General features: G+C 63.8%; 34 protein-coding genes (1 of these 34 only partly in view). 24 read left to right on the forward strand and 10 right to left on the reverse strand.

Annotated features, from left to right (window positions below; genetic code table 11):
• Both OKA05_RS20925 and OKA05_RS20930 read left to right on the forward strand, forming a co-directional pair.
• Positions 1 to 2761: the 3' portion of a glycosyl hydrolase gene (locus OKA05_RS20925; RefSeq protein WP_264489142.1), read on the forward strand. 2351 nt of this gene lie to the left of the window's left edge; the window shows 2761 of its 5112 coding nt (coding positions 2352-5112); its start codon lies off the left edge, out of view; it ends in the stop codon at positions 2759 to 2761.
• 484 nt (positions 2762 to 3245) lie between these two features.
• On the forward strand, positions 3246 to 3770 hold the full coding sequence (locus OKA05_RS20930; RefSeq protein ID WP_264489143.1) for a DUF4112 domain-containing protein: 525 nt from the start codon (positions 3246 to 3248) through the stop codon (positions 3768 to 3770).
• Between the two features lie 803 nt (positions 3771 to 4573).
• Here OKA05_RS20930 and OKA05_RS20935 read toward each other — a convergent pair.
• Complete coding sequence (locus OKA05_RS20935; protein WP_264489144.1) at positions 4574 to 4873, reverse strand: HNH endonuclease family protein; 300 nt, start codon at positions 4871 to 4873, stop codon at positions 4574 to 4576.
• A 27-nt stretch (positions 4874 to 4900) separates the two neighbouring features.
• Between OKA05_RS20935 and OKA05_RS20940 the strand changes: the two genes are divergently transcribed.
• A complete protein-coding gene (locus OKA05_RS20940; RefSeq protein WP_264489145.1) occupies positions 4901 to 5182 on the forward strand; it encodes a DUF1501 domain-containing protein in 282 nt (93 codons plus the stop codon).
• A gap of 85 nt (positions 5183 to 5267) precedes the next feature.
• Here the strand turns inward: OKA05_RS20940 and OKA05_RS20945 are convergent, their stop codons facing one another.
• Positions 5268 to 12512, reverse strand: a complete 7245-nt coding sequence (locus OKA05_RS20945; RefSeq protein ID WP_264489146.1) for a putative Ig domain-containing protein — start codon at positions 12510 to 12512, stop codon at positions 5268 to 5270.
• Positions 12513 to 12712: 200 nt separating this feature from the next.
• The gene (locus OKA05_RS20950) at positions 12713 to 17845 is read right to left on the reverse strand and encodes an RHS repeat domain-containing protein (RefSeq protein WP_264489147.1); all 5133 of its coding nucleotides are present in this window, start codon (positions 17843 to 17845) and stop codon (positions 12713 to 12715) included.
• A 527-nt stretch (positions 17846 to 18372) separates the two neighbouring features.
• On the opposite strand from OKA05_RS20950, the gene OKA05_RS20955 reads away from it, so the two are divergent.
• Positions 18373 to 23082 carry a putative Ig domain-containing protein gene (locus OKA05_RS20955; protein WP_264489148.1) on the forward strand — a complete coding sequence of 1570 codons (4710 nt, stop codon included), beginning with the start codon at positions 18373 to 18375 and terminating at the stop codon, positions 23080 to 23082.
• Between the two features lie 62 nt (positions 23083 to 23144).
• On the opposite strand, the gene OKA05_RS20960 is transcribed toward OKA05_RS20955, so the two are convergent.
• Entirely contained in the window at positions 23145 to 23795 is a 651-nt protein-coding gene (locus OKA05_RS20960; protein ID WP_264489149.1) for a response regulator, read from the reverse strand.
• A 216-nt stretch (positions 23796 to 24011) separates the two neighbouring features.
• On the opposite strand from OKA05_RS20960, the gene OKA05_RS20965 reads away from it, so the two are divergent.
• On the forward strand, positions 24012 to 26129 hold the full coding sequence (locus OKA05_RS20965) for a coiled-coil domain-containing protein (protein WP_264489150.1): 2118 nt from the start codon (positions 24012 to 24014) through the stop codon (positions 26127 to 26129).
• 3334 nt (positions 26130 to 29463) lie between these two features.
• Here OKA05_RS20965 and OKA05_RS20970 read toward each other — a convergent pair.
• Complete coding sequence (locus OKA05_RS20970; RefSeq protein WP_264489151.1) at positions 29464 to 31656, reverse strand: PQQ-dependent sugar dehydrogenase; 2193 nt, start codon at positions 31654 to 31656, stop codon at positions 29464 to 29466.
• Positions 31657 to 31862: 206 nt separating this feature from the next.
• On the opposite strand from OKA05_RS20970, the gene OKA05_RS20975 reads away from it, so the two are divergent.
• The 8 genes from OKA05_RS20975 to OKA05_RS21010 all read left to right on the forward strand — a co-directional run bounded on the left by OKA05_RS20975 (position 31863) and on the right by OKA05_RS21010 (position 63626).
• Positions 31863 to 33626, forward strand: a complete 1764-nt coding sequence (locus OKA05_RS20975) for a class I mannose-6-phosphate isomerase (protein WP_264489152.1) — start codon at positions 31863 to 31865, stop codon at positions 33624 to 33626.
• 368 nt (positions 33627 to 33994) lie between these two features.
• Entirely contained in the window at positions 33995 to 38479 is a 4485-nt protein-coding gene (locus OKA05_RS20980; protein ID WP_264489153.1) for a discoidin domain-containing protein, read from the forward strand.
• A gap of 201 nt (positions 38480 to 38680) precedes the next feature.
• Complete coding sequence (locus OKA05_RS20985; protein WP_264489154.1) at positions 38681 to 39493, forward strand: YdjY domain-containing protein; 813 nt, start codon at positions 38681 to 38683, stop codon at positions 39491 to 39493.
• A gap of 30 nt (positions 39494 to 39523) precedes the next feature.
• On the forward strand, positions 39524 to 47506 hold the full coding sequence (locus tag OKA05_RS20990) for an autotransporter-associated beta strand repeat-containing protein (RefSeq protein WP_264489155.1): 7983 nt from the start codon (positions 39524 to 39526) through the stop codon (positions 47504 to 47506).
• A gap of 528 nt (positions 47507 to 48034) precedes the next feature.
• Positions 48035 to 54370 (forward strand): beta strand repeat-containing protein, encoded by a 6336-nt coding sequence (locus tag OKA05_RS20995; protein WP_264489156.1) that lies wholly within the window; start codon positions 48035 to 48037, stop codon positions 54368 to 54370.
• Between the two features lie 105 nt (positions 54371 to 54475).
• Positions 54476 to 59263 carry a CotH kinase family protein gene (locus tag OKA05_RS21000; RefSeq protein WP_264489157.1) on the forward strand — a complete coding sequence of 1596 codons (4788 nt, stop codon included), beginning with the start codon at positions 54476 to 54478 and terminating at the stop codon, positions 59261 to 59263.
• Between the two features lie 89 nt (positions 59264 to 59352).
• Complete coding sequence (locus OKA05_RS21005) at positions 59353 to 62937, forward strand: hypothetical protein (RefSeq protein ID WP_264489158.1); 3585 nt, start codon at positions 59353 to 59355, stop codon at positions 62935 to 62937.
• Entirely contained in the window at positions 62934 to 63626 is a 693-nt protein-coding gene (locus OKA05_RS21010) for a hypothetical protein (RefSeq protein WP_264489159.1), read from the forward strand. The genes OKA05_RS21005 and OKA05_RS21010 overlap by 4 nt, the downstream gene beginning before the upstream one ends.
• Before the next feature lie 250 nt (positions 63627 to 63876).
• Here the strand turns inward: OKA05_RS21010 and OKA05_RS21015 are convergent, their stop codons facing one another.
• Both OKA05_RS21015 and OKA05_RS21020 read right to left on the reverse strand, forming a co-directional pair.
• Positions 63877 to 66915, reverse strand: a complete 3039-nt coding sequence (locus OKA05_RS21015) for a glycoside hydrolase family 97 protein (protein ID WP_264489160.1) — start codon at positions 66913 to 66915, stop codon at positions 63877 to 63879.
• Positions 66916 to 67006: 91 nt separating this feature from the next.
• Complete coding sequence (locus tag OKA05_RS21020) at positions 67007 to 70465, reverse strand: beta strand repeat-containing protein (protein WP_264489161.1); 3459 nt, start codon at positions 70463 to 70465, stop codon at positions 67007 to 67009.
• 210 nt (positions 70466 to 70675) lie between these two features.
• Here OKA05_RS21020 and OKA05_RS21025 point away from each other — a divergent pair, with 210 nt between their 5' ends.
• The 3 genes from OKA05_RS21025 (at position 70676) to OKA05_RS21035 (ending at position 73603) form a co-directional block, all read left to right on the forward strand.
• A complete protein-coding gene (locus OKA05_RS21025; RefSeq protein WP_264489162.1) occupies positions 70676 to 71209 on the forward strand; it encodes a sigma-70 family RNA polymerase sigma factor in 534 nt (177 codons plus the stop codon).
• Complete coding sequence (locus OKA05_RS21030; protein WP_264489163.1) at positions 71202 to 72809, forward strand: LamG domain-containing protein; 1608 nt, start codon at positions 71202 to 71204, stop codon at positions 72807 to 72809. Before OKA05_RS21025 ends, OKA05_RS21030 begins: the two co-directional genes overlap by 8 nt.
• A 338-nt stretch (positions 72810 to 73147) precedes the next feature.
• Positions 73148 to 73603 (forward strand): hypothetical protein, encoded by a 456-nt coding sequence (locus OKA05_RS21035; RefSeq protein WP_264489164.1) that lies wholly within the window; start codon positions 73148 to 73150, stop codon positions 73601 to 73603.
• Between the two features lie 159 nt (positions 73604 to 73762).
• Here OKA05_RS21035 and OKA05_RS21040 read toward each other — a convergent pair whose 3' ends face one another.
• Together OKA05_RS21040 and OKA05_RS21045 are read right to left on the reverse strand one after the other, a co-directional pair.
• Positions 73763 to 75211 carry a DUF1501 domain-containing protein gene (locus OKA05_RS21040; protein WP_264489165.1) on the reverse strand — a complete coding sequence of 483 codons (1449 nt, stop codon included), beginning with the start codon at positions 75209 to 75211 and terminating at the stop codon, positions 73763 to 73765.
• A gap of 5 nt (positions 75212 to 75216) precedes the next feature.
• Positions 75217 to 77460: a PSD1 and planctomycete cytochrome C domain-containing protein gene (locus tag OKA05_RS21045; RefSeq protein WP_264489166.1), complete on the reverse strand. Its 2244-nt coding sequence runs from the start codon at positions 77458 to 77460 to the stop codon at positions 75217 to 75219.
• Positions 77461 to 77529: 69 nt separating this feature from the next.
• On the opposite strand from OKA05_RS21045, the gene OKA05_RS21050 reads away from it, so the two are divergent.
• Positions 77530 to 78294 (forward strand): AraC family transcriptional regulator, encoded by a 765-nt coding sequence (locus OKA05_RS21050; RefSeq protein ID WP_264489167.1) that lies wholly within the window; start codon positions 77530 to 77532, stop codon positions 78292 to 78294.
• 136 nt (positions 78295 to 78430) lie between these two features.
• Here the strand turns inward: OKA05_RS21050 and OKA05_RS21055 are convergent, their stop codons facing one another.
• Complete coding sequence (locus OKA05_RS21055) at positions 78431 to 79336, reverse strand: AraC family transcriptional regulator (protein ID WP_264489168.1); 906 nt, start codon at positions 79334 to 79336, stop codon at positions 78431 to 78433.
• A gap of 85 nt (positions 79337 to 79421) precedes the next feature.
• On the opposite strand from OKA05_RS21055, the gene OKA05_RS21060 reads away from it, so the two are divergent.
• From OKA05_RS21060 to OKA05_RS21090, 7 genes are all read left to right on the forward strand, one after another.
• Positions 79422 to 80750 carry a Gfo/Idh/MocA family protein gene (locus OKA05_RS21060; RefSeq protein WP_264489169.1) on the forward strand — a complete coding sequence of 443 codons (1329 nt, stop codon included), beginning with the start codon at positions 79422 to 79424 and terminating at the stop codon, positions 80748 to 80750.
• 6 nt (positions 80751 to 80756) lie between these two features.
• The gene (locus tag OKA05_RS21065; RefSeq protein ID WP_264489170.1) at positions 80757 to 82796 is read left to right on the forward strand and encodes a sodium:solute symporter family protein; all 2040 of its coding nucleotides are present in this window, start codon (positions 80757 to 80759) and stop codon (positions 82794 to 82796) included.
• Between the two features lie 21 nt (positions 82797 to 82817).
• Positions 82818 to 85775: a LamG domain-containing protein gene (locus OKA05_RS21070; protein ID WP_264489171.1), complete on the forward strand. Its 2958-nt coding sequence runs from the start codon at positions 82818 to 82820 to the stop codon at positions 85773 to 85775.
• Positions 85776 to 85885: 110 nt separating this feature from the next.
• Positions 85886 to 88102, forward strand: coding sequence for a 1,3-beta-galactosyl-N-acetylhexosamine phosphorylase (gene gnpA / locus OKA05_RS21075; RefSeq protein ID WP_264489172.1), 2217 nt, complete (start codon positions 85886 to 85888; stop codon positions 88100 to 88102).
• A gap of 146 nt (positions 88103 to 88248) precedes the next feature.
• Positions 88249 to 90960 carry a glycoside hydrolase family 38 N-terminal domain-containing protein gene (locus tag OKA05_RS21080; RefSeq protein ID WP_264489173.1) on the forward strand — a complete coding sequence of 904 codons (2712 nt, stop codon included), beginning with the start codon at positions 88249 to 88251 and terminating at the stop codon, positions 90958 to 90960.
• 129 nt (positions 90961 to 91089) lie between these two features.
• Positions 91090 to 92403 carry a PA14 domain-containing protein gene (locus OKA05_RS21085; protein WP_264489174.1) on the forward strand — a complete coding sequence of 438 codons (1314 nt, stop codon included), beginning with the start codon at positions 91090 to 91092 and terminating at the stop codon, positions 92401 to 92403.
• The gene (locus tag OKA05_RS21090) at positions 92400 to 93350 is read left to right on the forward strand and encodes an ROK family protein (RefSeq protein WP_264489175.1); all 951 of its coding nucleotides are present in this window, start codon (positions 92400 to 92402) and stop codon (positions 93348 to 93350) included. The genes OKA05_RS21085 and OKA05_RS21090 overlap by 4 nt, the downstream gene beginning before the upstream one ends.
• The last annotated feature ends 98 nt before the right edge of the window (positions 93351 to 93448 follow it).

The raw sequence follows: 93448 nt of genomic DNA on the forward strand, positions 1-93448 counted from the left end.
CGGCATGTTCCTGCTGGGCGAGGTGCTGCGGGGTAATGATCCCCGCGCCGGCGATATCCAGGCCACAGCCGCCTTCGGCTACGCCATCGAGACCCGCGCCGTTTACGAATACTATTGCGACTATCACGGCAGTCCCTTTTCCGCCAAGCCACTCGACCGCAATGGGCAACCGGCCGTGGGGCCCACCCGTCATGGCAACTGGCCGGACTCGTTCCGCTACGGCAAATACGCTTCGGAATATCCCAACCATCCCGCGTGGATCTTCACCAATGGCATCATGGGTGACAACGGGAACACCTTTGCCAACTACTTCTCCGGCGAACCCGCGCACACCTATGGCATCCAATGGCTCCCCAACGCCCCGCACATGATGTTCCTCGCCCGCGATCCCGACTTCATCCGCGGCCAGTTCAACACGCTCTTCAAGTATCGCGGCGACCACTATGCCATCGGTTCGCTCAATCCCTTGCGGACCTCGATGCAGAACAGCCGGAACAAATGGTACAGCGCCCCCACCGCCGATGATCCGGACCAGCGCGTCGTAGCCATCAATGAAGGCTGGCCGACCTATGGCATCAAGTGGGCCATCCAGACGGTCTATGAACTCAATCCCGCCTACGCCCGGCAAACCGCCAACAACCCGCTCTACCGGAACGGCCAGTGGCTGGTCACTTTTCCCGCGACCGACACCTTTGGCGCGCAGGTCACTTTCCCCGCCGCCATCTGGACGCCGGACGCGTTGATCGCCGACAACCCGCACCTGGTTCCTCCCGCGGTCGCGGCCGATTTGCCAACCTACTCCCTCGTGCAGTGGATCGCCGGGATGCACATGGCCGGTGGTGGACCCGGCCCGGATTGGGCTCGTTACAAGGCGGCCTACAGTTGGGATCCTGCCGACTATTCCTCGCGTGACAGTGCCGCGAGCATCACCGGCTTGCTCAAGGCCATGCAGGACATCGGCGGCAATTCCTGGCCGCTCATCGCGCTCTGTTACGACGGTTTCGCCGAGCCGGAATTTGCTCTCAAGGTGATCGCGGAATACCGCCGCCGCAACCTTTCCTTCGCGACCGATACCGAGTCGAACATGTTCTTCTACAACTACCTGACCTCGCTGCAAGGCTTGGGCACGATCCAGACCGACCAACATCTTGGCATCGGCACCAGTGCCGTCTTCAAGACCGCCGGCGGCGAGCGGAATTACATGGTCCAGAACATGTCCGCTTCCTATCAGCTGGTCGATGTTTTCGAAGGTGGAGCCGTGATCGGACAGGTCCTGGCCTATCCGAAAACCACCACCCTGCAAAAGGGCCTCTTGGAAGCCACCGAGGATTTCGCGCCCATCGGCATCGTCCCGGAGAACAACGCCACCAATGTTTCCGTCAACCAGGACAAGATCGCTGTGATCTTCAGCGAACCCTTCAGCCCGGCCACGCTCGACACGGAAGTCACAATCTCCGGTCCCGGTGGCCTTGGCCTCCAAGATCTCGCCAGCCCCTCGCCGCAGATCGCGGAGTATCGCATCGTGGGAAATTGGACGCTCGGCGCCGCCTACACCATCCTCGTTCCGGCCACCGTTGGTAATGCGACCAACACCGCCACGGTGGGCACCGCACGGCAATTCTCTTTTACCATCCAAGGCCCCTTCGGCTTTGACATCACCGGCACCGCTCCGGCCGCCGCCGCCACGGGCGTGGACCCCGGTCTCGATACCGTCGAGGTGGCTTTCAACAGCCGCGTGGATCCCGCCACGCTCGGCGGAGTCACCTTGGCGGGCGCGGGCAATCCGGATCTGACTTACAGCTCGTCCGCCAGCTCTCCCGGCAAGGCTGTCTTCAACATCGGCTCCGACTTGCAGCCTGGAGGTTCCTACACCCTGACGGTCCCTGGCAGCGTTGCCGACGTCTACGGCCAGACCTTGGGCACCGCGGAGACCTTCACCTTCACTACCCGCCAGGCGGATACCGTGCTGGCCAGTTGGCCAACCACCCTGGATTGGAGCAAGTTTACCCAGGTTGCCAGTTCGGGTGAAGCCACCAGCACCGTCGCCGGCGCGCGAATCTGGGCCTTCGACGCCGTGGGCGATTTCGTGACCCTCAGGATCGCCGCCGAGCAGGCAGGAATTTACCATCTGGTGGTAACCTACAGGCAGAATCCGGGCCGGGGCATCTGCAAGCTGGTTCTCAATGGCACGGATGTGCCGGACAAACTCCTGGATGAAACCCTCGGCATCACCCCCGCCAGCTTTGACTTCGGTAATATCACGCTCAATGCGGGGGATAACCTCCTACGCTTCGAGGTCGTGACCAAGAAGGGCACCGCCGCTCCCCAGTTCTCGCTCATCGACGCCACCTTCACGCCGGTGGAGATCTTCCCTCCGGTCTCTTCCGGCTATGCGGCTTACCAGCAGGAAAACTTCGGTGCCGGCCAGCCCGTCGACAGCGGAGCGCACGAAGACTATGACAAGGACGGTGTGGTGAACTTTCTTGAGTTTGCCTTCGGCACGCCTCCTAAGTCCGGAACCCAAGTCCGCTATCCGCTGGTGACCAATGATGCTTCCACGGGAATGGTCACCGTCGCCTATCCGAAAGCAAGTGCGGGCCTGCATTACCAGGTAAGGCGTTCGTCCAACCTCAGCGACTGGTCGCCAGTCCCCATGGTAGGCGAGTCATTCAACCCGGGCACCGGCCTCTATGAAACGACCTTGGAATGGACGGCTTCCGCATCTCAGCCCATCTTCATCAGCATCGAGGTCACCGAATAGCTCTCTCCCTCCCGCTCCCCGCTAACAAATAAGGGACGGGCATGTCCTCGTCCCCGTGTGGGCAGGCTTTGCTGCCAAGACCACGCTCAAGTCTTGCCGCATCAATAGCGAGTCTCCCTAGGAGCGCCCGCGACTTGGCGGAGCAGGGGCAGTTGCTATACCAGTGCGTGGAATCATCTTGCGTCGCGCAGCGAGGTGGCGGAGCGGAATGGGAGCGCAGCGGACATGTAAGCGTGGTCCGAGCCGCCGTCCAATTTCCCTTGTTGGCTTTGGGGGCTCAGGCCGCTTCACAAACCGGCTTGCTTTCGCGGGCCCGCAGCCAGTTCGCCGGGGCAAGAGTAGGGTCCCCCCTCCACCCCAACTCCGACCGCATGGTGACGGTTGTCCGGTTGCGTTTGCCTCAATCTGGGTTCCTGTTTCGCGTGGCGGTCACGAGGTGCCTGACACCGTGCAGCTTCCACCGGGACGAACACCAAGCAATGGGATGAGAAACATCACTCCGGACCAAATCGGCAAGGGCGCGGGCCAGGCGGGCGAAACCAACCGCTCGACCTCGGGTCTCGTCGCATCCCTGATGGACGATTTCATCCGGATCCCGGGGACCGATATCAGGTTCGGGCTGGACCCGATCCTAGGCCTTTTTCCAGGGCTGGGAGACACAGTCGCCTCGCTCGTTGGCGTGGCCATCATCAACGAAGCCGGTCGACGCGGCGTCTCGCGGAAGGTGCAGGTCACCATGGCTCTCAACATCCTCGCCAATGCCGCCGTCGGCGCGGTTCCGGTGGTCGGCGACCTCTTTTCGGTCTGGTTCAAATCCAACCGCCGGAATCACGACTTGCTGCAAAAGGCTCTCTCTGCGGAGATGTCGCCTGCCGAGCGCGAAAAGGCGGTCCGTCATGCAAGCAGCTTCGCAATTCTCCTGACCGCCGGGGTGATTCTTGGAGTCGTCCTCATCATCATTGGGTCAATCGCGCTGCTGAAACTTGTCTTCGAGCGGATGTCCACATAAGGCGGGTTTGACCTCCCGAACCAATGCTACTTGCCGGTCGGTCTCCGGTTCACAGCTGCCCTCTTGATCAGGGCCAAAGCGTCTTCGGGCGGCGGATCGATCCGAACGAGCAACGAGGCGGCTACTGTTCCACTTCGACCAATCCTGGCGGCGAAATCAATGGCAAGAACGGTTGTCGGCCGTTGAAGAAGCTCAATCAAGCGTTCCAAGGGATTGAGTAAGGTCTTGAGATCTCGGGGAACGGACCGGTCTGGCGATGCAGATCATCGCGAGGGTCTTGCGCGCCTTCGCCGGGCTTTTCTAAAGTTCGTCATTACGAAGACCGGGGTGGTCTTGATGTTGCGGAGCCGCAGTTCGATTTCCCAGCGCCGGGCGTGGAGGCAGTGCAGTTCGACTCCGTCATGGGCAGCCGGATCGGTGATCGTGGTCACCATATCGTCTTGGGACGGTATCGCCCGGTCCGGCCCTCGTGAACGCAGGCGGATAAGTAGGCCGCCCCCTCGACCGGACGGATCGTAATGCCGACGAAAGAAGTCGGGGGTGTGTTAGCAAAAAAGAAAGCGCATTTCCCCGGTCGTCTGTTCCGAACGCCCCGGGAAATACTGCTGCTAAATATCATAGTTGTCCGAAGCAGGTCGGTCCAACTTGCCACTTTCCTTGTGGACACCCTCATTTCGTTCTCACGAGGATCGGGATGATGGTGGATGCAGAATGAGAAGCGGTGCTTTTTTACGGCGTGGCATAAACAGGTGGGTCCAATTCTGCAGCCGCCGCATACTTGGGTCTACGATTGAGTGATCTTGCTACTTCGCAAACACCCGAGCGGCGGCCTCCCGGCCAAGTAGTCCCTGTTCGGCCCACTCCTGGGCAAGTGCCCGCTGCCTCAGGCCTACACTATCTCGTTTCCCTCGGTTCATCGTCCTCGGCGTGAACTCAAGGTTGAACAGCTTTTCGTCGAGTTCGGGCGCAGCCGAGCGGGGAATGATGTGGTCCACTTCGATGATCTCACCGGCGTAAGGGCCGCGGGTAATGGTCGCCGCATTCCCTCGCCGGAGTTCGGCCATGCCATTGTTAGTGAGGCATCCCAGCCGCTCCAAGATCATAAGATTTCGCTGCCGTGGGCCGCCAAGATGCCGACGACATTGGCATCATCAAATCGACCCACATCGAGGCGATCGAACACGAGCCGGTCAACCAGCTCGTCTGGAACTGCTCGATGCAGTCAGAGCGATGGGCGATCCGGAGATCCAGACCGCATCCAGTGGTACGAGATGGCCTTCCGCATGCAGGCCCCCGTTCCCGAACCCGCCGATACCTCTGGCGAGCCGGCGCACGTGTACGAACTCTACGGCAAGGACAGCAAGGTCGTAGCACCTACGAAGTCCCGGCACGGACGGCGGGGAGTTTGTTAGAGCGCGGCACCAATGATGCCATCAACTTCGCCGTCGGCGGCGCTGGCAGCATCGCGAGCTGCTGGCTGGAAACCGTGCTGGATGCTCAAAGGTTTTTCTCCACCCGCAGGCGGACGAAACGCCTTTGCGCAGAGCCGAGAGAGACGTTGCTTCGGACCTTCATCGAAGTTGGTGTGCTTTCGATTACGGTCAGGTGTCCGGCGCCTGATTGCCACGGGGACGGGAGGCTCGCGCTGATTTCGGGGATGTAGGTGATATCAGTGGCGGCGGGATTCTTGCGGAAGGTGAAGGTGAGGTAGGTACTGCCCCCGAGGGTTTCAAGGGCCGCTTGGGGCAAGTCGGAGGCTTGGGCCGTCAGCGGATTGATCCCGAGGGCGTAAGCAAGGATGTTCGGGAGGTTGAGCGGGCCATTGCGATCGTCCTGGCCGCGCCGATTGGCCGGCAGCGTGGCTAGCACTGGCCATGATTCGAACCCGCCGGATGTGGTCGATGGGGTGAATGTCACCTGTGCGAGGAAAGCCGCGTGCAGCCCGGCTTGGCCGGAGCCGTCGGTGGCGAATTCCCATCGGACGACCTGTGGTCCCACGCCCCCGATTTCGAAGTTGTCCAGGGTCCAGTCCCGTTCACCGCTCCATGACGCGAGTGGCACGCCATTCAAGCGGACGCGAAGAAAATCGTAGTTCGATTCGGATGAAACCTTGCTACGGAATGCCAGTGTTCCGGGGCCGGGGAGGGTGGTTTCAATCCAGGATAGCGTGTTGTTGCCGGTGTTTCCGCTGCGTGCCGCAAAAGGAATTCCCTGGGGCACATGGGTGGACTGTAGATACCAACTCGACTGTCCGCCTTGGGAGAATGTGAGGCCAGACGGACTGAGGCTTGAGTCGAATGGCGAAGGAGGTGCCGCCGGGGTGAAGATCACATTGGCAAGGAAGGCCGCATTGAGGCCGCTCTGGGTGACGCTGTCGTTCGCGAATTCCCATCGTATCGTTTGTGGTCCTTGGCCCCCGATGTTGAACGAGTCCAAGGTCCAATCCCGCTCGCCGCTCCACGAGGCGAAGGTGGTCCCGTTCTGACGAACCCGCAGGAGATCGAACCCTGCCTCCGAGGAAACCTTGCTACGGAATGCCAGCGTGCCGGGGCCGGGCAGGGTGGTTTCAATCCAAGAAACCGAATTGTTTCCGATGCTCCCGCTTCTAGCGGCGAGGGGGCTGCCTGCGGGAACGTCAGCGGACTGGAGATACCAGTGGCTCGTGCCGCCACGCGTAAAGGTGAGACCCGATGGGCTCAGGCTGGCACTAAAGCTTGGAATGATGGTAATGGTCCACGAATTGACCGCATTTCCAGTCGCGGTAGTGGCCTGCACCTGGACAGTGAACACTCCGGCGGTGGAGGGTATGCCGTCCAGCAATCGACTGGCCGGGTCGAATGAAAGACCTGGTGGGAGTCCGGTGATTTGGAAATTCTCGGCGGGGAGCACCGTCTCGATCCGATATCCGAAGGGCGTCCCGGCTTCGCCCGAGGCCAGTGGGACATTGGCAAATTCCAGGACTGGATCACTGATCGAAAGCGCTAGATTGACCTGACTGGTTCCGAAAGCGTCGGTCGCGGATACTTGGATGGGGAAGGTTCCCGCGACCGTGGGCACTCCGGAGATCACTCCCGTTGCCGGGTTGAGTACCAGCCCATCCGGCAGACCGCTGGTAGCGAAGGTGGCCAAGCCATGGCGGGTCGAGACCTGCCAATGGTACGCTCCTCCCCGCAGGCCGGGTGGCGCGGGGAAAACCAGGATCTCGGGATTGGCCGGCGGCAGCGCTGCCAGAGCCACGGAATGGAGTTCACCCGCCGAGATGTCAGAGATGCGACCGATGCCGGTAGGACCTGTAATCTGGCCATAGCCGTTGCCTCCCCAGATCACCAGGGTGCCGTCCGCTTTTAATGCCATGCTATGAGTCTCCCCGGCGGCGATACGGACCACGCCGCTCTGGGCGGCGACGGGAACCGTGGCTTGATTGCTCGTGTTATAACCCCAGGCCACAACGCTCCCATTGTTCGTCAGCGCAAGATTGTGGTAGCCGCCCGCCGCAATCGACGTCACATCCGCAAGGCCGACGGGAATGGCGAGCTGGTTATAGGTATTGTTGCCCCAGCCGGTCACGGTGCCATCGGCTTTCAAGGCGATGCTGTGGCGGTCTCCGGTGGCGATCGACACCACCGCATTCAGGCCGGCCGGAATGGTGAGTTGTCCGTAGCCATTGTAGCCCCAGCCTCGCACCGTGCCGTCGCTCTTGAGTGCCAGGCTATGCCGGTAGTTGGCGGCGAGAGCCACGACTCCGGAGAGGTCGGTGGGGACTGTCGATTGGCCGTCACTATTATAGCCCCATGCCACTACGGTTCCATTGTTCCGAAGCGCCAGACTGTGCCTTTCTCCAGCGGCGATTGCCACGGCCGTGGTGAGCGAGGCAGGCACCGTCGTCTGGTTGTTACCATTGTAGCCCCATCCCGTCACCGTCCCGTCTCCCTTCAAGGCCAGGCTGTGATAGTAGCCACCCGCAACCGCCACCACATTGTTCAGGCCGGGAGGAACCACCGTCTGTCCGTCCCGATTATCACCCCAGGCAAGCACCTCGTGAACGGTTAGAGGAGCATTCAGACTCCCGGTTCCGTGGGCATTGGTGGCGGAAATCGTGATATTGAAAAGCCCGGCCACAAGTGGCTTCCCGGTGATCAGTCCCGTGGCGGGATTGAGCGTGAGGCCTGCTGGCAATCCCGTGACCGCAAAGCTGCCCGGGCTGTTGCTGGCAGTCACCTGATAGCTGAAGTCGCTGCCCAGCGCGGATGACGGAAAGGCTCCACTTGAGATTGCTGGTTGCGGCCGGTTAATCGTCAGCGAAACCGTCTTCTGAACGACACCAGAAGCATTCGCCGCGGAAAGGATGATCGTGAATGTGCCAAACTCGGTCGGACTTCCGCTGATCACTCCGGTCGCCGGATCGATCTGGAGTCCGGCAGGAAGGCCCGAGGCTGCGTAGGAGTACGCGCCTTGGGTCGCTGCGATGCGGTAGTAAAACCCGCCGCCGATGGCCCCCAACGCAAAGGCGGGACTGGTGATCGACGGAGGTTCCGCGCCCGGTTCGATGGTGGCGATTGCCAACGAGTGAGAGTCTCCGGCGGCGATTGCCGCCACCTTGTTCAGGCCCGTGGGCAACGTCGTTTGACCGCTGCCATTGTATCCCCAGGTGACCACACTTCGATCGGACTTCAGGGCGAGATTGTGGTCGCCGTTCGCTGCGATCGCGATCACCCCACTCTGGGCTGCGGCGGGAACCGTGGTTCTGTTATTGGCGGAATAGCCCCATGCCACCACTGCACCGTTGGCCTTCAGCGCCAAGCTGTGATAGGCCGCGGCGCTGATGGCGACCACGTCCGAAAGACCTGCCGGAATGTTGAGCTGGCCATCGCCGTTGTTTCCCCATGCCACCACCGTGCCATTCGCTTTCAGCGCGATGCTGTGGCGCTCGCCTGTGGCGATGGCGACCACTGTATTCAATCCGGCGGGGATGTTGAGCTGACCATAGTTGTTTAATCCCCAGCCGCGGATGGTGCCATCGCTCTTGAGTGCCAGGCTGTGCCGGTAGTGGGCGGCGATGGCAACTACCCCTGAGAGATCGGCGGGGACCGTGGATTGGCCATCGCTGTTGTAGCCCCATGCCACCACGGTGCCGTCCGCTTTCAGTGCCAGACTGTGCCGTTCGCCAGCGGCTATCGCCACGGCGGTTGTCAGGCCCGCGGGGATGGTGACCTGATTGTTGCCGTTGAATCCCCAGCCCGCGATCTTCCCGTCCGCCTTGAGAGCGAGGCTGTGATAGTAGCCGCCGGCCAAGGCGATGACGCTTTCCAAGCCCGAAGGCACGGCGGCCTGCAGATCCGCGTTCTCTCCCCATGCGACGACCGACCTGGTCTCCAAGGATACCGCCCGCGTGCCTTTTCCATAGGCATTGGTCGCGGTGACCGTGACCGCGAAGATTCCGAACTGCCGGGCTGCTCCCGAGATCAAGCCGGTTTGCGGATTGATCGTCAGGCCGGGGGGGAGGCCATCCGCTCCGAAGGATGTGGGCGTGTTGCTGGCCGTGACTTGATAGCTGAAGCCATTGCCGACGGTGGCGACCGCGGTGGCCGCGCTGGTGACCACCGGAACCGCGCCGTTGATAATCAGATTCAGGGTCCGCTGGACGGTGCCACTGGTGTTAGTGGCCGAGAGAGTCACGGCAAAGGATCCGGTCGTATTGGCGGTGCCGGAGATCACCCCGGTGGTGGGATTCAAGGTGAGGCCGGCAGGAAGGCCGGTGGCCGCAAAGGTGGCGGGTCCATTCCTCACGAAAATGCGATGATGGAAGGCATGGCCGCTGACCCCATTGGCGAGCCGGGGGCTGGTAAAGATCGGACTGGAAACGCCCGGCTCGAGGGACGAGAGCGCCAGTCCGTGGTAATACCCCGCTGAAATCGCGGCCACACGGCTCAGGCCGGCGGGCAGGGTGGTTTGCAAGTCGCCGTTGTTGCCCCAGGCGATGACGCTGCCGTCGGACTTGAGGGCCAGGCTGTAGGCATCGCCTGCCGCGATGGCCACGACATTGGTCGCCGCAGCGGGGACGGTGGTCAGGCTATAGCTGGAATAGCCCCAGGTAGCGATCGTCCCGTCGGCCTTCAATGCGAGGCAGTGGCCTCCGCCTGCCGCGATGGCGACCACGTTGTTCAATCCCGCCGGAACCGTGGTCTGGTTGTAGCCGTTGTAACCCCACGCGACGACCGTGCCGTCGGACTTCAGCGCCAGGCTATGCTGATACCCGGCGGCGATGGCCACGGCGGTATTCAGGCCGGCGGGCGGCGTCGCTTGACCGTAGGAATTCGCTCCCCACCCGGTGATGGTGCCATCGGTTTTGAGAGCAAGCGTGTGCATGCCGCCGGCTGCAATGGCGGACACGCCCGACAGTCCTGCCGGCGGAGTGGCCTGAGCCGAACTGTCCTGTCCCCAACCCACGACGGTGCCGCCTGCGCGGAGGGCGACGCTGTGGTAGCGACCGGCCGAGATGGCGATGGCGTCAATCAGGCCAGTGGGTGGCGTGGCACGGTTGTTGGCATTGTTTCCCCAGCCGGCCACGGTTCCGTCCTGCCGGAGAGCCAGGCTGTGGGACTCCCCGGCGGCGATGGCGATGACTCCTCCAAGGTTCGAGGGAATGACTGTCTGGTTATTGGCATTGTAACCCCAACCGGCGATGGCTTTGGTCTCGAGGGTCAGGACTTGGTTTCCGGAGCCGTAGGTATTGGTCGCGGCGACGGTGACGGTGAAGATTCCCAGTTGCTGGGCGGTGCCCGTAATCCGGCCGGTCTGCGAGTCGATCGCGAGGCCCTGTGGCAGGCCCGTGGCGCTGAACGTGGCCGCCCCATTGCTGACCGTGACTTGGTGACTGAAGTCGGGGCCGACCGCGATGACCGAGGGGACGCTGGTGACGATTGGCACCGCGAGATTGATGGAGAGGGCCATCGGTTTCTGCACGGTGCCCGCGGTGTTAGTGGCGGAGATGGTGACCGCGAAGTTTCCGGATTCGGTGGGACTTCCGGAGATGAGCCCGCTGGCGGGATCCATCTGCAATCCGGCGGGAAGCCCCGAGGCCGCATAGGTCGCCGGCTGATTGCGCGCGGGCACCCGCAGGTGGAATGGATGATTCCTCACGCCAAGGGCGAAGGCCGGCGAAAGGATCACCGGAGATGGACTCGCGGGCTCCAGCGCGGCGATCGAGATTCCATGATTCGCCCCGGCGGCGCAGGCGGCGGCCTTCACCACTCCGGGCGGCAAGGTTCGCTGCGTGGATGAGTTGTCTCCCCAGACCACCAAGGTGCCGTCCGACTTCAGCGCCATGCTATGAGCGACTCCCGCGGAAATGCCCACGACCCCCGAAAGTCCTGCGGGAACCGTGGTCTGACCGCTACCGTTATATCCCCAGGCGGCGACCGTGCCGTCCGCGCGGAGGGCGAGGCTGTGATAGGTGCCCGCGGCAATGGCCACCACGTTGGTGAGCCCGGCCGGGATGGCGAGTTGGTTGTCGGCATTGGTTCCCCAGGCAACGACCGAGCCGTCGCTTCTCAACGCCACGGAATGACGTTCGCCGGTGGCGATGGCGGTGGCGGTATTGAGGCCGGTGGGCGTTGTGAGCTGGCCATAGTAGTTGTATCCCCAGCCGGTGACCGTGCCATCGTTCCTGAGGCCGAGCGTGTGGTACTGGCCGGCGGCGATGCGGGCGATGCCGGACGTGCCGGCGGGAAAGGTAATCTGGCCTTCGCTGGCGCGGCCCCAGCCTGTCAGCGTGCCATCCGATTTCAGAGCCACGCTGTGTCGCTCACCGGCAGCGATTTGGACCACACCGGTGAGGTCGGCCGGAGCGTTGAGCTGGTTTTGACCATTGTATCCCCAGCCGGTCACCGTGCCATCGGAGCGGAGGGCCAGGCTGTGATAGCCACCGCCTGCTACCTGGACGATGCCTGTCAACTCTTGCGGCACCATGCTCTCCGCGTTGATGTTGTAGCCCCACGCGAAAACCCCGTGGCGGTTGAAGACGGCACCGATGGTCTTGGAGCCGGTCATGGCCAGCGGCGCGGGGTTGGCATCGCCGGTGAGCGCACCGCTCCAGCCGAAGAATCCATTGCCCGGATGGGGAAGCGCCTTTAGCGAAACGCTTTCACCGTAGGTGTATTTCGCTTTTGAAGCGGTCGCCTCCACCACGCCGCCGAGGCCGCTGGTGGTGAGACGGGGAAGGAGAGAGGCATTGCTCGCGGCGTTCGTGCCCTCCAGATACTCGTCGAGGTTTGAGACCCCGTCGGCATCGAAGTCACCCATGCCGGTTTGGGTGAGGTTTCCGAAAGTCGCCGTCTCCCAGGTGTCTGGCAGGCCGTTGTCGTTGCTGTCGAGATAGAGCGTGGCCGCCGCGCTGGTCACGGGTCCTGTCGCATTCGTGATCGTCACCGTGTAGGTGCCCTCATTCGCCGCTGCCGCTGCGGAAATCACATGGGAATCTCCCGTCGCCCCTGGGATCGCGGTGTTGTTGCGCTTCCACTGGTAAGTCGCGGTGGAAGGGCTGGCTACGACCACCGAGAAGCTAGCGCGGCCGCCTAGGGTGGTGAGTTGGTTCGCAGGCTGGGCGAGGATTACGGGCAGCCCGGCGACGGAGGCTTGCTGAGAGGTTTGGTTTCCGGCGAGGTCGTAGGAGAGGGTGGCTGCGACACACGGATCAATCAGAAGAAGGAAACAAACGACAGCCCGTCTCGCCCGCCGAAACATGCGCAGATGAGGAAAGATTCTTCTCCGGGCAAACCATCCAGCGAAAGAAATGATGTCGTAAGATGTGGTTTGCATTGGGTGTCTGCTATTGGTTGGGCAGTGCGGGCTCGGGAGGGGGCGAAATTTTTTAAACTGCCTTGTGTAATTCTGGAGACGCCACTTCCGCGTCGAGCCATTTGTTCAGCAGAGGGTCGGTTCTGCTACGGGCACTCGCAGTTTTTAAGGATGCCCTTGGTCTGACCTTTCCAAACGTTGTTAATGCTGCCTGCAAATGGGCTGTAAGGTCCTTGTCGCCAGCCGGTCCCCTCGCCTTGATTGTTTATCTTTCCTCCGCCAATCGAACGCGCGACGTAGCCGGGGTGGAGGGGGTGGCCGGGTTGAGTTACATTGACGATGACTTTTCCATTGTTTGTTATATATGACATCACCGGAGAGTTGTTGTGCGCTTCGGTATCTCCTCCAAAGGAGCTAATGAAGTCGATGCTATCGTAAAGGTTTTGAATGCCGGTGGGTGTTGCGTTATTTGAGGTGCCATCGACTGTTGCAGGAGATGGTGAGCCGGGTGTTGGGTTCTGGGTGATGCCATTCATAACGCAATCCTCACTCGCGTTACCCAGTGATACAGCGATGTTGTAGGAGTGGTGGTTGCTGCTATTCGAGTCCATGATGTCCGGCCAGCCCTTCGGTCTGGGGAATTCAATTGTAGGCCCACCATCTGGCACTGTGCATTTCACCATTCCATCTTTTGCTACGCACGCGAGACCGGTGGGGTCGATTGAATTAATCGGGTTGTTTTTAACGTAAGCATACATATTGATGTCGTCGTTTTCGGCAATGGGGTCTCTGGAGAGCCAGCGCCCGATCAGCGCCGAATAGGCTCGGAAGGGAGAAAGATGAGTTGATGACGATGGGTGCCAGAGATGTCCGGTAAATGCGAAACTCGCGACCGGAGTGGTGTTGGAAAAAGTCGGCTTACCCCATGCGTCGTAGTTGATGCGTTCTTGAGTTGCACCTGAATTGTTGAGGACTTCACGGATGCTGCCCAAGTGGTCAACGGTATAGAGATGAGTTCCCGTTGGGCCATTGGCGATGCCGGTAAAACCCTGCGGGTAGTAACGTTGTTGGATCAAGCTGCCGGTAGTGTCACGGCGTTCGGCCACTTCGAGGCCGGTCCATACATAGGTCTGGTTGGTGGTTTCCACCCCGCTGGTTTTTTCCACCATCCGCACACGCCGTCCGACTCCGTCGTAAGTAAATTCGCTGCGAGTGCTTCCCTGGTTTATCGCTATCAGCCGATCCTCCGCATCCCATTCGTAGGTTTTTGCCGCAAGGGCAGAGGACGTCAGATTCAATTCGTTGAGGGCGTTATACGCGGAGGTAGTGGTGTTGGCTTCTACGGTCTCGGAAAGGCGGTTGGCAGCAGGATCGTAGGCCCAGCCGTAACTGTTCACCGTGCTGGCACCTTGGGTCACGAGCGCGGAGGTCAGTTGGTCGGCGTTGTCGTAGCCGAAGGTCCATGTCTTCGCGCTGGCGCTGGCGTTGTCTTCCTGTTGCTTCCACGTGAGGATCCGGCTTTCGGCATCGTAGGTGTAGTCGAAGACGGAGACCGGCGTGACTCCATCCGCCTTGAGGTTGCGGATGCGCTGGAGCCGGAAATCCTGGGCCGCGGGATAATAGCTGTATTCGGTTTTCACTCCGCCACCGTGGGTGGCGCTGAGGAGGCGGGAGGTGGCGCCGTCGTAGGCGTAGGTGAAGTTTCCGAGCGGATTGGTGATGCCACTGACCCGTCCATTGGAATCGAAAGCCACCGTTTGGGCCACGCCATTGATCGCCCGGCTGACGACTCGTCCCAAGGGATCGTATTGGTAGGCGATCGTGTCGTTTGCCCACGGTCCGTCCACGCTGGCCAATTGTCCCGCACCCGGCGACGAATTGCCGGTAATGGGGTGATAGGCGTAGCTGGTGACGCCGATGCCATCGGTCATCCCGGTGAGGCGTCCGTCATCCGGGTCATAGGTGAAGGAAACGCCGGGAGTCGGGCGCTCGGAGCTATGATAACCGATGGCCGTAAGATTACCGTCCGGCTGATAGCTCAGGGTCTTTATCTGTCCTTTCTCGTCGGTGATCGTCCGCAGGCGGCCGGAGAAGGTTTCGTAGCCGTAGCTGATGGTGGAGCCGTCGGCGTAGACCTTGGCGCTGATGCGATTGTTGGCATCGTGCCGCCAGGTTGTCGCGCGGCCCATGGCATCGACGATCTGGCGAAGGTCGCCGCACTTGCACCAGCCGTACTTGACGGTGCGGCCGGCGGGATCCGTGACGGATTCAAGCTGGCGCAGGCTATTATAGACCATCTGCGTCATGCGGCCCAGGCGGTCGCGGAAGCTGACCGGACTCAGATTCTGATAGGTGGTCTCGGTGTAGGTGGCGTCGGGGAACGTGACGCGGGTGAGGCGGTCGAGGCTATCGTAGGTATAGGCGAGCGTGTAGCTGTCCGAGCCGGTGACGCTGGCGACGTTTCCTGCGGAATCGTAGTCGAAGGCGGTGGAGTCGGCAGCGCCCGGCAGGGGACCATCGATGGAAGCGAGCCTGCCTTTCCTCCGTTTGCCCGCGGCATCGGCGGCGTGGTAGGCGAAGGTGGTGACCTCTCCCTTTGGATTCGTGACGGAGGTCACTTGTCCGACCACGTTGTATTGGATCTGGGTGGTCTGGCCCGCGGCGTCGATGACGGTTTGGGGCTGGTGATTGAGAAAGTTCGAGTAGCGAACGAGCGTCTCATAGTTGGCCCCGCGCTTTTGTTTCACGGCAGTCACGTCGATCCCTTTGACTGCACCGGGCACGCTGTTGTCGTTGTTGTATTCGATGACGGTTTCACGTCCCTGGCTGTCGATGGTGCGAGCGGGATTGCCATAGGCGGCATCGTATTCGGTCTGCTCGATCGCCCAGACCGGCAGGCCATCCGGTGCTTCGACGGCGCGGACCGTTTTTGAGGCAGAGGAGGATGTGCCGATGGAGTCAGGACCCGCTTGGCCGGGATAGTTGAACCAGACCCGTCCCTCCAAGGGAGCTTTCACGCTGTTAAGGACGCCGGTGATGGTGCTGGAGCTGTCGGCCTTCCAGTTATAGATGAAGGCTTTCGAGAAATCCCTCGGGAAGGCCTTCATCTGCAGCTTGTTCCAGTAAAAGGTATTGCGGTAGTAGAGGTTGTCGTTCTTCGGGAAGAACGGGACGGCGGTGCCATCCACCGTGACGGAGGCCGGAGCGGGATTGGGATCCACGCCGTTGGCAGGGAAGCCGGAGTAGTCGTTGGCTTCGGCCCGCTCCTTGTCGCCGTTTGGATCCGTGGATTCGATGAAGCGGCCGGGCTCATTGTTGATCCCGGGTAAATCTCCCCATGAGAAGGTGGTGATGCCGTAGGGCGTGGTGAGGCTTTGCACGAAGTCCCCGGTGGCAGCGTACGCGAACTCCGAGACAATCCCCGCGGGATCGATGATCCGGTAGAGCTGACCCGTGGCGGTGTATTTGAAGGATGCCGTGCGACCGAAGGGATCGGTGATCGAGCGGACCTTCTTGGTGTCGTCCGGCACCTGATCCCCGGCCACCGGAGCAAAGGAGAGAGTGGTCACATAGCCAGCGGCGTCGGTGACGGTGGAGAGCCGCAGGGAAGCATCGTAGCCGAGGGTCATCGCGTTCCCCGTGGGATCCTTGGCGGAGGCCAGGTGGAAGCGGGTGGGGGTGGGGCTGTTCGGAGCCGTATAGACCATCTCGCTACCATCCGGGGCGGTGAGACGGAATCCCGGGCCGCCCAGCCCCGCAGCGATGTAGTTCAGCTTGGACCTCGATTGATTGGTGGACGTGTAGGTCCCAGTCGAAGAGGACCAGTTGTAGCGGTAGAACGTGCCATCACCCGCAACGAGGCTGACACTGGAAGACGGAGTGCCCGTCCCCGTGAGCTCCACATAGCCCAGCATGCCGTAGGTCCACCGGGGGCCAAAATTGGCGTGCTGCTGGATGTCGGAGACAATCGTGCTGCGTTGGTCGAACTCGAGATTGAAAGCAATGCGGGGACCGTAGGCCGGCTGGTAAGAGATCGGCGTATCGTGCAGCTCCAAGCCGGGATTCAGGAGGCCGAACGAATGGCTGGTCATGGGGCACCCGGTAGGGGGCTCCTTGAGTGGAGGGAGATTCCCCGGTTTTTCGGGGACGTTGGGACCTTCATCCGCTCTCCCGTGAATGCAGTGGCGACCGAAAACGGTCTTGGCTTCATCGTGCCCGACAGCGGAGTAGCCGCCCGGCATCGATGTGGTGGCGGCAGCGAGGAGATAGCCGCTGGTTTCCTCCGCGAGCGTCTGGGCTGATACCCAACTGTCCAGTTTGAGATGGAGGTCCTTGACCCGGTAAAGATCGCCGGATTTTTCCGTGATGGAGGAGTAGTGGCCGAATTTCCAGTGGATGATCGAAGGCACGGGTAGCTCGGTGGCAGTGCCGCGCTTGAAGATCTCGAGATCGCCGCCGGCCTCATGGCTGTGGGCCCTAAGCTCGAAGAGCGAGAGGCCGTCGCGAATGAAGGTGACCTTTTCTTCCTCGTCATGGACGTCCGGAAAGATCGGCTTCTTGCCCGCGGGGACGCAAATTTCATTGGCAGCCGAGAAGCCGCAGAAGACGTTTTGCTCGGCTTGGTTCTTGAGAAACCAGGCGGTCTCATCAGCGCGCCGGAGGGCTTCGGTGGCCATGCCACCCAAGGATCGATTCCGCGCATCTGCAATGGTGTTAGTCAGTTCCTCCTTCTTGCCCATTCGGGCATAGGTCACGAGGAGTTCGGAGAGGGCGGCTTCGGCGATGCGTTTGTCTTCGAGGCCGGTGGCGGCGGCTCCAAGTCGCCAAGCCGTTTCCAAGGATTTCAGGGAGTCGGTAAGACGGCCATGCCGCCGCTCGATGGCCGCCTTTTCCTGCCACAAGGAAACGGCAAGCGGCGATCCGGGAAAGCGAGCCAGGTATTCGCCGAGCAAGCGGGCGGACTCAGTCGACTCTTGGCCGCGGGCCGCGATGTATTGCTCTTCAAGCGCGGCGAAGGCAGTGGATTCCTCGGAAGACAAGTTCGTCGCCGAAGCCATCGGCGCGGCGAAGACATTTCTTGGCGAGGCGGCGCTGCCGGCCTTCGGCTGGCTGGAAGAAAGGGTGGGGCGGCTGGCCGGATCGGGAGATGGAGAATCGGAATGGACCGGGGCCGAACCTGGCGGGATCTCGGTCCTGCGGGCAAAGTAGAATATGGCAGTGGCAACGAGAAACAGCAGCAGCGTCGCGAGCAGGCGCTTCAAGGGGGATCGGGAGGTCATGTCGATACTGGGGGAAGGGGGCTTTGGGAGATCCTGGTAAGAGGAGCCCAACAACCTCGCGGGTAGTTTTCGCAATCCGACGCGCGAAAATCCCGAGGTAGCGCTGATTCAGGGGCCAATCAGTCCTTGATGTTCATTTGGGGGAGGGGAGATGCCAAAATGTGCAGCATTGCAACCCTGAGATATCAGCTAGCTATCCAGCAAGTACAATCTCTTTTCAAATTGAATGACTTCCAATCTAGCCGTAATTGCAAGCGCGGAGCTGGTAGGCCTGCCACGTAATGCCGAGCAGAGCACGGACCAAGAATGCGCGCTCCTGGGGTGTCTCCGTCCACCTTGGTTTTAACCGTCTGCAGTTTAAAAACAGAGTTCCGGAAGGCTCCGGGGGGGGAGTCGCAGCATTTTGTTGCATAAAGTTGCATCATGGGGATCATGGGTCCCGCTGAGCGCCGGGATCCGTTTCCGGCCTTCATTTTCTGATCCTGCTTGAGAGTCCGGGATCCGAGCCGAATAAACCCACCTGACTGATGAAGCACCCGTTCCTTTCCACCCTGTTCTGCGCGCTGGGCTTGCTGGTTCCCCATGCGGTCGAGGCGGCGACCTTCAGTGCGCCCGGCTTCGTGCAGGAGACGATTTACCAAGGCAATGGCATGATCTCGATGCGCTTCGATTTCGCCGGGCGCTTGTGGGTCAGTGAGAAGCAGGGCCGGGTGCTGGTGCTTTCGCCGACTTCGCCGACGAGCTTCGGGCCGCCGGTCGTTTTCGCGGACCTGGTGTCGCAGGTGAACACGAATGCCGAGAGCGGGATGACCGGCCTGACGCTCGATCCGGACTTTGAGCACAACCGCTACCTCTACGTGCTTTTTGCGACGGCGACCGACCAGCGGATCGTGCGGATGACTTCGAATGCGGCTTTCACCGCCGTGGTCCCCAATTCCGAGGTGGTCCTGCTGAGCGGGCTGCCGAACACGGTCGGCATCCACAAGGCCGGCGACATCGATTTCCACCCGCACGACCCGCACAATCTCTACGTGATGCTGGGGGACGACGGGAACCGGGACCTGGTGGGCAATCTCGGTCTCTATAACGGGAAGATCCTCAAGATCAGCGCCTCGGACGGCAAGGGGCTGGCGACCAATCCCTACTACGCCGGCGATGTGAACGCCGTCCGCGCGCGGGTGTGGTCCGCGCGCTACCGGAATCCCTTCCGCTTCACCTTCGACCCCGCCGCGCCGATTCCCGACGTGCTCTACATTTCGGAAAACGGCGATGGCACCGACCGCATTGCGCGCATTGAGAAAGGTGCGGACGGCGGTTGGCCGGAGCTGTTCACCGCGGATTCCGTCGATGGCGCGCGGGAGGTTCTGCAGACCTCCTCGCCCTCGAAGACCGGGATCGCGATCATTCGCAGTGGGCCGCTCTCGGTCGGCGGCGCGCCAACGCTCTACAATGCACGGCATAACAGCGAGGTGATGCGCTGGACGCTCACCGGGGCGGGCCTTGATACGCTGACGCCGGTGCCGGCGGATGGCGGCGGTGCGTTCGCCGGGGACTTCGGGCACAATATCGCGAGCTTCACCGCGGGTCCGGATGGCGCGCTCTATTACACGTCCAGCGACCAGGGTGCGGCCACCGGCACGGGCAGCCGGCTCGCGCGGATCCGCTTTGTCGGCGGCACCCAGCCGGTCGCGACGTTCACGGCCACTCCGGAAAGCGGGCAGTCGCCGCTGGAAGTCAGCTTCACCGATGGCTCGACGGCGCCCGGCAGCAGCGTCGCCTCGTGGAGCTGGGACTTCGGCGATGGCAGCTTCTCGACCTCGCAGAATCCGGTGCATACCTACACGGCTCCCGGAGTCTATGATGTCGCGCTCACCATCACGAGCGGCCAAGGGCTGCAGGACACGGAGGTGGTGACGGTCACGGCGTATCATGCGACGACGGTCACTCTAACAGGCCAGATTGATGATGGCCGCACGCTACCGGCCAGCGTTCTCGCGGCGGCGACGGAGCTTCGTTTCTATCAGAAGGATGGCGTCACGCCGCTGGCCGTCTCGGGAGGGACTGGCGTGGCGGGGAATGCGCTCGCGATTCCGACGGGCGGCGAGATCGCTGTGACCTTCTCGGCGCAGATCACGGGCGATGCGATGGTCGTGTCCGCGGGTGAGCCGGCAGGGGACGGGGTGGAGGCGGCGTTCGCGGGGGTGGCGCTCTCGACCACCGGCTCGAGCCAGGACGTGGCGGTGGACTTCCACCTTTCGGATACGATGCTGCGCGGTCGGGTTCTCGACACCATCGGGGAGCCCGCCCAAGTGGACGTGGGGATTTCGCGGGGCGCTGCGGGAAGCTATCAGGACTTCGCGGGGGGACGGGATTTCCTTCCCGGGTCCGGCATCCCGGCGAGCGGGGTGGACCATCGCGTCGTGGTCGATGTGCTGGGCTACTATCATGTGCCGATCCCCACCGGCGCGGGCAATGCTACCTTCCATCTCGACACCAGTGCCGACACGCTGGCTGCGAGCCATGGCAAGGTGAAGACGACCGTGGCCGTGGGTGGCTCGGGAACGGTCGTGAAGGATCTCACCATCGGGCTCTATCACGGCGGCTTGAACGAGGTGGATCTCTCCGGCATCGCGGTGACGCCCAATGTCGATTTCGAGACGCAGATCGAGCCGATCCTCAGCAGCCTGTGCTCGGCGTGTCACAATGACATCGCGACTAACAGCTACGGCCTCGATCTCCAGACGGGTGCCGTTTACAGCGAGCTGGTGGACAAGGAGAGCGGGGAGGCGCCGGGCGTGAAGCTCGTCCAATCCGGCTCCGCCGCGCGCAGCTACCTGATGGAGAAGCTCAGCGCTTCAGCACCCCAGGTCGGCACTTCCATGCGTCCCGGCGATCCGATGTCCGTGACCCAGCAGGCGCTGATCCGCGACTGGATCAACCAGCTCACGCCGCCCGATCCCGACGCGCCGCCGGAGATCGACAGCGCGCTCGCGAAGTCCGCTGTGGTCGGCATGCCCTTCACCTATCAGATCACCGCCATCAATCTGCCCGTCAGCTTCGGCGCCGCGAATCTGCCTGCCGGGCTGGAGCTCAATCCCGCGACCGGCGTGATCTCGGGAACGCCTACTGCGGCGGGCGTGGTGGAAAGCACCATCACCGCGACCAACGACAATGGCACCGGAGCCGGAACGCTCGTCTTCACCATCACCGCCGGACCGCCACCGGTGATCACCAGCCCGCTGGCTGTCAGCGGTGCGGTCAATGTCGCGTTCTCCTACATCATCGGCGCGCAGAACAACCCGGTCAGCTTCACCGCCAGCGGTGTGCCGTCGGGCTTCTCGTTCAATACGGCCACCGGTGAAATTTCCGGCACTCCCACCGAGACCGGCACGAGCACGCTGACCATCACCGCGACGAACGCCAATGGCACCGACACGGAAACGCTGCAGCTTTCGTTCATTGCGAACCTCTCCGTCGGCCGGACGAACTCGGTCTCGACCTCGAGCAACATCAATGCCGGGAGCAGCGGTGCCGCGGCGGTGGACCTGGACTTCAATGGCAGCCGGTGGGAATCCATTCACAACGTGGATCCGCAGTGGATCTCGATCGACCTCGGTGCCGTGAAGGAGGTCCGGAAGGTTGTGCTGAAATGGGAGGGGGCCGGCGGCAAGGATTACAAGCTGCAGGTATCCGACAACGCGGGCGGCCCGTGGACCGACATGGTGACCGTGACCGGCAATACGACGACGGGAACGAATCTCGTTTACGACAATCTCGATTTCACCGGCCGTCATGTCCGGATGTACGGCACGGCTCGTACTTCGCCGTACGGCTACTCGCTCTACAACTTCGAGGTCTGGGGCATGGACTTCGATGAAAGCGCGCTGCCGCCCGTCATCACCAGCGGGCTCACCGCGAACGGGATGGTCGATACCGCCTTCAGCTACCAGATCGTGGCCACGCGCTACCCGACCAGCTATGGTGCCAGCGGCCTGCCCGCGGGTCTGGAGATCAATGCCGCCACCGGGGAGATCCACGGCATGCCCGCCGCCGCCGGATCCAGCAACATCGGCATCTCCGCGACGAATGCCAATGGCACCGCCAACGCGACGCTCTCCCTGACGGTGACCACCGGCCCGGTGCCGGACATCACCAGCCTGCTGACGGCGAATGGCACGGTCGGCACCCCCTTCAGCTACACCATCGCCGCGACGAACTCGCCCACCAGCTATGACGCCACCGGCCTGCCCGGTGTCCTCTCCCTCAATACCTCCACCGGTGTGATTTCCGGCACGCCTTCGGCGGCCTTCTCGGGGAATGTCACGATCTCCGCCACCAATGCCCACGGCACGGACACCGCGACGCTCGCGCTCGTCATCGCTCCGAACATCGTGAATCTCTCCGTTGGCCGGCCGACCGATGCCTCCAGCAGCATCAATGGCAATAGCACCGGTGCCGCGGCGGTGGACCTTAACTTCACCACCAGCCGGTGGGAATCCATCCATCAGGTCGATCCCCAGTGGATGTATATCGATCTCGGCGCGCCGAAGTCGATCCGCAGGGTGGTCCTGAAGTGGGAGAACGCGGGCGGCAAGAACTACAAGCTGCAGGTGGCCGATTCCTCCGATGGCCCGTGGACCGACATGGTGACGGTGACCAATAACACGACCACCGGAACGAATCTCGTTTACGACAATCTCGACTTCACCGGCCGCTACGTCCGGATGTACGGCACCACTCGTACTACGGGCTATGGTTACTCGCTCTACAACTTCGAGGTGTGGGGCAGCGACCCGCCTCCGGTGGCACCCTTCGACACGTGGCGTGAGCAGCAGTTCGGCGAGCTTGCGGACAGTCCCGACGCGCTTCCCGAGGCCGACTTCGATCATGACGGTCAGGCAAACGTGCTTGAGTTCGTGCTGGGCACGGATCCGAAGGCCGCGGGAGCGGACCCCGGCTACTCCGCCGCCATCGGGTCCGGCAACAAGCTGGAGTTCTCCTTCAGCCGCCCGCTGCAGATGGCGGGGGTCACGATCACCCTCAGCGCCTCGGATACGCTGAACGCCGGAAGCTGGGAGACCCTGGCCACCAAGGTGGGAGACGCTGCCTGGACCATTGCTCCCGGCGCCGCAGTGGAGGATCCCGGCACTGGCCCGGTCATCGTCACGGATTCCAAGACCCTTCCCGGCACCCCCCCGCGGCGCTTTCTCCGGCTCGGCGCGGAGATCACGCCCTAAGGTTCCAGTGGGGGCAGCCCGGCGGAGGTAAGCGATCCGCCGGGCACCGCAAGGCTACCGGTTCAATCCTTGCCCTGCTCGCCGGAGCCCTGCATGCCGAGGAACTTGACCGCGGCCTCGGTGCGGCAGCGGACGTGGAGCTTTTCGTAGATCTGCTTGAGGTGCCAGCGCACGGTCTCGACGCCCATGCCCAGTTGGTCGGCGATTTCCTTGTTGGCCATGCCCTTGGCGAGGCATTGGAGGACCTCGGTTTCACGGGCGGAGAGGCTGGGGGCTTCTTGTTCGGGAACGGCGGGCTTGCGAAACGATTCGACGACCTTGAGGGCGATCGCCGGGGTCATGGGGGCGCCGCCGGCGAGGATCTCGCGGATGGCGTCGACGATGTCCTGCGGCTTGCTGCGCTTGAGGATGTAGCCGCTCGCGCCGGCCTTGAGCGCGTCGAAGATCTTGTCGCCATCCTCATACATGGTGAGGATCAGCACGCGTAGGTCGGGCAATAGCCGCTTGATCTTGGCGGTGCATTCGATGCCGGACATGCCAGGGAGGTTGATGTCCATCATTACCAGATCGGGCTTCAGCTTGGGGATCAGTCGCAGCCCTTCTTCTCCCGAGGCGAAGCCCGCGAGGCATTCGCAGCCGGGAATCGACTCGACCAATTCGGCGAGGCTGGCGCGGACGGTGGTATTGTCCTCGACGATGGCGATGCGTTTCATTCGAGAAGCGTGAAGGGTAGCCTGAGGGCGGCGACCGGGGTGCTAGCGTTGCGCGCCGCTGGCGATTGATCAAGGAGCGGCGACCCCCTCAAGAGGGGGGCTGATAATTCCACCCACAAGGGGGGGCGAAAAATCGGGATAACTCCTCCATGGTCGTGTCTACCTGTCTCCGGGATGGCCAATGCTTGCCCGGAAGGCTAGGATGAGATCCCTGCCGTGAACCCCGATCCGAAAACTCCGAAGCAAGGCGCGAAGAGCCTGATGGCTCATCGCGGCTTTGTGGTGGTCGCATTCGTGGTGGCGGGGGTTATTTTCGCCGTGCTGTCCGCGGTGCTCGAGCACCAGAAGAGCGAGACGCGGCGGCAGGAACTGTCCGATCTGCGGGCCTATCGGGTGCGGCAGCTTTCGGAAATTGGAAAAGAACTCGAAGGTCTGGAGGCCATCAAGCGCCAGGAGCTTCTGCTCTACGCCCGGAAGCGTGCCGCGGATGCGTCCGCCGATGCGACGGCGCGGGAAAACTCGTCGCTGGAGGCACAGCGCGAGATCGTCGCGGCGCTGGAGACCAGCGCGCGTGACTTTGCGCTCTTTGCCGGCAAGCGCTCGAACGCGAGCTTCGACCGGGTCCTGGCAGCGCACGAAACGGCGGCCGATCTTCATTGCAAGATCCTCTCGGGGCAGCAGGAGGCGCTCGGCATCCTCGCCCTCCAGCAGCCGGGTCATGAGGCGGTGGCAGCACAGCAGGAAGCCCGCGATGCCCAGATGGAAGTCGGCGCCGCGCTCAAGGAGCTGGCAGAGGCCCGCGGGATGGCCCGCGGGTCGCGCCTGCGCACTCGCGACGAGCAGCAGTATGATCACCACACCTACCACGTGGCACGCGCCGAGCGACGGCTTGCGGAGATTCCGCGAAATCTAACAACGATGGCCGTCCGCGAGCGGCAGTTGGCGGAGATGGAAAGGGACGTGGCCAAGGAACTCGAAGTGTCGGTGGGAGACGCGCTGGCGAAGTTGGAACTGCAGGCGACGACGGTGCGGGAGGCCTTGGCCGATGTGGGAAAGCGGAAGGCCGAGGCGGAGAAGCTCCTTGGAGAGTCGAAGGTCGCACTGGTGAAGCATCAGCCGAAAGTCGCGGAACTCAAGGAGGTGCTAGACCGGGAACCGATCCCACCGACGCCGCAGGATGAGAAGGCCGCGAGTCTCCAACAGGACGTCATCGCCCTGCAACGGCGAGCGATCGATTTGCAAGCATCCGCACTGGCTGCCTTGGGTGACTTGCCGGCCACGGTGGATGAGGAGGGGCTCATGCAGGCGCTGGCAGCCTTGGAGGAACCTGTCTCCGCAAGTCAGGATGTCGCCCGCCCGCCCGACGCCGTTGCACTGGAGCAGGAGATTCGCGTCGCGTTTCGGAAGATCCATGCGATGGAGCAGATGATGATCGGCCGCCTGCAATTTGCGGACGCCGTTTCATCGACGAATCCCGTTCCTTTGAAGAGGTTGACGCAGTCGCCTGACGAGAAGGTCGGCTGCGACGAGATGAGCTCGATGGTCGTCAGCGCGCAAGCGATGCTCGAGCAAGCTCGCCGGATGGTCTCGGTGCGGGAACAGCCCGAGCATCGCCGCGAGATGGTGAAGCGCTTGGAGAAGTATGCCACGGCGGATTGCGATGATCCGGCGCGCGACCTCACGGGCTTGTGGAACGGCGCGGATGACGCGAGATGCGGGCTGCTTCCGGGTGGCCCCGGAGGTCCGCCCTGTCTCGATGCGCAGACCGTTTCGTTGCCGGCCTTTTCCATGCTGCACCGCGAGGTGTCTCCGCCGCCCGCGTGGTTGTTCGCGGATCACTGGCATGTGCTCGGGCCGTTCGACAACTCGGGGCGAGCCAATCTCGACACTTCTTTCGTGGCGGAATCCGTCGTGGATCTGCAGGCGACCTATCCCGGGAAGAACGGCGTGGCGATCGGTTGGGAGCCCGTTCAATCCGAGATTCCCAATGTGATGCCGCCGTTCCGCGCCTACAACAACGCGCGAAGGATCGAGGGTCTCGACGAGAAAACCGCTCATCTTCATAACCTTCAGTTTGCGGTTTACTACGCCTATACCGAGCTTCGCTTTGAAGAGGCCTGCGATCGATGGCTTGCCATTGGTAGCGATGATTCATCAAAGGTTTGGATCAATGACCAACCGGTCTGGATCAGTGGGAAGAACACCAAGGCGTGGACGCCGACCGAAGGTTACCGGAAGGTGCATTTCAACGCCGGGGTCAACCGGGTGCTTTATCGCATCGAGAACGGCTCGGACCGTACGGAGTTCTCGTTGTTGATCGGGATGCAGCCTTAGGTGCGGTCTGGAGAATATCGTCGGAATGGTGCTTTCAAAATTGAGAAAAGGCGAGGAGGAAGGCCGGTGTCTTGCGTCCCAACGGGACGATTCATAATAGCCCGGCACGAAAGTGCCGGGTAGGCAGGACAAACCGATCGTGTCCCAACGGGACACCTCAAGCGGGGAGAAGTCCGCGTATCGGCAAGGCAAGTTGCCCACGCCACGCGCCGACGCAAAGCGCTCAAGCCACGGCTTCGGAGCCCGTCTAACAGACCGCCGGAAGACGCATGAGGTGTCCCTTTGGGACACGATGCTCGCCCACGGTCTACCCGGCACTTCGTGCCGGGCTGTTATGAGCCGTCCCGTTGGGACGAAGAACGATGAACCGTTCCGTTGGGACGAAGAACGATGAACCGTCCCGTTGGGACGAAGAACGTTTTTCCATAAGTCCGCGTGCTTCGAGTCACGTTGCTGATGATGTAGGGAGCGAGGGAAAGTTTCTATCGGATTCCCCCCGCATGGGGGGGTGGCAACTCTGGGCACGGGTGTATTTACAACAGTAACCCTTGTTAATCCTCACGATGAGAAACCCAAGATCCTGCCGCTTGACCGGCCGACTACTACGCCGCGGGAAGCGTGGCTTCGCGCTGGTGATTTCGCTCACGCTGATGGTCTTGCTCACGGTCCTCGCGGTGGGTCTCTTGAGCTTGTCGTCCATTTCGCTGAGGACTTCCACGCATGGGATGGCGATGGCCACCGCGCGGTCGAATGCGAGGCTGGCGCTGATGATGGCGATCGGCGACCTGCAGAAGAAAGCCGGGCCGGACCAGCGGATCACGGCACCTGCCAATCTCAGCAAGAAAGATCTGCCCGGTGGCTTGACCGGCGTCTGGAGATCTTGGAAAGCCGACCCCCAGGCGGTGGTCGAGAGCGACTATCAGGAGCGGAAATCGGGCGACCATTTCCTGGGCTACCTGGTTTCGAATCCCAAGCCGGGACAGCAAAGCGAACTGGGCGAACTACCGAAAGGTGATGAGGAAGTGAGGTTGGTCGCGGAAGGCAGCACCGGCAAGGAAAGCGGCATTACCGAGACCAAGGCGGCGATGGTCCCGGTGAGCAAAGACGACAAGCCGGATGGCGGGTTTGCCTGGGTGGCGATGGATGACAGCGTCAAGGCGAGGCTCAATCTCGAGCCGTCCTCCGATAACGCCAGCGCGCTGGGCGAAAAGATCGCCCGTGCCGGTTCGTCCGCACGCAATCGCTTCGAGGACGTGAAGGGACTTGAGTTCCTCGAAGCGGACGACATCGGCAAGCTTCGCGAAGACCTTCCCAAGATCGTCAGCCTGCAGGAAACGGAACTTGCATCCGACTCGGCCGAAGACCTGGCGCGCTATTTCCACGACTTCACGGTCCATGGTGCTTCCTTGCAGACCAATGTGGCGGACGGCGGACTGAAGACGGACCTCAGCGTGATCTTCGACGGAAACTATCGTCAGAGCCTGCCGGGCGAGTTCGACACACGCTACTTGTATTCGGGGACGTCCACGCCGTTTCCGAGCGGCTCGTCGAATTCCGATATCCGCTGGTCGCTGCTGGCGAACTATGCGCGCATGTATCAACTCTCCGGGTCGGCAGACGGCAATGTGCTCACCGGCCTGAAGGCAAAGCTTCCTCCCGGCTATCAGATGAAGCCGGTGACCGACTCTGCCGCGGCACCCGCGGGAGTGCGCTACGAACCGCGGATGGCCATGATCAAGGAGCCGGTGCTGATGCCGACGGTGGTGAGGGTGGATACGGTCTTCAGCCTGGTGGCGCGCAAGGCTCACCAGGGACGGGGGACCGAGGCGTATCCCTACCAACTGCACCTGATGTATCTGCCGGTCGTCACGCTGCACAATCCGTACAGCACGCCGCTGCGCTGCACGAACATCCAGCTTGAGTTCTCCGATATTCCGCTTGGCTTCCAGTTCCTCGTGAACGGGCAACCGGCTACGACCGGCGGCCTCGTTCCGATGAACAAGCTGTTCATGGGGACGGTCGCCAAGAAGACCTTATCGGTGTCCCTTTCCAATTCGCTCTCCGCCAATACGGAGGTCGTCATGGGGCCGGGGGAAACGCTGATCTTCGGCACTCCGTTTTCCAAGGATGCCACGTGGGCTTCCGAGGTGGCGGTCAATGGGGCAGTGATGTTCGATTGGGCGAACAACAAGGCGTCCAATGTCCGGATCGTGCCTGCGATGATCACGGGTCCCAATGACGGCATCGGCTTCGACGTGGACTGGCTGGCACCCGATCCGCGTGCCGACTGGGCCAAAGCCCGCCGGAATGAAGGGGTGCTGATGCTGAAAGCGGACGATGACATCCAAGTGAAGTTCGGCCCGATGATGCCGACGGGGGCCAATGGCATTTTCACCATCGTCACGCGGATGGCGAATCAGGAGATCGGCAGGACCCAGGTTTTCTACAAGGACCAGGCACGACTTACTCCATTGCTGTCGGAGGGGGTGTCACCGCGCTTTCCAGATCCGCGGCAGTTTCCCGCTTCCTTTCCGGATGCGGGGGCATCGGGCTTGAAGACGACCGGCCTGCTGGAATCGGATACCACGCCATTCCGCTCCTACGTCAATGCGCGTCCCTTTGCGGTCTTCAGCGTGGGAGCGAAGACCACGGTGGAATCGTTCACGAAGGCGCGGCCGCTGGCGGACACCGGCGTCGTCTATCAGATGGCGACGTGCGATTTCCGGAATACTAACAGCCAGGGTGCCAGCCCGCTGGAAGTGGCGCTGGTGCCGGTGAAGAATGGCAGCGCGGCGATCGAGTCGGATGGCCAGAAGGGCTTCTTCTTCGGGGGGCATGGCTCGACCAATGGCAGCACGGCGGCGACCATCTATGAGGTGCCTCTCGCACCGCTGCAATCGCTGGCCCAACTGCGGCACGCGAACGGGGCGAGCCTCGGCACGATGCCGATGGTGACTTACACGGTGGGCGAATCGCGGGCGCATCCGGCGATCCCTGCGACGGCCACGAACATCCAGCAAGCGGGCTCGAAGCTGCTGCTCGACCATTCATGGCTGGCCAACTCGGCGCTGTGGGATGGCTACTGGTTTTCCAGTCTCTCGACTTTGAAAGGCCCCGCATTCTCCGGCGACTCGGCCATGGACCAGGAGGAGCTGGCGGAGAAGTTCTTTGCTGGCGACCGTTCGCTTTCCCATCCTGCCGGTGTTCCAGGTGAAGGCGAAGAAGACACCGGTGCCCACCGGCGAAAACTCGATTCCCTTCACGGTGAATGCGACGCCGTGGATCTGCCATCCATGATGGCTCGGCTGTCGTCCCGCGGACGATTTCCAACTCGCTATTTCGCCGCGACGCGCATGCGGGCGGCGGTGTGGCCGGGGGCTTCGGCGGTGATCTCCCATGCGCCGCCGGGTTGCGCGGAGCCGAGGGGGGGGGATAGCCGGAGCTTGCCAGCGCCGCTGCCGCGGGTTTCGGCCATGCCTTGGGCGAGGCCGAGGATGGCGCGGATGATCGACTCGCCCTCGGCATCCGTGACCGCGGCTTGTGGAGGCATCGGGACTTCGCCCCACACGCCGCCGCCGCCGGTCTTGAGCTTGGCCTGCAGATGCGCGGCGGCATTGGCTTGCTCGCGGTATTTCATCGCGACGTCGAGGTAGGCCGGGCCGACCGAGGTCTTGTCCACCTGGTGGCAGGCGAAGCACTGCCTGGAGGTGGCGAGCTTCTCGATCTCCGGTGGAAGTTGCGGTCCGCCGGCATCGTGGCCGGTGGGCGGGATGTAGCGGGCGCGCACGATCAGCTTGGCAGGATCCGCCGCTCCCTTGATGGTGAAGCCGACTTCCTCACCGAAGCCGAGCTTGTCCGGCTTGCCGGCGAGTTCGAGGGCAAGTTGCGGGAGCGTTTGTTCCTGTTCCAGCGCCACGCGGGCGACGGTGACCGCGCCCTTCGCATCGGTAGCCACCGCGCGCAGCTCGGAGCCACCGCCGGAGAGTGTGATGGAGTTGCCGCTGCCGACCTTGGTTTCGTTGGCGCCGCGGGTGACCCACCACTCGACGGACACGCGGTCCTTGTCCGGATCGCTGGCGGTCGCGGTGTAGGTGGTGCCGGTGGTGCCGGTGGCGGCGACCGTGACAGCCGGTGGCTTGTTGCCGTCTGCCGGACGCAGGCTGCGAATGCGTCCGTTCTTGTTAAAGTACCAGTCGCCGCCGTATTCGAGCAGCCACAGCGTGCCATCGGCGGCCATCTCGAGGTCCATCGGGTGCATGAGCTGGTCCATCAGCGGCTCCAGCTTCTCGAGCTTTTCCTCACGGCCGAGCTTGGCCTTCCACATCCGGCCGCGCATCCAGTCGTAGGTCAGCAGGGTGTGGTCGTCGCTCTTGTCCAGCAGGTTGAACTTTCTACGAGCATCATAGTAGAAGACCGGGCCGGCCATCGCATTGCGACCGCCGCCACCCACGGCGGGGAACTCGGGGCTGTTCCCGTAGGGATACCAGATGAAGGCCTTCTGCGCGGGCGGCAGGTCCACGAGGCCGGTGTTGTGCTTGCCAGGATTCTTCGGCTTGGCCGGGTCGGTCATTTCGCCGGGCTTGCCAGTGGTGAAGTCGACGATGGGGTAGGGGCGATTGTCGGCGATGACGAAGGGCCAGCCGAAGTTGCCGGCTTGCTTGGCCTGGTTCACCTCATCGTGACCGGCCGGGCCCTTCGCTCCCGCGCCGCCCGCATCGGGACCGACCTCACCCCAATAGACGACGCGGGTCTTCGGGTCGATCGAGAGTCGGAAGGGATTGCGGCAACCCATCGCGTAGATCTCGGGGCACGTCTTCGCGGTGCCGGGCGGGAAGAGGTTGCCCTTGGGGATTTCGTAGCCGCTCTCGGTCGGGCGGATGCGCAGAATCTTGCCGCGGAGGTCATTGGTGCTGCCGGCGCTGCGCATCGCGTTGACGTGGTCGCGGCCATCGCGGTCGTCGATGGGGGCGAAGCCGCCGCTCTCGAAGGGATTGGTATTGTCGCCGGTGCTCAGGTGGAGCAGGCCGTCCGGTCCGAAGGCGAGCGAGCCGGCCTGGTGGCAGACCTTGTCGCGGCGGTCGGTGGGGATATCGAGCAGCACCTTCTCCGAGGAGAGATCGAGCTTGCCGTCCTTCAGTTCGAAGCGCGACAGGCGGTTGAGCATCTTCTCCGGATGGCTGAAGTAGAGGTAGAGCCGGCGGTTCTTCGTGAATGCCGGATCGAGCGCCAGGCCGAGCAAGCCGTCCTCGCGCGCCCACGGTGAGTTCGTATCGGTGGCGCGCAGGGCCGTCACCGGCACGGTGCCGAGCTCGAAGACTCCGCCGGTGGACGGGCGGACGCGCAGCACCCGGCCCTCGCGCTCGATGACGATGAGGTCGCCATTCGGCACCACGGCGATCTCCATCGGGTCCCGGAGTTTTTCCGCAACCGTGGTGCTCTGGATCTCCGCGGCCATGGCCCACGAACTCGCGAGGGCGAGGAGCGCGGCGGTGCTGAGGAGACGATGGCGTGGGTGCGGGAAGTTCATGGGGATCGTGCGAAGGCTGCCACTTTGACGTTCAATTGGCCTCCAATTCAACACGCGGCCAAAACAATACGCATCTTTTCACAACCGGATATCAGCCACGCAACGGATCGCCGTGCAACCTCTCCACGGGGCCTGCATGCCACTTCCGGAGCCGCCGCTGTCGCCGCTGGAATGCACGTGTCCCGCTCACCCTTTCTCTCGCTCTCATGCCTGTGCTCACCGCTTCCAACTACGACAAGCGCCCCCGCATCGATGTCCCCGGCCACGCTTGCCAGGTCGGCTGGAAAGCCATTGGCCGCGAACTCGACGGGAAGCTCGCCAACTGCAATTCGCGGGGGCCGGTCGTGGTGGTCGAGTGCTATCCCGGCGTCGACGAACTCGAAGTCGCGGATCAACTCGCGATGCTACTGAAGCCCGCGCTCACCTTGCTGGCGGCGTCTGCCTTGAAAAAGCCGGAGGAAATTGACGCGCTGGTCGAGCCCTTCCTCGGCGGTGACGATCCCGTGTTCGGATTCCTCAGCGATCTCACGTTGCCGCAGTTCTTCGATGCCGGGCGTCTGGATGCGCTCCAGCAACGGGTGAGGTCCGCCGGGGGGATTGCGCTCATCGTCGGTTGCGGTGCTTCGCTGATCGCCCCCGATGCCGATCTGGTCGTCTATGCCGACCTCGCGCGCTGGGAAGCCCAGCTCCGCTTCCGCCGCAACGAGAGCTCCAACCTCGGCGCGCAGAATCCCAAGCAGGCCGCGAGCCTGCAATACAAGCGGGCCTTCTTTGTCGATTGGCGGGTGGCGGACCGGTTCAAGCTGCCACTGCTCGAACGCTGCGACTACGTGCTCGACACCAACACCGCCGCCACGCCGAAGCTCGCGGCGGGCGGGGCGGTCCGCGAGGGCTTGCGCCGCGCCGCCGCACGGCCGTTTCGGGTGGTGCCATTCTTCGACCCCGCGCCGTGGGGGGGGCAGTGGATGAAGGAAACTTGCGACCTCGATCGCTCGGCGAAGAACTACGGCTGGTGCTTCGATTGCGTGCCGGAGGAGAATAGCCTGCTGCTCGGCTTCGGCGAGGTGAAGGACTTCGAGATCCCCTCGATCAATGTGGTCTTCCGCCATCCGGAGGAATTGTTAGGGGGGAAGATCCACGCGCGCTTTGGCGCGGAGTTCCCGATTCGCTTTGATCTCCTCGACACGATGGGCGGCGGCAATCTGTCGCTGCAGGTTCATCCGCTGAACGAATACATCCGCGACAAATTCGGGATGCCCTACACCCAGGACGAGAGCTACTACATGCTCGATGCGGGTCCTGAGGCTCGCGTTTACCTCGGCTTCAAAACCGGTGTCGATCCCGAGGCCGTGATCCGCGACCTCAAGGCCTCGCAAACAGATCCCTCGAAGCAATTCCCCGCCGACGACCACGCCAACCGCTTCCCGGCGAAGAAGCACGACCACTTCCTGATTCCCGCCGGGACGATCCACTGCTCGGGCTCGGAAAGCATGGTGCTCGAGATCAGCGCGACGCCTTACATCTTCACCTTCAAGCTGTGGGACTGGGCGCGTCTCGGTCTGGATGGCAAGCCGCGGCACATTCATCTCGATCACGGCAAGGAGGTGCTGCAATTCGACCGCGATACCGAGTGGACGAAACGCAACCTCGTCAATCGCATCGAGCCGATCGCCAGTGGGGATGGCTGGACGGAAGAGCGCACCGGCTTGCACGAATCCGAGTTCATTGAAACGCGCCGCCATTGGTTCACCGGTACGGTCGAACACGACACGGAGGGCAATCTCAATGTGGTCAACCTCGTCGAAGGCCGCGAGGCGATCGTTGAGAGTCCGACCGGTGCTTTTGAGCCGTTCGTCGTCCACTACGCCGAGACCTTCATCGTGCCTGCGGCGGTGGGTGGCTACACGATCCGCCCGCATGGCGAGTCGGTGGGACAGTGCTGTGGGACGCTGAAGGCTTTCGTGCGGTGAGGCGCATGCCAGCCGGGATGCCGTTTTGCCCGCATCGTTTGGCGGGGTCCGCTGGGGGCGCGGGCCGCTGGCCCGCCGAGCGGTCCCTGGCGGCTTTTCTCGTCGTTAGCAGTTCGCGTGGACCGCTTTGAATCTCTACGCGGCCTCGTCCGTGGATTTCAGCTAGCAAGCTTGCTTCTGCGGGCCGGAGGCTCCGCGATCCCAGCGGAGCCGGCACTGCGTGCCGGGCTCATGAATCGTCCCGTTGGGACTGCACGAAAATACGCGTTTTTGCACGAAATAGTATCAGTGAATTGCGTGGAAGGGCGGTAGAATGAGGGTTGCGCCGTTTGGATGCTCCTGTCCCTCGCGCCTCCCGTCCGCTCCTCATGAATCCGATTGCCCGTCTCCTCTGCCTGACCGTGGTGCCCGCCTGGGCCCTGCAGGCGGCTCCTGTCACCCGTGCCCGCGATTTCACCGAGGCGCTCGAACAAGCGCAGGCGAGCGGCAGCGACATCGTGGTGCTGCAGCGCGGCAGCGACTGGAATCGCTTGGGCGAAACGCTTTACCAGGGGGTGTGGCAGGCACCGGAATTCGAAAAGGAACTGGCCGAGGGCTTCGTGCTGGTGACGGTGGACCGGCCGGAGCAGGCGGGCGCGCCGGCACTCGGCAGCGGGGAAAGTGCGGCCGGGTTGACGCGATTTTTGGCAGCGACGGCCGCGGGGGCGAAGCTGCCCGAGAACGAAGTTGCCTCGGTCCGCGCGGAAGGCGGGGCGTCGTTCAAGAAACGCGCCGATGGGACGTGGTTGCTGGACGATCCGAAGGGCGAGAAGAACCCGGCACACGATACGCTGCAGTTGAACGTGCGCGCCAGCCGCGGCGGGCAGGTGCTGCGCCTCGATTTCCTGCCGGATGCCTCGCTGCCGAATGGCGGTTCGGGTCGCGCGCCCAATGGCAATTTTGCCCTCAACGAGGTGAGCATCGTCGATGGCGACAAGCCGCTGGCGGCGACCCATGCGTGGGGCAACTCGCCGGAAGGCGCGGGTGCTGCCCAGCTTTTGTTAGACGGGGTCACTGACAAGCCCGACAAGGCATGGAATGGCGGAGCCCACACCCGTCAGGCGCGCACGCTGATGCTGGCACTCGCCAAGCCGGTGCGCCCGGGCGCCAATCTCAAGGTGACCTTGACCGGTCGCTCGCAGTGGAACAATCACATCCCGGCCTGCTTGCGCGCCGCGGTGGTCGATGACGAGGGGATGGCCGCCTCGCTGGCGCGGGTGGCCGACGCGCAGTCGCAGGCGACCCGCAATGAAGCCTTCACGTGGTGGGATGGCGGCCGTTGTCCGCGGGTGGCGCTGGTGGACTCGGAAGGGCGGGGGATTGCCGCGCTCGATACGCCTCGCGGCGATCTAACACCGACGACGCTGGCGGCACAGGTGAAGAAGCTGCGCGAAACCCGCATCGCCCGCGATGAATGGCTGGCGAAGGCTGCCAAGGTCAGCGGCCCCGATCAGGCGGAACTGCTGCGCCAAGCGCTGGCGGAACTCGATTTCGGCAACTGGCCCGGCAATGGGAATTGCTACAAGCCGATCCACGACCAGATCCGCGCGGCCGATCCCCAGGACGTGACCGGTGCGGTTCGCTGGCTCGGCTTTTCGAAGGATCCCAAGGGCGGCATCCCGTGGGCGAAGCCGGCGTGGAACGAGGCGCTCGATACGCAGGGCGGCAAGCGCGCGCTCACCGACGCCGACTATCAGGAAGCGATCGCCCGCGTGGACAAGGAGCTGGCCGACCCGCGCAACAAGGTGCTCAGCCACGAAAACGTCCAGCGCATGATGGTGGCAAAATTCCACATCTACAAAGGTTGGAAGGGCCATGAGGACGAGCGCTTCAAGGTCCAACAGCAGATCGCCGATCTCGATCCCGCCACCTTCTGGGGCATCGGCGCACGCGGCTACATCGGGATGTATGGCAAGAGCGCGACGCCCTACCTGACCTACGGCTGGAAGCCGGAGCAGGTGAAAGCCGGTGCCAATACGTGGCGGATGGACGACACCGGCTACTTCTTCGACCACCCGGGCAGCTACAAGGTCGCGCTCACCCATGCCGCCGGGGCTGCCACGGTGAAGGTGAAGCGGCTGGCGTTGTTAGATGGCGACAAGGTGCTGGCCGAGGCCAAGCCCGACGCCGACCTGGGACCGGGCAAGGGCCGCGTGGAGGCGATCCTCGACTGCGCCGCGTGGCAGCCGGACCGCGCCTATGTCTTCGTCGCGGAAATCGAAGCCGCCCAGACCGACAGCGCCGGACGCTTCGCGATCGAGCCGTGGTTCACCGAGCCAGCCGCGACGACCCTCGCGACCGATCATTTCAAGGTCCGCCGCGACTTGCGCGACAAGCTGGCCGCCGCCTTCGCGCCCCACCGGAACGCGCTCGACAAGGCATTCGCTGGCGAGAGTGTGCGCCTCGACCTCGCCCGCCACGAGCTGATCCGCCGCTGCGGGCCGGAGGTCCTCGACCAAGTCGCCGCGAGCCCCGGCGGCAAGGAATTTCTCGAGGCCTTCACCGGCGATCTCGCGTGGCTGGAGTCATTCCTCGCCAATGACGAGGCGAAGTGGCCGCTGGCGATCGAGAACCTGCGCTTCCTCCATCGCAATGGCCGCGACCTCGACCAGCCGCTCTACCGGAAGGTCGCCACCGCCATGGCGCTGGCTGCCGGTGAGATGAACCGCTATCGCTTGTTAGACCGCTACCACGGTGTCCTCCGCACTCATCGCGAGGGCTTGCTGCACGTGTCTTTCGAAGGCCTGGACACCCGCGAAATGCGCTGGGCGATCCCTCTGGCCGGCACCGACCGCGACTATCGCTTCATGGTGGATACCATGCAGCAGCGCCTTCGCGACTACCTCGGCGCCTGCTGGGGCATCGCCTACATCGACCCGAATGTTTACGGCTACTCGGTGCAGGGCTGGGGCTTCATCGATCCGTGGACGCACCACTACGGCACGGGGACTGGCGACCGGCCGTTCCCGGTTCACCGGATCGTCGGCGGCGTGTGCGGCACGCTGTCGGGCTTCGGTGCCACCGTGACCCAGGCGCACGGTGTGATGTCCACCACGGTCGGCCAGCCGGCGCACTGCGCGTATGTCGTGCGTGTCGGCGAGGAATGGCCGACCGGCAATGATGTTTCCGGCCCGGAGACCAATGGCGCGTCGGTGTATGAAGGCACCGGCTTTCCCACCATGCACCGGCTCTACGAGGTGGTGCACGGCGACACGGCCGCTTTCCTGAAGTCGTCGCGTCTTGCGTGGGCGGCGCACGTTTATCTCGACCGCCGCCGGCCGCTGGTGCGCGTGATGCCCGGCATGACCTATGCCGTCTATGACTTGCCCGGTGGCAAGGTGGACGACATGGCCAAGCTCAAGCCGGTGAAGACCGGTGTGGCCAGCGGCTTCGATCTTTCCGAAGTGCTGCCCGCGAATCCGGTGAACTTCGGCGTGGCGTGGGAAGGCGAGATCGAAGTGAGCGGCGACGGTCCCGTGACGGTTCAACTGAAGAGCGACGACGCTTCGCGCCTGAAGATCGGCAACCACCTCGTCCCCTGCAATCAGGCACCGATGGAACTCAAACTCCGCTCCGGCACTCATCCGGTGAAGCTCGAGTATGGCCAGGCTGGCGGCAATTGGTCGCTCGCCGTGACTTGGTCCGGGCCCGCCGAGTGGGATGCCGATTGGTCGGGAGCCTATCTGCAAGCGATCGCCGCGCAGCCGATCAACTACCCGCTTTTGTTAGAAACGATCAAGTCGTTCGAAAGCGCCAGCGACCTGCCGAAGGGCACATGGCAAAAACTGATCGGCCAGATCGCCACGGCCTATGCGCCGTATCACGAAGCGGCGTGGGCTTTGGTCAACCGCTGCTATGGCAAGGTCGCGCCGACGCTGGCACCCGCCGAGCGGCTGGAGCTGTTGCTGGCCAGCCATCGACACATCACGCAGGCGAAGGCACCGAAGTTCATGGGCTATAACCTGGCCGCAGTCCTCAACATCCAGGCTGAATCGCTTGGTGATCCTGCGATGGCGTTGTCCTTCTTCGAGAAGCTGCTCGCCATCCATTACTCCGAGACACCCACCGCCAACCGGGTCTTCGGCGACGTGCTGAACTGGGGCCGCACGCGCTTCACCGCGAAGCCGGAGACGGCCGCGGGATTCGCCAAGGCGGTCGGCAGCTTCTTCTCCGCTCGCGGCGAGAGCCTTGGCGTCGACAGCATGCGCAATCAGATCGTTGCCGGCATCAAGGCAGCATCGGATGCCGGCGACCTCGCTTCGTGGCGCTTGTGGAGCGAGATGGCGGCCCGCTTCCTGCCGCCGCTTGCACCCGGCGACGTGCACCTGAATGCCGAGCAGGCCAAGGCCGCGCCGAAGCTGCCAACGTCCGGCAGCCTGCTATCGAAGGACGGGCTGCTGCAGACCAGCAGCGCGTGCCAGTTCGACCGCCCGCTTTCTTACCGTGCCGTGCTCGATGGCAGCGCGCCCGGCTGGTTTGACACCGAGGCCGAAGCCAAGCCATGGGCCCAGATCATGCTGGCCGGTGAGGCGGAGATCACCGGGATCGTCGCGGTGAATCGCTATGAGTTCAAACCGGAGCAAGAGGAGTTCCAGTGGGCCGCGCCGTTCAAGGTGCTCGTCTCCACCGATGGCAAGACTTGGACCGAAGCCGCCACCTGCGACAAGGCGGAGGCGGTGATGCGCATCGACCTGCCCGGCAAACCACGTGCCCGCTACGTCCGGCTTGAGCGTCAGGCTCCGGCGGATGCGTCGAAGCCGCCGGGGCGCTTTCACTTGCGCAACTTCCTGGTCTTCGGCCGCAAGATGTATTGATCCGCGGGTCTCACGGGTCTTCCTGAGAAAGCGATCGGCCTGCATTTGTTCCGCCCCCTCCGGGGTCAAATTCGTATGGGTTTTTAGGCAAGGGAGAGGGAGTCATTTCGGCTGGATCGCGTCACCTTGTGTCAGATTGGAGCATGGTTCGGGATGTTTATGGCATTCCGGTTTCCGTCTTCGCAAGGCCCCGGCCCGCTTATGAAAACCCTCCTCCTTCCCACCGGCAGCGCTATCTCGCCAAGGTTTCCGACCATCGGTTCGCGAGCGTGGGTGAAGTGCGTGGTGATCGCTGGGCTTTCTGTTTCTGCACTGCCGCTGGCCGCTCAAAACGCCGTCCCCGCTGACAAGGGCTCGCTCACGGATTCCGGAAAGTTCCAGCCGAAGGATGCTGCGGCCGCCGCTGCTGCGGTGCCCAATCCGGCGGCCCGTCTCGCCGAACTGGGAGTAAAGCTCGAGGGCGACCGCATGCAGATCGGATTGGTGGAACTCGATCGCAAGACGCACACGGTTTCGTTTCCGGCCAAGGTTCACGCCGTCGAGGGGCTCATCGAGTACTTGCTCGTCAATTCCAAGGGCAAGGTCCACGAAACGCTGTTCGTCACCGAGGCCGAGCCACAGGACATCCACGTCGCCTGCCTGCTCGCGGGTTGGGGAAAGAAGGATGCGGCGCCGGTCTTGATCGAAGCGTCGTGGGAATCCAACGGACCGCTGCGCCGCGAACCGGTCGAGAACCTCGTCGCGTTCGCCAAGGATCACCCGCAGGGCGAGACCGACGGGCATCTCACGCCGGGTTCGTGGACCTACACCGGCTCGACGATTGATGCCGGGGGCTTCGCTGCCACCCGTGAAGGATCGGTCGTCTCGCTGATCAATGATCCCGCCGCGTTGGTCACCAATCCGCGGCCCGGACGCGATGACGACACGCTCCATGTGCCGAACGGCAAGCTGCTCCCGGCCGCCGGATTTCCCATCAAGATCTCTCTCCGCCCCGCACCCGAAAAGAAGGACTAACAGGTTCTCTTACCCAGCTTCCGAACGCCGATGAAAACCCATCCATCGCTCTTGCCGGCCCTCCGCCGGCTCTTATGCCTCTTGCTTGTCCTCATCCCGTGGCTGCCCGTCGCGGCACAGGAGGGGCGGGAATTCCCCCTCGGACCGATCGGCGGCCACTACAGCGTGACCGCCAACTCAAGCCTCGCCCTGGTCCGCTCGGTCGATGCCGGCGGTCCCGGCGCGCTCGCCGGCTTGCAGGCCGGTGACTACATCCACGGCGCCTTCGGCAAGACCTTCACACCCACGGGAGGCTCTCACTATGGGGTCACCCAGGAACTCGGCTTCGCCGTCGATCGCGCGGAGGCCGGGGACGGCATCCTGCCACTGCTCGTGATCCGTGCCGGCACCGGCGGCATGGTCATGAATGTCGGGCTGCCCGCGTCCGGCGCCTTCGGTCCCGCTTATCCGCGCAATAGCCCGAAGTACGCCGCCATGTATGAGAACGCGGTGGCCGATCTCCATACGCGAACCATGAATAGCGGCAATGGGTACACGGGCTATCTCACAGGATTCACTGGCCTTTGCTTGTTAGGGCATCCCAATTGGAACGACACGACCGGCGCGAAGCCCTATCGGCTTTCGATCAATAAAATCCGCGACCTCGCGATCCAGCAGATCACCAACTGGGGGTATGCGCCCACGGAAAGCGCGTTGGTGGACGGTTCCCCAATCCCCAATCCGAGCGGCGGTCCGAGCAACTGGGAACTTGGACCGTATGTGATGTTCCTTTCGGAATATTACGCGAAGACCTCCGATAGCTCGGTGCTCGCCCCGCTCCAACGCGGCACCGAGATGTGCGCCAACACCGTCCAGTGGTGGAAACAACCGGTGAACGGCGGCCTCTCGCCGGAATACGATCGCGTCGCTGGCATGAGTTCGCACGGCGGCGTCACCGGCGACTACATGCACCAGGGTTGGTACTGCGGCATCAACATGAACGGCGTCCACAACCTCGGCGGGATGGCCTTCGCCCGCCGCGCCGGGACGAACATGAGCGTCCGCCCGAAGGACGGCCACTACTTCGGATTTACCAACCTGAATCCGGGAGACCCCATCCCGAATTCCATCGTCAACGCCCTACCATCGTCGATCACCCTGCCGCAATACGCGGCGGACCCGGTGCGCGGCCTCACCCTTTCCAACACCTCCAGTCCGGTCAACCGCTCGGATCCATCCGATCCGTTCTGGTACAATCCCTCGGTCAACCAGAAGTACCTCATGCAGATGAACTTCATCTGCCGGCGCAGCCTCAGTGGCAATGGGAGTATTGGCTACGCTCCTGAGACGGGTGACACGGGAGAGGACGGCGGTCGCACTCCCGGCGGTTTGCTTGGCTTGGCGATGTATCGGGATGACGTCGGCGGGCTCGATGCCGCCGACCTCAACCGGCTCGAGCTCATGAAGAGCCGCATCACCAACAATTACATGAACCACCAGCTCGCCCACGTGTACCTGATCGGCGGGCAGGTGTTCCAGCAACTGGCGACTCCCTACTTGAACGACCGCCAGCAGCGTTTCTTCATGGACAACTGGCGCTTCTATTACGCGCTCGCCCGCAACGCCAACAATGGCCCGCGCTACTTCCAAAACCGCACCCACTCGGATGCCGGCGCCTATTTGAGCAACGATCACTGCGCCCTGATCAACGCCGCGCTGCCCTATGGCATCGCCAACGGCGGCTACAGCCTGATCCCCGGCTACAACACCAACCGCACCCTAGCGGACTTCAAGTCGCCCGCCCTCATGTGGCCGACGATCGCGGCCCACACCTGCACCGTCACCAGCGCGTCGCAGGCCTTTCAAATCGATGTCTGCGACGGATCCGGCAATGTGCTCGCGCCGGCCAACTACACCGCCGCTTGGTCACACGTGTCCGGCCCGGCCACCGCCACCTTCAGCTCTAACAACACGGCCAACACCACCATCACCTTCCCCAGCGTCAGCCCCACAGCTTATCGCGTGCGGCTGACGGTCACCCGCGCCGGCTTTCCCGATCTGGTCGAGGATATCGATGTCATCCGTGCCAATGCCACCACGCCTGTCCCGCCTTCCATCACCACTCATCCCGCTCCCCAAAGCACCGTTCCCGGGGGCGGCGCGACCTTCAGTGTCGCAGCTTCCGGTACCGGTCCCTTCGTCTATCAGTGGCGTCTCAATGGCGTTTCGTACTGGGTCGCGAGCCCGACGCCCACGCTCACCCTCACCAATGTCGGCAGCGGACATCTCGGTTCCTATGACTGTGTGATCACCACGCCCGAGGGCACCTTGGTTTCGAACGCCGCGACCCTCAGCTTCAATTCCACCCTCTCCCGCACACCGGGCGGGCTGCGGCGCGAGGTGTGGACCGGCTTGGGCGGCTCGGCGGTCGCCGATCTCACTGCCTCTGTGAACTACCCCTTGTTCCCGCGCATCACCTCCGTGGTGACATCCGCCGGGACGACGGCTTACGGCGATAACTATGGCCAAAAACTCAGCGGCTGGCTCAGACCTCCGGTGTCCGGCGCGTACCGCTTCTTCATCGCGTCTGACGATGCCTCGCAACTGTGGCTGAGCACCGACGATAGCGCCGCGGCCAAGGTGAAGATCGCCGAATACACGGGGTCCACCAATTATCGCTCCTACAGTACCGGGGCCCAGTCAGGAGTCATCAATCTGGTCGCGGGGCAGAAGTACTACATCGAGTTGCTTCACAAGGAAGCCGGCGGCGGGGATCACGCGAGCCTGGCCTGGCAGATGCCCGGCGAGCCGGTGCCGGCCAATGGCTCCGCACCGATCGATGGCGTCTACTTGGAATACGACCAGTACCTGCCGCTGCTGACCAACCACTGGAAACTCGACGAAGCGTCCGGCAGCACTTGCGCCGACTCGGTCGGGACGGCTGCGGCCAATCTTATGAACGGTCCGACCCGCGTTGCCGGAGTCCTCGGCAATGCGGTGAATTTCAACGGCGTGAACCAGTACGGGCAAGCGACGGTGACTGTCTCCGAGAGCGTGTCCGCGGTGTCGCTGTGGTTCCGCACGACCCAGGCATCCGGCGGGCTGTTTTCGGTGGTGGATGGAGCGAGCAGCTATGACCGCAGCGTCTTCCTGACCGGCGGCAACATCAGCGCCTACATTTACTCCGGAGAAACCATCACCACCAGCGGCACCGCCTACAACGACGGCCAGTGGCACCACCTCGTCCACACCTTCGGCGGTGGCATCGGCGGCCAGAAGCTCTATGTCGATGGCGTCCAGGTCGCGGCCGGCACCAAGGCCCAGTCGGATTTCAACTGGCAGACCGCCGTCCGGATCGGCCACGCGGCAAACTCGCCGTCGCCGTACTTCAATGGCCAGATCGACGAGGTGCGGATCTACAATGCGGGGCTGTCCGTGCCCGATGCGGAGGCGCTCTACACCGGCGGACTGAATGCCGCGCCGCAGATCAGTGCCGGCACCTTCACGGTGGTGGAAAATGCTCCAGCCGGAACCAGCGTCGGCACCCTCACGGCCACGGATACCAATGCGGGCCAGACGATCGGCTACAGCATCGTGGCCGGCAATGTCGGCGGACGCTTTGCCCTCAACCCGACCACGGGTGCCCTCACGGTGGCGGTGCCGCCTGACTTTGAAACCTCGGGAGCATACGTTTTGACGATCGCCGCGACCGACAACGGCTCGCCGGTCCAATCCACCACGACCACCGCGACCATCAACGTCACCAATGTCAATGAAGGTCCGGTCTTCGCCTCCAATCCGGTCATCGGTAGTCCCGCTGCGCCCGGCGTCGCCTACGGCAGCAGCTTGACTGCCATCGATCCCGAGGGAGGCGGAGCCGTGACTTATCAGAAAACCGGCGGTCCCTCGTGGCTCTCGGTCGCCAGCGATGGCACCTTGAGCGGCACTCCCGTCGCGGGCGATATCGGCTTGAATGACTTCAGCGTGAGCGCCACCGACAGCACCTTGATGAGCACGAATGCGACGCTACGCATCGACGTGGTCAATGTGGCGGTCACGCCCTTCTGGACCAATGCCGCCGGTGGCTCGTGGCCGGTCGCCGTCAACTGGCTATCGAACGGCATCGCCAACGGCGCATCGATCGTCGCGGACTTCTCCACGCTCAATCTAACGGCGGACACAACGGTCACGCTCAATGGCGCACGCACCATTGGCGGGCTGAAATTCGGCGATACCACGCCCAGCCACAATTGGAGCCTCGCTACCGGTAGCGGCGGTCCGCTCACGCTCTCCGTCGCGAGCGGCACACCACTGGTCAGGGTGGGCAACCAGACCGCCACGCTCAACACCGTGCTGGCTGGCACCAAGGGCATGCTCAAGTCCGGGTCCGGCACCCTCGCGCTCGGCTCCGCCAATACCTACAGTGGTACCACCACCATCTCGCAGGGACGGCTTCAATTGAATGTGGGCAACGCTTTGCCAAGCACCTCCAATATCGTGATCGGCGATGCCAACAGCGGCAGCACCGCCCCGAACCTCTATCTTGGCAACCAGTTGGCACCCACCTTCGCGACGCTGACCGTTGGAAGCAACGTGGCCAACGCGGCGCTCCACACCAGCGGCTGGGCACCGACGATCAGTGGCATCACCACGCTGAACAGTCCGCTGACCATCCGGCAGTACAACGGCGGCGGCGTTCACACCGGCATCCAGAATACCGGCAAGATCACCGGCCCCGGCGCGGGTGCGGGCAACGACACGCTGATCTTCAGCTACAGCGGCGGGACGAACTTCTACTGGCAGGCCAACAACACCGCGGCCAACGACTTCACCGGCAACATCCGCGTCACCGGGGTGCCCGGCAACATGAACGCCCAGGGCGGTGCCAACGGACCTAACAACGTCGTGATTCCGGACGCCGCGATGGTGACCATCGATGCCGGCTGCAACTTCGCCTGGAACAACTTTGGCAACAACGCCGTGACCGAGACCTTCGACGGTCTCGCCGGTGCCGGCAGCATGATCCGGAACAACGGCGGCGGGCTGATCTCCAGCCTCAATCTGACGATCAATGCCAACAACGCCAGCAACGAAGGCGACCGCGTCTTCACTGGCGGGCTCGCGAGCTTGAACAGCTTCACCTTCGGCGGCAGTGGCACCCAGGTCTTCGGAGGTGCGAGCAGCTACACCGGCCCGACGACGATCAACGGCGGCACGCTGCTGATCAATGGCAGCCTGGCGAATACTCCCACGACGATCACCGCGGCCGGCAGGCTCGGTGGATCCGGCAGCATCGCCGGCACGGTGAGCAGCAGCGGCACGCTCGCACCCGGGAACGACGACGTCGGCAACCTGACGATTTCCAACACGCTGACCCTCGCCGGCGGGTCCGACATCGAGTGGGAGATCGCCGACTGGACCGGCATTGCGGGCAGCGGTTGGGACAAGCTCACCGCGACCTCGCTGAACCTCACGGCTACCGCGGGCAGTCCGGTGACGATCCATCTTCACGAGGTCGATCTGGCGAACTTCGAGGAAAGCTCGCAGAGCTTCATCCTGGTCCAAACCAGCAACGGGATCACCGGCTTCGATCCGGCTCAGTTCGTGATCGACGACAGTGCCTTGGTCACGCCGCAAGGGACGTGGGCGGTCAGTCAATTCGGCAACAACCTCGTGCTGGCTTATATTCCGCCGAATCGGGCGCCTGCATTTGCCAGCGACTTGATCTCCGCCAGCGCCGTGATGAGCGTCGCCTTCAGCGGGGAGCTTGAGGCCACCGATCCGGATGCGGGTGATACGCTCACCTTCACCAAGACTGCTGGTCCCGCCTGGCTGAACGTGGCCGCCGATGGCACACTGAGCGGCACGCCGGGCAGCGGCACTACGGGCATCAATACCTTCACGGTTCGCGTGACCGATGGCGACGAGGCCTTCGACACGGCCACCCTTGAAATCGAAGTGGTCGATCCCGCGGTCACGCCATTCTGGATCAACCCCGCGGGTGGTTCGTGGCCGGTCACCGGGAACTGGTTGTCTAACAGCATGGCCAACGGCGCGTCGATCGTCGCGGACTTCTCCTCGCTCAATCTAACGGCGCACACCACCGTCACCCTCGATGGCGCGCGCACCATCGGCGGGCTGAAATTCGGCGATACCACGCCGAGCCACAACTGGACGCTCAACACCGGCAGCGGAGGTCCGCTCACCTTGTCCATCGCGAGCGGCAGTCCGGTGATCAGAGTGAGCAACCAGACCGCCACGCTCAACACCGTGCTGACCGGGGCCCAAGGACTCGTCAAATCCGGTGCCGGCACCCTCACGCTCGGTGCCGCCAATTCCCTGACCGGCGGCATGGTGATCAGCCAAGGCACGCTGGCCGTGTCCAACCACAGCGCCATCGCGGGTGCCACGCTCACGCTCGGTGATGCCAGCACCGGGGCCAATGCCACCGGCTTCAGGATTGAGAACGGCGTCAGCTCCCCGGTGATCCCGGCCTCGATCACGACCACGTCCCATGGCAGCGGCCATGCGATCACCCTCAATGCGGGCTCGGCCTTGGCCGCGAACGCCGCCGCGCTTTCCTGTCCGCTGACTCTATCCGGCAGCGTGCCGCTCACGCTCAAGGCCACCAACACCAATGGCCACTCCACTGCGCAGGATTGGACCGGCCGCATCACCGGCACCGGCATTGCCACCGGCTCGACCGCCCTCGTGCTGGACGGCAGCAGCCACACGCTGCGTCTGAGCTTTGGCAACAGCTTAACCCCTAACACTTTTACCGGCGACGTGCTGGTGCAGGGCACGGTCACCACGCAGAACCAGACGTACACCGGCAACAGCGCGGGCAACCAGAACAACGGGTTCTTGAACAACAACCTCACGGTCGCCAGCGGCGGGACCTGGAGCGTGGTCTGGGGCGGCGAAACCATCGGCGCGCTAAATGGCGCGGGCAATGTCTCGCTTAACTGCCAGAGTGCGCTCGGCAACACCGGCATCACCCTCGGCACCACCGGCAGCAATGGACTCTTCACCGGCGCGATCAGCGGGGGATTCGGCCTGGTGAAACTCGGCAACGGGACTCAGGTGCTCGGCGGTGCGAACAGCTACACCGGCGCGACGGCGATCAACGGAGGAACGCTGTTGATCAATGGCAGCCTCGCCAATACGCCGACCACCATTGCCGCCGCGGGAACGCTTGGTGGCAGCGGCAGCATCGCTGGCACGGTGGCTAACAGCGGCACGCTCTCTCCAGGCAACAGCACGATCGGGAACTTCACGGTTACGAACACGCTGACGCTCGCCGGAGGATCGCACATTGTATGGGAGATCGCCGACTGGACCGGCACCGCAGGCACTGGCTGGGACAAGATCACGGCAAACTCGCTGAACCTCACTGCCACCTCGGGCAATCCGGTGACGATTCACTTGGACGAGACCACCTTGGCCCACTTCACGGAGACCTCGCAGACCTTCACCCTGGTCCAGACGACGAGCGGCATCACCGGTTTCAGCGCGAACAAGTTCGTGATCGACGAGAGCGCGCTGCCCACTCCGCAAGGCACCTGGGCAATCCAACAGTCGGGCAACAACCTCGTCCTGGCCTACACCCTCAATCCGAATCCTGTCGGTGGTCTCGATGCGAACGACAACGACATCAACGACGACTGGGAGACCGCGAACTTCGGCAACGCCAACGCGGGTGCCAACCTTCCCGGCGACGATGCCGACAAGGACGGCCTCACCAACCTGATGGAGTATGCCCTCGGCACCAATCCGCTGGCCCACAACGCCGGACCGGCCGTGGATTTCGAAACGATCGCCAGCACCAAGCATTTGCGGATCACAGTGAACAAGAACCCGCAGGCGACGAACCTGAGCTACTCCGTGGAAACCTGCGGCGCGCTGAACGACTGGTCCGCGTCCGGCACGGTGATCGAGACCGACACGGCCACACAACTCATCGTCCGCGATACCTTCAATACCACGACGTCGTCGCGCCGCTTCATCCGGCTCAAGGTGCTGGCGAATCCCTGATTTGCGTAGCGAGGTCCTTCGCGGTGTTAAGGGAGTATCTGAAGTTAAGCAAGAGATTGGAGGTTTTTCACGGGGCGTGTGGTAGGCTTGGCGTGGTGGTTTCGCCGCGGTTCAAGCATCGTTCATAGAGCGTGCTCCGGAGCGTGTGTCACGCACCGGCAGATGATTTCCATTCGCGGCTGGCTTCCGGTTATTGGGTTTTCCGGGCCGGCTGCGGGAGAACCAAGGGGAGGCGAGGCCGACTGGGAGAAGCGGCCTTCCTCCCCGATCTCTTGCCGGCTGGATGAGGTGGTGAACGTTCGTTGCCGGGGACTTCTTGAAAAGGGCGGCGCGCCTTCGCCTCGGGTTGGGTCGCGGTAAGATCGTATCAGTTTTCTGACAAGGGAGTGGAAGTTTAGCGGAGCGGATCGTGGCATTCTCACTGTCGCTCATGGGAGGGCGGAAAATTCCGCGACCGACCTCGCCTCCCTTCTTTCGAGTCAAGTCCCCACCAAAAAAAGCCACACCGTGAAACCACGAATCACTCCCATGCCCACCGTGTCCGTGTCGCGAGCGACCTTGCTCGCCACCAGCTTCGGCCTCGCGGCCGTCAGCCATGCGAATGACATCATCAAGCTCGACAATACCACCGCGCTGAACGACGGCGCGAGCTGGACAGGACTCGCCGTTCCTGGAAGCGGCGACGTGGCGGTATGGAACAACACGGTCCTCGCGGCCAACACCACCTTGCTGGGTGGCGATCTTTCCTGGAGCGGCATCCGTGTCGCCAATCCAGGCGGTGCGGTCGCGATCAACGCCGGCAATACGCTCACGCTGGGTGCCGCCGGCATCGACATGAGCACGGCGACGCAGAACCTCGCGCTTACCAACGCGATCGCGCTCGGCGCGGCCCAGAATTGGAACATCGCAAGCGGCCGGACACTCACCGCGGCGGGCGCGCTGTCGGGAGCGGGTCTGGTGAAGAGCGGTGCCGGCACCGCGGTGCTTGGCGGGAGCAATGCCTCCTGGGCCAATGGATTCACGGTAAGCCAGGGCAAGGTCCAGATGGGCACGGGCGCAAACTCCGCCTTCGGAACCGGCAACATCGCACTGGGGGATTCGAACAGCGCCACCGAACCGGTCTCGCTCTCCTTCCAAGGCATCACCGCCAATACCACGGTCGGCAACATCACCGTGGCCAACTTCGGCGGCGGCACGACGATCCTCGGCACGCTCAACGCCGCGAACTCCAATGCGGCGCCGACCATTCCCACGCTGACCCTCAACAAGGCGGTGACCCTGAGCGTGGGTGAAACCACGGCGACCAACCGGGCATCCGACCTGATCTTCGGCACGATCACGGGAACCGGCGCGGGAGCGGGCGAAGATTCGCTTATCCTCACCGGCACGAGCACGGCGGGCACCACGACCCTCCGCACTTCCATCACCAATGGCGGTGCCGCCAGCAACTTCACCGGCAACGTCCGCATCTCGGCGGCCCGCTGGCAAATGCAGAACCGGTCCTATGTTGCCAACACCCTCGCCAACCAGAACCTGGTCGTTCCCGACACCTCGAGCGTTACCATGAACGCCGGGACGACATGGAGCATCACCCACGGCATTGAGACGATCAACGGTCTCGGCGGTTCCGGCACGATCAATGCCGGTGGCGGTGCCTATCTCGACGTTGCCAACAACGGTCACCTCACCGTGGGCGGTGGCAATGGCTCCGGAAATTTCAGCGGCTCGGTCAGCGGCATCACCCTGCGCAAGATCGGCACCGGCACCCAGACGCTGTCGGGAACTGTCGATAACTCCAGTTCCTCCGCCATCGTTGAAGCTGGCACGCTGGTGTTCGCAAAGGACTCCGCCACGATGCGTGCCGTGGGCGGATCCGCCACGGTGAAGGGCGGGACCCTGCAACTCGCGGGCACCGGCGGCGACCAGTTCTTTCAGGATGCCGATCTCATCGTCACCGCGGGCACCTTTGACATGAATGGCCGCTCCGAGACCATCGATGCGCTCTCGGGCGCTGGCGGCACCGTGCTCAATAGCGCCGCGACCACCACCTCCCTGCTGACCGTGGGCAGCGGCAACAGCACCGGCACCGGCTCCTACTCCGGAGTGATCGCCAATGGCGACGGCATCCTTGCCCTGACAAAATCCGGCGCGGGCACCCTCACCTTGAACGGGGCCAACACCCACACCGGCACGCTCACGGTCAATGCCGGCACGCTCGCACTTGGCGCGACCGGCAGCATCACCGCTCCACTGGTGGTCAATAGCGGGGGCACCTTCGCCCCGGCCGCTGGCAGCACCTACACCTCTCCCGCCATCACGGTGAATACGGGCGGCACCCTCAATGGGACCGCCACCGGAGGATTCCTGATTCGGGACAATACGACCCTCACTGGCGAAGGTGCCGTGACCGGCGGCCTGACGCTCGGCTCGACCACCGGTGCCGGCCTTGCCGTCAATCTCGCCACCAGCGGCGCTCTCGCGGTCACCGGCAGTGTGACCTTGAATGGAACCGCGGCACTCCAGCCCTCGTCGCTCGCCCCGGGCTCGTCCGTCGTGCTCACCTACACCGGCTCGCTTCTCGGCACCGGTGCCTTCAGTGCGAGCAGCAGCGGCACCCGCACGGCACCGGTGATCAATACCTCGGTCCCCGGCATCGTCACGATCAACCACGTCGCCGGGCCGGGCATCACCTGGGCCGGCGGGGATGGCATGTGGGATCTCTCAGGATCCAATTGGGACAACGGTGGCACCAGCGCCTTCTTCAATCTCGATAGCGTGACCTTCCCGCAAACCGCGGGCACCTACGACATCACGATCCCTGGCGGCACGGTGGTGAGCCCGAATGCGATCACCTTCACCCACACCAGCGGCACTTACACCATCGGCGGCGCGGGCACCATCGCCGGAGCCACCGGCTTGAACCTCTCGGGCACCGGCACGGTGGTTCTCAACACCGCCAACACCTTCCTCGGGAAGACCATCGTCGATGCGGGCACGCTGCTCATCAACAGCGAGAGCGCCCTTGGCGGCAATCCGGTCTCCCTGGTGGCCGATCAACTCACGCTGGTGAATGGCGGCGCGCTCGGCGGCACTGCCAACCTTGCTTTGGACGATGCCAACCGCGGCATCACCCTCGGCACCGGCGGCGGACGTTTCCTGCCTGCAGTGGACACCACCATGACGGTCAATCGCCCGCTGGCGGGCAACGGCGGTCTCACCGTGGCGGGAGCGGGCACCCTCGCGCTCAACTACACCAGTGGCACCATCGCCACGCCGCTGCAGATCGACTCCGGCACCCTGAACCTCAAGTACGATGCCGGGAATGTGACCTACTCCGGCCCGATCACCGGCTCATCCGGCATCCTGCGCCTGGAAGGCACCGGTGCCAGCGCCACCACCGGCCTGACGCTCACCGGCACTAACAGCTTCACCGGCGAGACCCACATCTACGGCCGGCGGATCTTCCTCAATACCACCGGCGGCAACGCGATCGGCGGCGACGTCGTCTTCAAGCAGACCAGTTGGCCTTATCACGACCTGTCGCTCAGCCAGAACGAGCAGATTGCCGACACCGCAGTTCTCCGCTGGGATCAGCCCGCCGGGCAGGACGTCTATGAATTCCGCCTGAATGGTAAGACTGAAACCGTGGCCGGATTGATCTCGTCGGTCACCAGTCCCTCGATCATCGAGAACGCCGGCTACGACGGCAGCAACGACAACAACATCCCGGCCGGCAAGCTGATCGTCAACACGCCGGTCGGTGCCAACCACAGCTACACCGGAGCGCTGCGCAACGAGAACGGCGGCACGGGCAACGGCGCGCTCAGCTTTGAGAAAGCCGGGCCCGGCACGCAGACGCTGGTCGGCAACTTCAGCTACACCGGCACCACCACCGTCAGCGGTGGCAAGCTGGTCCTGGAAGACCCCTCGAATGCCACCACGACCTTCGTGTCGAGCGGTGCCACGCTGGCCACCGGCGCGACGCTGGAGCTCAAGCGCACCGGCGGCACCTGGTCCATCGCCGTTCCCATCAGCGGCTCGGGAAATCTGCTTAAATCCGGAAGCGGAGCGGCCACCCTCTCCGGCACCCAGAGCTACACCGGCACCACCACCATCGAGGATGGCACGCTTTCCTTCACTGGATCCTTCGCCTCGCAGGTCATCGACGTGCAATCCCTTGGCACGCTCGGCACCACGACCGTCGGCACCGGCACCACGGTGAAGGGCAATGGCTTGCTCGTCGGCGTGACCTTCGCCAGCGGCTCGACGCTCACGCCCGGCACGGCATCGACCATCGACACCATGTTCGGCGACGGGGCCATCAGCTTTGCGGCCGGCTCCACCTGCGCCATGAACGTGGATCGCACCGGCGGAAGCATTACCAGCGACCAACTGATCAACATGGATGCCATCACCTATGGCGGCACGCTGACGCTCACGGCCACCGGCCAGGCATTCCAGAGCGGCAATGTGGTTTCCCTCTTCCCGGGTGCCACCAGCTACGGCGGCGGTTTCACCACCGTCAGCCTGCCCAGCCTCGGTGCGGGATTGAGCTGGGATCTGTCCAATCTAACGGTCGATGGCTCGATCCAAGTGGTGAGTTCAACGCCGACGCCGGTCTTCAATCCGCCGGCGGGTGGCTACATCGGCGCCCAATCGGTTTCGATCAGTTCGGCGAGCGGTGCCACCATCTACTACACGATGAACGGCTCGACGCCGACCACCTCGTCGCCGAGCGGCCCGAGTCCGATCACCGGACTCGCGATCCCGACCAACTCCTCGGTCACGATCAAGGCCTTCGCGAAGAAGACCGGCCTGGGGGATAGCCCGGTGGCTAGCGCGACCTACAACACGCTCGATCTGCCGGTCTGGATCACCGACTTCGACGGCTCCTGGCAGGACGCGGTCAACTGGCAAGGCGGGGTGATTGCCCAAGGCACTGGTGCGGTCGCGAACTTCAGCACTCTCACCACCACCGGCACCAACACGGTTTCGCTGGATGGCCTGCGCACGGTTGGCAAGCTGATCTTCGGGGACCAAGGCAACGCGCATGAGTGGGGTGTGGCAGCGGGCACCGGCGGTTCCCTCACGCTGAACAACGGGGCCAATGCCCCGGTGGTCGACGTGGTCAACCAGGCCGCAACCATCAGCGCCGGCATCACCAGCAGCAATGGCCTGCGCAAGGAAGGTGCGGGCAGGCTGAATCTGACGGCTGACAATTCCATCAGCGGTCCGCTGACCGTGGTGGCTGGCACCCTGAACTTCGGTGCGAGCGGTGCCTTCCCGAATGGCCCCGCCATTACCTTGGGAGCCACGGGTTCCGTGGACCCGACGGTCGCTCTCGGCTTTGGGGGTGGCACGACCATCGGCGCGCTGACCGTCCCGGCGGGTGTCACCGGTGCCACGCTCGCGTTGCCGCAGAACGTCGGCACCTTCGGCCACACGGTTGCCGGTGCCACTCTCGGCAGCCCGCTGACGATCGCGCAGAGCAATGCCTCGGGTATCAACTGGTCGCAGCTCACCTGGAACACGAAGCTGACCGGCAACGGCGGCGGCTCCGGCAATGACACGCTGGTCCTCAGCAACACTGGCACGACGCAGAATTACTTCACCATGGGAACGGGAGTCGTGAACGACTTCCTCGGCAACGTCCGCGTGAAGGGCTTCATCGCTGCCCAGAGCGGTAGTGTGGGAAGCAACTTCATGATTCCCGATGCTTCGATGCTCATCATCGAGAGCGGCCAGTGGCGCTGGAATCAGGCAGGCTTCGTGGAAACCATCGACGGCCTGGCCGGCGCGGGAGCCATGACCAATCCGGGCAACGTGACGTTGACCATCGATGCGTCGAATGCCGACAACCACGGCGACCGACTCTTCAGCGGATCGCTCGGCACGCTGGGCGGGGTGTTGACCAAGAACGGCACCGGCAGCCAGTCCTTCAGCGGCACCGGCGTCACCTACACCAATGCCACCACCATCAACGCTGGCACGCTGGCGCTTACCGACACCACCGCGTTCGCTTCGAGTGCGGTCACGGTGAACGGCGGCAAGCTGCTGGTGAACAATGCCACCGGCACGGGCACCGGCACCACCGCCACCATCGCGGTGAAGACCGGCGCCACCTTGGCCGGCGCGGGCAGCGTGAGCGGTGTCACGACGATTGAGGCTGGGGGCACGATTGCTCCCGGTGATGCATCGGCCGGCACCTTGGCCGCGAACACCGTCACCCTCGCCGGCAGCTACCCCTGCCAGCTCGACGGAGCCGCAGGCGACCGCCTCAGTGTCACCGGTGCGCTCACCATCGATCCGGCAGCGTCCATCACTGTCAGCACGCTGGGGACTCCCACCGAATCCAGCTACACGATCCTGAGCTATGGCTCGCTGGTCGGCCCCTTGCCGGTGATCACGGGCATTCCCTCGGGCTACAGCGTGGATACCTCCACGCCCGGACTGGTGAAGCTGGTCAGTGGCAATGCGTTCGACGGTTGGATCAATGGCTTCCCCGGCCTGACCAATCCCGCCGACAAGACCCAGACCGCGGATCCGGACAAGGATGGCCTCGCCAATGTCATCGAGTTCGTCCTCAACAGCAGCCCCGTCAATGGGACCTCCACCAATCTGCCGACGCTCACGTCGAGTGGTGCGAACGTGGTCTTCACCTACACGCGCCGCGATGATGCGGAGTCGTTCAATCCGACCGTCGAGTTCGATACCGATCTTGCCGGCACCTGGACCACCGCGGTGGATCCGGGGAACTGCACCATCGTGGTGGCGGAGAACGGCAGCAATCCCGACACGGTCACGGTCACGATTCCCAAGGGAGGCAACCCGAAGCTGTTCACGCGGCTGAAGGTGGCACCCTGATCGACTCTCCGGCCGGGTGGTTCGTCGAGGTCCCGCCCAGGCCATGAGAAAGCAACAGAGGGAGGCTCACCGACGGGTGAGCCTCCCTTTTCTCCTTCAATAGCCATGTCCCATTCCTTGCTGGCCGTGCTCTGCGGCTTGTTGCCGCTAACCGCGCTGTCGGAAGTGTTGCCGACTCCATCCATCACCGCTGCCACGCCGGGAGCGGATGCCAATTTCACGGCGGACAACTTGTTCGATAGCGCCGCGGAAGTACTAGGCGGGGAGTACAAGACGAATGCCGGCGGCACGAACACGTTCGTGGATTTCGACTTCGGCAGCGCGGTGGCGATCGATGGCTTTGTCAACGTGACCCGCGAGTCGAACACCGCGAGCAGCAAGGTATCAAATAGTTGCCTGATCTTCGATACCGATGGCGTGTCCGGCTTCAATGCCGCCGCCGATACCGTGGTGAGCTTCACCGCGGCCAATACCGGCGAGCGCGGCCAAGGCTTCGTCAACCGCTTCCCGAAGGTGAGCGCGCGCAAGGTGCGCTGGCAGGTGCTGACCACCGTCTCCGGCACCAATGGCAACACCGGCGGGATGGAGATGCGCTTCCTGCGCGCGCCGGAGGGGGCTGCTCCCATCGCTGGCGTGGCGGCGGTGGCCGGGTCGCCCGCATTGAATGCCACCCTCGCATTGTCGAACGCCGCCAATGGTGTGGCAGGCCGCACGCTGCCCGGAGTCGCGATGACACCCGGCGTGGCTTATGCCAGCAACGGGCAAGGGACCGGCACCGAGATCGACTTCGACCTCGGGCAAATCCAGCCTGTCACCGGCTTCGACTTTTTCGACAACCTCGAGGCCGAGCAGCGGGTCCAGGCCTTCGAGTTGGTCTTCAGCAATGCGGCGGATTTCTCGACGACGGTGGCGACCCGCAGCTATTCGGGAAACTCGCAGTTCACGGTGTGGGATAGCTTTGCGGCGATCTCCGCCCGCTACGTCCGCTATCGCGTCACCGCCTGTGCCGGGGTCAATCCGGGCTTGTCGGACATCGTTTTCTACGCGGGGTCCACTGGCACCTTGCCGGGTGGTTTCTCGGCCACCGCGAATCCGGCCAATGGCTGGCAACACGGCAGCAAGGCCACGCCGCAGGCGGAGGAGTTATCGCCCTTCGAGGTGGCGGCTGCGGCGGCTGCGGGCATCCCTTGCACCCGCTGGAGCGATGGCGGCGAAGAGCCTGCGTTCGCTGGCACGGCACCGGCCGCAGCGTGGGGCGCGGGGTGGGGGAGTTCGACCGCGGACTGGGAAGCCGGTCGCCTTTACCATGCGTGGCGCAGTGGCCATGGCTTTCCCATCGTCTCGCGATTCACGGTCGCGAAGGCCGGCGCCTACAATCTAACAGCCTCGTGGCGCAGTCACACGGTCAGCGGTTGCGCGGCCTCCGCGTGGGTCGTGGTGAATGGCAGCACGGTGGCGAGTGCCACGCTCAGCGGATTCGCCGGGACCACTGGCGGCACGACCACGTCCTCCGGCAGCGCGCCGGTGGCGAATGCCGCGGCCTACGGGCTGTCGCTCGCCGCGGGAAGTACGGTGGACATCGTAACGATGCCGGCATCGGCCAATGGCAATGTCGCGGTGATCGCGTCGATCGCCGAAACCACTGTGGCGGCGGAGACCACCACCACGCCGGTGATCCGGGAATTCTGCGCCGCGAATGACGGGGCGCTGGACGATGAGGATGGCGATAGCTCGGACTGGATCGAAATCTACAACGGCACCGGAGCGACCGTCGATCTCGCCGGCTGGGGACTCACCGACAAGTCCGGCCAGCCGAAGCAATGGACCTTCCCGTCGCGGCTGCTCGCTCACGGCCAGCGGCTGGTGGTCTTCGCCTCCGGGAAGGATGCGGCCAAGCGACCCGGCTACGGTCCGGCCAGCGAGCTGCACACCAATTTTTCCCTGTCGAAAGGCGGCGAGTTCCTCGGCTTGGCGAGACCGGCGGGAACGTTTGCCACGTCGTTCGGAACGTCCTTTCCGGAGCAATACGACGGACTCACCTACGGCAGGGGATCGAATGACGTGACCGGCTTCATGACGCCGACGCCCGGAGCGGCCAATGGCCTCGCCACCACGGTGCCGCCCGCGCTGCTGGTTTTCTCCGTGCCGCCGGGCATCGTCAGCGGCAACAAGCTCGTCACGATCAGCGGCCATGCCGCCCAGCACACGGTCCGCTACACCACCGACGGCAGCGAGCCGACGATGACGAATGGCAGCACTTACAACGGCTTGTCCCTTTCGGTCACCGCGAGCCTCACGTTGCGTGCGCGGGCCTTTGCCAATGGCATCGGCGGGCCGCTCGCCGCGGCCACTTACACGCGGCTGGGATCCACCGCGCAGTATGGCATCACGCCCGGCAGCTTCGCCGGAAGCCTGCCGGTGCTGGTGATCGATGCCTCGGCCGCACCGCCGGGGGACAAGACCCCGGTGACGGCGCGCTTCACGCTGATCGACCGGGCTCTCGCCGATGGCAAGGCGCGGCTTGCCGGGGCTCCCGCGCTGACCACGCGTGGCACGATCAAGCTGCGCGGCCAGTGGTCGGCCAGCTTCCCGAAGAAGAGCTACGCGGTCGAGTTCTGGGACGAGGCGGATCGAGACCGGGCGCTGGAAGTGCTCGGCATGCCGGCCGAGTCGGATTGGACGCTCTACGCCGCCTACCAGACCGACCCCGACTTCCTGCGCAATGTGCTGATGTACGATCTTTATCGTAGGATGGGTCGCTGGGCGCCGCGCACGCGCTACGTCGAGGTCTTTTTCAACACCACGGCCGGCAGTTCGCTCGATGCCGCGGACTACCACGGGATCTACGTCCTGCGCGAGAAGATCAAGGTGGACGGCGACCGCGTGGACATCGCGAAGATGACCGCGGCGGACAACAGCGGCGACGCACTCACCGGCGGCTACATCATCGCCCACGACAAGTACGGGAACTTCGAGCAGACCCACCCCGAGCTGCTGACCGGCAATCGCGACGGCATTCCCCACTGGCCCTACACCGGTGGCGGCGCGTTCATCTACAAGACGCCCTCGGTGACCGACATCACCGCGGCGCAGAAGGCTTACATTTCCGACTACGTTTTGAAATGCGACGCCGCGATCGCCGCACCCGGTTTCCACCATCCGGTGACGGGGCTCCACTACACCGACTACATCGGGCGCGATTCCTTCATCGATCATCACATGATGATGGCCTTCGCCAAGAACCTCGACGGCATCCGGATCAGCACCTATTTCGAAAAGGACCGGGGGAAGAAGCTCAAGATGTCGGCGCTGTGGGACAATGACCTGTCGCAATTCCCCGCGGACGCCGGGAGCGCGGGCGACAACCCGGCCACCTGGAACAGCGACATGCCCGTTTCGGCGAACTACACCGACTACTTCTCGGTGGATGGCCGCACCGCCGAGGGCTGGTTCCACTACCTCCACCAGGATCCCGGCTACCTGCAGGAGTGGGTGGACCGCTACGACCGCTGGCGCAGGGAAGGTGCGCTCGACCTCGCGACGGTCCACGCGTTGATGGATGCCGCTTCCGCCGAACTCACCGCCCCGGACAACAGCGGGATCGCCTCGGCCAATACCCCGGTGGCCCGCAACTACGCCCGCTGGTCGCGCAGCACCCGCGGCATCACCACGAACGGCTCCAATGCCGCGAGCGTGATCTTCGGCAGCGCGTCTAACAGCGAGATCAATCTCCACAAGAGCTGGCTCACCCAGCGGCTCGCCTTCATGGACTCGTGGGTGCTGCGCAAGCCGGTGCCCTCGGTCGCTCCCGGTGTGGTGGCCGCGGGCAGCGTGCTCCAGCTTGGCTCACCCGATCTCACCGGCGCGGCGAAGATTTATTACACGCTCGATCGCAGCGATCCGCTGAAGGAAGACGGCACCCTGGCTCCCGGTGCGGTGGAATGGAGCGGCCCACTCACGCTGGTCTCATCCGCCGTCGTCACCGCCCGCTTGCATCAGCCATCGTCTGCCACGCCGAAGCATCGGCCATGGAGTGCGCCGCTGGTGGCCGGCTACGTCATCGATGCGCGACCCGCAGCGGCGGCGAATCTAACAGTCAGCGAGCTGATGTACCATCCGGCTGATCCGACGGTGGAAGAAATCGCGGCCGGGTTCGCCGATCCCGAGGACTTCGAGTTCATCGAACTCCGCAACGTGGGCGGAGGCCGGATCAACCTGTGGAATGCGCGATTCACCGAAGGGATCGACTTTACCTTTCCGCTCACACTTGATCCCGCGCTGGCCGAATTGGATCCTGGCGAATCGGTGCTGCTGGTGAGCCGGCCGGAGGCATTCCTGTTCCGCTACGGCGCGGCGGCCTCGGCGCGGGTGGCAGGAGCTTTCGACGACGGCGACCACCTGGCGAACTCCGGCGAACGGCTGGTGCTGGTGAACGCTGCCGGTGCCACCATCCTCGAATTCACCTACACGGATGAGCCGCCGTGGCCGACGGAGGCCGATGGCGGTGGCCTGTCTCTCCACTATCTCGGCGGCCCGCCGGACGATGCTGCCGGCTGGACTGCCAAGCTACCCGACCCGGGAGCCCCCCCCTCCGACACCGATGGCGACGGTCAAACCGACAGCGACGAATGGCTTGCGGGCACCGACCCTGCCGATGCCGGCAGCGTTTTCCGGATGACCGCTCCGGCCATCAATCCAAGCGGTGATTTCACCGTCCGCTTCCCGGTCGCCGCGGGTCACCGTTACCGGGTCGAGCGATCCATCGATTTGATCGAATGGGTGCCGGCGCAGGGGGAATTCGTGGCTCCGGCGAGCGGTTTGCACACTTTCACCACTGCGGTGGTGGGGGGGGTGCCTGTGTTTTTCCGCGTGGTCGCCATCGCGCGGCCGTGAAGCGCTCCATCGGGCGTTCGGAAACTGAGTATGCATCGTAGTGCAATAGAGAGGAGGCCGCTCGGAGGAAGGAATGCCAATATGTTGTCATGACGCTAGGAAACCGCTCAAGCTCACGCTTCCGATTCCATGGCCTGCGTTTCGCGACCGCCCGCCACCGTGGCTTTGCCCTCGTGGTGGTGATGTCCTTGATGATGCTCATCATGGTGCTGGCCATTGGCTTGCTACAACTCGGCACCGTCTCGCTGCGAACTTCGAACCATGACATGGCGCTGGCCCAGGCTCGCTCCAATGCCCGGGTCTCGCTGATGCTGGCGATCAACCAGCTCCAGATGGAGTTGGGTTCGGACCGCCGGATCAGCGCTCCGGCCGGCATTCTCGATAGCAGTCCCGATTCGCCCGAGGCGGAGGGAGTGAGCCAACCTCACTTCACCGGCGTCTGGAATGCGGCCGAATCTCCCTTCGCCAAGTGGACCCTCGACCGGCCGTCGTATGACAAGGAGCAGAGCTTCCGCAGTTGGCTGGTGTCGGGCGATCCCTCGGACCTTCGCACGATGGACTTCGCGAAGACCGGTGCGCCATCGGGAGATGAAAGCCGCACCGCGGTAGGTGGCGGTGCCGACTCGTCGCGTGATGTGGCGGTGCCGGTGATTTCCAGCGAGCGCGCGGGCTTCGCGTGGTGGACGTCCGACAATGGCACCAAGGCCGTGCTGCGTGCCGGCGAGGAACCGGACTCTTCCTCCAAGTACGAGAGCCTGGTAGGCAGCCGGCGCGCTAATGGCGATGGCCATGCCGCACTCGATCCGCGCCTGCCCGATCGCGACAATGGCCTGGATGGCCGGCTCGTCGACCTGGCAACCGCGGATGTCGCGGTGCCGCCGGCCGATCCCGAAGACGTGGTTTCTGAAAAGTTGATCCACGATCTGACCACCCGCAGCGAGATCGTCCCGGTCGATGTGACCAATGGCGGCTTGCGCAAGTGCATGAATGTTTACCTCGATTGGCTGGCTGCCCAATCGCCCGCCAATCGCGCCGCCGCGGGGACCCTCGGCAAGATGCGCAATGCCTCGATGGACTACCGCGTCTGCTCGTGGGACCAGCTCCGCAACTACGAGAGCCTCGGGCGCGCGGGCAGCATGGTGACGCTCGATGCGGTGACCAAGCGTCCGAAGATCCGCACCTTCAAGCAAACCGGCGCGGCACCCGAGAAGGAGTGGAATCCCACGATGAGCGACGACCGCTTCCGCATCCAGCCGGTGCTGCTGAAGCTTTCCTACGTGGTGAGCTACGCGACCGAAAAGCTGACGGCACCTACGGATCCCAACAAGCCGTATGCCATGCGCCTTTTCCTCTATCCGATGGCGGTGCTGTGGAATCCTTACAACGTCGATCTCGAAGTGCCCGAGTACTGTGCGTCCGGCATCTGCCCGCTTACGTTTGACATCAACAAGGGTGCTCCCAACGCCTTCAAGCTGGACCTCACCAAAACCAACACGGCGACGCGGCTTGCCTTCGGTCCGGAAATGGGCGGAGCTGAGAAGTTCACGAACCTGGTGATTCCTGCCGGGGCGACCAAGGTGCTCTATCCCCAGCCGGTGCGTTGGGAGTCCCACCCGGACGAGCATCGTTACAAGCCCAAGGCCCCGTATGAGTATTACATGTGGGCGCAGACGAAGAAGTTCGACCTGGGGGACTCGAATTTCGGCGGCGTTCTCAAGAACCTGCTGGGAAAGGCGGACAGCTTCGCGAGCATCCCCGGGCAGGAGCTGACCGGTGCACCGAGCGACGTGCTCCGGGTGGCCGTCTCGCCAGTCGGAAACGACGGCCTGATTTCCCTCGGCGTCGATGGCGCCCATACCGACTGGTGGGGAAACAATGGCCCGGGTGGAGACACCCAGGACACGCTGCAGAAATTCGGGACGTCCACCACGGTGAACTTCCGGATGGAGAGCTCGACGCCCCAGATCAGCCTCATTCCCGAGACGGAGGTTCCCAGCCGCACCTTCAGCCAGTTGGAGAACCGGCCGACGCCGCTGCTGTTGTTCGAGTTTTACCGCAAGGCGGCTGACGAAGACCTGTTTCCTAACAAGCCGGGATCCTTCACGGTGGCGGGAAATCCGGCCCAGGGATCCACCAGCAGTTCCATCGGCAGCAGCGATCCGGTGACGCCGTGGTTCGAGAGCGCGTATTCATTCCGCTTCAAGTCACTGGGCTCGTGGCTCGATGTCACCAAGACCTTCCAACTGCCGCCGGACCGGGATGACCGCGTCTATTTCGGGGCAAGCTATTCGCCACGCGGACAACTCAACGTGGTGGACCAGGAAATCCCGCTGTCGCCGATGGTGTCGCTCGCCGAGCTCCAGCACCTGCCGATGTTCGACTACCGGCCGACCTACGATCCGGCGGTGAAGACCTTCAACACCGTCTGGTACAAGGGAGACTACGCGTTTTATCTGGGGCGGATGACCCAGTTCGCGCAGAACCATGCGATCGGAAACTCCTACGCGAGTCCGGGGATTCCATCCGACAAGCTGACGCAGGCCGGCTGGCGCACCGCATTCAGCTATGGTGAATTCAACCATCTGCGGGTGGATCGCTCCTATGTCGCGAATGCGGTGCTGTGGGACAGTTGGTTCTGTTCCTCAGTCGCCGCGCAGGATGGCCTGGTGCTCACGCAGGATGGCGACAAGCGCAAGTCGCGGGAGGTGGCCAAGGATTTCCTGGAAGGCACCACCTCCTTGCCGAATGATGCCGTCCAGCCGCGCTTCCAGGGAGATCTGGATGAACTCGTGAGCTCGCTCTTCGACGGCAGTGGCAATCCATTGCGCGACGCCCATGAGAAGATCGCGGAATACCTGCGCATCGAAGGCGGCTTCAACGTCAACTCGGTCTCGGAAGAGGCGTGGGCGCACTTCCTTTCCAATCTGCTGTCGCGGCCGGTGCTGATGATGGAGTCGCGGACCGGCACGGAATCGGTGTCGGTGCTCGCGCCGGAGAAGGACAAGTTCCTCATCTCCCGCCACTCGCTGGCCAATGCGCCGCCGGCCGAGCGCGGCAGTGGCAAGGAGCAGGAGGATCGCTACTGGAATGGTGCCCGCGAGGTGACGGCCGGCCAGATTCGCGAACTCGCCACCGCCATCGTCAAACAGGTCAAGACCCGCGGTCCGTTCCTTTCGCTCGGTGAATTCGTCAATCGCCGGCTGGTCCGCGAGGCCGATCTGGCACTGTGCGGTCCCTTGCAGGCGGCGCTCGACGATCCGGATGTCACCATCAATGAGCCGCTGCGCGACACCGAGATCACCGGCTCGGAATCGACCTCCAAGGGCAAGCCGCGCTACAGCTTCGCCGCCGCTGCCGAGGGCCCGCGCAAGCAAGGCATCGCGGGCTACGTCACGCAGGCCGACCTGCTCTCCTCGCTCGGCACCTCGATCACCCCCCGCTCCGATACCTTCACCATCCGCGCGATGGGTGAGGCGAAGGATGACAAAGGCAATGTGCTCATCCGCGTATGGTGCGAGGCCGTGGTCCAGCGCGGCTCCGCCTACGTCGATCCGGCGGATGCAGCCTCGGTCGCGCCGGCCGCGCTCAAGCCTCTCAATGCCCGCTTCGGTCGCCGCTTCGACGTCGTTTCGTTCCGCTGGCTCAATCCACAAGAAGTGAAAGCCGTTTCATGAAAGCCATCCCTTTGCTCCGTCTGTTAGTCGCCGCTGCGGTCGTCTCGTGCGGTGCCTTGCACGCGCAGGACAGCGCGTCGATCCGCCTGCTTGCCTTCAGCCGCGTGGGCGATGCACTGGAGGTGATGGTCGCCGGTGCCGATGGCAAGCTGCTGAATGACAAGCCGCTGGCCTTGCCGACCGAGCAGCTTTCACCCGCCGTGACCGTGGGCACGCGCTCGCTGGTTTTTCAGACACCCGGTGCGACTCCCGCACCACTCGGGAAAGTGGACCTGCCCGCGACCGGCAAGGACTTCATCCTGATCTTCCTGCCGGATGCCAAGGCGGCGACGCCGTCCTACAAGGTCGATCCGGTGCCGGTCCCCGAGGGGGGCTTCGGGTCTGGCGATCACGCCTTCGTCAACTATAGCGGCTCGAATGTCGGCTTCGTGATCGGCGGTGAAAAGCTGCAGGTGCCGCAGGGGAAATCCGCGACCTATCATCCGAAGGAGACCGGGGGCAACCGCACCATGGCCGGCTATCATCAGGGGAAGGATGGCAAGTGGAGCACGACTCCCTTTTACTCGAGCCGGCTGATCATCCAGGAAGGCGTGCGCAATCTGGTGCTCATCGTCCGTGATCCCAAGACCGGCCTGCCCGACTTCCGCGGCATCTCCGATTTCGTGGAGAAGCCGGCTGCGACGCCGTAGAGTCCTTTGCTTTGGAATGTAGCCGTTCAAGCCGGGATCGGGCGAAGAATTGAATCGCGAAAGAACGCCAAAATGCGCGAAATTTGTTAGAAGAAGGGTCTTCTCCTGCCATTAGATTTCGCGCTTTTTCGCGTGATTCGCGGTTCACCTCAAACTTCCGGGGTGCCCGAAGAGCTGGAGCCGTTCGTCGCGAATCAGCAGCTACGAAACTTTGCAGGCTGCTCTAGCGCAGGAGCTCCGGGTCGACCGATCACGGAGCCGATTCGGTCGCGAGCAGGCGCACGAATCTCTTCGGCTCTCCGGCGACCGGCAGTCTCACGGTGACTGCATCGGGGGACTCGCCTTGTTCATCGACGGCGTAGCCCGCGGCATCCGCCGCGCCGATGAGGAGGTTCGTCCATTCGATCAAATCCGTGCCATGCTGGACGATCGTGCTCACCCGTCCCTCGGAATCATCGCGACGGTTGAAGGTGAAGATCAGATTGCCCTCGCTGATGCGTGCGGCAGGCAGGACCGATGCGTCGGACGAAGCCGGATCGCCGTCGAGGACCCATTCTAACAGATTGACCACTCCGTCGCGGTCGGGATCGGCATCGGTCGAGCGGTTGTTGCCGGCGATGGCGGGAAAGCCGGACATCCACGATTGATAGGGCGTGCCGATGATGGTGGCGCGCAGGTTGTCGATCTTGGCGGCACCGGTGAGGCGGACGAAGACGCCGTCGGCGGTTTCCGGGGCGGGGCCGAGTTCGGCAGCGGTGACGTTGAATGACCACGGCTGGATGCCGGCGGTGGCACTGTCGAAGTCGAGATCGATGCCGGTGGTCAGGTTGCGCACCGCCATTGTGACCGGGCGGCTGCCGGCGTTGCTGGTGCCGAAGGTGATGAGAAACCGGTACCATTGCCCGCCGCTACCGGCCAGCGGGCTGGCGGTTTCGGTGCCGAAATTCGGGCCGCGACGCTGGAAGCGGACCGTGCTGGCCCCTCCGATGCCGAAGCTCATGCCGGTGTCGGTTGCGTCGAAGAGCCCGTCACCGTCGACATCCTTCATGAAGGCGACGGAGATGCCGGTGTTGTATTGGGCGTCGAAGGAGAGGGTGCAGGCCGCGGCGGGCTCGATGATGCCTTTAACGCCGCCGACGTAGGTGCTGGAGCCATTGGTGCCGAGCGCCTGGCCGCCGACGTAGTCGCCGCTGTCCTGGGTCGCGAGAACCCGTCCCGGCGAGCCCGAGGAAGCAAGCGACCAACCCTTGGATCCGGTATAGGGCTGGCCGTTGGCGTTGCTGCTGATGACGGCGATGTCCGCGTTGGCGGCAGGATAGCCTTCGGTGGTTTCGAACTTGATCGTGCCGGGTGGCACCGGCGGAGGGGGGCGTGGTGGAGGATCCACATCGGGTGCCGTGAGGGCGTCGGTGGTCGGCGTGAGGATGGCGGCGAAGCCATTGCCCACGCGCACCGTGCGCTGGATGGTGGAGTCGCGGTTGACCACGGAATGGCCGACCTTGACCTTGGTGCTGGTGGCCACCGTGGTGTCGTCGCGGTAGAGTTCGAGGCGGAAGTTTTGTCCCGCGGGCAGGAAATCGAGGGGGACGGTGAAGTCGCGGGCGGTGTTGCCATTGAGCGCGCCGACGAACCAGATGCCGCCCTTGCGACGCGCGATGGTCGCGTGGCTGCCCGGGTAGCCATCGAGCACGCGGGTCTCGTCCCAAGTCGTCGGCAGGCGGTCGAAGAAGGTCAGCTCCGGGACTTCCTCAAGCACCGAGACCGAGCCACCGGCGCCGGCGCTGCCGGGGGATCCCAGCGGCCGGTCATACCAGTAGAGGAATTGCCACGGACTGAAGATGCACACGGACTTGGCGAGCTGCGAGGCGTGCGAGCCCATCGTATTCACCCGCGAGGCGAAGTAGCAGTTGGTCTGGTCTCCGGCGCCGGCGAGGCCGCGGGTGAAGATGGTGTTGAGCACCGTGGCGTTGGAGGGGGTTTCTTCATCCCCGCGGATTCCTTCCTGGGTCAGCAGGTTCGGAAAGGTCCGCGACACGCCGGTGGGCCGATACTCATCGTGAATGTTCACCATGAGCTGGTGCTCGGCGCACTTCCTGACCGCCTCGTGCAGCCAGCGGGTATTCGCCTGCGAGCCGACGTGGACGAAACCGAACTTGATGCCGGCCACGCCCCACGACTGGTAGAGCGGCAGGATCTCGTCGAGCTGTTGGCTCAGGGCGATCTGGTTGACGTAGAGGATCACATCGACGCCCTTGGTCTTCCCATAGGCGATCACGGCTGGCAGATCGAGCGGGCCGGGCGAACGGGCGGGATCGACATTCACCTCGCTGGCGTCGGAGGCGGCGCTGGTCTCCGCACCATACCATCCGGCGTCGAACATGATGTACTTCAGGTCGTGGGCCGCGGCGAAATCGATGCACGCCATCGAGCCCTGGGTGGTCAGTGTGACCTCGCGCAGCACCTTGCCCGGGCGGATCCACGAGGTGTCCGCCACCTGCGAGGGCTCGCACAGGTTCAGCATGAAATGATTGCCTTCCAACAGACTGCCCGGCGATGGCGCGACGCGCACGAAGCGCCACGGGCTGGTGTAGGTCGTGGTGAAGGCGATGCTGCCCGCGAGGCTGGCGACCAGGGTGGAAGTGCCGGTACGGGTGAATTTCATCCGCGAGCTATCGACCAGGCCCGCTTCGCCGAGCGCGGCGTAGAGGTCGGTCGCGAGCTCGGCCAGCACGGGACGTTCGACCGCACCGGAGACACTGGAGATGGCTTGCTTGGAGATCGAGGCCTGGGCCGTTCCCGAGGTCCAGACCTGGGTGGTCGTGGGCAAAGGAAAGCTAGTCTTGTCCGAGGCGATGGAGCCCGTGCCTTCGATGAGGTAGCGAAGGGCCACGCCGTCATCATAGACGCGGACCTGCAGCTTCACGCCGAGCGAGCCTTGATCCGCATGGGAGATGGTCAGCGTTTCCTGCCGGTACTTGTCGGACACCGCCGAGCGCTCGCCGAAGGCATTGGTCCAAGAGCTGTCGATGGAATCGGCGACCACATTGGAAATCGTGCCTTGGTCGGCCACCACGCCCACGCCGGTGATGTCGAGTCCGAGCGCGCCGCGGGTGACCACCGCGCGGCCGTTGTCGGTCACGCTATGCAGCAGCGCTTGGGTGCTGTCGTCGCGCTCCAACGCGAAGACCAGCTTCCCGTCCGGGCTCGCGAGCGTGCGTTCGGGAACAATCGCGGCGTGGGCGGGCAGGACGAGGGTGGCGAATGCGAGCGAAAGACGGAGTGGCAACATGAGCATGAGAATCGCAGGGATAGTGGATGGGAGTCGCGCCCGCCCGACGACCTCTGCCGGACGAGCGCATTCCCTTCCTCGAGACAGAGAATCAGGGAGCTTCCTCCACCAGCAGGCGGGCGAATTTCTTCGGGTCGCTGCCGGTCGGAACCGTGACGGTGATCAAGTCGGGTGCCGCGCCAAGTTCATCCACGGTGTAGCCCGCGCCGCTTTCCGCGCCGATGACCACGTCGGTCCATGTGGCCAGGTTGATGCCATGCTGGAAGGTCTGGGTCACGAGTCCTTCCGAGTCGTCGCGGCGGTGGAAGGTGAAGACCAGATTGCCGCCGGACACGCTGGCGTCGGGAAGGATCGCCGCATCGGAGGTGGTGGGATTGCCGTTCAACACGAACTCGAGCAGGTTCGCGATGCCGTCGTCATCGGGATCCTCCTCGGCCAGGCGATCATTTCCAGTGATCGAAGGGAAGCCATCCATCCAGGTGTCGTAGGCGGTGCCGATCGGCGGCTCCACCGAGGTGACCCGGAGGTTGTCGATGCGGGCGCTGGCGGTGGTGCGGATGAAGATGCCATCCGAGCGTTCCGGAGCGACTCCGAACTCGGCATCGGTGACGGAGAAGGTCCAGTTCTGGATGCCTTCGGTGACGGCATCGAAGTCGTAACCGGTGCCGGTGGTCAGGTTCCGCACCGCCATGGTGATCGACCGGCTACCGCTGACGCTGCTGCCGATGGTGACCGAGAACCGGTACCAATTGCCGGCCGTGCCGGTGAAGCCGGGGCCGAAATTCTCAGTGCCGAAGGCCGCGTTGCGGTACTGGAAGCGGGCAGGCGTGCCGCCAATGCCGAAGGCCATGCCGGAATCTGTCCCTTCGAAAAGGCCGTTGGCATTGACGTCATCCATGAAGCCGACCGAAGTGCCGGTGGCGTACGGCGCATCGAAGGTGAGGGTGTTGGTACCGGTGTACTGGATCACGTTTTTGACCCCGCCGACGTAGGTTCCGGAGTTGCTGGCACCGATCGCTTGTCCTCCGAAGTATTCGCCGCTCGATCCGGACGCGTGAACGTTCAGGGAACTGCCGGAACTGGAAAGCGACCAGCCGTTGATGCCGGTGAAGGGTCCCGTCACATCGAGCCCGGCGACCACGTCCGGTGCCGTGGGATAGCTCTGGGCGGTTTCGAAGGTCACGGTGCCTGCCGGGAAGACCGGAGTAGAGGTCCACAGCATGATCTTGCCGGGGCTGCTGGTATCGAGGATGTAGCCCTCCGGGACCGAGGCGAAGCTGCCGAACAAGGAGCCGGTGTAGGTGGCGATCACGTAGTTCAGCGCGGTGGGTGCGGAGACGACATTCAGGCTGAGGATCGCGCCGTTCAGGTCGAGATTGCCGGTCACCGCGAGCTTGTCGGCGGTGGCTCCGTCGAGGTCGCAGGCATAGGTGCCGGTCAACATCAGGTCCCCGGTGGCGAGCGTGCCGACACTGGCACCGGGGGCGAGCGTGCCTGCCACGGTCACGTCGCCGGCAATCGTTCCGGTGCCTTTGAGGGTGGCCGTTTCATCGACCTCCACGTAGCCGCTGGCCAGTGTCCCATCGACCGCCAGGGTGCCGCCGGAGACCATGGTATCGCCCGTGAAGGTATTGGCGGTGGCGATCGTCAGGGTGCCATTGCCGCTCTTGGTCAAGCCAGCTGGACCGCCGATGCTGCCGGTGCCGCCGAAGGTGAAATCGTTCGCGGAATTCACCGTGACCGAAGCCGGCAGCAGCGAGCCATCGAGCGTCACGGCTCCCGCGGGGGAGGTGGGGCCGAAGGTCACGGAATCGAACTGCTTGAAGACATCGTTCGACGCGCCGTTGAGGAAGTTCGCCGAGCCATTGACGTTCCAGGTGCCGTTGGCGGCAGCATTTTTCCAAAGCACGCTGGCGCCGACCGAGTTGACGGTCACGCTCACGGCATTGTCCACGGCCTGGACGGACCCGCTGAGGCGGGTGCTGCCGGTGCCCGAGAAATCGGCGACCCATGTGGCGCTGCCGGTGATGCCGCCGGTGGCCTGGATCAAGGTGTAGGTCCCCAGTGCGGGTGCCTCGGCAAAAAGTGGCTTCACCGTGACGCTGCCGCCGCCCAAGGCGAGGACCTCATCGACTCCGAGGTAGCCGCTGCCGGAAGTTTCGAGCGGGACGGTGATGATCGCGCCGCCTTCAAGGCTCAGCGCCTTGAGGTTTTTTCCAGTGGCACCGATGGCAAGGTGAGCGCTGTTTTTCACGGTGACTGGGCTGGTGCCGAGGGTGCCGCCGAGGACCAGCTTGCCAGCCTCCACCGTGGTGGCTCCGGTGAAGGTGGCGTTGCCTGTTAGAGTCTGGGTGCCGCTGCCGGTCTTGGTGAGCGCCACGGTGCCGGTGCCGTTTTGGATGGTCCCGCCGAAGCTGGCGGTGGCATCTCCCGCGCCAAGCGTGAGGACGGCTTCGGTGGCGGCGAGGGAGCTCGAGACCGTGCCGGTGTTGCCGGACAGGCCGTTGATCGTCTCCGGGTTGCCATTGAGGTCGAGCGTGCCGCCGTTCATCAGCAGGTCGGATGCGCCGATCCCGTGGGCCATGGCGTCATCGCTGGCCGTATTGAGTTTGACGGTGCCGCCGGTGAGTTTCCACGAGCCGCCGCTGGTGGCAGTGGTCTCGATGGTGAGGAGTTGGCCGCGGTTCTCGAGGGTGCCGGTATAGGCGGACATCGACCCCTCCAGCCTGAGGTCGTAAGTTCCCACGCCACCGGGATAGCGGGTCAGATTGGCGCTGCCGCTGATCGCGCCGGTCTGGTGGATGATGTTGTTGCTTCCAGTCCCATTGGTGGCGATCCCGCTGGGGGCATCCACCACGATCTGCCGCGGCGAATTGACGTTGGCATTGCTCCCCGCACTTGAGAACAGCGCGCCCCCGCGGAGGACAATCCGGTTGGCGGCGTTTCCGAAAGCGGCATCGCCGAAAGCAAGGTTGCCGCCGGCGACCACGATGTCGCCGGTGAAATTCGAGTTGTTATTGGTCAGGGAGAAGCGACCGCTGGAAGCCGGCGTGGTGATGTTGCTGCCGTGCTTGATGACCAGCCCGCCGGTGGGAGTGCCGGTGATCTTGGCGTTGAAGTTGTTGTTCGCGAAACTGGCGTTGCCGGTGATGGCTGGAAAGCTGTCGCTGTAGGTGCCGGCGAAGGTGAGGGCGAAGTCGCTCTGGGTCGCGCTCGCACCGATGGCCAGGTAGTTGGCACCAGTCGAGCCGGTGTTGATCTGGATCTGGTTGACGGTGATGTCGGACGCGATGGTCACGGTCTTGGTGCCGGCGCTGTAGGTCCCGCCGAAGATGGCGGTGTTGCCATTGGTCCAAGCAACGTGGGCGAGGGTATTGCCTTGGTCCCAGTTGGTGAGGGCGGTGTTCCAAGTGCCGGTGGCGTAGGTCGAGACACCGTCGCCGGGCGTGGCGATACTGGCCGCGCCACCATCCCAGAAGAGATCGGCGGCATGGGCACTGCACAGCGGCAGGGTGGCGAGCGAGATCAAATGAAGGCGGAGGTTTTTCATGATGCGGGAATCGGGTCGTGCTAAAAGGGGGGGCTGGCGGGAATAGCCCGCGGCCTCCGGTTCTCGCGAAATTCCCCCAAAAAATTCCCAGCCTCCCGGTCGATGCGACCGCGACCGGCCTAAATGAAAATATTTTCGCGAAAACCGGCCCGCCGCGCCTAATCCCTTGATCCGGCCCTTCCCGATCCAACCCGGCCTGACAGAATTCCGATGAAGCCCGAACAAAACCGCGAGTTCGTTGCCCTGATGGTGCCGTGCCAGCAGTCGATCCGGAATTTCGTCTATAGCATCCACCCCGACGCCGGCGACCTGGATGACATCATGCAGGAAACGGCCATCAGCCTGTGGGAGAAGTTCGACACCTTCGACCGCACGCGGGAGTTCCTGCCGTGGGCGATGCGGCTCGCCTACTTCGAGGTGCTGAGTTTCCGCAAGAAGCGCAGCCGCGACCGGCTGGTATTCTCGGACGAAGCGGTGGAGGCCCTTGCGGCCGAGGAACCGGAGGTCGAGCTCACCGAGCACGTCCGGGAGGCGCTCGAGACCTGCCTGTGCCGGCTCGACCCCCGGGCCCGGGCGGTCGTCGAAGCCCGCTATGGCAAGGGCAGCTCGATCTCGGATCTGGCCATCCATCGCAAGGAATCCGTCCACCGGCTCTACCGCATCCTCGACAAGGTCCGCGCCCTGCTCATCGACTGCGTGCGCGGCCAATTGATCGACCAAGGCTTACCTGCTGACCATGTCTGACGACGCCCCCGCCCCCCGCCTGAAGTATCTCCTGGCCCGCCTGTCGGACGGCCAGCTCGATGCGACCGAAGCTGCCGAACTCGATGGCATGATCGTCCGCGATCCCGCGGCGCGGCGGTACTACCGGCGCCATACGAGGGTTCATCTGGCACTCACCGATCTTGGGGAAGCCAGCAAGATCGTCTCCTTTCCTGAAGTGCGCCATGCGCGGAGATGGCCGGCCTTGGCCGCGGCGGCGGCCCTAGTGCTAGCAGCCGGCACGGCGTGGTGGTCGTACCGCGCTGACAACGCGCAATCCCCTGCGCCGGTGGCGGAAAAGGAGTCCGTCCCGAAGAGGGTTCTCGCGGTGGTGTCCGCCACCGAGGATCTGCGGTGGAGTCTTCCCGAAGCTGCGGCCGGCGGACAACGGATCGGCACCGGAATCGTGAAGGTATTCAGCGGCAGCCTGTCCCTTTCATTGATGGGCGGACAGACGGTCCATCTCAAGGGGCCCGCGGAATTCGAGTTGATCGAGGAAGGGGAGATGGCCCTCCGCAAGGGGCCAGCCGCGTTCCGTTCGCTCGCCGGCCAAGCGCCCTTGATCGTGCACCTTCCCCACGGAGCGCTGGTGGACATGGGCTCGGAATTCTCGGCGGATGTCGGGAGTGACGACACCACCGAGGTGCGCGTTTTCGAGAACCAACTCACCGTCTCGACCACCGGTCCTTCCGGCCGCACGCAGGAAGAACTCCAGCTCGGGCCCGGCCGGACGGTGCTGGTGAATTCGGCATTTTCGCCGGGCACGCGGCCCGCCACCGACTTCCTGCGGGTCCCCCCCCCGCCGCTCGCGCTTTCACCGGGTGGCGAGCAATCCTACGCCGCCGCCGTGATCGCTTCCTCGCCCGCCGCCTACTGGCGTTTCGAGAAGACCAATCCCCAGCAGCAGGTGCCCGATGAAACCGGCCGCCATCCTCTCCAACTCATGGAGAAGGCGCGGCTGTTTGGAAACGACGGGCAGCGCTTTCTCATCACCAACCAAAGTGATGCCGCCGGCTTCGCGCAAACTCCCGCTGGCATCCCGAACCTCGACACCGCCCGCGGCATGACCGCGGAGTGCTTGTTCTCTTCCTCCTCAAAGAACTACGGAACCCTCATGGGCTTCGAGTTGGCCGATCCCGGACCACGGCCGCCAGACATCCCGCTCAAACTCAATCACGCACCGCAGAATTTCGTCATCGAGCGCATGGGCCGGATGGGCGAAAAAATCGGCCATGTTCATCCGGATTTCGCCGTCCGCACGATGCTCCGCGCGCCGGCCGGCTACTTCGGCGGGATCAATTGCTACTCGCGCGAGTCCCATCTGCTGCACCGCTGGGTCCATGTCGCGGTGGTCCGGGATGCCACCCGCATCCAGCTCTATGTGGATGGCGAGCTATCCGACTCCACCCAGGCTTCGCTGGTTTTCCACAACGTCAACTTGCGGCCGATCATTGGTCGCCTCCAACCCAACCCGAAGGACGAGCTCCGCCAGTGGGTCGGCGGCATCGACGAAGTCGCGCTCTACGATCACGCCCTCTCCGCCGAGGAGATCCGCGCCCACTCCGCGGCCTTGAAGCGGTGAACGTCCTGAGCGGTGCGGGATCGTTCCCGGGGCTGATGGAGTTGACCGCTGAGGCGCTGAGGTCGCAGAGGGACGCAGAGAAAGAGGGGAATGATGAGGAACTGGAGCATTCTACGTAATTTCGTACCCGCTTGGTCTCCATGGAGGCCACGATCTTCGGACGAATCGGAAGTTTTAAGTGAACCGCGAAATCACGCGAAAATGCGCGAAATCTAAAGGCAAGAAGAGACACACGGAGGCCACGAGAATAGCGGATCGAACCCTTGAGCGCCGCGTTCGGCTGGAAATTCAGCTTTGAGGGAGGGGCAGGCGAACGCTACATGTTCGCGATGATTATCATGCGATACCTTTGGCTCTTGCCTGTTATTCTAACTGTCGCTTCGTGCGGGAAGAAGACGGTCAAAGCAGCCCAGGCAGTAAGCGGCGAGTACATCACGGTCACCGAGGGGGTGACCGCGCTCGGGGGTGATCTTGACGGTGTCCTCAGCTTCATCATCGTGCCTGCGGAAGCTGGCCAAGTGGTGCTTGGGCGCCAGGCAGCGGGTGGATCCGGCTTCACTTGGGACGGGGTGGTTCGCTTTCAGGGCGGGAAGGCGGTGGATTTCAAAGTGAATTCTCCCGGGATCGGGAAGGAGGGCACGGCCGTCTTCGGCGACCAAACCTTCGACCTCCAGAAGGGGGAAATCTTTCGGGTCGCCCGCGATGCGAGCGTGAAGCAAATCCCGGGTTCGAAAGCAGGAAGGAAGAAGGATCCGGGCACGGCAAAGCGACTCGCCGAGATCCGCGGGGATTAGGAGGCTGTCCGGTAAACAGCTTCGGAGTGATGCGGCCGAGAATTGCTTAATGAAGAGCTGAAGGCAGGGGCGGGACGCCCCTCCAACGGACTGGGGCAAGATGCCCCAGCTACTTTTTGAGCCAAGCTCCAAGGCAGCTACTGAGAATGCTACGCGTGCTTACGCTAGGATCTCCTTCAGGACCTTCGATGGCTCGACGCCGGTGAGCTTTTGATCTAGCCCCTGGCTCTTGAAGGTGAGGCGGGTGTGGTCGATGCCCATGCAGTGCAACATGGTGGCATGGAGGTCGTGGACGGTGACGGGATTTGAGACGACGTTGTAGGAGAAGTCGTCCGTTGCGCCATAGGTGATGCCGCCTTGGATGCCGCCGCCGGCGAGCCACATGGAGAAACAGCGCGGGTGATGGTCGCGGCCATACTGGGTCGGCGTGAGATTGCCCTGGCAGTAAACGGTGCGTCCGAACTCGCCACCCCAGACGACGAGCGTGTCGTCTAACAGGCCGCGCTGGCGGAGGTCCTGGAGGAGGCCGGCCTGGGCTTGATCGACGTCCTGGCACTGGAGCGGCAGGTCTTTCACGACGCTGCCGTGGTGGTCCCAGCCGCGGTGGTAGAGCTGGATGAAGCGCACGCCGCGCTCGGCCATGCGGCGGGCCATGAGGCAGTTGTAGGCGTAGGTGCCGGGCTTCTTCACGTCGGGGCCGTAGAGCGCGAGCGTCGATTCGCGCTCGTTCTTGAGGTCGGTGAGATCGGGCACGCTGGCCTGCATGCGGTAGGCCATTTCGTACTGGGCGACGCGGGCGAGCACCTGGGGATCGGCGCAGCGCTCGGCCTCGCGGCGGTTCATTTCGCCGAGCATGTCGAGCATCTTGCGGCGGTCGGAGCGCAGCATGCCCTTGGGGTCGTTGAGGTAGAGCACGGGATCGGCGGCGGCGCGGAATTGCACGCCCTGATGCTCGCCCGGCAGGAAGCCCGCGCCCCAGAGGTGGGAGAACAGTGCCTGCATCTGGCCGCGGCCCTGGCTGATCATGACCACGAAGGTCGGCAGGTTCTGGTTTTCGCTGCCGAGGCCGTAGGACATCCACGCGCCCATCGACGGGCGTCCGGGGATCTGGTTGCCCGTCTGCATGAAGGTGATGCCGGGGCCGTGGTTGATCTGCTCGGTGGTCATCGACTTGACCACGCACATCTCGCCGGCCATCTGGCCGGTGTGGCGCATCAGCTCCGACACCCACAGGCCGTCCTGCTTGTTCGCGTGGTGGTCGAACTTGAAGATCGATGGTGCGATCGGTAGCCGCGCCTGGCCGGAGGTCATTCCTGTTAGGCGCTGCTCGCCCCGCACTCCTGCGGGCAGGTCCTTGTCGTAGAAGTCCTTCAGGCCGGGCTTGTAGTCGAAGGTATCGAGCTGCGAGGGCGCGCCTTCCTGATAGAGGTAGATCACGCGCTTGGCCTTCGGCGCGAAATTCGGGAACAGCGGAGCCGATGAGGGAGACTCCGCCGCGAGGAGTTGCGACAAGGCGGTGCTGCCAAGCATCGAGAGGCCGCCTGCACCGACGCCCTTGAGCAGTTGGCGGCGGTTGATGTTGAAGAGCGGATGGTCGGATGGGTTCATCGGCGTTAGTCCCGGACGAGGGTTTGATCGAGGTTGAGGATGGTGCTCGCGACGAGCATCCAGGCGGCGAGTTCGGAAGGATTGAGCGCGGGATCGACCGGCGTCGCGCCTTGCTTGAGCAGCTCCGCGGCATCCGCCGGGGCAGACTGGAACCGTGTCGCCAACGAGGACAGTCCGCTTTCCAAGGTGCGCAGGTCATTGGCCGAGGCGGCGCGTCCGGTCACGCGGCGATAGAGCGTGGCAAGGCGTTTCGCGGTCGGGCTGGGATCGCGGAGGACCTGCGCCGCGAGGAGCTTCGAGCACTCGAGCACCTGCTCGTCGTTGAGGGCGGCGAGTGCTTGCAACGGCGTGTTCGTTGTTACCCGGCGGACCAAGCACGAGGTGCGTTCGGGGGCATCGAAGATGGTCATGAAGGGCGGCGGCGAGGTGCGCTTCCAGAAGGTGTAGAGGCTGCGCCGGTAGAGGGCGGCGCCATTACTACGGGTGTAGGACTTGGTATTGCTGCCGCCGTTCGAGCGCTCCTCCCACAGGCCGGGCGGTTGATAGGGGAAGACCGGCGGGCCGCCGAGTTCTCCCGACATCAAGCCGGCGGCGAAGAGCGCCTGGTCCCGCACTTCCTCCGCGGCGAGGCGGCGGCGCGGAAACGAGGCCAGCAGCCGGTTTTCCGGATCCTTGGCAGCGAGTTCGGGGCGCACCTTCGACGACTGCCGGTAGGTGGCGCTGGTGACGATGAGGCGCACGAGGTGGCGCGTGCTCCATGGCGTGGTGCTGCCATTGCCATCGCGGAACTCGATCGCCAGCCAGTCTAACAGCTCGGGGTGGGACGGATAATCACCCTGCAAGCCGAAGTCGTCGGTGGACTTCACGAGGCCGGTGGAAAAGAACTGCTGCCACAGGCGGTTGACGGTCACCCGGGCGAGCAGGGGATCCTGCGGCGACACCAGCCATTGGGCGAAGCCGAGGCGATTGACCGGTGCGCCGGGGAGGGGGGCACCGAGCACTTCCGGCGGGCGGCGGGTCAGCGGCCGCGATTTATCCGGCTGGTCATATTGGCCGCGGGTCAGGGTGTAGGCCGGCACCGGAGCGGCCGCCTCCTGCATGACCATGACCTGGGCCTTCGGGCCTTGGGGGGCGAGTGGCGACGCGATCTCGATCAGGGGGGGGTAGGCCGCCGCGTTGTTGTTCTCGACGTGCTTCTCGGTGGTCGAGTTGAAGTACGCCTTCAGGCTGTAGAAGTCGTCCTGCTTGAGCGGGTCGAACTTGTGATCGTGGCAGCGGCAGCAGTTCATGGTGAGGCCCATGAAGACCGTGCCGACCGTCTGCACGCGGTCGGCGGCGTACTCGTTGAGGTATTCCTCGGCGATGGTGCCGCCCTCGGCGGTGATGAGGTGATTGCGGCAAAAGGCGGTGGCCAGGATCTGCTCCGGCGACGCGTTTGGCAGCAGGTCGCCGGCGATCTGCTCGATGACGAAGCGATCGAACGGCATGTCGTCATTGAAGGCGCGGATGACCCAGTCGCGCCACGGCCAACCGGTCCGCAGGATGTCGTGCAGGTAGCCATTGGTATCTCCGTAGCGTGCGAGATCGAGCCACTGCGACGCCATCTTTTCGCCATAGCGCGGCGAGGCTAACAGACGGTCCACGACCCGCTCATAGGCTCCCGGCGCGCTGTCGGAGAAAAAGGCGTCCATTTCCTCCATCGACGGCGGCAGGCCGGTGAGATCGAGCGTGATCCGCCGCAGCAGGGTCGACTTGTCGGCTTCAGGGGAGCGCGCGAGTCCTTCCTGCTTCAGGCGAGCGGCGAGGAACGCATCGATCGGGTTCGCGTCTGGCGATGGTGGAACCGGCGGACGGGCCGGAGCCACGAAGGCCCAGTGCTTTTCGTACGGGGCACCGGCTTCGATCCACTTCTTGATCACTTCTTTTTCAGCCGGCGACAACGTCTTGTGAGACTTCGGCGGCGGCATTACTTCGTCGGGATCGTCGCTCAGGATGCGCAGCCAGGCCTCGCTGTCCTTGATGGAGCCCGGCTTGATCGCGGCTTTGCCCCCATCGGTGAGGGCCTGCGCACCCTCCGGAGTATCGAGCCGGAGGTCGGCCTCGCGGTGCGCGGGATCGAAGCCATGGCAGGCGAAGCATTTGTCGGAAAGAATCGGCCGCACGTCGCGGTTGAAGTGCGGCGCTTCATCGGCCGCCGCCTTCCCTGCAAACCAAGCGCCGCTTGCGACGAACAGATACCGCAACTTCATCGCTCGAACTTGACGAATGCGGCGCGGATGGTCTTGGAAGTAGCGCGCAAAGAATTGTAAAAAGGCAGCATGAACTCTCCCTACTCCCGCGACGCATTCCTGGCGGAGATGGCTCCGGGAGCCCTGCACTCGCTCTACGACCTGATGCCGGACGTTTCCTTTTTCATGAAGGACTGCGAAGGCCGCTTCGTCGCGCTGAGCCGGCTGGGCTGCGAGTTCTGCGGGGTGAAAACGGAGGAGGAAGCCTTTGGCTGCACCGATCTGAGCTTCTTCCCCGAAGGTCGCGCCGCCGAATACATGGCGGATGACCGGCTGGTGATCACGACCGGCCAGCCGATCGTCAACCGCATCGAGCCGGCGCCGGAAATGGAAGGTTCGCCGCGGCTGGTGGTGACCAACAAGATCCCGGTGCGCGACCGGGAAGGCCGGATCATCGGCGTGGCTGGCTTTTCCCGGCGGGTCGAGCACCTGCGCTGCGCGACCACCGTGATCCACAAGCTGTCCGCGGCGGTGGAGCAGATTCACCAGCACTACGACGCCTCCTTCGACACCGCCGAGCTGGCGAAGCAGGCGGGGCTATCGGCCAGCCAGTTCGAGCGCTTGTTTCGCAAGGCGCTGGGAAGCAGCCCGCGGCAATACTTGCAGCGGGTCCGGATCGAGCGTGCCTGCCTGTTCCTGGTCGAGTCGGAGGAAACGGTGGCGGCGGTCGCGCAACGTTGCGGCTACTACGATCACGCGCATTTCACGAAGGCGTTCGTGGCCTTGAAAGGAGTCACGCCGACCGCCTTTCGCAAGCAGCGGCAGGCGACGCCGGCCAACTCGCCGAGCCGGTAGGCCTCGGAAGCTGTCTGAAAAATAGCCTTGGAATGATGCTGCCGAAGATTGCCTATTGAAGAACCAAGGCGGAGGGGCGGGACGCCCCTCCAACGGACTGGGGCAAGATGCCCCAGCTACTTTTTCAGACAGGCGCTCACCCGGCGGCGCGTGCGCCCACCGGCTTTGCCTGGATTTGCAGGCGGAATGCCTTGGGTGTTAGACCGGTCACTTCGAGGAAGCGGCGGTTGAAGTTGGAGAGGTTGTTGTAGCCGGCCTGGAAGGCGGCCTCGGTGATGGACAGCTTGCCGTGGGCGATCTCCGCGCAGACCCGGGCGACGCGGATTTCATTGAGGTAGCGGTTGAAGACGCAGCCCATGTTCACCTTGAACCAGCGGCTGAAGGCGGCCGGCGACATCTTCACCCGGGCGGCGGCTTCCTGCTGGGTGATTGGCTCGCCCAAGCGGCTCTCCAGCCACACCAGGAGCTCGTCCAGCCGGGCGTTCTGCCAATCGGATTTCCCTTCTTCCACGGCGTGCAGCGAGTGCACTTCGAGCTTCGTGAGCAGGGTGAAGATCTTCCACAGATCCATGAATGAATCGAGCGAGGTCGAGCCACTGGCGGCCAGCGCTTCCATTCGCTGGCCGATTTCCTCGCTCTCCTTGCCGCTGAAGCGGACGCCGCGCTGGGCGTTTTGGCAGAGGGCGTGGAAGGCCTTGATCTCCGGCAATTTCCAGAAGGTCTCGCCCCACACCTGCGGCAAAAAGTGGATCACCGTGACGCGCGTGTCGCCGACCTGATCCTTGCTGGAAAACCAGGTGTGCGGGACATTCCCGGGCAACATCGTGAGATCGCCGGGCCCGAATTTCTCCACCGAGGTCCCGACGTGGCGGGTGCCGCAGGCGTTCCGGACGAAGACGACTTCCCACTCCGGATGGTAGTGCCAGAGGAAGCGGAAGGTCGGTTCGCAGTAGCTCGTGGCGGTGAACGCCCGCGTCTTGGTGAGCGGCAGCACCGTGAAGCTCGGCTGGCCGTAGCCGGAAATGGAGGGAACCACCTGCATGTTTGCTTAGTTAACTGCGTATGCATTCCGGTGCAAGCCCGTAGCAGCCTCGCTTGCCAATTCTTTCTAGGCTACACCGATACCCATGAGGTCCTCCACTGCCACGGCTCCTCTCGCCGACCACCCGAAGAAAATACCGGCCGCCCCGCTGCGGCTTTGTTTCATCGGCTGCGGCGCGCGTGCCCGCGCCTATGCGGAAGTGGCGGCGACGCGACCCGGCAAGCTGGTGACGGTGGCGATCGCGGATCCGGTGGCGAGCCAGCGTGCGGATGTCCGGCAATTCCTGGGCGAGGCGGGGGTGCGCGAGTTCCAGACCGGCGAGGAGTTGCTCGCCGCGGGACCTCTCGGCGACATCGCCGTCATCACCACCCAGGACAAGTTCCACTACCATCAGGCGATGGCGGCGCTGCGTGCCGGGTATGATCTTTTGTTAGAAAAGCCGGCCGCGTGCACTTCGGCGGAGGTCCATGAGATGGTGCGCCTCGCCAATGAGCTTGGCCGGCGGATCGTGCTGTGCTTCGTGCTGCGGCACACGCCGTTTTACCGCGCGGTGAAGCGGGTAATAGACAGCGGGCGGCTCGGCAAGCTGGTCAGCATCCAGGCGACCGAAGGCGTCGAACCGTGGCATTTCACGCACTCCTTCGTCCGCGGCCACTGGTCGCAGAGCGCGAAGTCCACGCCGATGATCGTGGCCAAGTGCAGCCATGACACCGACATCTTGTCGTGGCTGGCGGATTCGGAATGCACCGCGGTTTCGAGTTTCGCTGGCACCCAATGGTTCCGCCCGGAAAACGCTCCCGCCGGGGCCACGGCGCGCTGCACCGATCCCTGCCCGCACGCGATCAGCGGTTCATGCCAGTATGCCGCGCAACGCTACCTCACCGACAAGAAGGAGCCGTGGCTTCCCCAGGTGATGCCGGGGCACGCCACCGCGACCGACGACGAGATCCTCGACTGGCTGCGCACGGGCGACTGGGGCCGCTGCGTCTATACCAGCGGGCAGGACACGCCGGACCATCAGGTGGTGTCGCTGCAGTTCGCTTCCGGCGTGACCGCGCAACTTTTGATGACCGCCTTCGACAAGGGCCGCCGCATTCGCATCCACGGCAGCGAGGCGATCCTGCAAGGGAGCATGCATGCCGACGATGAGATCCACCGGCTCGAATTGCGCCGGCATCACGATGGCGGCGTCGAGCAAATCGAAGTCGAGGAGCCTGCGGAAAACGGCTACGCTGGACATGGTGGCGGCGATTTCGGCCTGATCGATGCGCTCCACGAGTTGATCTCCGCGCCCGGTCCCTTCGACAACAGTCACTTCATGGCCGGCCACCTCATCGCCTTCGCCGCGGACGCCGCTTTCCGCAGCGGCCAGGCGATCGATCCCGCCCACCTTCTGCAATCGTCCGCTTCCTGACACCGCATGCATCTTCACTTTTTCGACTGGCTCATCGTCATCGTCTCGTTCGTCGCCTTCGCCGCCATCGCGGCGTGGAGCGGCAAGCAGACGAAGAGCGTGAGCGGCTTCCTCGTCAGCGGCCGTTGCGCGGGGCGCTACCTGCTGACCATCGCGGCCGGCATGGTGTGGATCGATGCGATCAACATCATTGGCATGTTCGAGCTGTACTTCGTCGGCGGCTTCCCGGCGATGAGCTGGGGCCTGATCATCCAGCCGCCGCTCGCCGTGATCATGGCGGTGTCCGGCTGGGCGGTGTACCGCTACCGCGAGACGCGGGCGATGACGGTGCCGCAGTACTTGGAGATGCGGTATAGCCGCGGAGTGCGCATCACCGCCGGCATCGTCTCGTGGGTCGCCGGGATGATCAACTTCGGCATCTTCCCCGCGGTCAGCGCGCATTTCGTCATCTGTTTCTGCGGGCTGCCGGGCACCTTCGCCTTGGCCGGGCTGACGCTGCCGACCTTTCCGCTGCTCATGATCGCGATGATGGCGGTCACGCTTCTGTTCGTTTTCCACGGCGGTCACATCACCGTGCTGGTGATGGATTTTTGCCAAGGGCTCTTCATCAACGTGGCCGCGGTCGTGCTGGTGCTGCTGATCGGCTTCACCTGGCTCAACTGGAACGAGGTGATCGAGATCCTGAACCAAGCGCCGCCGGATGCCTCGCTGCTCGATCCGTCCCGCACTTCCGAAGTGAAGGACTTCAACCTCTGGTACTTCGTCATCAGTACCATCGGGATGTTCTACAACCGGCTGTCGAACTTCCAAGGACAGGCCTTCGATGCCTCCGCCAGGACACCCCATGAAGGCCGCATGGGCAACGTGCTGGCGCTGATCCGCTGGCAGACCCTCTGCCTGTTCTTCATGGTGATGGTGCTTGCCGCCCAAGTGGCGCTCAAGCACCCGGCGCATGCGTCGCTCGGCCAGTCGATCCAGGCGTGGCTCGATGTCCTGGAAAAGGAGCACGGTGCGGCCGTGCGCGGCCAGATGACGGTGAGCACCGCGCTCGCCTTCATCCTGCCGGTCGGCGGCAAGGGCCTGCTGCTGGCCATCATGATTGCCGCGATGATCTCGTCAAAGAGCGCCTTCATTCACTCTTTCGGTTCGATCTTCGTGCAGGACGTGGTGATGCCGTTCCGCAAGACGCATCCCGAACCGGCCCGGCAGTTGCGCTGGCTGCGCCTCTCGATGCTCGGCGTGACCTTCTTCGCGGTGCTCTTCGGCTGCTTCTACCGCCAGACGGAAAGCATCCTGATGTACTTCGCGCTCAGCAGCACCCTGTGGCTTGGCGGGTCCGGAGCCGTCCTGATCGGCGGCCTCTACTGGAAGAAGGGCAATACCACCGGTGCGTACGCCGCCATGACGGTCGGTGGAGTCTTCGGCCTCGGCGGCTTCGCCCTCATGCAGGGCTGGAAAACGTGGTACGGCGTGCCGCCGCAGCTCTCCATCGCCGGACACTCGCTCGAGCTCAATCCGCAGTGGTGGTTGTTCATCACGATGCTGGTCTCGACCGCCACCTATGCCGGCGTGTCACTGCTCACTCGCCGCGGCGCCAGCTTCGACCTCGACCGCCTGCTGCACCGCGGTGCCCATCGTGATGGCGCGGCACGGTTTGAAGATGAGCCGCAGATTTCACTGTGGAAGCGGATGTGCGGGGTCACGCCGGAATTCACGCCCAGCGACCGCCGCACCGTGTATGCGTTCTTCGGTTGGGTCTTCGCGTGGTTCGGCGCCTGCATCGTCATGATCGTCCTCTCGCTCTCCGGCAAGATCGGCAATGCCGACTGGGCCGGCTTCTGGAAGATCTACCTGATCGCACTGTTCGGCCTGATGGTGTTCACCACCGTGTGGCTGGGCATGGGTGGCATCCGCGATCTCAAGACGATGTTCCGCCTGCTCAAGGAAGGCCAGCGCGACAGCTCCGATGACGGCACGGTCCCCTCGGGCGGGACCGTGGTGAGTGCTTCCGCCGTGACTCCCGACAAAGCCATCGATCCAATCTAACTCTCTCCGATACCTTTCCCCATGACGTTTACATTTACTCGTTCCCTGATTGTAGCCATCGCCCTCGCGCATCCCGCGATGGCGGAAGTCCAACCGCTGGCCCACTACAACCTGCAAGGTGAAGGCGGCATCCGCGACACCGCGGCTCCGCCAACGCTACAGGGGCAGGTGAAGGATGCGCCGCCGCTGAATCGCCAGGGCTCGCCCAAGATCATGTCGAACAGCCCGGACCCGCGCCGCCAGGTTTCGGATTCCTCGATCAAGTTTGAGAATGACGACCAGTGCTACAGCACCGGCAAGAATCTCGCCAACGGCGATCGATTCCTCGTCGAGGTGTGGGCCTATGCCACCAAGGGGAATGACCCCGGTCTTCATGCGGTGCTTGCCAATGGCAATGGCGGGAGTGGCTTCCTGATCGCCCAAAGTGGTGATCAGTGGCAGGTCTTCGTTGGCGGCGTGGGCGGCACGTCGATCGGCAAGGTCACGGCGGAAAAGTGGACGCACCTCGCGATCGTCCGCGAGGGCGGTAGCTGCAGCGCGTGGATCGATGGTGTGCGCGCGGGTGATCTGCCTGGCGTGGGCGGGGGGGCGGCCAACTTCTCGCTTGGGGCGTCCGCGCCCGGGAAGGAGCCGTTCCACGGCTGGATCTCGGAAGCACGTGTGTCCACATTCAAGCCGGGCGAATTCGAAGTGACCGACTTCCTGTTGGACCAGACCAAGATGAAGGCGCTGAAGGAGTCCGAGCTCGCCGAGCGCTCGCGTTTTATGGAGGGCCTGCTCCAGACGCCGGGCGTCAAGGTGGTGAAGGAGTTCGTCGAGAGGCCTGCCACGGCTGACTGGCTGGTCGAGCCGCCGACGCAGCCCGCTTCGGTGCAGCTCCGGATCGATGACAAGAAGCAGTCGGCCCAGGTGTTGGTCACGAATGGCCTCGTCAGCCGGACCTTCCACATCACCGACAAGAATCTCTCCTGCATCAGCCTGCGTCGGATCGACAAGGACATCGAATTCGTCCGCTCGATCAAGCCGGAGGCGCGGATCTGCCTCGATGGGCATTGGCTCGAAGTCGGCGGGCTCACCGGCACGCCCGACGAGGCCTTCCTCACGCCGTCGTGGTTGCCGACGCTTCGCTCGAAGCCCGGCAGCTTTCAACTGGTCGGCATGGAAACCGGTGCCTGCGTGAAGCCTTACGAATGGCAGCCGAAGTGCAACGCGCCGAAGGACATCGCGTGGCCGGCCAAGGGCCAGCGGCTGACCTTCCGCTTCGCCGCTCCCGATGGCAGCCCCTACAAGGGCACCGGCGTGGCCGTGAGCTACGAGATCTACGATGGCATGCCGGTGATGATGAAGACCTTCAAGTTCATCAACAAGGCGGGCAAGGACGTGGTGGTCACCAAGTTCGAGAGCGAGCACCTGGCGGTGCAGCCGAGCAACTCGCGGATGATGCACGTGGAAAGCGACTACTCGTTCGCGCTGGCCAATGCCACCGACAAGGGCAGCGGCCTCGGCATCCATGTCAGCGGCGGCAAGTCGGAGTTCTTTGACTACTCCTTCGGCGGCGGCACGACCCGCTTCGTGCGCGACCCGAGCTGGGGCTCGATGGCCACGCTCAACCAGGCTGAGGACCTCTTCCTCGACGACCCGCAGAACGCGCTGCTGCTGAGCCGGCCGACGGTCGGTCCGAACTGGACGGTCAAGCAGGGCGAGTCGTTCGATGCCTTCCGCACCTTCACCATCCTCAACGACACCACCGAGAAGGAGCGCTTCCACCTGGCGCAGCGGCGCTTCTACCGGAAGCTCGCGCCGCAGACCAACGAGAAGATGTTCGAGGTCCACGCGCCGTCCTCCCACAACGTGAACCACCTGCGACCGCTGATCGACCAAATGGCGGAACTCGGCTTCGAGATGCTTCAGGCGCCCGAGCACCCGGGTAGCTTCAACTACGCGGACACCTCGGAGGCCAACATCCAGACGATGAAGGCTGTCTGCGACTACGGCAAGACCAAGGGCGTCAAGGTCGGTGCCTACCAGCTCATGATGGCCTCGCAGGGCTGGGGCTCGGCGGAAGACAACTACAACTGCATCAGCCCGGCCTCCGGCAAGCCCGGCAGCCTCTTCGGCCAAAGTGCCTGCGGGGCCAGCGCCTGGTCGGACATGTACTACGATAACATGTGGAAGACCATCGAGGCCGCCGGCATGGGGGCCTTCAAGCCCGATGGCCCGTATCACGGCGATCCGTGCGCGGCCAAGGATCACCCGCACCACAAGGGACTCGAGGACTCGCAGTGGGCCCAGTGGAAGTGGATGTGCAAGGTCCTCCACGAAGGCCAGCGCCGGGACCTCTACCTGACCATCCCCGACTGGTATTTCCTCAATGGCCAGGCCTGCACCGGCATGGGCTACCGCGAGGCTACCGACAACATCGACATCAACCTGCAGACCCTCATCTACCGCCAGTACATCTACGATGCGACCTGGCACAAGACCGCGCAGATGGGCTGGGTCAACCTCAACACCGAGGTGCTGCACGGCGGCATGGAGAAGAACCTCGACAAGTACGAGCGCACCTTCTTCGGCATGCTTGCCTCCGGCGCGCAGGTATGGGTCCGCGGGCACGCCCTCTACGACGGTCCTAACAGCCGCGCGATGCTGAAGAAGTGGATGGACTGGTACGACCGCCACGAGCAGGTCATCCTCGGAGACATCATCCACCTGCGCCGCCCCGATGGCCGCAGCCTCGACTACTACCTGCACGTCGATCCCGCCGGGAAGGAGAAGGGGATGCTGCTGGTCTTCAATCCGCTCGATCAAGAGGTGACGAAGGATCTCACGGTGCCGCTCTACTACACCGGACTGCGGGGTGGTGCTTCGATGCGGGAGAAGGATGGGCAGGCGGAATCGATCAAGCTGGATCGCGAGGATCAGGCCAGGATTTCGGTGACCTTGCCGGCTGGGGGATTCACGTGGATTACCTTTGAATGAAAGACCGGGGAGGAGGGGCGAGACGCCCCTCCAACGGACTGGGGCAAGATGCCCCAGCTACGATTTGGTCAGCTACCTTGTAAGACGAGATCTAACTGGTAATTCGCCACATGCAGCCTTTCGCACCCAGCGGCGTTCCGAGCCGCGGCCGGTTCACCTTGCCCACCGAGGCGGGGAAGGACGACCTCGTCCTCGACCTCGCCGCGAAGTGGGGTGCCGATACGATCCGCGATTCGGATGGGACGGAGCTTTCGCCGTCGCTCACGGCGCTTGGCTTCGACATCTTTTCGACGGTGCTGCTGACCCGTGCCGATCAGGAGTTCGTGCGGGCGCATCCGGAATTCCTGATCCGCAAGTTCTTCCGCTCCGATCCGGTCACCGCGGAGTCGGACACGGTGGTGTTGGTGCCGATGAGCGGCTTCGACGCGCGCAAGTATCGCATCGATACCTTGAACGATCCCGCCACCTGGTGGGAGGTGCATGACCGCAGCACCGGCAACAAGGTGCCGGGCTCGCAGTGGCAATTCGATGCCGCGGCTGGCACGGTGACGGTGAGCGGGATCGAGCCGTGGCATCAGTACACGGTGAACTTCCTGGTGGAGCAGATCTGGGACTCGACCTCGATGCACAACCACCTGACCAACGGGTGGACCTGCGATCCGATCATGAGCGTGGATCCGTGGCACCCGGCGTGTTACGAGCACCTGATGCGGTGGTTCGACCGCTGGCTGGAGGAGCACCGGGCAACGACCGTGGTGCGGCTGACCACGCTGTGCTACCACTTCCCCATCGACAGCGGGGCGGATGGCAAGACGCGCTACTTCGACGGGCAAGGGTATGCCGATACGGTGAGCATTCCCGCGCTGCTGGAGTTCGAGAAGATCCACGGATACCGGCCGACCAGCGAGGACTTCGTGGATGAAGGCTACTATCGCAATACCCACCGGGTGCCGACGCCGCGGCTGCGCGAGTGGATGGAGCATATCCACCGGTTCGTGGTGCGCTTCGGTCGCGATCTCACCGATCGCATCCATGGCGCCGGGAAGAAGGCCGCGATCTTCTGGGGCGACCACTGGATCGGCATGGAGCCGTATCTGCCGAGCTTCCAGGACATGGGCATCGACATCCACATCAATGCCTGCGAGGGCGGGGTGGTGGCACGCCGTTGCGGGGAAGCTCCCGGCCATCAAGTGAAGGAACTACGGCTGTACCCGTACTTGTTCCCGGACACCTTCAATGATCATGGCGGGCAGCCGTTGCACGACTCGCAGTTGTTCTGGGCGAATGTCCGCCGCGGGCTTCTGCGCGCGCCGGTGGACCGGATCGGCTATGGTGGCTACTTGAGCCTGGCGGACCGCTTTCCGGAGTTCGTTAGCCAGGTTACCGGGCTGGCGCAGGAGTTCCGCACCTTGATCGAGGTGACGAAATCCACGCGCTCGTGGCGGGTGCCGGTGAAGGTCGGCATCCTCAATGCCTGGGGTGCGTGCCGGTCGTGGATCCCGATGGAGGGCCGCGACCAGAAGTTCGCGGTGCCTTACAGCGAGAACATGTTCCTGCTGGCACGCAGTTATCTGCTCGAGTGCCTCGCAGGCCTGCCGGTGGATGTGGCTTTCCTGAGCTTCGACGAGGTGATCGCGCACGGCATTCCCGGCGATCTCGACGTGCTGATCAACGATGGCGACGCCGGCACCGCGCAGTCCGGCGGGCACTACTGGCTGCAGCCGGAAGTCGTGGCCGCGGTGCGGAAGTTCGTCCATCAGGGTGGCGGCTTCATTGGCGTGCGCGAGCCAAGCGCGCAGGCGGCGATGGGCCGGGTCTTCCAGCTCGCCGATGTGCTCGGTGTCGATCAGGAACTGGGGCAATCGCCATCGCAACGCCCGGTCGCGGAGTGGCAGGAAAACCGCGATCACTTCATCCTTGGTGGAGAGGTGTTAGATCTGAATTTCGGCGTCACCCACAGCTACGTCGCTCCTGTGGAGCCCGGCGTGCAGGTATTGGCGACGGCACCCGGCGGTCACGTTCTTGCCTCGGCCCGCGATTGTGGTCCCGGACGTGCGGTGTATTTCGCCGGTCTGCCCGCCACGCTCGACAACTATCGCGTGCTGCTGCGCTCGCTGGTGTGGGTTTCCCGCAAGGAGGAGTCGCTGGCGCAATGGTTCGCGAGCAATCCCAAGACCGAGTGCGCGTGGTATCCCGAAGTCGGGAAGCTGGTGGTGGTCAACAACTCGCCGGACGCCCAGGTCACCACGGTGCTCGACGGGGACGGGCGCGCCTTCGAAGTGAGCCTCGCTCCCTACGCGAGCGCTTGGTTTTCTCCGGAAAACTGAGCATCGCGGCGAGCGGCGTGGGTCCCGGCGCAACTCCGTATGCGTTTTTGTACAAATGGGACCAAGCACGTCTTCCGGATGGTCGATAGCTTGGCAGGAAACACCGGGGCAGCTTCGTCGCAGCCTCGAGATTTCCACCGCTCACCATGCAAATCCGAGAGATCCTCCTGCTCCACCATTCCCACACGGACGTCGGCTACACGCATCCGCAGCCGGCGTTCTGGGAGCTCCAGCGCCGCATCATCGATCAAGCGCTCGATCTTTGCGAAAGCACCGCCGACTTTCCCGATGCGTCGGCCGCGCGCTGGACCTGCGAGACCACGTGGCCGGTGATGCATTGGCTGAACCGCGCGTCGTCTGCAAAGATCGAACGCTTCCGTGCGCTGGCGAAAGCAGGCCGGATCTCGGTGGGCGCGCTGCCGATCCACCTTTCGCCGCTGGCGAATACCCCGCAGTTCGCCCACGGCCTGCGCGCGGTGAAACTTCTGCGCGAGGAATTCGGCGTGCCGATCCGCACCGCGATCAGCCACGACGTGAATGGCGTGCCATGGCCGCTCACCAATCTCTTGTTAGACGCGGGCATCGAGGCGTTCCTGATGGGCATCAATGTCCACAGCGGTGGCTTTCCCTACGAGCGGCCGCGCTGGATGAACTGGCTCAGCCCCGAGGGTCGCCCGCTGCTCACCTACAATGGGATGCACTACAACACCTTCGGCCGCGAAAGCCGCTACGCCGAGGGCAGCACGGAGACCATGCAGGAGGCGCTGGGCGGCTATCTGGGCCGGCTGGAGGCTGCTGGAAATCCGCGGCACTTCGTGATGCTGACGTCCACCCATCCAGTGTACAGCGACAACTACCCGCCCGACCCGCTGCTGGTCCAGATGGTCCGCCGCTGGAATGATGAAGGGCGCTTCCCGGCGATCCGCTTCGTCACGCCGGAAGACCTGATCGACTACTATCACAAGCAGCCCGCGATTCCGGTGCCGGACATGCAGGGTGATTGGTCGGATTTCTGGAACTTCGGCTCGGCGAGCTCCGCCACCGAGACCCGTGTGAACCGCAACACCGCGCGCCGTCTGGTCGCCACCGGTTTGCTCCAGACGGCCTTACCCGCATGCGAGGACACCACGGCACGCTCGCTGGATGCGTGGCGGAACCTGCTGCTCTTCGACGAGCACACCTGGGGTCCCGATCGCACCGTGCAGTCCGGCAGCTCCGATCCGATCGACGAGCAATGGGTGCTCGATGCGGGCTACGCGTGGCGCGCCCGCTCGATGACCGGCTTGCTGTTCCGCGACTCGATGGACCTGCTGGCGAAGAACCCCACCAATCTAACAGCGCCGAGTTCCGTCCTCTGCTTCAATCCCGGGCCGCAGCGCCGCGGGTGCTTCATCCGCGTCCCCAAGACGTGGACCGATGGCACGTGGCGTCACTGCTCCAGCAACGTCGCGCGGATCGAAGTGGACCGCTGCCTGTGGGATGACTCCAACTCATATCTCGCCGGTCCATTCGAGTTCGAGCCCTATAGCACCGTCTCGCTGCCGGTGGACAAGCTCGTGCCCGCCGCGCCGGCCGCGTCGCTCATTGCCGAGGGCAACGTGATCGAGACGGACTTCCATCGCCTCACCTACGATCCGGAGACCGGCTACGCGACCAGCCTTTATGACAAGAAGCTGGGCCGCGAATTCATCGACGCCGATGCCAAGTGGCCGTTCTTCGGCTTCGTCCACGAGCAGCCCGATCCCGATCACCACGACGTCACGACCGGCGAACTCGGCCGCGATGCCTACTACCAGAGCGTCTGGGACCTGCTGCATGCCGATGTCGATTGCTGGCAGTACGATTGGAAGGCGCAGCGTCGTGGCGCGGGCAAGCTGCTCGATCTGCAGGTCGAGCGTCATGCTGACGGCATCGTCCTCATCACTCGCCGCGAAGCGCCGGGCGTTCATCATGACAGCGGTGCGACGGGGACTTCCCAAGGGTTCTTCGCGCATCTGCCCGGCGATCTCATCCAGCGGATCAAGCTCAGCAGCGTGGGGCCGGTGGTGGAACTCACCGCGACCTTCACCAAGGATGAGAACCGCTGCGCCGAGGCAATCTACTTCGCCTTCCCGCTCGATCTCCCGCAGTGGTCCGCGCACTACGATGCCGCGGGCGTGCCGGTGCGTTGGGACGTGGAGCAGCTGGAAGGCTCGTGCAAGAACTGGGTCACCACCGGCTCGTGGGCGAGCGTTCACAATGCCGATGCCGGCGTGACGCTGGCGACGCCGGATGCGCCGCTGGTGCAGATCGGCGACTTCGGCTTCGGCCGTCCGCAAGGCTTCGCCCGCAATGCCGCCAAGCCGATGCTGTTAGGCTGGGCGGTGAACAACTACTGGATGACTAATTTCCGCGCGAGCCAGCCGGGATCGATGCGTTTCCGCTACGAGCTGCGGACCCACGGTGCCTACGATCCGGTGGTGTCCACCTGCGCCGGCCTGGAAGCCGCGTGTCCGGTGGAAGTCCATCCGGTGATGACCGGCGTGCCGGTGGGGCGCGGCTTCCTGCGGGTGAGCAATCCGGCGGTATTGCCGCAGCAGTTTTCGCCGTGCGACGACAGCACCGGCGACTTGCTGCTGATCCTGCAAAACGTCACGGGTGAAGCGGTTACGACGGATGTCGAGCTGCCGGGCCTGCCCGCGTCCCGCATTTCCGAATCGAATGCGCTGGGTGAAACCGCGGCGTGGATTGCGGATTCATCCCGCTTCTCCGTCTCGCTGGCACCGCGCGCGACGACTATCCTGCGAGTGTCCGTGGATCGGGGCGCTTCACCGAATGGCTCGCCGCTGCATGTGCTGTGGGAGCGGGCTGCTTGCTGATTCACCTTATCGATCGTGATGACGGGACCCCACGGCAAACCAGGGCGGCATCAACCGGCGGGTCAGGTAAAGCGGGCCGTGGGGCCGGGGCCTGTCAGGCCCTCGATCGGAGCGACGATAAATCCGGCCTTGGCGACAGGGTCCGGGTCGTTGGCGTGGGCAGGGATCAAGCCGGCGGCCAAGGCTGCGCAGGCGATCGGTCCCTCAACGCCGCCGGCTCAGGAAGGCGATGACCGCGCGAAGGGGAAGAAGGTATGGCGGAAGTTTGGTGGCGGCGCATTGTCCATCTCCTTGCTGGTGCATGCGATCTTCATCGTGCTGGCGGTTTTCTTCTTCATCCGCTGGGTGGAGCCGCCGCAGGAGAAGATTGATTTCATTCCCGGTGGAGGCGGCGGGGGGAACGAGGGCTCGCAAGCGACTCACAAGATCCAACAAAGGGCGCGGCAGACTCCCACCGCGATGTCCAAGCGGATTTCCTCCACCAGTCTAACAGCCGACTTCACTCTGCCGGATTCCTCGGAGCAACTTCCAGAGCTTTCCATGGCGACGGATATGGGGATCGCATCCGCCGGCAAGGGCGGAGGAGCGGGCGGCGGGAGCGGCACGGGAATCGGGACCGGCACCGGAAGCGGGACGGGGCCAGGCAGCGGCCCCGGCGTCGGGCGCGGATTCCTGGACGCGAATCCCTTCGGTGCCAAGGGAGGCGTGGGATTGGTCGGCACCTTCTACGATTTCAAGCGCGACCAAAAGAACAAGCCCACCGGAGTCAAATTCGGTGGCGAAGGCGAGGCCGAGTATACGTCGATCGTCAAAGGATTCATCAAGCGCTCGAGGTGGGCACCACCTTCGAAGCACAAGCACTTCACGGCGGAAACCCATCTGCGTGCGAAGGCCTTCACCTATCATCTCATGCCGGACACCGACGCGGCGAAGGCGTTCCAATGTCCCGATTCCGGGCCGGGCATGTGGGTGGCCCACTACACCGGCCGGGTGAGGGTGACGGAGACGGGGACCTACCGGTTTGTCGGATGGGGAGACAACTGCATGGTGATCGGCTTCGACAGCAAGGTGGTGTTCGATTCGTCCTTCTGGCATTTCACCGGGAGCCCGCGCGAGCTGGTCGGGAATGGCGTTCCCGGACATCCCACGCTGCCGATTTATTCGGGCGGGTGGATTGAGTTGCGGAAAGGACAGTCGATCGTGGTGGACGTCCTCATCGGTGATGCCGGAGGGGTCTTCACCGTGGGCGCCCTGATGGAGAAGCAAGGTGGTGCACCTCTCACTCGTGGGCCTAACGGAATCCCCAACCTGCCCATCTTCATGGTGGCCGATATGGCGGATGAAGAGAAGAAGCTCTATCCATTCCTTCCCGCCGAATCCCTCGTCCGAACGCTTTTCCAAGCGGAGGAAGACAAACTGGGAGCCACGGACGTTTTCAGGTGAAACCCATTCTCGCTGCCGATCTCGGGGGGACGCTCATCAAGCTGGGCGTCGTGCTCAACGGTCGCGTGCTGGTGCAGAAGGTGATCCCGGCGCGCTCGGACGAACCGCTGGCCGAACGCTTGCCGGAGCTGGAGCACGAATGGGAGCTGCTGGCCAAGTCGATCGGCTTCATGGTGGCGGCTTGCGGTGGTATTGGCATCTCGTTTCCGAGCATCATGGATCCGGTTTCAGGGCGGATTCTGACGCACTTCGGCAAGTATGTGGATGCGCCCGGGATCGACTTGAAGGAGTGGGCGTGGTCGCGATTCGGGATTCCGCTGTCGATTGAGAACGACGCGCGCGCGGCTTTGATCGGCGAGTGGCAATGCGGCGCTGGCCGTGGCTGCGATGACCTGGTGATGGTGACTCTTGGCACCGGTATCGGGACCGCGGCGATTTGTGGCGGTCAGCCCTTTCGCGGAGCGCATGGTCAGGCGTGCGGGGTCGGCGGTCACTTCACGCTCAATCACGATGGGGAGATTTGTGAGGTCTGCGGGAATATTGGCTGCGCCGAGCATGAGGCATCGACGGCGGCTTTGCCGCGCTTGGCGCGGCGCGAGCCCGACTTTGCGGCGAGTGCGCTCGTGGATGAAGCGAAACTGGATTATGCGGCGGGCGATGCGTGCGCCATTCGTTTGCGCGATGATGCGCTTAGGATCTGGGGCGCGACCGCTGCCAACCTCGTCCTCGCCTACGATGTCTCGCGCGTGATCATCGGCGGTGGAATCGCGGAAGCACCGGAAGTCGTTCCGGCGATCCGCGAGCACATTCACCGGCATGCGATTTCGCCGTGGGGAAAGGTCGAGGTGGTGAAGTCGGAGTTGGGAGATGCCGCGGCCTTGTTAGGTTGCGAGTGGATCGGCCGTCATGCGGCAGGTTTTCATGCTCCGGCTGCGGTGTCGTGCTGAGAATGTTTAGATGCGGGGACCGACCCGAATGGCGCTAACTTAAGGCGGATTTGGGCTGTTTCACATACCTCGTCCGATGATGGATTTCGACCATTTCT

This window comes from Luteolibacter arcticus (assembly GCF_025950235.1).
In the GTDB taxonomy this organism is placed as follows: domain Bacteria; phylum Verrucomicrobiota; class Verrucomicrobiia; order Verrucomicrobiales; family Akkermansiaceae; genus Haloferula; species Haloferula arctica.

Coding starts and splice junctions, on each gene's coding strand:
- OKA05_RS21025 (WP_264489162.1), top strand. CDS start 70,676: ATGAAGCCCGAACAAAACCGCGAGTTCGTTGCCCTGATGGTGCCGTGC.
- gnpA (WP_264489172.1), top strand. CDS start 85,886: ATGCAGCCTTTCGCACCCAGCGGCGTTCCGAGCCGCGGCCGGTTCACC.
- OKA05_RS20980 (WP_264489153.1), top strand. CDS start 33,995: ATGAATCCGATTGCCCGTCTCCTCTGCCTGACCGTGGTGCCCGCCTGG.
- OKA05_RS21005 (WP_264489158.1), top strand. CDS start 59,353: ATGACGCTAGGAAACCGCTCAAGCTCACGCTTCCGATTCCATGGCCTG.
- OKA05_RS20960 (WP_264489149.1), bottom strand. CDS start 23,795: ATGAAACGCATCGCCATCGTCGAGGACAATACCACCGTCCGCGCCAGC.
- OKA05_RS21040 (WP_264489165.1), bottom strand. CDS start 75,211: ATGAACCCATCCGACCATCCGCTCTTCAACATCAACCGCCGCCAACTG.
- OKA05_RS21015 (WP_264489160.1), bottom strand. CDS start 66,915: ATGTTGCCACTCCGTCTTTCGCTCGCATTCGCCACCCTCGTCCTGCCC.
- OKA05_RS21055 (WP_264489168.1), bottom strand. CDS start 79,336: ATGCAGGTGGTTCCCTCCATTTCCGGCTACGGCCAGCCGAGCTTCACG.
- OKA05_RS20945 (WP_264489146.1), bottom strand. CDS start 12,512: ATGTTTCGGCGGGCGAGACGGGCTGTCGTTTGTTTCCTTCTTCTGATT.
- OKA05_RS21030 (WP_264489163.1), top strand. CDS start 71,202: ATGTCTGACGACGCCCCCGCCCCCCGCCTGAAGTATCTCCTGGCCCGC.
- OKA05_RS21065 (WP_264489170.1), top strand. CDS start 80,757: ATGCATCTTCACTTTTTCGACTGGCTCATCGTCATCGTCTCGTTCGTC.
- OKA05_RS20975 (WP_264489152.1), top strand. CDS start 31,863: ATGCCTGTGCTCACCGCTTCCAACTACGACAAGCGCCCCCGCATCGAT.
- OKA05_RS21045 (WP_264489166.1), bottom strand. CDS start 77,460: ATGAAGTTGCGGTATCTGTTCGTCGCAAGCGGCGCTTGGTTTGCAGGG.
- OKA05_RS21020 (WP_264489161.1), bottom strand. CDS start 70,465: ATGAAAAACCTCCGCCTTCATTTGATCTCGCTCGCCACCCTGCCGCTG.
- OKA05_RS20940 (WP_264489145.1), top strand. CDS start 4,901: ATGCCGACGACATTGGCATCATCAAATCGACCCACATCGAGGCGATCG.
- OKA05_RS21000 (WP_264489157.1), top strand. CDS start 54,476: ATGTCCCATTCCTTGCTGGCCGTGCTCTGCGGCTTGTTGCCGCTAACC.
- OKA05_RS21080 (WP_264489173.1), top strand. CDS start 88,249: ATGCAAATCCGAGAGATCCTCCTGCTCCACCATTCCCACACGGACGTC.
- OKA05_RS21060 (WP_264489169.1), top strand. CDS start 79,422: ATGAGGTCCTCCACTGCCACGGCTCCTCTCGCCGACCACCCGAAGAAA.
- OKA05_RS21010 (WP_264489159.1), top strand. CDS start 62,934: ATGAAAGCCATCCCTTTGCTCCGTCTGTTAGTCGCCGCTGCGGTCGTC.
- OKA05_RS20935 (WP_264489144.1), bottom strand. CDS start 4,873: ATGATCTTGGAGCGGCTGGGATGCCTCACTAACAATGGCATGGCCGAA.
- OKA05_RS20955 (WP_264489148.1), top strand. CDS start 18,373: ATGAAGCACCCGTTCCTTTCCACCCTGTTCTGCGCGCTGGGCTTGCTG.
- OKA05_RS20985 (WP_264489154.1), top strand. CDS start 38,681: ATGAAAACCCTCCTCCTTCCCACCGGCAGCGCTATCTCGCCAAGGTTT.
- OKA05_RS21070 (WP_264489171.1), top strand. CDS start 82,818: ATGACGTTTACATTTACTCGTTCCCTGATTGTAGCCATCGCCCTCGCG.
- OKA05_RS20970 (WP_264489151.1), bottom strand. CDS start 31,656: ATGAACTTCCCGCACCCACGCCATCGTCTCCTCAGCACCGCCGCGCTC.
- OKA05_RS20950 (WP_264489147.1), bottom strand. CDS start 17,845: ATGACCTCCCGATCCCCCTTGAAGCGCCTGCTCGCGACGCTGCTGCTG.
- OKA05_RS21035 (WP_264489164.1), top strand. CDS start 73,148: ATGCGATACCTTTGGCTCTTGCCTGTTATTCTAACTGTCGCTTCGTGC.
- OKA05_RS20995 (WP_264489156.1), top strand. CDS start 48,035: ATGCCCACCGTGTCCGTGTCGCGAGCGACCTTGCTCGCCACCAGCTTC.
- OKA05_RS20990 (WP_264489155.1), top strand. CDS start 39,524: ATGAAAACCCATCCATCGCTCTTGCCGGCCCTCCGCCGGCTCTTATGC.
- OKA05_RS21050 (WP_264489167.1), top strand. CDS start 77,530: ATGAACTCTCCCTACTCCCGCGACGCATTCCTGGCGGAGATGGCTCCG.
- OKA05_RS20930 (WP_264489143.1), top strand. CDS start 3,246: ATGAGAAACATCACTCCGGACCAAATCGGCAAGGGCGCGGGCCAGGCG.